The organism is Vibrio sp. R12-SG2-ISO1 (assembly GCF_059834045.1).
The window spans coordinates 57,672-173,014 of the sequence record NZ_JCBDGO010000010.1; the positions used below are offsets into that span (position 1 = coordinate 57,672).

The window sequence follows — 115,343 nt, forward strand, 5'->3', positions numbered from 1 at the left end:
TGGGAGAATCGCTCGAATTACGAGTCTCAGGGGAAACTCTGGAAGGGGATATCGTTGAGAAGACGGTGCGCTTGCCTTTCGAAGATAACGCGAAATCAGCGGACGATCGCCTTGCCTCTATGGGTCTGATGTTAACCGAAGACGCGGGCAAAATGATTGTTGATATGGTCGAGTTTGGCAGCCCAGCGGAATCGGCGGGCATTGACTTCGATTGGGAGATCCAATGGGTAGTTCAGGATGCCGATCGTCCAATGAAGGAGTGGGTTTTCGTCCCTGCTCTGCTCATTTTGATCGCCATGGGTCTCAACCAGAAGAAACGAGCTCGTAAGGAACAGCTTGGCGCCTAATAACACTCATACCAAGCAAAGCCGCGCTCTCTAACGAGCGCGGACTTTAGCGGGTATCAATCAGAGAACTAAACATGTACAAACAAATTCTTGTTCCCGTTGACCTCAATGACAAAGGCTTCTGTGACCGAGCAGTCGAACTGGCAGTCTGGCATGCGAAACACTCGAACGCAGAAATTCACCTGCTGAACGTGCTTCCTGGCATTCACATGTCGATGGTCGCGACTTACTTCCCCAAAGATGCGGCGAAGAAAATGAAGCAAGATGTCGAAACGCAGCTCAAGCAGTTCGCGGCACAACACATTGATGAAGACGTGGTGTACAAAGCCCATGTGGCAGAAGGTAAACCCTACAGCACCATTTTGGACTACGCCGAAAAACTGGGGGCGGATCTCATCATCATGCCAAGCCACAAGCGTTCAAAAATTGATAAGGTGGTGCTAGGCTCTGTGGCAAGTAAAGTCGTACAGAACTCTCCGATTAACGTTATGGTCGTTAAGCCAAACGCGTAACCGGCGCGCCGCGTTGCGAGACGTCTCCTTTTATCAATAGGGCCCTCAACAGAGCGCCCTTTTTCTTTCCCTTTATTCTTTCTTCTTTCCCTGTTCAACTCCCAGCCCTGAGTCACTACGGCTTGTTCAATAGTTTTTACCTATTAAATTTATCGAATTGTCCAATTTTCTTTAATGAAAATAATTATCAATAATATCTCTATCGACACAACAGAGCATTGGACTTCACCATGAAAAAGACACTGACATTCGCAGCCTTGCACTTTACCATTGCGTTTAGCGTCGCCTACCTACTGACCGGTGATATTTTAATTGGCAGTCTAATCGCGATGATTGAACCTATGGTTAACACCGTCGCCTTCTACTTCCATGAAAAGGCTTGGCAGACACACCCAGCGCTTCGTAAATTATCCAAATCGACCGGGATTAAAACCACTAGCTTCGCCAGCATACACTTTAGCGTCGCATTTACGGTCGCGTATTTGATGACGGGTAGCTGGTTGATTGGCGGCATCATGGCGGCCATTGAGCCAAGTATCAACACGGTGGCCTACTACTTCCACGAAAAAGTGTGGCAGCACCAAGACGCGAATTGGCAATGCCACCACGGTGCACACGCATAACGAACAAGGGCCGCTCAGCGGCCCTTGTTGCTATCGAAACAAATTCGAGTTAAGAGGCCCCTACGCCCCGCGCACTGGAAAATGCGTCACGCACAATGACTCACTTAGCCCCAATTCAAAGTGTTGCTTCTGGCCATCGAGCCCCACTTCCAATGCGTATAGGTGCGCTGGATTGGGATCGTTCACATCATAGTAAACGGGCGCTTCGACTTGAAACAGCGCACTGACCGACTGCGCGCGCACATCCAACGGCAAGTGATAGGTCATGCCATTAAATTTCACCGATGCTGAGACGAGACCCGCGTTGTAGGTGTGATAATGCAGCGAGACCAGTAATTCACAGCCGCCGCCATGATGCCATATCTGCTCGGTCGCCACGTGCTCTAAACGTACGTGACGAATAAACTGCAAATACGGCGCATGCCAAATGCCCATTCTCGGATCCGATAAACGTTGATTAGCGCTCCCTAGCGGACAAACCTCGCCTTCGGCCTCTTCAATCAACGGCTCATCTTCTTCTAAAAACAGTATCTCAAATCGATTTCGTCCCGCTTGCAAATAGGGACGGATCTCTTTTCGAACCTCACTTTGGCTCCCATCGCAATCAAACAGCGCGACACCATTGAGTCTGACTTCAGCATGGTAATCGATGCCCGACATCACCAAATCCACCGCAGGGAAGGCTAGCATGGCCTCATCGACCTCAATATCGTGCATCAAATGCCACTCTTGCTCAGCAATCTGTTCCTCGCTCATGTCGTCTGGCAACACGGCGCTGAGTGGATTAGGAAACATAAGATCGTCTTGAGGAATAGAGAGATCCGTGAGAGGAGAAAGTTGCCATAAGCCGGCAAGAGATAACTGCATGGGTACGCCGCTGATTTATTGAGCCAGATCAATGTCAGTGATTATAAAGCGTAAAAACAACAATGCCAGTCTTGAGACTGGCATTGAAAACAGGCTGAGCGCTGTGAACGTGAGACGACTCTCAATTACTCGTCGTCATCCTCTTCATCATCTGGGTACAAGGCGTCTTCGCCTTCGTAGTAGGTGCCCCATCCATCGTAGATGATGTCGTATTTTTCAGCGAGGTGAACCAACTTCTCTACTTGCGCATCAATGGCTTCTGCGTTTAGTGCTGATTCCATGGTGGCGTCGCAGCACAACAGTTTGTTGCCGTCTTCGTCTTCGGTCTCTTCCGCTTCTAATACTTCAAAGCCCATTTTGAATGCTTCAACTACCGCTTTCTCTAGGGTGTCGAAATCTTCAGCAAACAGGTGGTGTTCAATCTCATATAAAGAATCTGGATCACTGCCGTCTTCGAGTAACGCTTGAATGATGTCGCGAGTCTCTTCTTTTTGAATTTCAATTAACTCTTCAACTGATAGATATTCATCTTCATGAGACATAAAGTGTGCTCCAGATAGTAACAACATTGATCAAAAAATAACGCACCGGACTATGACACGGCTGTGCTAATAATACCACCTAGAATCGACTTTGATCCCGTACTTTCTCTGTTTGCTGCGCTTTCACGCCAGATCATCGCACTTATTAACACTTTTTTATCATTTTGCTGTTTTGGTGTTTTGTGTCGAGGGCGACGATCACGTCAGATCATTCACAATGCGTGTTTATGAGGTGGATCTGAATAGCGCCGAGACAAGTAAACTAACTCAAACCTCATATTTAGTCATAAAAACTGACTAAATGATGCATATCCATTCAGTATAATCTAACAAACTTCCCGCTGCGCTCTAGCACCGAAAACGCATAGTCAGTCACAATCATGTGAATTTCTCCAAATTCACTCATTAGACATAAAAGCCGAAAAGAACGAGCATTAAAGACATATATATAGAACATGATTACATTTGCAGAATTAATGGTTACAAAGTGCGCTTGCATCTTGATAACATTCTTGTCATAAATACGCTCTGGAATTCTGTGTAAGGAAGCAAAATGAGTAAGTTGTACGTAGGCTCTGAAGTTGGCCAATTAAGACGAGTCCTGTTAAACCGACCAGAGCGAGCACTGACTCACCTCACGCCATCGAACTGCCATGATCTGCTGTTTGACGATGTCTTGGCGGTTGAAGCCGCAGGCGAGGAGCATGACAAATTCGCTCAGACACTTCGCGATCAAGGTGTGGAAGTCTTACTCCTGCACGACTTGCTGGTTGAGACGCTCGCCGTCCCGCCAGCCAAAGAGTGGTTACTCAATACACAAATCTCCGACCTACGCTTTGGTCCTATCTTCGCCAGAGATTTGCGCCACTACTTGAACGACATGGACAACGAGCACCTCGCGACCGTATTGCTCGGTGGCTTGGCCTATTCTGAGCTGCCGATTCGTTCGTCTTCTATGATGCCTAGCATGCATCGACCTTTGGATTTCGTCATTGAGCCCCTGCCCAACCACCTCTTTACGCGTGATACCTCATGCTGGGTTTACGGCGGCGTCTCACTCAACCCTATGATGAAGCCAGCCCGTCAGCGTGAAACCAACCACCTGCGTGCCATTTACCGCTGGCATCCAGTGTTTGCGGGGCAGGACTTCATTAAATACTTCGGTGATGAAGATCTTCATTACGACAACGCCAATATTGAGGGCGGCGATGTGTTGGTGATCGGCAAAGGCGCGGTGCTGATTGGCATGTCTGAGCGCACGACACCACAAGGGGTTGAGAACCTAGCGGCGACCTTGTTTAAACATGGCCAAGCCAAAGAAGTGATCGCCATTGATCTTCCCAAGCACCGTTCGTGTATGCACCTCGACACCGTTATGACTCATATGGATGTTGATACCTTCTCTGTCTATCCAGAGATCATGCGCAAAGATCTGGAGACGTGGCGTTTAAGTGCCAAAGACGATGGCGAGATGCAGGTCGAGAAAGTACCGAGTTTCGTCCACGCCATTGAACAAGCGTTAGGGCTCGATTATCTGAAAATCATCACCACAGGCGGCGATAGCTATGAAGCCGAACGTGAGCAGTGGAATGATGCCAACAACGTCTTGACGGTGAAACCAGGCGTGGTGATCGGTTACGAGCGCAACGTCTACACCAATGAGAAGTACGACAAGGCGGGCATTGAGGTGTTAACCATTCCCGGCAATGAACTCGGCCGCGGCCGCGGCGGAGCGCGCTGCATGAGCTGCCCCATCGAGCGTGACGGCATTTAAATCCGCCCCAAACAAAAGTGCCTAGTTTTAGAGACACTCTCCAAAACTAGGCACCCAAAACACTCTCTAGGAACTAGGATCTAGAAACTAGGTACTCATCCTACTCCGTCCCACCAACCGTCAACGCATCCAGCTTCAACGTCGGCTGACCAACGCCAACCGGCACACTTTGCCCTGCTTTACCACACACGCCAACGCCACGGTCGATACTGAGATCGTTACCGACCATGGAGACTTGCTGCATCGCTTCAATGCCGGAGCCAATCAGCGTCGCCCCTTTGACTGGGCGCGTGATCTTGCCGTCTTCAATCAAGTACGCTTCCGATGCGGAGAACACAAATTTACCCGAGGTAATGTCCACCTGACCACCGCCGAAGTTTGGTGCGTAAAGGCCTTTTTTCACCGTTGAGATAATCTCTTCAGGCGTGTGCTGACCCGGTAGCATGTAAGTATTGGTCATGCGCGGCATAGGTAGATGAGCATAAGACTCACGGCGACCATTACCGGTCGGCGCTACCCCCATCAAACGTGCGTTGAGCTTATCTTGCATGTAACCTTTCAATACGCCGTTTTCGATTAAGGTGTTGTATTGACCATGCACGCCTTCGTCATCCACGTTGAGTGACCCACGCAAATCTTTCAGCGTGCCATCGTCAACAATGGTACAAAGATCCGAGGTGACTTTGTCGCCCACTTTGCCACTAAAGACCGATGACTCTTTGCGGTTGAAATCGCCTTCCAAGCCATGACCGACCGCTTCATGAAGCAACACCCCTGGCCAACCCGAGCCCAGCACCACTGGCATCATACCCGCAGGCGCGGCATCCGCCTCTAGGTTGATCAACGCCATGCGAATCGCTTCATCTGCGTATTGATACGCCACTTGCACGCCATCGCTGTCACTTAAGAAGAAATCGTAGCCAAATCGGCCACCGCCGCCTGCACTGCCACGTTCACGGCGCTCTCCGCGCTGCGCGAGTACACTGATTGACAGGCGCACCAACGGACGAACATCACCGGCGTAGGTGCCGTCTGTTGCCGCGACAAGTATCTGCTCATGGACACCGCTTAGACTCACCGACACTTCTTTGATCAGTGGCTCTTTGGTACGAATGTAGGCATCGATCTGTTTAAGTAGCGTCGTCTTTTGCTCTTTCTCCCAACTGTCTAACGGATTGACCGCTGCATAGATGTGTTGGTTGTCACTGCGCTTGAACGCTTGTACCTGAGCATTTTGCCCCTGCTTGGCGATACCGCGCGCTGCGACCGCGCTCTGTTTCAAGCCCTCAAGCTGAATTTGGTCGGAGTAAGCAAAACCGGTTTTCTCGCCCGAGACCGCTCGCACACCCACACCGCAATCGATGTTAAATGAGCCATCTTTGATGATGCTGTCTTCCAAAACCAGTGACTCATGCCAACTGGATTGGAAGTAGATATCGGCGTAGTCAATTTGACGAGTCGCGATGCTCGCTAGCGTCTGTGCGACGTCACTTTCGCTCAGCCCAGCTGGTTTCAACAAGGCATCTTCTACAAGGTTAATGGTCATACTTCGCTCTTAACGTTAATGGTTTGACGAGTCGATAGGCATCGCTTATCGAACCGGAATGAATTGATTGTCGAATCGTGAATGTTGCCCAACGGGCATTGCGCTTCGACAGCTTGCGACCTGTTTTATGTCAATCTCGACGACCAGGTTATCGACCTCACGCGCCAGCGTCGCCACCACTTCGCCCCAAGGGGAGATGACCATAGAATGGCCCCAGGTTTCTCGGCCGCCTTCATGTGTGCCTGTCTGATTGACCGCCAGTACCCAAGATTGGGTTTCAATCGCTCTGGCTCTCAATAGCGTTTCCCAGTGCGCTTGCCCTGTCACGGCAGTAAATGCCGCCGGGACTAAAATCAGCGTCGCGCCGCGTCTGACAAGCTCATTATACAACTGGGGAAAACGTACATCATAACAGATGGATAAGCCAAGGTGGCCAAAGGGCGTATCGAGTGTGACGATCTCCTCGCCGGGCGTGAAGGTTTCGGATTCGCGGTAACGCCCATGACCATCGGCAACATCGACATCGAACATATGCAGTTTATCGTAATGACCGACAAGGCGTCCGGTGCTGTCGAACACCACAGAGGTCGTGGTCACGCCATTGGCCGTGCGGATCGGCATACTGCCGATGACTAACCACACGCCCCATTGCTGCGCCATGGCGGCAAGCGCCGATTGTAGCGGGCCATCACCTAAAGGTTCAGCATGCTGGTGATAATCCGCTTGCTGACCAAACACCAGTGCATTTTCCGGGGTAACCACAAGCTGCGCTCCCGCTTTCGCTACCACTTCAACCTGCTTGGCGATGTGGGCCAAATTGTCTTGCGGATTCGGGCATGAGGTCATCTGAATCAGTGCAACTCGTTCCATGAGTCTTCTCCTTACTTAACCGCGTCGCGTAAGCGATCTGGCAATTTGAATTCCCCTTTGCTGCGAGACAGCTCTTTGACAACCGGTGAATCCATCGGCCCTTTCACTTCATAATTGACCTGAGTGAACACTTCGACCACCGGTGAAATCACCGTGGTGATGGCGAGGACATACAGCGCCGTCTGTGGCGTCACTGCAAACGCAGTTAAGACGGGAATGCCTGACGTGATGTCTGGGGTGAAATTCACCTCGGCATCCACTGTACGCGTGTTAAGGTTGGCTAACCCTTTGATGGTCATTTCGCCCGACACCGCATCCATCCGAATATCGTTGGTCAGGAAGACGCCATTTTTAATCTGACCAGAGCCAGTAATGGAGTTGAACGCCATCCCTTTGTCGAACACATCGGTAAAGTCGAGCTGCATTTTGCGGATGATCGAATCCAAACTAAACAGGCCAAGCAGACGCGCCGCGCCACTGACATCAGAGATCATCCCTTTGCCCAACTTCACATTGACCTCCCCCTCCATGGTGCTCACTTGTGTGGCCCACGGAGAACCATCCCACTCCACCTCAGAGCGAATATCAAACGGCGCTCGTTGGATGCCTGAGGAGATACCAAATCGCTCCATGACATCACTGTTGTTTTCGCCCGAGACCGCCAGCGTCATTTGAGTGTGGCTTTGATCGCCGTCCAACGCCCACCAGCCACTCACATCGACCTGGTTGTCCCCGCTTTGGAACGAGAGCTTCTTCCACTCTAACTTGTTATCACGGCGCTGAAGATCCAGATGCGCACGACCCACTTTGTAGCCTTGCACCCAAAAGTCGTCAATCGCTAGAGTAATATTAGGCAATTGGCGATGCAACGCGCGCTCAAAATCGGTGATGAGCGGCGCCTTCTCTAGCGGTTGGGTGAGCGGATCGAGTAGAGGTTCAGGCGTTTGACTCAAGGACTCCTCTAATCCCGGCACGTAGATGTGCAAGCGTTCAAAGGCGACGGAGAGATCGTAAGGCTCGATATAGTTCGCCTCACCGAGTGCTTCTTGGCTGTCGATGGTCATGTGCCAACCGAGATTCTTGCGCTTGGCGGAGAAGTCGACGTCATTCCATTTGATCCCTGCCAGTTCGAGCTCTTTGACCTTGATCTCTGCCCGTTGTAGCGCGGGGATCTGTGGCATGCTCATCTGACTGATGACCCCTTCAGAAGTAGACTCTCTTGGTTTAAACGCCACGTCTAACCATTGGTCTAGGCTAAATTTATCAATCCGAATTGACGCATCATGGCCAGTGAACGGCGTGAGCTTGTAGCTACCGCGCCCGACCACGAGATTGGTCGCTTGCAACTGCGGCACATCGTCCGTGATATCAATCTCAGCCTGATATTTGACTTGCGGCAATTGCAATCGGGCACTGATGCTCTGCTGATTGCCAGAGGCTTGCAGCAGGGCTTTGCCCTCCACTTTACTCGCTTTATTGAGTGGGTAAGGGTAGTCACTGACAAGGTATTTGAGATCTGCTTCGGTTTCAACCTGATAAGTAAAGCCAACGTCATTAAGCTGAATATCAATGTCACTGCGCCACTGCGCATGGCCAGATAATGGGGTTAACCAACGTTCACCAAGGTACGGCACCAGAGGTTTGACATCCCAGTCACCAACCATATCAATGCCAACCCCGTAGCCTTTGGCGACATTCTCGCCGTGAAAATCAATCCACACGGGCTGATCCAATAGCTCCGCAGAAAGCCCCGCAGCTTGCACCACGTCATTATCAAATTCTATCCGGCCACTGACCGCTTCGAGCGTCATTGGCGGCGTATTGATCGTAACGTGGCTCTGCTTGAGATCCGCATAACCCCAGGCACGCGCCTCTGCACCGCCATGAAATGGGATCATCAACTGGAAGTGTGAGTCCACTTCACCATCCACTTGCACGGCGGTCAGCGCCGCGCCGACAGAATCAACCAATGGCGAAGCGGTCATGTAGTCACGAACCGCGTTGCCTTGGGCAACCGCGTGCGCTTCAATCTCAATATGGCCATTAGGTGCCAAAGCAGGAATACGCCCTGTGATGCGTTTCGCCTCGACATCCATCAAGGTTGCACTTTCGGAATCGAGATACATCGCATCGTTTTGGAACAGCAAATCCAACTGCAAATCGGTGATGGGTGGCCAGGCGGTGTCAAAGCTGAACTTGGCCTCTTTTAACCCCACCCACGCTTGAAACATACCGTTATTCTGGTGGTAGGGGAAATTGCCCAACTCGCCATACCAAAGCAGCTTGGCCGTATTGACCCGCCCCGCTTGAATCGCGGTCGACAGGTAGTCGGTCAAGTTGCGCCCAAGGGCTAACGTCGGTAAATAGCGCCAAGTCTCGCCTGCGTTGTATAGATCCGCTTCACTGTAAAACGAAAGAAAGGGACTTTTTCCGTTGGGAAAGTCGAGACGAAAGGCGCCTAAGACTTGCAAATCTGGCGTCGCCGCGGTGACCTTGTCTGCCCACAAAGACCAACCTTGCTCATCGCGCTGCCAGACGACATCCGCATGACCTTGTTTGATGTTCAGCGGCGCTTGAAACACCTCACCGTAAGGTAAGACATCGTCGAAAATACTCACTTGCGCGCGCGCTTGATGAAGATCGCCACTCACCGACGCCGTCAAGTAATGCAGCCCCGGCAAAAGTTCCCATTGCGCCATTTTGCCTTCACTAAGATCGGCCGAGTAGGTCAGGCTCTGCCAATCGCCGTGCGCGGACACACGTAAGTCTTCCACTAAGCCGCCCACAGCCAGCGTCTCGATCATGTCGGTGGTGGTGGCGGAGTCTGGCGCTAACTTAATCAAAGGCGTCAGCGCTTGGATATCCAGCTGCGAGACATTGAGTTGCCAATGCTGCGGTTGCCAAGCAAAGGCGATATCGAGTTCTGGCCAAGGGGTATTGTCGGTTAAAAACTGAAGTGAGTGAGCATTCACTTGCCAGCCTTGCTCTTTGGGCTCAAGCTGCACAATGCCAGATTCGAGCAACAACTCGTGCTGCTGACCCTCTTGCCAAATAAGCTCTGACGACAGCAACTCAACAAAGGCATTCACGGGCTTGCTCTGTTCGAGCGTTAGCCAGCTATTAAAGCTCACTTGTCCTTTTTCAATCCCGGTTTCGTTTTTCAGGTATTTGGTCAACCAAGGGGTAATACGCACATTATCGGCGGAAACATAAAACTCGCCGCTCACATCAACCAGTGAGCCATGATCGATAAAATCCGCTTTGACCTGCGCAGAGTTGAGGTTGCCGTGAACAAAGCTCACTTCTCCATCGGCCAAATGACGGCGACCTTGGTTACGCCACTGCAAATGGCTGATGTCGAGCACACGCTCATTACCATCAATTCCGAGAAAGAGAATTTTGGAGTCGGTCAGCGAAAAGCTGTCTAACTGCCTAAGCAGTAGCTGATCGAGCTGGGCGATGACGCTGCGCTGCTCACGCCCTGGATTGAGTTCTGGTTTCGATTCTGTCTGCGTCCACTCAATCGAACGCATATCGAGCGCCAACTGATAGACATTAAGATCAGCCACCACGGGCTGCCATTGCAGCAGCGATTGAATCAGGTCGATTTCTATCTCTACCCGATCGGCAACCACGTCAATCCCGCTTTTTTCCGCCACTTTGGCTTTGACGCCTTGCAACGAGAGTGAGGGGTGCGTGTTTCGCCAAAAGCCATGAATGCCTTCAATTTCAAAGTCGAGCGCCGTGCCTTGGTTGACCCATTGCTGGATCTCAACTTGAAAGTGATCGAGCTGCGGCAAGGTGATGCGCAGCGCCGTGACAACAATGGCCAATAGGGCCAAGGTTGACACGACTAACCAAAGAAAGAATCTCGCAACGCGAGTTGCCGTTGTGCTCACAAATTGCCTTTACATCATCACGACATCGAACTGCTCTTGAATGTACAGCGGCTCGGCCTGGATTTTCACTTGCTTGCCAATAAACACTTCGAGCTCTGCCAGCGCATGTGACTCCTCGCCTTGCAGGGTTTCAGCCACCGCAGGTGAGGCATACACCACGAACTTGTCTGCGTCGTATGCACGATTTACTCGAGTGATCTCACGCAAGATCTCGTAGCACACCGTTTCCACAGTTTTGACGCTGCCACGGCCTTCGCAGGTTGGGCACGTCGAGCACAGAATGTGTTCAATACTTTCACGCGTACGTTTACGCGTCATCTCTACTAAGCCTAGCTGGGTAAAGCCATTGATGTTGGTTTTTACGCGATCTTTATTCAGCGCCGCTTCTAGGGAAGTGAGCACGCGTTTTCGGTGTTCATCTTGGCTCATGTCGATGAAGTCGATAATGATGATGCCACCAAGATTGCGCAGACGTAGCTGCCTTGCGATCGCTTGCGTCGCTTCAATGTTGGTGTTAAAGATTGTCTCTTCGAGATTGCGGCGACCGACAAAGGCGCCGGTATTGATATCGACCGTCGTCATCGCTTCGGTCTGATCAATAATCAGATAGCCACCGGATTTGAGTTCAACTTTTCGCTCTAACGAGCGTTGGATCTCATTTTCCGTGTCGTACATATCAAAGATCGGCTTATCGCCTTCATACAGCTCAAGCTTATCGGTTAGCTCAGGCACGTACTCAGAAGTGAACTCTTTGAGGTTCTCGTATTCAAGGCGCGAATCGACCATGATCTTAGTGATCTCTGTGCCGACAAAGTCACGCAAAATGCGCTGCGAGAGACCAAGCTCTCCGTACAAAGTAGAGCGCGTCTTATATTTGCTGCGACGCTCCATCACTTTGGACCACAAACGCTTGAGGAACGCGGCGTCTTGCGACAGTTCTTTTTCGTCCGCGCCTTCTGCGGCGGTGCGAATAATAAAGCCGCCGTTCTCATCACAGTAGTGAGCGACCACTTTCTTTAAACGCTCACGCTCTGACTCCGTCTCAATTCGCTGAGAGACGCCTACGTGGCTCGCCCCCGGCATAAAGACAAGGTAACGGGATGGCAAAGTAATATCGGTGGTGAGACGTGCCCCTTTAGTACCTAACGGGTCTTTGACCACTTGCACCACAATGTCTTGCCCTTGACGGACAAGCTCTGAGATATCGCGCACCTGAAACTGTTGTTTCTCATTTTCCGCCACACACTCAGTGTGAGGTACGATATCTGACGCGTGAAGAAACGCGGCTTTTTCCAAGCCGATATCGACAAAAGCCGCCTGCATGCCGGGTAGCACACGGCTCACTTTGCCTTTATAGATGTTTCCAACAATCCCTCGTTTTGATTCACGTTCTACGTGGATTTCTTGAAGACTGCCGCCTTCAATCATCGCGACACGAATCTCACTTGGGGTGACATTGATCAGCAACTCTGCACTCATGGGCGCACCTCAAATCTAGTTATAAGAATTCTTTTAAGAGCTGGTCAGTTTCGAATAATGGAAGTCCTACGACAGCGTGATAACTGCCTTCAATACGAGTGACAAAACGTCCGCCAATACCCTGAATACCATAACTGCCCGCTTTATCGCACGGTTCGCCGGTGTGCCAATATTGTTCTATTTCTTTCTCTGACAATGGCTTAAACCATACGTTTGTTGTCACGACAACACTTTCACTTCGCTCGCGGCTCACTAGCGTGACTGCGGTCATCACTTGATGGGCTCGTCCTGACAACATGGATAACATCTGCTTGCAATGGGCAAGGTTTTCTGGCTTTTCCAGCACTTGCCCATCACACACCACAATGGTGTCGCTGCCTAACACGACGGCGTCTTCGCGCAGCGCAAGCCCCGCCAACGCTTTATCTCTAGACAATCGAGTAACGTAGTCCTGCGCTTGTTCCTCTGACCGTTGGGCTTCTTCCACATCGGTCACCAGCACCTCAAACTCCACCCCGAGCTGAGTCAGCAGCTCTTTTCTGCGTGGTGAGCCTGAGGCTAACACTAACTTGCGTTGAGTTACGTTCATTTCACCTTCCTGCCCTTGCTAACGGACATGCCAATGACGGCGAACTTTGCGCATCAATAGGAACATCCAAGGCCATAAGATGCAGTTGATCGCACCGCTCCACAACGACATCGGATTAAACGTGACATCCTGCACTAAGTATTCACCACAGAAGATCAAGACATCCAGTCCCATCGACATCACGCCAACCAAAATCGCCTGCTGCCACAACGCCATATTACGAATGACTAGGAAGTTAAGCGCCACCACATAGATGATGATCGACATCATCATGCCGCGAATACCGAGCGTCGAACCAAGCAATAGATCCCACAATAAGCCCACCACCAACGCCGTACCGACGTTGACGCGATGTGGTAACGCCAACACCCAGTAGCAGGTGACAAGAAGCAACCAAGAAGGACGCAGCAGTTCCAGCACACCCGGCCAAGGAATGGTTTGCAGAGTGAGAGCGATCAAAAAGGAGACTCCGACCACCAACTTACCTTTAAGAAGACTATTGCTCATTGCTGGCCTCCTCACCGTCTGGTGGGGTCACCGCTTGTATTTTTTCCTGCCTTGAGTCGTTCGGCCAAATCAGCAGTAGGTATCTGAGGCGTTCAAAATCAACCACAGGCTCGGCTTCAATTTGAGCAAATTCCCGCGATGTATCCCGATCGACACTAGCAACATGAGCAACAGGGTACCCCTCCGGATAAACACCGCCTAAACCGGACGTCACTAACAGATCCCCTTCACGAATATCCATACTGATCGGAATATGATCGAGGTTAATGCCGTCAATCTGCCCATCACCCGAGGCAATGACACGAATATCATTGCGGATCACTTGCACAGGAATCGCACTTTGACTATCCACAAGCAGCAACACTCGGCTGTTGTGCGCAGAAACATAAGTAACCTGACCGACAATGCCTTTTTCGTTGGCGACCGGCTGCCCAACATACACCCCATCGATATGCCCTTTATCGATCACCACTTGATGACGATACGGTGAGGTATCCACGGCCATCACTTCCGCGACAGCTTTGCGTTCATCACGAATAAATGAAGAACCGAGCAACTTACGTAATCTCTGGTTTTCTTCTCGATACTGATCCAAAAGCAGCAGATCATTTTTTAAATTGAGCACTTCACGTTTAAGCAGTCGGTTGCTTTCCACGACGTCTTGACGTGTGTTGAACCGCTCGTAAACGCCGTCAAACATCACACGAGGAATATCGGCTAAATACTGAATCGGAGCGACCATACTGTTGAGGAAGTAACGAAATTGTGTAAACGCACCTAAACGACTATCAGCCAGCATAAGGCTGGCTGATAAAATGACGGCAAAAAACAAGCGTAATTGAAGTGAAGGTCCTCGGCCAAATATCGGCTTCATTAACTCTGAGTTCCTAATTTAGGCATAACGCCTCGCTATTATTCTTCACTAAATAGATCGCCACCGTGCATGTCGATCATTTCCAACGCCTTACCACCACCGCGTGCAACACAAGTCAGTGGATCTTCTGCGATCACAACTGGGATACCGGTTTCTTCTGTAAGCAAGCGATCGAGATCTTTCAGCAGTGCGCCACCGCCAGTCAATACCATGCCGTTTTCAGAGATATCGGACGCGAGCTCTGGCGGACACTGCTCAAGCGCGACCATCACCGCCGAGACGATGCCCGTCAGCGGCTCTTGCAGCGCTTCAAGGATCTCGTTGGAATTTAGGGTAAAGCTGCGCGGCACACCTTCAGCAAGGTTACGACCACGGACTTCAATTTCAACCACTTCATCGCCCGGGTACGCCGAGCCGATCTCGTGTTTGATCTTTTCCGCCGTCGCTTCACCAATCAAGCTGCCGTAATTACGACGGACGTAGTTGATGATCGCTTCATCAAAACGGTCACCACCGATACGCACTGACGATGAATACACCACACCATTGAGCGAGATCACCGCTACTTCTGTCGTACCGCCACCGATATCAACCACCATAGAACCGGTCGGCTCAGAGACACGCAGACCAGCACCGATTGCCGCTGCCATTGGCTCGTCAATCAAGTACACTTCGCGCGCGCCCGCACCCAGTGCTGACTCACGAATCGCACGACGCTCAACTTGGGTTGATCCACAAGGCACACACACCAATACACGTGGACTTGGCTTAAGCACGCTGTTGTCATGAACTTGTTTGATAAAGTGTTGCAGCATTTTTTCGGTCACGTAGAAATCGGCAATCACGCCATCTTTCATAGGACGAATTGCTGAGATGTTACCTGGAGTACGACCTAACATCTGTTTTGCTGCATGGCCGACCGCAGCCACGCTTTTACCCGCACGGTTACGATCTTGGCGAATCGCCACTACGGAAGGCTCGTCAAGAACAATGCCCTGTCCTTTAACGTAAATAAGAGTGTTGGCAGTACCTAAATCGATAGATAGGTCATTTGAAAATATGCCACGAAGTTTTTTGAACATATTCTTCGCTCGTCCTGAAAGAATTATAAGATAGAAAATTGCACTAAATGTACCAATGCCTTGCCACTACAGCAAGGCATTGACGTCTAAACATGGGCAGAAACCCGCAATTTCTAACAGATTCCTAACCGAGTGCTAGAATTGAGCAAAATTATTGTCCGGTTAATCCTGGTTCTCCGCGGAAGATAACGCGATCGCTGCCTCGGAAGATACCAAAGGTCACGACAGTTGAAGGATCTTCTTCGCCATTGGCTTCATCCGCTCGTCTATCGTCCGCCCAGCGATAGGTCAGCCAAGGGAGATCATTGTTGCCTGCATCAAGATCCAGCCATATCTGCGTCTGCTGGCGCACATCAGATTGATTGTCTGCTTCGATCTTCATTGTCCGGCCAGATTGCAGCGCGCCATCCTCTTCTAGCGCCACATCACCGGGAGTCATTCCATCTTCAACCCACAAGTGGTAGTTGGTACTGGGATCATTCACGCCATAGACATGAGTGGAGCTATCTTCATTATTGGTCACAAACTGAGAGCCGTTCCAATACTCAACGCGCAGTGGCGTTACTAAATCATCCGTCATCGTCCCACCCGTACCGGTGAGAACGGCACGACCGAAGCGAATATCCGGCTGTTGAGTCAGTAAAGTGGCATCAACACTACCCGGTAGGTAGTCAATCGGGTCAGCATTAGTCACCCCAACCGTTGTAATCGATATCGCTGAGGATAACGCTGACCCGCCAGTGTTAAACGGACCATCTTCATACCCCACTGCGGTCTCTGCTTTTAGCCAACACAGCTCTGTGCTACCACAAGCATCTGACGCAGACGAGCTCACCACAAATTCCCCCACACTTTGCCCACCGACACCCCAAGACTTGGTCGGTAGCGGCGAACTGAAACGCGTGGTATAGGTGGGATTGTTCTCATACAGAGCGAAATTCGCCCTTAACGACGCAGCGTAACCGTTGGCAATGTAATTATTGACGAGCTCTTGATCGGCATTGAGCGCTTCAACATAAAAAGTGACGCTATCCAGCGGCTGGTTCATGTAAACAAACGACTGCCCACTGGGGTAGCGCCAGTCGGTCAAAGGACTCTCTGCCACTTTGAAATATTTCGGATAGAAACGCCCTACATGGCGATATCCAGTATCTATGTTCATCGTTAAATAAGGATCTTGAGTGTTGGCTTTTATCGTCAAACTGCCGACATCATCCCAGTAGAGATCAGAAAAGCGAATCGGGTTTGCGGCATCATGATCGCTTTCCAAGCCGCTATCTGAAGCGAGCAGTGCGGTCGAGGTGCCATCAGCGGGTGTATGCAGCGCACTAGAGAGCTGCACCACAGCGGTGGGGGCATCAGACGCATAGAAATTACTCGTGACTGCTGCATCGCTACAATAGCTAGAGGTCTCAATCTCACCTGTCTCGTTAGTCCCTTGCCAGCGAATAGGACGCACGTTTAACTCAAAACGCTCGCCCGCTGCAACAAAAGCGTCACCGCCCGACGCGGTCCCGGATTTCAATGACCCACAGATGGCGAACGTCCATGGTCTTGCGTAGACCAAGAATGCCCCAGTTAACTCCCCACCACCATCAATCGGGCAACCGTCAAACCCTGTACACTCGTAATTGCTGTCCGTTAGCGTCACGTTTAATTGACCTGACTCGCTAAATAGCAGTGTGTCGTTAGAGCGTCCGCCTGTAAATTGCGGCGTGTAGCTCAATGTCCCTGTGCCGCTACTTGGCTGAATAAGGTTGGAGGTAATATGAGGCGTGCCACTGTAAGCCGGATCGGCCACCACTGACCCATCATTACAAGCCAATACCGTAGCGGAAACTTCGCTCGGCTTACTGGCAACCATAAACTGATCGTCCGCCTCAAATCGAAACGGTACGAAACGATATTCCCCTGAGGTTTCGCTTTGAACCGCACTGCCCCCTAAGGTGGCTTGTGCATAAAGGTTATCAAACACCTGAGATTGGGTCGCACTCAATAGGTAACTAGCAACACCATTCGCCGCGTTCGCACTACCGAGTAGCTCGTTGCCACGATAAAATGACACCACGCCGTTATAGGTCGTATCGGCATTATCACCGTTATAGACGGTTGCGGTTAAGGTAATATCTTCACAAATCAAACTGATGTCGGTCAGTGGGGTGAGCTCTATTGTGTAGTCATCGGCAGGCTGGAAACAGTGGTTATCGGTGGCGATGATTTGGGCCATGCTATTCATAGAAATGGATCTCGCGGTCACAGCGCCTCGAACGATCGCCGCATTGCTTAAAACGACACGCGCTTCACTGTATAACAAGCCCACAAATTCAGCATCGCTATTTAAATCAACCAAAGCACTTCCTAAATCATGCGCAAGCAAAACAAACTGCCCAGTCCCTTCTTCACCAAAAAAAGTGCCCTGGCTCATATTGATACTTTTAATGTGGATCGTCACTCTCTCGCCATCCGGGATCACAATTCTTCCGCTATTGTTGATATCGATAGACTCAACCCAATAGGTTCCTGAAGTAAACGTCGCGCTGCCATTACCGACAGAAAGGTGCCCTATCGCTTCATCATTTGAAAACGTTCGACTTTCCCCCGAAATACTCACTGTTTCCAAACCACTATTCGGTGATTGAAAGCTCTCTAATTCTTGCTTGTCCACTTGAAGACCAGTATCACCTAGGCATGCAATGCCATCACATGCTCGAGATTGGTTATCTCCTGTTATTGAGGCTTGAGGAAACCCAACATAACGATAGCCATTCGCTAGCTTCGCCCCTAGAATTTGCGCACTATTATCGATGTTTAACGTGCCAGTGGTATTTGTTTTCCATGTCTGTGCTGGTGAAGGAAATAGCGCACATTCCGCACTGAGTGGTGGCTTATCGAATAAGAAATAGGAGTAAGGCTCCACAACGTGAGCACGTTCGGAATCTCGTGCCATGTCTTCCTCATTAATTAATGCCACACCGGTTTTAGAGACAGAGCAGCGCCTTAGCCACCCACCGTTATTACCATTTCGAGTCCGCTTTGCTGCCAGCAACGTAGGAACATTGTTGAATCCTGACACTGTAAAGGCACTGACCTGTTGGCACCCTTCCGTAATGGGCTTAATCACCTGATCGTTAATATTGAGCGTGTTTCGTGTCGAACCCTGGCCTAACCAGAATTTACGCCCATTGACGAAGCCCTCACCTAGGCCTGCGACAAACGCCACTTGCTCGTCAATGGGCAGTACGGCGTTAGAGGTCACTTCAGAACGGTCCAAGATCAAACTAAAGTTGGAACGTGATGGATTAAGGGCAATGGGTGTTAGCCACACAGGCTCAAGAGTGTTCGGGTCGATATTATTGGTCGATTGAATCTGGACCAATACCCCAGGGTCAGAGTCGAAGTTACTCGTTAACCCATAACTGTTGTAATTCACCGTTAGACGACTGTTGCCACCGCCGCCCGCATTCGAATATGTCCGGTTGTATGACACCAAGCCTGCCACCAATTTCGCGCCACTACTGAACTCCAGCACGCCCGGTTCCATAACGAAATAATCGATGTTTTCCATCGGTGCATCGACATAAGTCACAGGGTCATCGTTACTCCCACCACAACGCCAGCGGTTGCCTTGCCATCTGAGCGTCTCACAAGCAGCATCATGGTTGGGGATGAGCTGCGTTACCGTCGCTTGACTCTCGGAGACCGACATAACACGTAAATCGGAGGGGTATTCTGTTGTTTTTGTATCAAAGTTGGAACGACTGGCATCAATCGTCGACATAACAAAAACCAAGGGAGGAGAAGAGTAGGTATTACTGAAATTGAACGTACATGAGACCGACGGGCCTGTCACGGTACAGTCCTCAGCAGCAATGGTGCCAAACTCAAACTGAGGATTGGTATTGACAGAGAAAGCATGAGCAGACCAAAAGGCGATCAACAACACGAATAGACGGCACAACCTAGACACTAGCACGTTACACTCCAAAGCGGACAACGGACAACGGACAACGGACACCACCTTGTCAATAGATGGTTAACGGAACACTCTAAAAATAGCCTGAACGTACTAGTTTGTCAGTGACAAAATCACCCAAATCACTCATATCACAACAATAAATAAACCAAGCCAATGTTTTTATCGACCAGTGAGCCCTCTTTCGCCACGAAAGATGATTTTATCGTTACCGCGATAGATGCCAAAGGTGATCATCGCAGAAGGGTCCTCATCGCCTTTACTGCGCCAGTTGTATTGCAACCAAGGTTGAGTGTAGTGACCGTTGCATTCAACATCATTGGGGTTTGCGCCAACTTCATCACCTTGACGTAAAAACAATCGAACTTGCTCAAGTCGCTCGATATCTGACACATCACGTGAAACAAACAACTGTTGACTAATACCTTTCTCTACTTGATGGCCAGCACTGCCAAAAGCAGCAGTCGTATCGACACCGGATAAAATACACTGCAAACCGCTGTCAAACTCGGTAGCATTATCTTCTCCATTGGTAACAAAGCGACGACCATCAAAATATTCCACACGAAGCGGGACACGGATGTCGGCACTCGTTGCCCCACCGACATCTGATAATGTCATACGACCATAACGCGCGGGGGGCTGCTCTGCCAACTCTGCCTCAAGCACAACCTCATCGTTTGCAAACGACACTAGGTCAAGACCAGAAAGAGTTAACTTAAAATCCGTTTCTGTCGACAACAGGTCATTGGTATTAAACGGACCATCTTCCTTAGTCGTAGTGATCCCATCCGCTTTACGAGAAAAGATGACATTATTGAGATCGGGCTTCCAAATGGCACTATTAATACCATCGTCTTGCCAAGCATCATCAGTATCAAAACCAAGAATCCTGTCTTCATACTCGCCTTCAAGTGCAAGTTGTGCTTGATACGTTGGAGAGAAAAGAGAGTAGTTTCGGACTTTTTGCCCCTTAGCGTTATAGGGATAGACTTCTACCTCGACATCCTCGTAGGGTTGACCTAAATATGCTGCCTCCCCTTGACTGCTAGGCACATGCCACTTTGTTTTATCAATGCTGAAATAGGCTGGATAAAAACGGCCAACATGACGATACCCGATGTTGATTTTCTGCCCTAAGTACTCCGTTGCACTGGTATACAGTTTTAGGCTGCCCACTTCACTCCAGCTTAAATCATCCAGTTGATATACACCGCCATCTATGTTGCTTGGGTAATGTGCAATGGAGGTGTCAGTAAAATGACCAGGCGCGCCTCCATTTGGGGAAGCAAGTTGCGCTGCAAGCGATATCGTCGCACTAGGCGCACTTTCCGCCGAGAAGTTTTGCGTGACGATGGCACTATCACATACCGCTTGCGTCGTTTCGATTTGCTGGTCGGGGTCTTGCTGACCATCGCTTCCCTGCCAAGCAATGGGTTTGATGAGCGTTGAGAATGATTCACCAGCGGCAACAAATCCGTTGCCCGATGTTGAACTCCCTGTCTCTAATCTTGGTGCATCGGGCGCATCACAAATCGCAAACGTCCAAGGACGAGCGAGGACGGTTTGGCTGCCACTGTAATCTTTGCATTTGAGATTACCCTCGGCATCTTCGATACACTCTTGATCCATTAAGGCCAATGAAACCTCGCCTGCTTCTGCGTAGCGAAGCTGGGTTACCGCCACGATTTCGCCATCGACTTTGTTAAACTCAAGAACAAGGTCATCAGGTGCACTGACCCAATCCCCCTCTCTATCGCTTGCGCGTAACTCAATCGGCGCAGAGTAAGTCGGATCAGTAGGTTGATCATAAACCGTCTTTGACAGCGTCAGTTCTCGTACTCCCTCAAAATCAACACTTGAGATAGGACGACCACTATCACTGCATTCCAACGGGCGCACTGTGATATCTTCGGCTTTGCCAGCAATCACGCTAAGTGGATTTGGAGAGAGCGCTAGCCGATAAGGCACGAATTTATACTGGGCCTCGACCTCGGTTTGCGTGCGGTTGTCGGTGATATAGGCCGTGACCTTTTTGGTCATGACTGTATCGGATGTGAGGACAATAGATTGATCCAGTACGCCAGACTCAGGTGTCAGTATCTGGGTGCTTCCATTGGTCTGTTCGACCGTCACGGTACCAGTAAAGTTTGTAGCTAGCGTACCATCTTTTTGGGTGACTTGAACTTGAACATCGATGGTTTCACACGTCAGGGCGAGATCAGTCAATGGGGTAATTTGCAAGAGGTAATCATTAACTGGCGGAGCCTCACAAGCTGAATTCAAACGAGCAGTAATGGTGTTGTCATTGTTGGTAAACAAGATTTGTGGCACCACTATCCCACCTTGATAATCTAGCCTAGCGCCAGAGTGTATAAAGCCAAACTCATTGACAGGATCAACATACAGACTAGCTCGAATTTTAATGTCATTGTTACTCGTCGAAATCTCTGCATTGCTACCATGGCCTATTAAGGTTAAATCACTGGAACTCCCAGCACCATTCAAACTGACTCTGTCGCCATTGAGAGTTAACGTTTGATAATGGATGATGACCTTGCCCTCGACTTCTAGCTTGGCATCGTGACTCGACAAGTTAAGGTGCTGAACCCAATACTCCCCGCTCTTAAAAGTGATTCGGCTATGGTTGCGTCCTATAGTGATCTTGTCGTAAAGACCTGCAAGTAATGACATTTTACATCCATCCGCACAAGTTACGCTCGAAGTTCCCGCCTTAAAACTTGGTAACGAAATCGGAAAGTCAGGGAAAGAGAGTTGGCTATCATACAAGCAAGACTCGGGCGTACCACCTGCATAAGAGCAGCCACTGTTATGTCCTGTAAAGCTCACCAAATTAAAAGAGAGTGGCGTTTTATCTTCTAGTTCCAGTACATTGCGATCACCACTCATACTAAGTTGACTAGACCATGGCTTACCATCGTAGTAGTTGTTAGTGGCAACAGGAGCAGGGAAATACGGACAGATATCAGGAATGTCAGGGTCAACCGTAGGCGGTTGCACTTCCCTTTGATAGCAGTCCAGTGTGTCTAACCCAATATTGACACCATTTAAATTTCCATTTTTCACTTCCGCATACTCAGTTGCGATCAGCGCCCATTTAAGATCGCCACCCATTCGGCGATAATAGTAGAGTTGGGCATTTGTCTCGGTCGTAACGTCATATTCAATGCGGATTTGATATTGTTGCCCTAACACTAGGCTCTGATCATTAAAGATGTAGTCTTTATCATCAATATAGGTTTTCGTGTACCAAATAGTCTGCTCACGCTTGTTCCCTTGAGTAAAATAGACTTCCTGTAGCGTGTTTTTCCCCGTCACTGTCATTTCAATGACAAAGTCTTTGTTACCCTGAACCGTACACTGCTGTTGCGTAGTTGGTAAGCTATTTGCTGAGGCATTTCCGCTGAATGCAAACAAAACCAACATACCCACCGCCCAACACCACGAACTCAATCGATGACACATAGACTACTCCTTCACCCAGATCTGCTGACTGCGTCTTACCTCAGATACGCCTGAACCACAGGTCACGGCCGACTCCAAAATATAGAATTGCGCCCCATCTAAACTGCCGCGGTTCTCACACGAGATCTCTGCCAAGCGGCAGGAAGGGACAGTGCTGAGTAGCTGTTCGGCTTGTTCTTGTATTTGGGTGTCGGTGTCAGCGCATCGCTGGGCAATGGCGGAGTCTTGGCTATCTAGGGGATAAAACAGCGTCATCGCTACTTCATTGATGGAGTGGCTCAAAAGCCACGCTTGTGTGCCGAGGACGTCGCGTGTGTGAGCATCACGGTTAGACCATTCAATGCGACCAAGAGAAGTGGCTAAGAACCCCATCACAACCAGGACAAAAATCACCACAATATACAAATTGCCGCGTTGAGAACGCTGAGAATTACGGAACATTGATCACCTGTATATCTTGCTCAAATCGTGTACTTTCGCCATTTTGGGCAAACTCAACGTTGATATGGACCAAGCCATTACTTTGTACTGTGGCTGGAAGATACTCGAGCGAACCAGATTGGATGACAGAATCAGACAGAGGGTAGGTATCGCGCAACACCACACCACCACTGATACAATATTCACGCTCAGTATTTTTATCAAAAATATAGTGACGATTAGCAATCGAATGAGTCACAAGCGATGACGCGGCACTGGAAATGGCAAAAGCGCCACCAGAGAGCGCGCTGACATTACTATCCAAAGCAATCGTGTTGTCGATAACCTCTAAGCTTGTTGTGGGGTTGATGACCATAGAGAGACCGTTAAAGCTACTCGCATCAAGAGTACCTCCATCTGGTGCATCTTGCCCAACCACAAAATGAATGTCTGCGCCTGAAATTGCGTAAAAGCCCGAATATTCAATCGGGTAAAAGGAAAGGCAATCACCGTCGGAGGTAAACAGGTTAGGTACGGCGTGGCGAACCTCACGAGACATTTTCTCAATGATGAATTTGGCTTGCGTCTGTAAGCGCTGGCGCTCGACTGTATTGGAATACCCTTTCGCACCCAACTCAACAAAGCCTGCAATACCAAGCACCAAAATCCCACCAACGATAATGGTGAGGATCATTTCAATCAGCGTGAAACCACGAGTGCTTCTCATCAGTAGTTCCCCCGAAAACCAATCAAAGTGACGGGTTGGTGATTGCTCGCAGAAATCATCAGTTCAAGTTTCTTTAGTGACGCATCGTTTGGCTGCGCGTAGTCAACCGCCACATCCAAACGGAAGTTTTTGTAACTGCCAGAGGTATCATTAACTAAATGATTGAGGTCGCGACATTGGTTCTCGCCGCCCGGGCCATTAGGTACCCAGCAGCCGATAAAATCATCGACATCATCGTATAACCCCGGCTCATCATCCGTTTCGCCGATATCAAGCCCCAAATTAGGCGTCTCACTACCGGCCAAACCCGAACAGATCTTAGAGCCGATATCCACAGAAGACGAACAGCGCACCAACCCTCCTTGATTATCGCTATAATGATCAAAACCGCGGGCAAGGATTTGCGTCATCACACTTTGCCCGAGCGCTGCCGCTCGCGTGTCATAGTGTGGATCACCGGAGCGCGCAATTTGCGGCGACAAAAAACTGACTATCGTTACCATTGCCAGCCCCATCACCACAATGACAATCACGCTCTCGATCAGAGTAAAGCCGTTGTGAGATTTCATAAGCAGCTCCCTTTCGAGACATAGCCATTCGCCGCAATGTTGACATTGCATTGGCTTCCACTAGCGATGATTCGAACCGTGATGACTTGATCGGGCTCACCAAGCAGGTTGAACTCCAGGCGTGATATTAAAGGGAGAAAGGTCACGCCAGATTCCGCCACCCAGTCACTGCGGCCATCCGCTGTGCTACTGCACCCTGCCACTGAACCCACGCAGTTTGGCTGCACGGTTAAAGTATAGGCGTCTGAACTGCTGCCATCAGCGAGGTTGGATTGCATTCGGCTGACTTGAATTTGGCGAATCACCGAAATTACCTGTTCTTGCGCCACAAAGGCAGCAAAGCTGTCTTTGCCAATATAGCGACTCGCCGCATACAGCGAGACAATCGCCACCAGAATAATCACGACGATCAATTCAATTAAAGTAAATCCATTAAGCGCTTGGCGTTTCATCACGTTATGCATCCCCGAACAGTGTTATGAGTATAACGTAGATTGGCAGGGTAATGATTGATAAATAAGGAAAGATTGGGAATAACACAACGTAAAAAACCGATATTGAATAGACAATATCGGTTTCATCATGCTTCGAGTTAATCAGAAATTCGCATGTGCTGCTGGTTTCTCTACATCCACTCAGTTTTTTATTTTAACTACCAATCATTAGCAGTCGTTTGCATCAGCTACGGTAATCGATGGCCCTGATGCTGATTCAGCAACAGTCATTTTATAAACGACAACACATTTGCTGTCTGTTGAACTGCCAGTAAATGAGTATACAACACTAACATCTTCTGCTGCACTTGCGTGATTCTCGATGACAGCAAAATCACCATTGCTCTCTATCGCATTTCCGATGCCCGTAGCCGAGGGTGCAGGGTAGCCATATACGACTTCCACATTCCCATCAACAGTACCACTAATAGACTTTTCAATACCTTGGATTGCTGATTTACCATACACAATCCCAGAAGCCCCTGCCATTGAACCCCTTAGACCTTGCAAAGCAGATGCACGCGCATCACCCTGCAAATTCAAAAATCTTGGCGCTGCGGTAACCGCAAGAATACCTAGAATAACAATTACCACCACTAGTTCGATTAGGGTGAAACCGCCTTGTCTTTTCATAGTTAGATCTCTCTATAGTGAATATCCGCAGGGTTACTGCAAAGTTACGGTCACACGACCAGTTTCAATTTCATACACAAACTCGTGCTCGCTGGTGCCTTCTTGCTGAACATAGGTACAAGTGGAGGCCGAGCTATCGGCTTGCGCAGAATACTTTATGTTCGAGTCACTGCTTACATCCGCTACAGTGCCAACTCGAGGAGGGTTTTGCAACAGGTTGTCCATCAAATCAACGCAGGCTTGATCGGTCAAACTGGTTGGGTAGTCTACGTTGTTGCTGTTTAATGCTTGCGGGTAACCATCACGAAAACCGGTATCGGCACCGTTGCTGTTTTTTGATCGCGTTAGCCAGAAGTCTACGCCATCGTAATTGACCGTATTGTAGGTTTCCGCGTTGATGGTAACCGATGGCCTTGCCTCAGCTTCCCACTGCGCGCGAGCAGACAATACGCCCGTGGCAAATCCACCAGCGACACCTTGTATACTGGCTTTTTTCGCTTCATCCGTCACGTCGAGAAAACGTGGTAGCGCGGCGACAGCCAGTAGGCCGACCACAACGATCACCACAACGAGCTCCACCAAAGAAAAACCAAACTGTTTGTTAGACATAGTTGCAACCCAGTAATTAGTACGCCGTATTATACGGATAAAACATAGATACGCTACGAAAGATGGCGATTATACCGACCTATCGCGCCAGAAAAACGACCTTAGTCAAAAACTTACCGTTTTTTAAACTCATCACGATCGTTTGATCGGACGAGTAATCATAATGGCAAATATAACCGCGCAAATCAGATTCATCTGAAATATGCTGCGGAGTTTGCCGTAATACTCTCTCTTCAGGGTAGAGCGCGCGATACCAGTACGCGCAATCCACATCCCCTTGCTCGTTAAGGGGCAGTACCCACCCCTTAGCGGAAAAATGTACTTTACGCTGCTCAATCGTGAGCGACGTCGGTTGCTTGGCGAGCAGCCATTGCTGTCTATAGTAACTGGCTCGCTCCACAATCCGCTTGGACGCCACGGCAAAGGCGGCGTCGTCCGCTTGATGTTCAACATCTTGCCACACCATACTGTACGTCATGATCAAGATGATCACCAACAGTAGCCATATCACCAACCGTGCCCGCTCGATCACCATGACGCTATCCTTTGATTGCGTCCAACATGCCCCACATCGGCAAGAAGATCCCGAGAGCCAATATCAAGACCATGCCCGCCACCACCACCAACAAGAACGGCTCAATTCGAGCGGTTAAGGTTTTTAAATCGTAGTCCACTTCTCGGTCATAAAAATCAGAGACTTCCATTAGCAAGGCATCAATGCGCCCTGTCTCTTCCCCCACCGACAGCATTTGAATCACCAATGGGGTAAAAATGCCACTATTAACGGCAGTGGAGGAGACGGTACTGCCTGCTTCAATTGCCGCTTTCATCTCCATCAAACGATTTTCTAAATAGCGGTTATCCAGCGCCTCGGCGGATAACGCTAATGATTGGTTAAGCGGCACGCCCGCCTTGAGCATCAGAGCAAAAGTTCGTGAAAAACGCGACAGCAGAGCGCGGTTGATAAGCTCTCCAACCACCGGCATCCTCAGGCGAAATTTATCCCATTTTTCTCGTCCATTATCCGTCCCTACCCAAGAGCGGAACGCAAACAGCGCCGCGACAATCGCGGCGACCATCCAAGTCCAGTAGTTAACAAAAAAGCTGGAAGTCGCCATCAAGATCTTGGTTGGCATCGGCAAGTCGACGCCAAAACGGGCAAACATACTAGAGAACTGCGGAATCACTTTGACGTTGAGTACAAACATCGCCACGGTGATAAACAAAATTACAAACGTTGGGTAACGCATCGCGGTTTTGATGCGTTTACGGGTTTCCACTTCTTGCTCGTAGTAGTTCGCCAGTTGCAGCAGCGCTTGGTCGAGGCGACCTGTGTTCTCACCGACCCCAATCATGGAGACAAACAGCGGGCTAAACACCTTCGGGTGCATTTTCATCGACGCAGACAAACTGCGACCGTTGGTCAACTCCTGAGTCACCTCTTCTAGCGCTTCGGTCAGCTGCTTGTGAGCACTGTTTTGCGTCAAGCCTTTCATTGAGCGCAGTAACGGCACCCCTGCTTTGGTCAAGCTGTATAACTGACGACAAAAAATCACCAACACTTCCAGCGGCACACTGGGAGTAAACAGCGCTTTTAAATCGATGTTAAAGCCACTACTGCCACCCCCTAACGATAGCTCGGTGGGGATGATGCCTTTGTTCATCAACTGCTCTGCGGCGGCGTCTTGTGTCGGCGCCTCAAGCACCCCCGACACCGATGCCCCTTCTAGATTACGCCCTTGGTAACGATAACTCGGCATAGCTCACCTTAGAGATAAATCGCTTGGTTAAAGCCAGAGGAGTCGCCTTCGCCAAGCCCCATCACTTCATCCAAACTCACCACACCTTGCAGCGCCAGTTCCATCGCAGAGGCAAGCAGCGGCTTGTAGGTTTTTGATTGCCTTGCCACTTGAGCAAAGCCAACCGCGTCATTGGCGCGCAGTTTGTCCATCATATCTAGCTCAAGTTCGAGCATTTCAAACACACCGATACGACCACGATAACCAGTCAGGTTGCAGTTTTGACAACCACGACCACGCACAAACGTCGCCTCTGCTTGATTCGGAAAACGCTGAGCCAGCCATAACTTGCGGCTCTCATCGGGCGTCTCTTCTGTTTTGCAGTCTGGGCACACCTTACGCACTAGACGCTGCGCGACCACGGCTCGCACTGAGCTGGCAACCAAGTAGCCCGGCGCGCCCATATCCATCATGCGTAGCGCACTATCAATGGCATCATTGGTGTGTAACGTGCTGAGTACCAAGTGACCCGTCAATGCAGCGCGCAGGCCTATTTCCACCGTCTCTTGGTCACGCATCTCACCAATCAAAATGATGTCTGGGTCTTGACGAAGGAAGGTACGCAACACCGTTGAGAAGTCTAAATCTATCTTCGGGTTAACTTGAACTTGGTTAACCCGTGGCAAGCGATATTCCACCGGGTCTTCGGCGGTGATGATCTTTTTCGCTGAGCTATTGAGCTCGCTAAGTGCGCCGTACAAGGTGGTGGTTTTACCGGAACCGGTTGGGCCGGTCACCAAAATCATGCCATGTGGACGTTTGAGCTGACGGCGCAAACGAACCAAGAGATCGTCTGGCATGCCTGACGCTTCAAGCTTTTGAATACCGGAGGATTGGTTGAGCAAACGCATCACCACCGATTCACCATGCTGAACCGGCATGGTCGACATACGAATATCGACCGATTGCCCCTTGGCGCGAATATTAAAGCGGCCATCTTGTGGCAAGCGTTTCTCTGAAATATCAAGATTGGCCATTAGCTTTAAGCGCAGTACCAGAGCGGAAGCGATATTGACTTCATTGAGTAGCGTTTCATGCAGCACACCATCAATACGCTGACGTAAGCGCAGTACATTCGCATCAGGCTCAATGTGAATATCGGAAGCGCCGATTTGGATCGCATCTTCAAACAGCGAGTTGATCAGTTTAACGACAGTCACCTCTTCGCTGTCATCATCTTCAATGGTGTAATCGAACGCGTCCGTGACTTGGTGTTCAGCTTGAAGCTGCTCCGCAAAGGAGGCGATCTCTTTGGTGCGGCGATAGTAACGGTCAAAACCATCCACCAACTGCTTCTCGGGGGCAATGACAAACTCGATGTTGTATTGCGACAGCTGCCCAAGCAGCGCTTCTTGGGCAAACAAGTCTGCCGGATCGCTCATGGCCACGCGCAGGGTGTCGCCCTCTTGACCAATCACTAAGGCACGCAGACGCCTTGCGTGCACCTCAGGCAACACTTGCACCGCATCGATATCAACGTTCGCGCGCGCCAAATCAATCAGCGGCACATTAAGCTGCTGCGATAAGAACGAGAGCATCTGCTGCTCAGTCAAAAAGCCCAGTTCAATCAGCGCAGCACCGAGCTTTCTGCCGGTCGATTTTTGCGCCGCCAGCGCTTGCTCAACTTGCTGCTCGGTAATGATCCCCTCTTCAACCAACAAGTCACCGAGACGTTTTCTGAGTTTAATTTTCACGGGTGGGCTCCTGTAGTTGAGCAATAATGGCGAGGCGGTCGCGGGCAAACTGTTGAGATTGACTGGATAAGCCGAGATTCGATAGGGCTTGCTGATACGCTTGTTGCGCGCCGTCTAATTCAAACGCGCGCTCTTTGGCAATCGCCAAACCAAGCCACCAGCGCCCGCTGTCGGGCTCACGCTCAGTGAGTGCTTGATAACTCTCTTTGGCGAGGGCGTTTTGCTGCTGCTTTTGTGCCAGTGCCGCGCGCAAAGAGAGATACTCCACCGAGGCTTGTCGTGGCAGATACGCCACCGCGGTCAACGCCGCCGTATTTTGCTGCTCTTTGATGAGCAATGTCGCCAGCGCGATGCGCAGCTCATTGCTCTCTTTGTCTAGGCTGATGCCCTTTTGCAGAATATCGACCGATTTACGCACTTCCCCCTTGCCATAGTAGAGCGCCGCAAGACGTTTGCGAATCTCAAACTCTTCCGGGGTGTAGTTCAGCGCTTGATGATAATGCTCAAGGGCCTCTTTAAAATTGTTACTCTCAAGCGCTTTTTGCCCACGCGCCTGCGCTTTCTCAGCCAATTGTGCAGGGGTCAGTTCAACGTGCTCCACCACCATGCTGCCGCTCGATTCATTTCCCTTCGAGACCGTGCTACTCGAAACAATGCTATTCGAAACAGTGCCACCAACTGAAGTACTACGCGACGTAATGGACATACTCTCTTCTTGCACCTCGGTGGCGCTTACCTCGGTGACGCTTAGCGGCGTTGCTACCTTAGCAACTAAAACAGGTTTCTCCACCGCGGGCTTATCGACCACTATGGGGGAAGGCGCTCTAGATGGCGAAGAGGCATGCTGAGTCGATGGTGCCGATTTTTTCTCAGGCGCAACGTAGACGGCTTGAGCACTTGAGGTGAGTTTCGCTGTTGGTGAAGGTACTGGAGTCGCGTCAGATAGCGGAACGTTCTGCTTTTTCGTCATCTGGCTGATTGCTGTCTCTTGCTGAGAGAGCGCAAAACCACCGACTGCCAGACTTAAGAAAAAGCTCCCCACCACCCAAGGTAGGACACGCACTTGTTTAACGGGCGCAACGACGGCACGTTGCATCGTCTCGTTGGCGCCGGATTGTTTATCCGTCAATTGGGTGAGAGCATTGTTGATGGCACTCATGGTTTAACTCCACCCCCACAACAGTGGGTGTTTAAATTTGGGTTTAACGGTATCGAACGTATCATGAATAGCGTCAAACAAGTCTTGATTCGTTAACTGATGCGCCCCTTTGCTAAAGGCCGACACCAACGCTTTGTGGCACACTTGGTTGATCAATCTCGGATAACCTTGGCTCGCGCGCCATACGGCCTTTTTATGCGCCAGAGACATCAGACTCGCCGGTGCTGACGCGCGCGTTAAGCGGTTATCGATGTACGCGACCGTTTCGTCTAAATTGAGCGCTCTCAACTTAGCATTAAAGGTGATGCGCTGACGAAACTGACGCAAATGATGCTGCGAGAGGCGCTCATCCAACTCTGGCTGACCCACCAACACGATTTGCAGAAGTTTGCTTTGCTCGGTTTCCAAATTGCCAAACAGTCGCAACACTTCCAGTGCATCATCGCTGAGCGCTTGCGCTTCATCGACCAACACCACCACTTTTTTCTCTTGCTGGGCCAGCTCAATCAGCTTGTTGTGGATATCATCGACCACACTCAGCTCATTTTGCGATGACACGCCCAGCTCTTTGGCTATCGCAAAGCGCAGCTTATCGCCGCTCAATGCGGGGTTGGGCAGAAATACCAATTGCACTTGATCGAGAAAGTGACGCGTCATCATCCGACACACCATGGTTTTCCCTGTGCCTACTTCTCCCGTCACTTTGATCACGCCCTCACCCATGCTGAGCGCGGCATTCACGGTTTGAATCGCTTCATAGTGCGGCGCTAAGCCTAAAAACATCTCGGTATTGGGCGTGAGATGAAACGGCTGCTGAGAAAAACCAAAGTGCTCTAAATACATGACCTAGTTATCGTCAGGGAACCACTCAAGCAAGAGATCACGCGAGCGCTCAAGCTCTTTCTGCCAAGTATTGACCCCGACCACCGTCGGTTTAAGCAAAATCACTAGCTCGGTTTTCTGGGTAATTTGGCTGGTGTTTCTAAATAGGTGCCCGAGCGCTGGAATATCACCTAAAAATGGGACTTTCGAGGTTTGATCTAGGGTATTGGATTTCATCAATCCGCCAATAACCACTACGTCACCATCTTGGGCGCGAATCACCGAATCCGACTCTCGAATGGAACTAGTGGCAAGAGGTAATGTGAGGCTATTGCTGCCGTAGGTTATCTCTTTAGTCTCCTCACTGACATCAATCACAGCAGGGTGGACATGGAGTAATACATTGCCTTGATCGTCAATTTGTGGCGTAACATCCAATGAAATACCTGAGAAGAAAGGCGTTAACTCAACATCCGTTGAAGTAGTTGTTGTAGAGCTACTCGAATCGGTATCTGTCGAAAAATCGGTGACGAAGTAACTATCAGTACCTACTTTAATGACCGCTTTCTGGTTATTTGATGCCGTTACTCGTGGGCTAGATAAGACATTCAAATCTCCCTGTGTAGCCATAAAGCTGATCACAGCATCAAAACTCCCGCTAGAAATCACCAAATTAGTCTGTCCCCCCAACAAGGTTCCAATGGCATCAAGTCCAGGTAAAGTTGAGACACTTCCATCCCCACTAATACTCCCTTGACCTAAACTAAAATCGGTGCCGTTGGATGAAAACGCCTTCGACCAATTGATCCCTTGCTGGTAGCCATCACTTAAGGTGACTTCCAAAATCTTGGCTTCCAAGATCACTTGGCGGTGCATACGCTGTTGTGAGACGCCGATGAAATTACGCACTTCTCGAATTTCGTCAGGATACGCGCGCACGGTAATCACACTGGCTTGCGGCGTGACAACCACACTTTGGCCGCGATCATTACCGATCAGCTGTGAGACGGCGGTTTGCAGCTGTGGCCAGAAATCACTTTCACTGGTGGTTTCAATTTCCGTTCCACCTTTAGTTGAACTTGCCGAACGAGTCGACGAGGAGCTCGAACTGGAGGAGCTGCTCGATGAGTTGGTGTCTGTATTGGTAATGGTTCCCGTCGTGATCGAGGTCAACGAGCGCCCTGAACGCGTAAACTGCAAGTAATCGACAGGAATGGTCACGGTTCGAAGCCCCGCAGGGTAAACCTGAATCACATTGCCCGATTTGCTGATCTCATAGCCGTAGAGGTCGCGCACCACCGCCAGCACTTCATCCATGGTCACATCGGTTAAATTAAGGGTGATATTACCTGCAACGCTTGGATGGATGGCGGCACTAAATTCTGTCCCTACCACCAAACTGGTGAAAAACGCTTTCGCATCAACACCGTCCGCTTTAACGCGAAAACGCTTTAAGGTTTTGGCGCGATTGGCTCCGCTGTCACTCAGTTCAGGCATCAAGTCTGCACTCACTTCCGGAGGCAAATCGGTCAAAGCGCGACTGTTTGATTCATTGATGGATTCATTCAAGGCCGCTTTGACTTCAACCGGATCGCGATGGCCCATCGAGCAGCCCACCAGAGATGTTATTGTTATTGCTATGGCAAGTTTACGCATATCCTTCCACTGACCTTATTGCTTAATATCTAGTGTGAACATAGACAGTGTCCACTGCTGATTCCCGCGAGCGAGCACCACGTGTTCTGGCTCGATACGGCTGACTCGATACCCGTTTACGGTATCTCCACGCTGCGCCACTTTCCCGCTTAATACCGCCTGACATGGGCTCATTTCATGGCAGACAATACTTTGCACTTTGGGCAACGGTGGGCGTTTCGGTTTGGTGGCCACCGCCACCTCTGCGGGTTTGACCCACCCAAGGGGCGCGGTAGGATCATCGGATGCCTGTGAGGGCAACGCGATGCCAACAAATGCCGCGATGGCGGCCAAAACAAGCTGCTTAACCACCAATAAACTCCTGCCTTGTCCCTAGGGTGTAAACTTCCATCACCAAGCGCGCGGTTGGGTAACTTTCGACCGAATAGTGAAAGCGTCGCCAATAGTACTTGCTTGGCATGGACTCCAATGTCTCGAGATAGGTGACGATAGAGAAAAAGTCGCCAGTGAGCTCAATTTGTACAGGGTGAAGATAGTAGCCCGACTCACCTTGATTGCCTTTACGCATAATCGGCTCCGCTTTGAGCGACTGCAAAGAGACTAATCGCAGACCTTTGCTGCTGGCTAACACACTTTCAAGCATTTGCGCCATTTGGTTTGGGGTTAGCAATCCCTCAATGGTTTTTGCCAACTCCTCTGACAGCGCCTGACTTTCGATAGACAAACGCTCAAACTCTTGGTTGATCGCTTGGTTAGGATCCTGTTTAAGCTTCGCTGTCATGAGCAGCACTTCCCCTTCGAGGCGCTGCGCGTTGGCTTTACTGGTCATCACTTGACGATTCAGTTGCTCGTTGGCCTTTATCGTGGGTTCTATCAACAAGACAAACATCACCATGACGATCAACACCACGCCACACAAAGTGATCAGCCACTTTTCTCTTGCGCTGAGCTTGGCAAACTTATCGTTCCATTGAATCCATACCTTAGCCACTATTTGGATTCTCCTTTTGTTTTCAGCTCAAACGTAATGATGTCTTGCTCATTACGGCCGATACTCAACTGCTCAAACGAACGACCGACCAAATTGAGTTCGGATTTAAATTCGCTCACCCAGCTTGGAATCGCTGCAGCTTCTCTTGCTAGGCCCTTAAGATCGAGTGATGAGGATGAGATAGCGATCGAGTCGAGCGAGATATCGTCTCTGGCTAATTCGGATAGCGAACGCATCACCCCGGAGTAGCCCACTTGGGCAGACTGATCAAATTGACGGACCGCATGGAGTGAGTCTCGCGTGGCGGCAATTTCTTGCTTCAGCCGCTCCACCGCCGCCACTTTGGCAGCATCAGGTTTGTGCTTGGCGAGCTTTTCTGTCAGCGCTTTTGCTTCGGCGTCCAAACTGCTCTCTTGTTGTTTCCACTGCGCCAGTTCTTTACCGAGTTGGCCTTGCTGCATGGCCTCATAACCGTAGAGCAACACACAAACCACCAGTAACGCCGCCCACACGATGGCGACGTTGGTTAAGGTAAAGCGCTGTTTCTTCGGTTTGAGGCTGTCAGGGAAGAGGTTGACCATCGTGACCGTTTGCTGCGCAGCACGCAGCAGCACATGGGCCGACTCCACCGACTCATCATTCAGTGGCGCAACTTTAACGCTCAGGCGCTCAGAGAGCGCATCGGCGATCTCTTGCTGATCCTCTTCATCACAACACACTTTCATCTGATGCAAAGAGAGCGAGCGCATCTGTGAAGAGAGGTAATCGACCGAACGTTGTAATTCCAGAGCGATGCTATCTAGCTGCAATAAACTGCTGGCCACACCAGTCAAAGGCGGCGTAACGCCGCGAATGGTGCGCTGAAACACGCTGTGCCCATCAACGAATGCACTGATCTTAAATTGTCCTTGCTTGGCACGTTGCAGCAAGAGAAATTGTGTCAGTTCTCCTGCGCTGTGCGCCCACAGCTCATCTTCCACGGCTACAGCATTGAGCGTTAGCCCTAGCGATTTGAGTGATTGATAAAGTCCGAACACCATTTTTTTCTGCGTGACATACACTTGCAGCTTGCTGCTGGTTGGCATCGGTGTGGAGTCCACCAACACATCGGTCACTTTTTCAGAAATCAGATCTTTAATCAAAAACGGTAGGGCGGCGCTGAGCTCCTGTTCAGGCACTTTCGGTTTTTCTATCTGGTAGGTTTGGTACAAGCCAGAGTGAAGCACGACATTGACCGTGCCCTGAGACACCTTATGTTGCTTGAGTGCGTTAAGGAGTATCTCTTGCCAGTTTTGGCTATCACAAGCGAGCTCAACGACTTGCTCCGCATGCTCGGGCAGCGACAAATGCAGCGCACTAGGCTGCACCACCACCGACAAACTGGGCGCGGTTTTTGACTTTGGTTTGAAGTGACCAATCAGTGATTTAATGTCCATTTAGCTGCTTGTTTTCCGCCAACGATTTCTACGACCTACTTGCACTTTGGGCGGAGCAGAGATGGACTGAGTCGCCGATTTTTCCGGAATAAGCTGACGCTCTTCCTCAAAATACCGCCCCTGCACACCCTCGACACCAAGAGAAAGTAAGGTTCTAAATTCTAATTTATTATCTACCCCAACGGCGATAACCTGCGTTTTCTTATCCGCACACGCACCAAGCATACTGCGGATATAGAGCTGATTTTCATGCCGTTGCTCGATCTGTTTAACCAAACCGCGATGCAGTTTTAAATAGGTGATAGAGAGATCTTTTAAGTAGTGTGTACTCACAATGGAGCGCCCAGCCTGACCGACCGTCACGCGACACCCTAACCCAGACATCACTTTGATCACTGGGCGCATATAATCTAAATGCTTAACCAGACGAGCTTCAGAGAACTCAAACATCAACTGGCCGCGCTGAGCTATGGTCAATTGTAACAGCTCATCTCGAAACCACTTGAAGTACTCTCGCTCCGCGAACGGCGTTACATCAAGGTTAAGCGAATAACATACTGAAGAATGCTGAGATTTTATTCTCTTTATCACCAACGTCAACATGGATTTGTCTAAAGTGGCGCCATAACCCACTGACTCTACGGCAGAAATAAAACGCGACGCTTTAAGTACCCCTTTTTCGGGATCGTTAATGCGTGCAAACAGTTCAAAATGATCGAGCTGGGTCTCTTGTTGTTCCGTCAGCAAATAACAAGGCTGCGCAAACACCAGCAGCTTATCGGGTGCCAATGCCATATCGAGTAAGGTTCGCCAACGAACGCTACCTCGGTCTTCTTCTGGAGAGGTATGTTTGTTGAATCGGCTCCAAGTATTATTGCCTTGCAGCTGAGCACTTTTCAGCGCGGTTTCCGCCTCGTCGATGATTCTGCCCTGACTTTCTCCCTCGTGATACATACTCACGCCAATATGAACCCAGTTGTCTTTATCAAGCGGGTTGGGCGGGGTTAATTTCGCCAATTGTTTGAGCGCGGCACTCGCCAAATTCGCCACTTCTTTATTCGACAAATGCGGGGCAAAAATCGCGAAGTCTGACTGGTAGTAGCGCGACAAAATCAGATCAGGATAGCGTTGAATCACATTGTTCAGCCCCTCTCCGACCTCGATAAGAAAGTCATTCGCAAGCTTTTCACCGTACTCTTCTCGAATCAGCGCCCAATCATCCACTCTGAGCAGCAAAATGCCACCTCTTGAGCCACTTTCAGATAATGCTGACTCCAATTTACTATCAAAGAGGACACGATTTGCCGTTCCGGTCAGCTGATCAAGAAACGTCTGAGTACGAATAAAGGCATCAAATCGACTGCGCTCTTGACGCGCATCTTGCAACTCTTCAATCAAGGTATCGAGCGCCTGACTGGCGGTGTAAGGCCACTCTGTGGGGTCACCTTTCGCATACTCTTCCACTCGCCCCGCCAAAATCATCCGCCCGCGCTCTTCAAGCCGCTCGCTGCCCGAGAGTTGCTCTTTCAGCCATTTCACCCCTTGCATCAAACAGAAAATGACCAAACCAATTGCCATGGTGATTGACCACATGGCTTGCAGCGAGTAGCCATAGCCAATGTAAGGAGGCACCGCTTTAAAATCGATCTGATAACCGACATTGCGCTCGAGCGGATACGATTGCTGATACAAGAGTGCGGGTTCGACTTTGGACGACGTGTCTTTGAAACGGTAGATCACGCCGTACGAGGAGGAGAGCTCCATTTCGACGATGTTCGACGCTTGGAGCATTTTAGGCATCCAGCGTTGGAGAGAGTAGGCAGCGTCAGGGTCTTCCATCTCCTTGTCCACAACCTCAACGATTCCCTGCAAGGATTGATCAAGATACTGCTGACCTAGACTACGAAACGAGAGTGTCCCACCGAGAAATAGAATGAACATCGCAATGATCACTATCATGGTGACAAAAGCGACTAAGCGAGTGCTCAATTTTAAGGTAGGGGTGTACCTCATGCGTTCGGAGTTCCTTTCCTAACAGTGAGCATCGATACCGACCAACAAGGCTCGATGACCATCAATGACAGCAAGTAATAGCTTGATTTTAGTCACTATACAAAAAAGCCGCGACATTCGCGGCTTTTTTCTAAAACTAATGAGTTAGAACGGGATGTCGTCATCAAAATCCATCGGTGGCTCATTGTACTGAGGTTTTGGCTGTTGCGCTTGTTGCGGCTGAGCGTATTGCTGAGAAGGCTGGCTCGCTTGCTGTGCCGGTTGTTGCGGCTGACCCCAACCTTGCTGCTGTGGCTGGCCCATACCTTGACCAGGCGCACCGCCTTGAGCACGGCCACCTAGCATCTGCATCACGCCATTGTAGCCTTGTACAACCACTTCCGTCGTGTAACGGTCTTGACCACTTTGATCTTGCCATTTACGTGTTTGCAGTTGACCTTCAATATAGACTTGAGAGCCTTTACGCAGGTACTCACCTGCGACTTCTGCCAACTTACCAAACAGTGCCACGCGGTGCCATTCCGTTTTTTCGCGCTGCTCACCGGTTGCCTTATCACGCCAGCTTTCAGACGTTGCAATTGTGATGTTTGCCACTGCGCCACCGCTAGGCATGTAACGTACTTCCGGGTCACCGCCCAGGTTACCGACTAAAATTACTTTGTTTACTCCGCGGGTCGCCATGATTCGCTCCGTCCAAATTTGAGTGTTGATACCTAAATAGCGCATTAGAATAACACGCTTTGACGCGCTGATAAATTTCTATCCCAAGATTCTCTTCTCAGCTTCTCTTCACAAGAATCCTTCATCAAGAATTCCTTATCAAGATGGACACACTGCGAGCCCGCGCCAATCCCACGCCGATATTCTTTCGAGCAAACTCACGTCAGATTGCTGCTGAGCTATCCATCGATTACTTTTGCGCTTGAAGCGAGACGCAAAGCAACGGCCTTAAATCGCACTTGATGCGATTTTGTACCACGCTAACGACTCGACTCACCGACTCATAGGCCTGCCATGCCCAAATCGTCTTACGCTCGTACTCTGCATTTTATCTGTAATAACAAAAACGACTCACACCCGCACGTCGATGATATCCAGCGGGCGCTGCGAATCACCATCCATCGTATGGAGCCATCAGAGCTGATGCTGGCGCTGCAACAAGAACGCCATCGGATATTGATATTTGACTACCAATTTGTGCATCAACAACAAGCGCAAATCGAAGCACTACCGCTTTTAAACAAACACTTTGAAGTGATTTTGATTAACTTGTATCAGCGCCTTTCCACCGATGAATTATTAACCTTTGGACATCTCAAGGGTCTGTTTTACTGCGACGACTCCCCAGAGGTGATCGCCAAAGGCTGCGCGGCAATCATTAATGGTGAAAATTGGTTACCTCGCAAAGTCACTGCACAATTGCTCTATCACTATCGCACGGTGATGAGCAGCCAAACGGCGACAGTGGTGCTCGACATCACCATGCGCGAGCTAGAAATTCTGCGCTGCCTTAAGAGTGGTGCGTCCAATGCACAGATCGCCGAGGACCTGTTCATCAGCGAATTCACGGTAAAATCGCACCTCTATCAAGCCTACAAAAAACTCAAGGTGCGAAATCGAGTCCAAGCGATGGAGTGGGCCAAAGCCAACCTCTGATGCCACTACCACACTCCAAAAACGAGCTAACACCCGCACATTTCTGGGCCGACAAGGAACGCTTTCATTCGCCATTTTCCACAGTCATGGTAAGGTATCGACCATCAATCACATCGCAAAGTGTGATTACGTCGTTCACGTCAGTTTTTACGGCGCTCACAAGGTTAAAAAATTAAAAAAAAGGGTATTACTCATGATTAAAAAGTGCCTCTTCCCCGCGGCGGGCTATGGGACGCGTTTTCTTCCTGCCACCAAGTCCATGCCAAAAGAAATGATGCCAGTGGTGAACAAGCCACTGATCGAATACGGTGTGGAAGAAGCGATTCAGGCCGGCATGAATGGCATGTGCATCGTGACAGGCCGTGGCAAGCATTCCATCATGGATCACTTTGATAAGAACTATGAGCTTGAGCACCAAATCAGCGGCACCAACAAAGAAGAGTTGCTGGTCGATATTCGTGACATCATCGACAGTGCTAACTTCACCTACATTCGCCAGCGTGAAATGAAAGGCCTTGGCCACGCGATCCTTACCGGGCGTGAGCTGGTTGGCGATGAGCCGTTCGCTGTTGTCCTCGCGGATGACTTATGTGTCAATGAGCAAGAAGGCGTACTGGCACAAATGGTCGCGCTATTTAAGCAGTTCCGCTGCTCAATTGTTGCTGTGCAAGAAGTGCCGGAAGATGAAACTCACAAATACGGCGTGATCTCTGGTGAAATGATCAAAGACGACATCTTCCGCGTTGACGACATGGTAGAGAAACCAGAAAAAGGCACAGCGCCAAGCAACCTTGCCATCATCGGCCGCTATATTCTCACTCCAGACATCTTTGAGTTGATCGAAAATACTGAGCCAGGAAAAGGTGGCGAAATCCAAATCACCGACGCGCTGCTCAAACAAGCCAAAGCAGGCTGTGTATTGGCATACAAATTCAAAGGCAAACGCTTTGACTGTGGTAGCGTCGAAGGTTACATCGAGGCGACCAACTACTGCTTCGAAAACCTCTACCTAAAAGACACCAAAACCTCTGAACTAGGTAAACAAGCCACAACCAAAGAGAGCTAATCTCTCTAGATTCAGTGCGAGTAGGCTCCCACCTACTCGCCCTTTTTTCCCTCCCTACCATAAACTCAAAACCAGGAACTAGGAACTAGCACCTCCAAACACTGTTCTTCCATCCAGTATTTTATTTGCACATTGCTCACGCTATGTAATACTTGTGCCACTATTTTTTGCCCTGAGTGATAACAATGGATCAGATAGAAGTCCGCGGTGCGCGCACCCATAACTTAAAAAATATCAACCTCACCATCCCACGCGATAAGCTGATTGTCATCACTGGCCTATCCGGTTCAGGTAAATCCTCGCTGGCGTTCGATACGCTCTATGCCGAAGGGCAACGACGCTACGTGGAATCACTCTCGGCGTACGCGCGTCAATTTTTGTCCTTGATGGAAAAACCCGACGTCGACCACATTGAAGGTCTCTCTCCTGCCATTTCCATCGAGCAGAAATCCACCTCACACAACCCTCGTTCAACCGTCGGCACCATCACTGAGGTCTACGATTACTTGCGTCTGCTCTACGCACGTGTGGGTGAGCCGCGCTGCCCTGACCATCATGTTCCACTCGCCGCGCAAACCATCTCACAGATGGTCGATAAAGTGTTGGCGATGCCAGAAGGGACAAAACTGATGCTGCTGGCGCCGATTGTCAAAGAGCGTAAGGGCGAGCACGTCAAAACGCTGGAAACCTTGGCAGCACAGGGGTTTATCCGCGCCCGTATTGATGGGGAAACCTGCGATTTATCCGATCCACCAACGCTAGAACTGCACAAGAAACACACCATCGAGGTCGTGGTCGATCGCTTTAAAGTCAGAGCCGACCTGCAGCAGCGCTTAGCCGAATCGTTTGAAACCACCCTAGAGCTGTCGGGCGGGATTGCAGTGGTCGCGCCGATGGAGGGCAATGACGAGGAGATCGTGTTCTCTGCTAACTTTGCTTGTCCGCATTGTGGCTACAGCATGCAAGAGCTTGAACCGCGCTTGTTCTCGTTCAACAACCCAGCCGGCGCCTGTCATACCTGTGATGGCCTTGGCGTTCAGCAATACTTTGACCCTGCACGCGTGATTTTGGATGAGTCACTCAGTTTGGCAGAGGGTGCTATCCGCGGTTGGGATCAGAAAAACTACTACTATTTCCAAATGCTGACGTCGCTCGCCAACCATTATCAGTTTGACCTGAACGCACCCTTTAAGTCTCTGCCAAAGAAAATTCGCGATGTGATTCTCACCGGCTCTGGCAGAACGGAAGTGGAGTTTAACTACATCAATGATCGCGGGGATATTCGCGTTAAACGTCATCCGTTTGAAGGCATTCTCAATACCTTGGAACGCCGCTATCGCGATACTGAATCTAACTCGGTACGCGAAGATTTGGCCAAGTACATTTCAACCAAAACCTGTAGCAGCTGTGACGGTAGCCGACTGCGCCTTGAAGCTCGCAATGTGTTCATTGGCGATACGACGCTGCCGGAAATTGTCGAACTCAGTATTGCCGATGCACTGACCTTCTTCCATGAATTGACTCTGGAAGGTCAGCGCGCACAAATTGCCGAGAAAGTGATGAAAGAGATCAACGACCGCTTGCAGTTTTTGGTCAATGTCGGTCTCAACTACCTCAACCTATCCCGCAGCGCCGAGACACTCTCCGGTGGTGAAGCGCAACGGATCCGTCTTGCCAGTCAAATTGGTGCCGGTTTAGTTGGTGTGATGTATGTACTGGATGAGCCTTCGATTGGTCTTCATCAGCGTGATAACGAGCGCCTGCTCAAGACGTTGACTCACCTACGCGATCTTGGCAACACCGTGCTCGTCGTTGAGCACGATGAAGACGCCATCCGTATGGCGGATCACGTGATTGATATCGGTCCTGGCGCGGGCGTCCATGGCGGTAACGTGGTGGCAGAAGGCACCATGGAAGAGATCATTGCCAATCCGAACTCTCTCACGGGCCAATACCTCAGTGGTCAAAAGCAGATCCGAGTCCCAACGGAGCGCACGCCTAAGGATCCGAAAAAAGTCGTGCAGCTCATTGGCGCGACGGGCAATAACCTCAAAGATGTCACGTTGGAGATCCCTGTCGGGCTGTTTAGCTGCATCACCGGGGTGTCTGGCTCAGGCAAATCGACTTTGATTAACGATACGTTCTTTAAAATTGCCCACACCGAGCTCAATGGTGCGACGACCGCCACACCCGCGCCGTATAAAACCATCAAAGGGCTACAACATTTTGATAAGGTGATCGACATCGATCAAAGCCCGATTGGTCGCACTCCGCGCTCAAATCCAGCGACCTACACCGGTATTTTTACACCCATTCGTGAGCTGTTTGCTGGCACACAGGAGTCACGCTCTCGTGGTTACAAACCGGGCCGGTTCAGTTTCAACGTGCGCGGCGGGCGTTGTGAAGCTTGCCAAGGTGATGGTGTGATCAAGGTGGAAATGCACTTCTTGCCAGATGTGTATGTCCCTTGTGACGTCTGTAAAGGCAAACGCTACAACCGCGAAACCTTAGAAGTGCGCTACAAAGGCAAAACCATTGACGAAGTGTTAGAGATGACGGTCGAAGACGCACGAACCTTCTTCGATCCAGTTCCTGTGATTGCTCGTAAGTTGCAAACCTTGATGGATGTGGGCTTGTCTTACATTCGCCTAGGTCAAGCGGCCACGACCCTCTCCGGGGGGGAAGCGCAGCGCGTTAAATTGGCGCGTGAGCTCTCTAAGCGCGATACCGGCAAAACACTCTACATTCTCGATGAGCCGACCACAGGTTTGCACTTCCACGATATCGAGCAGCTGTTAGCCGTGTTGCACCGCCTGCGTGATCACGGCAATACCGTTGTGGTGATTGAGCACAACCTCGATGTGATTAAAACTGCAGACTGGATCGTCGATTTGGGGCCGGAAGGGGGACAAGGCGGCGGTGAAATTATTGCTAGCGGAACACCGGAAGATGTGGCCTTGGTCGAAGGCTCACACACAGCGCGCTTCCTTAAGCCTATGTTAAAGTAAGCAATAGTAGTAAAAGTGAATAAAAAAATAGTAAAGTAAACGGGCTGGCGTGCTTCTTAGTGCCAGCCCGTTTTATTTGCTGGAAAGGAACACTATGGCAACCACCCACGTGGCAGGCACGCAGCTTCAAGCACGCACACAAGCTCGCCCTCTAACGAAACCTTTCTTGGCTATGATTGGCCTAGTCTACCTTGTCGCGATGCATTTCTTCATGCCGAACCCAGGCGGTTCAGGCTTGGCCCTTGCCTTTAACCCACCCACTTGGCTGCTGAGCTCAGTCGCTATCGCTCTTGGGCTTTATCAAGTTGGGACACGTGGCCAAATTCGTTACAACAAATTGACCATAGGTCTGTTTCTTTGTTGTGTGATCATGACCGTGCCCGTGCTCTATCCGCACTCTGAGCTGTCGTTGTCGGTCGCGCGATTAAGCGGATTGTGGGCCGGTTTTTTGCTGTTTGCCGTGCTGCAACAATTTCGTTTTAGTAACCCTCAGCGTCAAAGGCTGTTGTGGTTTGTGGTTATCGCCGTGTTCATTGAGGCCTTGTTTGGCTGGGTACAGTACCTAGTACTCGAACCCGGCAATCCCTTTGGCTACAACACCGACGCCAATCGTCCATACGGCATTTTTCAGCAACCGAACGTCATGGCGAGCTTCTTAGCCACAGGGCTTGCGCTGTCTGGCTATTTGCTGACCCGTCAGCCCATTAAATATCAACGCAAAGTCAGCCATGTGGCGCTACTCTATCTGGTACCTGCCATCGTGCTGCCCCTACTGGTAGTGCTCGCCTCTCGGACGGGTTGGCTCAGTGCGCTACTGGTCGTCGTGCTGCTGATCCCTTATTTGATGCGCTTTGCCACCAAAAAACGCGCCGTCGGTTGGCTCGTCTCTGTGATTATTGGCGTCACCATTGGCTTAGGGACCACGTTGATCGGTGAGAACAACACCCTGGCAGAGCGAAAGGTGAATCTAGAAGGGCCCAGACAATACACCTTCCCTCAGACGCTCGATATGCTGATTGAAAAGCCATTTACTGGCTATGGTTACGGACGCTTTGAAGCTGAATACTTGGTCTATACGGCGCGTCAACATCAGCTCAACGCCAGTTATCCGCCTGGGCTTGCATCAATGGATCACCCACACAACGAAACCTTATATTGGGGCGTAGAGGGAGGCGTGCTGCCGATTTTGGCCATGTTGATCGCGGCCATTTTGGTACTGTATCGTATCTACGCAGCGAAGAAAGGTACACGTTTGGCGATTTTCTCGCTCTTTATCCCCATCGTGCTTCACACCCAATTAGAATATCCGTTTTATCACTCAGCGATTCATTGGGTAACCTTTATCCTATTGATTTACTGGGTCGACCAACGTAAGCGCGCCTACCGATATGCGCGATTGAGCATCGTATCGCAGACCGGACTGCGCGTAGCAAGTTTGGTCTTGCCGCTGGTGACGTCGTTTTACATGATCACCACGCTGCACACCAACTACATATTGACACAGTTTGAGCTCTCCAAACCGAAAGATCCAGATATCCTTAACCGAGTCAGTAACCCGATTGTCTGGCAGGAACGTTTTGACTGGGACATCTACAGCACCTATCTCAATATTGGCCTGCACCAGCAAAACCCTGAATTTATTCAACCCTACGTGGATTGGTCGCTTGGCGTGATTACCCACAAACCGAGACCGGCGTTCTACAACAACTTGATTCTGGCCTACCAAGGTTTGAATGACAGTGAAAAGGCGGAGCAAATCCGAGCCGAAGCGCAATTCCTGTTTCCGCGGCGCGATTTCTCAGACGTGCAATACGTGCCACCGACAACCGACGCACTACTTCGTACAGACGAAGAATAAAAAGAAAACAAAAAGTAGATAAGAAAAGGCTCTCCGAACTGGAGAGCCATCTGCAATCATTAATAAGTCGATTTGCTCGCCAAGCGACTCTATCCGAGCGACTCTAATCCGAGCGACTCTATCCGAGCGACTCTTTAAGCGCTTGCAAACAGAGCGCGACGTTCTCCTCACGCGCACCATAGCCCATTAGGCCAATCCGCCACGCCTTGCCCGCCAATGCGCCAAGCCCGGCACCAATTTCCAGATTGTACGTATCAAGAAGGTGGCTGCGCACTTGGGCTTCATCAATTCCCTCAGGAACATAAATCGCATTCAGTTGCGGCAAGCGTGCGGACTCTTCCACCACAAACTCAAAGCCAAGCGCTAATAAGCCAGCCTTGAGCTTGTGGTGCATCTGCTGATGGCGACGCCACGCGTTTTCTAACCCTTCATTTTTGAGCATCAGCAAAGCTTCATGCAGTGCATAGAGACTGTTGACGGGCGCTGTGTGGTGGTAACTGCGCTTGCCCTCTCCACTCCAGTAACCGAGCACCAAACTTTGGTCTAAAAACCAACTTTGCACCGGTGTTTGACGAGCGGTGATTTTCTCAATCGCTGCACTGGAGAAGGTCACAGGAGAAAGGCCCGGCGTACAAGAGAGGCACTTTTGACTGCCCGAGTAGACCGCATCAAGTTGCCACTCATCGACTTTGAGTGGCACACCACCCAGTGACGTCACCGCATCGACAATCGACAACACATTGAACTCTTTAGCAAGCGCGCCCAGCGTCTTCGCATCGCTGCATGCCCCTGTCGACGTTTCTGCATGGACAAACGCGAGGAGCTTGGCATCAGGATGCGCCTGCAACGCATCACGAACTTTCTCTACCGAGACCGGCGCTCCCCATTCATCATCAACCAACACCGCTTCACCGCCGCAGCGTACCACGTTCTCTCGCATGCGTTCGCCAAACACGCCATTGCGGCAGACGATGACTTTGTCCCCCGGCTCAATCAAGTTAACAAAGCAGGTCTCCATACCTGCACTGCCTGGTGCCGAGACGGCAATCGTAAACTCATTGTTGGTCTGAAAGGCGTATTTAAGCAGCTGCTTGAGTTCGTCCATCATCTGGATAAAAAGCGGGTCAAGGTGGCCCACCGTCGGGCGGCTCAAAGCTTGCAGTACCTGTGGGGAAATATCGGATGGACCAGGGCCCATCAAAATACGGCGAGGGGGGATAAAACTTTGGTAAGTCATTGGCAACTCCTTTTGAATCATGAGGGTGTTCTTGTTGTTATCTCTTCACCATAATCGAATTCATCCAGCGCAGCAATGCGCAAAAAGTCGACAGGTCATACCAGCCTCACAAACTGAACCTATCGTCTTTAACCCGTAAATTTCGCATTGACATTAAGAAGATAAACACGTTCAATGCGAAAGCGGTGGCAAGACAATTCGTCACCCTGTTGTACAAACAATTATGCTTTTTGCAGAAGAGGAGCACTACCCAGGTAGGCATGTTGTGGAGCCACAATTCCAAAACAACATTCTGAGGGGGAGTAGTGCCGAGGTAGGCTTATATTGTGGTTTAAGCCTGTCGGTTGACTTGGGTTGAGTCCCATCAACTGTCATCAGCGCCGTCTGGTGATGAGCTTCTGAGGTCGTACTCCATACCTACCTCTACTCTCGCTCATCCTCACCTCACGCAAAGGAAAGACTCAATATTCAGGAAGTTGTGGGAGAAATGCCGTGAGCAATTTTAACGTTGCTAAATTTGGTGGGACAAGTGTTGCAAACTTTGAAGCGATGAGCCGTTGTGCGGCGGTCGTTGAGAACAATCCAGAGACAAAACTGGTGGTCAGCAGTGCCTGTTCAGGGGTAACAAATCTATTGGTCGCGCTGGCGAACGGCGTACAAGATCAGCAGCAACGCAGCGATATTCTGACTCAGCTCGCTGAGATTCATGATGCGATTCTTAATCAACTCAATGATCCAACCCATGCGGCGAGTGAAGTGTACAGTCTGCTTGATACGGTCACCAGCCTTGCGGAAGCGGCCTCGATTCAAGCCAGCAATAAGTTGACTGATCACCTTGTTGCGTGTGGTGAACTGATGTCGACCCACATTTTAACCCAACTGATGATTGAGCGCGGCATCAACGCGGTACGCTTTGATATTCGTGATGTACTGCGCACTGACAGCCACTTTGGCCGCGCAGAACCGGATGTTGCCGCCATTCGTGAGCTTGCCAGTGACACCTTGCTGCCACTGTGCCGCGAGCACGTTGTGGTGACACAGGGCTTTATTGGTTCCGATGAAGAAGGCAACACCACTACCCTTGGCCGTGGTGGCAGTGATTACAGTGCGGCTTTGATTGCCGAGGCAGTGCAAGCCTCTGGCTTAGAAATTTGGACTGACGTACCGGGAATCTACACCACAGATCCGCGCATTGCCCCGAATGCGGCACCGATTGCAGAAATTAGCTTCAGCGAAGCGTCAGAGATGGCGAATTTTGGCGCCAAGATCCTGCACCCTTCGACCCTAGTCCCTGCTCTGCGCCATGATATTCCGGTATTTGTCGGTTCCTCGAAAGCGCCTGAGCAAGGCGGTACTTGGATTCGTCATCAAGTGGAAAGCTCACCGCTGTTTCGCGCCCTAGCCCTACGTAACAACCAAACCATGGTGACGCTGCGCAGCGCGAAAATGTTCCATGCTTACGGCTTTCTAGCCAAAGTGTTTGAGATCTTGGCCAAGCATAAGGTCTCGGTCGATTTGATCACCACCTCTGAAATCAGTGTCTCATTAACGCTTGATCAAACAGGTACCTCTGGCGGTGCGCCATCGTTACCTCAAGCTGCGCGTGAAGAGCTTGAAGAGCTGTGCAGCGTGAAAGTGGAACACAACCTCTCCGTCGTCGCCTTGATTGGTAACAACATGAGCGAGAGCAAAGGTTATGCAAAACAAGTATTTGGTACACTTGAAGACTTTAACTTACGAATGATTTGTTACGGCGCTAGCCAGCACAACCTCTGTTTCTTACTGCGTGAATCAGAAGCCAAACAAGCGATTCAGAAGTTGCATGTCGAGCTGTTTGAGCGCTAACAGCACTATAAATACACATCAGCGACGAAGCACTCTCGTGTTTCGTCGCTGAAGCATTGCTACGTCAAATAGTGAGGCTTATTCGCCCGCCACTTTCATTGACTCAAGCAGGATAGAACCGGTTTGAATCTGCGAACGGGTTTCCACATCACTGCCGACAGCCACAATTTGGTTGAACATCTGCTTGAGATTGCCTGCGATGGTCACCTCCGAGACGGGGAATTGGATTTGACCATTCTCAACCCAAAAACCGGCTGCGCCGCGCGAGTAATCGCCCGTCACGATATTCACACCCTGCCCCATCACTTCTGTAACCAAAAAGCCGGTGTCCAGCGCCTTAAGCATTTGATCAAAATCTTGCCCAGTTGATTGCACGTACCAGTTGTGGATGCCACCCGCATGACCGGTTGGCGTCATCGACATTTTACGCGCCGCATAGCTGGTCAATAGGTAAGTGGATAAAACGCCGTCAGTGATAATTTGTCTATCTTGCGTCGCAACGCCTTCGCTATCAAACGGGCTTGACGCCAGACCACGCAACACATGGGGACGCTCGTCGACTTGGAACCAGCTGGGTAGAATTTGCTGACCAAGATGATCAAGAAGAAACGAGGATTTGCGGTACAAGTTACCGCCACTGATCGCCATCACAAGGTGACCGAGTAGACCCGTTGCGACATCCGCCGCAAACATGATCGGGTACTGACCGGTTTTGAGCTTCTGCGCGTCTAAACGACTGACGGTTTTCTCCGCTGCGCTCAGGCCCACGGATTTCGGCGTCCACAGGTCGTCTTTGTGACGCGCCACTGTGTAGCTGTAGTCACGTTCCATTTCACCGTTTTGGCCTTGACCAATCACACAGCAACTGATGCTATGGCGACTTGAGGCATAACTCGCCAGTAAGCCGTGGCTGTTGCCGTACACTTTGACGCCATAATGGCTATCGTAACTGGCGCCATCACTTTGCTTGATCTTATCGCTGTAGCTGAGCGCTTCTTGCTCCGCTTCAATCGCCATTTTTGCCGCGTAGTCAGGATCAGGCGTATCGGGGTGAAACAGATCCAAATCGGGAATATCTTTGACCATCAACTCAGCCGGTGCTGGGCCTGCGTACGGGTCTTCTGATGTGTATTGAGCGATATCGAGCGCCGCCAATACCGTTTGTTGAATCGCTTTTTCGCTTAAGTCTGACGTTGAGGCGCTGCCTTTACGCTGATTGCGGTAGACGGTAATACCGAGTGCACCGTCGCTGTTGAACTCCACATTTTCGACCTCACACATGCGAGTCGATACGCTTAAACCTGTGGTTTTACTGATGGCAACTTCCGCGGCATCCGCTTTTTCACCCGCCATCTCTAACGCTTTCGCGACGGCAGCTTCAAGCTCGATACGCTGCTGTGCCACTTGCTTTTTTACGTCCATATTCTCTTCATCAGTCGTTGCTTTGTCGCTAGGATAACAAGAATTTCGCTTTCTCCCCATGATTCTTGTTAAAATAGAGAAATAGACGTTCAAATGAAGGTATGAAAATGGCTCGCAAAAATCAGAAAGCGCCATGGGAACCAGAAGAAGAGATCATCTGGGTAAGTAAATCCGAGTTGAAGCGTGACATGGAAGAGCTGCAGAAACTGGGTGAAGAGCTCGTTAACCTCAAGCCCTCTGTGTTGGAAAAATTTCCACTCAGCGAAGACTTGGCCGATGCGATTCGCGATGCGCAGCGTTTTAAAAACGAAGCGCGCCGTCGTCAGTTGCAGTTTATCGGCAAATTGATGCGTCACGAAGACCCAGAGCCAATTCAAGCGGCGCTGGATAAAGTCCGTAACAAGCACTCTCAAACCACGGCGCTGCTGCACAAACTAGAGCAACTGCGTGACCGTGTGGTGGAAGAGGGCGACAGCGCAATTGAAGAGGTATTGACGCTGTATCCGGATGCGGACCGTCAGCGTTTGCGTCAGCTTGCTCGTCAGGCGAACAAAGAAAAACAAGCCAACAAGCCGGCTAAAGCGTATCGAGAGATTTTCCAGATCCTCAAAGCATTGAGCAGCGAAGAGCCACAATAACACGCTCTTAGTCAGTGATGATTGACGCGGATAAGTGCACACTTATCCGCTTTTTTTATCTCTGCTTTCTAGCCCATTGTTATAGCGCTCAGTTGTGCGCCGTGGTGGCCGCCTGAACAAATGCGCCGAGGCTAGAGTCCGAGTGGGTCGCTGCTAGTTCTGAGATCGGCCCAGTCGCTGCGACATGACCCTTTTCGACAAACGCAAAATGCGTTGCGATCGCTTTCGCATCACCCAAGTGGTGCGTCACCATCACGACCGTAATATCACGCTCACTCGCCAACTGTTTGACCAGTGATAGCATCTCTAACCTGAGCAAAGGATCGAGCGCTGAAAAGGGCTCGTCGAGCAGCCATATCGGCGCAGATTGTACAAAGCAGCGCGCTAACGCAACCCGTTGACGCTGGCCACCAGAGAGCTCATGCGGCAATCGAGACAAATACTCCGCCACCCCCACCTGCTGCGCCGCTTGCACTACCGCCTGTTTCTGCGTTGCAGACAACTTCAAGCCGGGATCCAATCCAAGGCCGATGTTTTCCAACACGGTAAGGTGAGCAAACAAGTTGTGTTCTTGAAACAACATCGCAAACGGGCGCTGATAAGGTGCCAGCCCGTTGAGTGTTTGACCTTGCGCTAAAATTTCACCGCTTAATGGTTCAATAAAACCCGCCATCAAGGCGAGTAAGGTCGACTTCCCTGCGCCACTGGGTCCCATTAGCGCGACGACTTGCCCTGCCTCAACGTGCAGATCAAACTGAAATGACTCGGCATGATAATCGTAATGCAGGTCACTGAGAGTGAGCATAGTGACTCCTATTGGTGGGGGTAGAGGCAGAGCGAGGGCGAAACAGGCGCTCCATCAGCGCAAAGCAGCCCACACTCAAAAGCAGTAAAGTGACCGATACGACCGCCGCCGCGTCCATTTGGTAGCTGCCGAGCAGTTGGAACAGGTAGAGCGGCAGAGTACGAAACTCCTGACTGCCAAACAGCGCGATGGCACTGAGATCACCCATAGAAAACATAAAGCTGATGGCAAACGCGTGCGCCAGCGGCCGTTTTAATGCGCGCCACTCCACCACTCGTAAACGGCGCCAACCGCGGATTCCAAGGGTTGCACAAAGGTACTGATACTGCTGCTCAAGTTGCAACATCGGCTGAGCCAAGGTTTTGATCACATAAGGCAGCCCCATTAACGCGTTGACCGCAACAACAACGACCAAGGCGTAGCTGAGCGCATCCGTCCACGAACGGAGCAGCAAAAAGAGCCCGGTCGAGATCACTAATCCTGGGGTCACCAGGATGATGGTCCCTAGCAGCTCTATCTTATCCGCGGTTTTCTCACGTTGATTGAGGCGCAGTCTTCGGCTCGACAATAAAATCGCCGTGCCCGCACTGACAGCGATAACGCTCGCCATGCTCGCCACTTTCAGTGACGCGCCGAGCGCGGACCAAAATCGGCCATCGCTCAGCACACTTAACGCCTGAGAATTCATGCCACTGGCTAGTACCATCCCAAGAGGCGGCAACACTAACAGCAAGCTAAATCCTACCCAAGCGCCATCCCAGCACTTAGAGAGTAGATTGTCTTTCACCACCAACGCAGCAGGTGCGTTGCTGCCCATCGAAGTGGCAATAGGTCGGGCGAAACGTTGAATCGATAGTGCCATTAAGCCACATAGCAACATCTGCCAAATCGCCAATAACGCGCCCGCTTGCAAATCAAAATCAAACTTGATCGCTTGGTAAATCGCGAGCTCAATAGTGGTCGATTTAGGCCCGCCGCCCAGTGCCATTACAGTGGCGAAACTGGTAAAGCAGAGCATAAACACCAACCCGCAAACGGGCGCTAATTGCTGCCTCATCCGCGGCCATTCGACCCACTTAAACTTTTGCCAATGCCCCATGCCTAAGTGGGCGCACAGTTTGTGTTGCTCCGCCGGAATCGACTCTAGTGATTGCAGCAGCAAACGCGCCGCATAAGGAAGATTAAAAAAGAGGTGCGCGAGCAAAATGCCGTGCAAACCGTAAATATTAAATGGCAACGAGAGATCCCACTGCGCAAGCTGTGTCGCCAGCCAACCACTGCGCCCATAAATCGCCAGCAAGCCAAACACCCCCACCAACACAGGCAGCACCAAAGTGGTCGCAAACAGCTTAAGTACCAAGGCTTTGCCGATAAACTGCCGCCGCGACAAAGCATGGGCGACGGGGATCGCCAAGCCGACACTGAGCAGCGTTGAGAGGAAAGATTGATAGAAGCTAAATTGGGTAACGTGGCGGTAATAAGGGTCTTGCCAAATGACACGCAGATCGAAGGAAGGCGCTTGATTGAGCAATGCCAGCAACGCAGAAACGACAAAGGCCGCGATCAACATCGCGACCCATACGCCTAATTTAGGGACAGATTGCACGAACGCCCAACCTTAGAAGGTCAACGCGTTTTGCCATTCACGAATCCACGCTTTGCGGTGGGTAGCCACCTCTTCAGCGCTAAAGCTCAAGGCTTGGCTTGGCTTCGTCAGGCTTTGATACCCTTCTGGTAACGCAACGTCAGTGACAGGGTACATCCAGTTCCCTGTGGGCATGGCCGACTGAAAGTCATCGCTGAGGATAAACTGCATAAAGGCATCCGCCAACTCGCTGTTCGCGCTCGTTTTAACTTTGGCGGCCACTTCTACTTGAGTGTAATGACCTTCCGCGAAATTCGCCGCAGCGAACTTAGCCTCATTTTCGGCAATCAGATGGTACGCAGGTGACGTGGTGTAAGAGAGCACCATGTCAGACTCGCCTTTTAAGAACATCGAGTACGCTTCTGACCACCCTTTCGTGACCGTCACTGTCTTTTTCGCCAACGCCTTCCACGCCTGCGGCGCTTCGTCGCCATAGACAGATTTCATCCACAGCATCAAACCTTGACCCGGGGTTGAGGTACGCGGGTCTTGGTAGATGACTGTTAAGTCGTCATTTGATTCCACCAGCGCTTTGAGGCTAGTCGGTGGCTCAGCTAAGGTCTCTTTGTTGTAGACAAACGCGAAGTAACCGTAGTCGTACGGCACAAAGGTCGTATTGGACCAGCCGCCTGGCAAGGTGACGGATGACGTATCGACGCTATGCTCAACCAACAAACCGGTTTGCTGCGCTTCTGCCATCAAGTTGTTGTCTAACCCCAACACAATGTCGGCTTTGCTATTGTTGCCTTCCAGTCTCAAGCGATTGAGGATAGAGACGCCATCATCCAAAGCTACAAAATTCAACGTACAGTCGCACTGTGCTTCAAACGCTTTTTTTACCGCTGGGCCTGGACCCCAATCGGCAGCGAAAGAGTCATAGGTATAAACGGTTAACGTATCGGCTGCGGTTGCAGAAAAAGACGTCAATGCCACGGCGGCACAAAGTGGCATAATTGAAGGGATAAAAGTGGATTTCACTGCTCGCTCTCCTTGTTGAGCCACGCAGGTCTGAGGGACAAACAGACGTCTGATGTCCTCGCTCAATTCCTACGCCAGCATTATCTGGTTCAGGTCTACGGGTCCCGAGCAAAGCTCGATCTCAGCGTCATTCAGTGAATGAATAGCTCCCCGATGAGGTTCGGCTTGATTGTAATAGGTCTGCCCTACAATAGCCATACTTGCGTGACGGCCCACCAAGGCGCAATCACGAATCGTTACGTTGATCATAGCCCCAGCGCGCCACCAAGGATTGCTCGATGCCGAGGTGATCCAAAATGCGCGCGACCATAAAATCAATAAGATCGTCTATCGATTTAGGTTGGTGATAAAAACCGGGCGCGGCGGGCATAATGGTAACGCCCATCTGCGAGAGCTTGTGCATGTTCTCAAGGTGCAAGGTTGAGAACGGCGTTTCTCGAACTACCAGCAGCAATTGACCACGCTCTTTCATCACCACATCGGCGGCACGTTCAATCAGATTATCGGACATACCATGAGCAATCGCAGCGACGCTTCCTGCCGAACAAGGGCAGACCACCATTTGCTTGGGCGCCGCTGAGCCAGAGGCCACGGGCGAGAACCAATCCTCTTTACCGCACACCACTAATTTAGCCGGGTCGCAATTAAGATGGGTGACTAAGGCTTGCTTGGCGCTGTCTGGATTGGCAGGCAGTTTTAATCCGTGTTCGGTGGCCAACACCACTCGCGCCGCCGATGAAACCAGCAGGTAAACCTGATAGTCCGCGGCCAACAAGCACTGCAACAAACGCAGCCCGTAAGGCGCGCCTGAGGCTCCGGTGAAAGCGAGGGTGATGGATTTTTCAGACATTATGCGTATCTCTTATTATTGGGCTAATTGCGCTAACAGTTTGTCGTGAATTCCGCCAAACCCGCCGTTACTCATCACCAGAATCTGATCGCCGGGGCGAGCATGCCGAGCGATATTGCGCACCAAGTCGTCGATGTCGTCAGAGACATAAGCAGGTTGCGCGCACTGCTCGGCAATCTCACTCACGGACCAGGTAATTGACTCAGGTTGAAAGAGGAACACTTCATCGGCCGCCTGCAATGAGGCCGCGAGCGTCTCTTTGTGCACCCCGCGTTTCATGGTTGCACTGCGCGGCTCCAACACCGCAAGGATTCGGGATTGACCCACCTTGTTACGTAAGCCGCCCAATGTCAGTTCAATCGCCGTTGGATGATGAGCAAAGTCGTCATACACAGTGATGTCATTGACCTGCCCTTTTAACTCTAAGCGGCGTTTGGTATTAATAAAGCGCCCTAACGCCTCACAAGCGTGATCCGGAGTGACACCCACATGACGCGCCGCCGCGATGGCCATCAACGCATTGCTGACGTTGTGATCGCCGACTAAATCCCACGTCACTCGACCCACTATTTCTCCCGCCAATAAGACATCAAAGACACTGCCATCTTGGGCCTGTTTTTGCGCTTGCCAGCCAGATTCGCACCCTGTGTACTCTTGTTCGCTCCAGCAGCCACGGGCAATAACGTCTTGCAGCGCCTGGTCTGATTGAGGAGTAAACATCCGACCATTGCCCGGTACGGTTCTCACTAGATGGTGAAATTGGCGCTTAATCGCTTCCAGATCATCGAAGATGTCTGCATGATCGAACTCAAGGTTATTCATGACCAAGGTACGTGGATGGTAATGAACGAACTTAGAACGCTTATCGAAAAAAGCGCTGTCGTATTCATCAGCTTCAACTATGAAAAACGGGCTGTTGCCCAATCTTGCCGACAAACCAAAGTTGCCAAGCACGCCCCCCACGAGAAAACCGGGTTCATAACCGCAATCTTCCAGAATCCAAGCGAGCATACTCGATGTGGTGGTTTTGCCGTGCGTTCCCGCGACCGCCAGTACCCATCGGTCATGCAGCAAAAACTCTTGCAGCCACTGCGGGCCGGAGGTGTAACGCAGGTTGCTATCAAGCACATGTTCGACACACGGGTTACCACGGCTCATCGCATTACCGATCACCACCAAATCGGGCGCCGGATTTAACTGCGCCGGATCAAACCCTTCTATAATTTCAATACCTTGCGATTCAAGTAGCGTGCTCATGGGCGGGTACACATTGGCGTCACTGCCGGTGACTTTGTGCCCCAATTGACGCGCTAAAATTGCCGCTCCTCCCATAAAGGTGCCACAAATTCCCAAGATATGAATATGCATAGAGTGATCCTGAAAAGGCTAATTTGAAGTGCTCATTATGGCGATAATGACTTGAAAAGCGAACCTCTTTGTCCTTGGGATGTGAAATCTTGGCACAATCGAGCAAAGTTTGTTCAAGATGAAAAACCGTGAAAATATTTGAATAATTACCAAAAAAATTGAGAGGTTAGACAGTTAGTTCGTTACCAATAATAAGATCATGGTTTTACAATTGCTCAAGGCAAAAACAAAAGCTCACGCATAGCTTCGTCCCTCTTGCGCCCCAACAATAAAATGGCAAGAGGTTGCCCAACTCCCCCCAAACTTATGCGATTTTAAGGAATAAACATGTCTGGAATGCGCACCCTTGGCGAGTTCATTGTTGAAAAACAGACGGACTTCCCCCACGCTAGCGGTGATCTATCATCCCTACTATCGTCGATTCGCCTTGCGGCTAAAATCGTCAACCGCGAAATAAACGCGGCTGGCCTTGGTGATATCACCGGTGCCGTTGGTAGTGAGAACATTCAGGGCGAAGCCCAACAAAAACTGGATGTTTACGCGAACGAGAAGTTCAAAGCAGCACTTGAAGCACGCGATCAAGTGTGTGGCGTAGCAAGTGAAGAAGAAGATGAGGCGGTCGCGTTCAATAAAGAACTGAACAAAAACGCCAAATACGTGGTATTGATGGATCCACTCGATGGCTCATCTAACATCGATGTTAACGTCTCTGTCGGAACGATTTTCTCCATCTATCGCCGCGTCTCTCCTATCGGTACCCCACCGACAGAAGAAGACTTCCTTCAACCAGGCAACAAGCAAGTCGCGGCCGGTTATGTGATTTACGGTTCATCGACCATGCTTGTCTACACCACAGGCAATGGCGTCAATGGTTTTACCTACGATCCATCGATCGGTACGTTCTGCTTGTCTCATGAGAATATGATGGTGCCAGAAGATGGCCGCATCTACTCAATTAACGAAGGTAACTACTTCCGTTTCCCAATGGGCGTGAAAAAGTACATCAAATTCTGCCAAGAAAACGAACCGAATGACGGTCGTCCGTACACGTCTCGCTACATTGGCTCTTTGGTGTCGGACTTCCACCGTAACCTGCTGAAAGGCGGCATTTACCTGTACCCAAGCACGCAAAGCCACCCGAGCGGCAAACTGCGCCTTCTTTATGAGTGCAACCCAATGGCGTTCATTATTGAGCAGGCGGGCGGTATTGCCTCAGACGGTGAGAAACGCATCATGGATATTGAACCTACAGAGCTGCACCAACGTGTGCCTTTCTTTGTTGGCTCAAAAAACATGGTCAAGAAAGTCGAATCTTTCCTCGCAGAATACAAAGACCAATAAGGCTCAGATATTCTCTCCAAGGCGCTCACTGAGCGCCTTGTTTTTTAAGAACCTCCATCACTTCCCAGTCGCTGCGCCTCACAATCGGTGTTTTCTTGACCAAGCTCTCATCGTCCGTCATTTACAAAAAACCAAGTTTAGCGGTAAGGTATTTGCCTACATATCGACCAATAACAAGGAAGCTTGCCCATGAGTCTTAATCACGTCCCTGCAGGGAAATCACTCCCGGATGACATTTATGTCGTCATCGAAATTCCGGCCAATGCCGATCCGATCAAGTACGAGGTCGACAAAGATTCTGGCGCGGTATTTGTGGACCGCTTTATGTCCGCGCCTATGTTCTATCCATGTAACTATGGCTATGTGAATCACACACTCTCTTTAGATGGTGACCCGGTTGATGTCCTAGTGCCGACCCCTTATCCCTTGATGCCAGGTAGTGTGATTCGCTGTCGCCCTGTCGGTGTATTGAAAATGACCGATGAATCAGGTGAAGATGCCAAAGTACTCGCCGTGCCGCACAGTAAAATCTCCAAAGAGTACGAGCACATCCAAGATGTCGGTGATATTCCTGATCTGCTCAAAGCGCAAATTACCCACTTTTTTGAGCGCTACAAAGAGCTCGAAAGCGGCAAATGGGTCAAAGTGGAGGGCTGGGAAGACGTCGCTGCCGCGCGCCAAGAGATTCTGGAGTCGTTTGAGCGCGCGAGTAAGTAATCCTCACCCAACCACCGTGACTCATTGACTAAAAGAAAACGGCCAGAGCAGTGAAACTCTGGCCGTTTTCTTTATCGGCATTCAACCATTAAAAACCCGAACCTGCCGTGGAATTACGCCCTGAGACATAGTCTTGCTGGAAGAAGGGGTCAAGACGGTCGCACACCCCATAATAGGGTTTGCCCATAACCCCAAGCATGTAGGCGTTTTGCTGACAATATTGACCGCGACCTTGCTCATACCCTGCCAAATAGGCGGCATAACGGTCGTCGTTCAAATAGCCAGCTTCATCCGCTTTGGCTAACTTGGATTGCGACAAGTTCAGTAAGCCGTTTTCACCGCGATCAACACCGAACTGATACCAATCTTGATCGACGTTAGACGTTGGCGTAGTGACAGTGGTACAGCCTGTGAGTAACAGGGCGACGAACGCCCCGACGGGTGTGATGGTACGTTTCAGCGCTGACATAGGACTCTCCTTATTGAACGCTTATTCTCATCATAAAATGGCGCTAGACGCGCTGGCACCAATCACCCGATGCAATCAACACATCCAATTGGCTGACATCTTGGTAGAGGTAAATCCAAGCCTGACCAAACGGCGTATCTATGCGCTCTCGGCGATACTCTACCGGCACATCTTCTAGTTCATCTATACGTGCGAGTGTGACATCATCGATCAAATAGACTTCACCTGAGATCGAATCATGTCCTTCGATCACCGCCGGATAGGGTCCCAAATCATACAGCGCATAAAAGGGCGGTGTATCAAAATGACCCAAACACTGCGAGCCAGCTAAAAAATCTTGGTTCGACTCCCCTTTGCGCAATGTGCCATAAACAAACAATAGATGTTGCATTGCCCGCCCCTATTTCCTTTCTCTGCCTGAGTGTGTCTCAACGTCGGCTCTGTGTTAGAGCCACTATTAATCAAACTCAAATTGATAGAGCAGATCCACAGCGCTACTCACACCAGAGACCGCCTCTAAATAAAGATCCTGCATTAAGCGGTAACGCACCGTAAACTCGCCCACCGAGTCAAAAATTCCGACCCCATATTTAACCTGCAAGCCAGGGAGAATATAACCACTCACCGTGACCTGAGAGTCATCACCCGAGCCCGCGGTATCCAACTGCAGATCCTGAACGCCAAAGGCTTCGCCAATTTCGCCCACCACTTTGCCGCTTTTCGCTAGGCTCAAACCAATGAGTGTGGTGGTCATCGCGTTGCCGCCTGCTTCGCCATCAATGTCTTGACCACGCAATAGATAGGATAGCGCATTCGCTTGCGGCATGGCCGGATCTGAGAAGATGGTGACCGATGGCTCATCGGCCGGTCCAGTCACTTTGACCCCGGCCGTCACGTCGTCTTGGGTGTTATCGGGATTTCGAATCGCTGTGATCTGCACATAGGGCTGATCCACTGGCCCATTCATCAAAATCTTACCTTCACTGATGATCAAATCTTGACCAAAGGAGCGATACGAACCATCGACAATGTTGATTTCACCTTGAACAAACGGACCTTTGTCTTTTTGCGCCACATTCAAGTTGCCTTTCAGTCCGCCTTCAAGCCCAAACGCCACTAGCTTGAAGTCATCGCCAATGCTGATATTAATATTGGTTTCGAGATTAAACGGCACTTCGGTGGCGTTCTCAACAGGTTGGAGATCTTTATCAAGTAACACTTGATCGTCTGAGACGCCAATAGCACTCGGCGGTAGCTCTTCGACGATAATACGCCCCCAAGGCAGATGAATACTTCCATCCACGCGCGCCAATTTAGGCGAGGCCGATATCGTCATATCCGGCTGCACTTTCAGCGCCACCATAGGCGGCACATTGACCAGCAGCTCTTCAGCGTACACTCGCAGTTGCGCGCTCCAGTTACTCAACTCACGCCACTCGGCTTCACCAGAGAGTTCCAAATCGCCATCTGGCGTGGTCAATTTCGCCGCAAGCAGCGCATCATAACCGTTGAGATCGAGGCTCACTCGACCTGAATCCACTTCTACCGGAGAGAGCTCCCCTTTCAGCGACATCTTATCGATCAGCAGTTGCCCCTCGACTTTCGGTTGCGTTACCGCACCGCTGATGGCGAGATCGGTACTGATGGTCGATTTTAGCTCACTAAAATCGCCAATTAATGGCGCAAGAAAATCAATGTGGAACGGAGTTAATGCGAGCTTGGCGTCTATCTTTGGGTTGGCATCCAATACGTTAGGGAGAGTCACTTGGCCAGAAAGATCGCCATTATCGCGCACATCAATCAGCCAGTCGGCGTCCAAACGGTTATTCGCTAACGCGGCATTGAGTGTCACCGCATGCCACGCTAAGGTGACATTTTCTTCAAGCTTTTGCGTCACTTGACCGGCTGGCATCGATACCGAGGCTTTTACTTCAGGCGGCGTCTCTGGCGACCATTTCGCCCACACATTGGCATTCACTTCAGCTTTGAGCTGAGTGGTGGGTGGGATAAAGGCGTGCAATTGATTGACGTTAAACTGCGATAAAGAGAGCGCGGCTTCACCGCTTTCCCCCACTTGAATATCCTCATCCAAACACAGCGCGGAATCCGATTGCAGCCAACAGTGCGCTGCGACCATCACTTGGTTACGCTCAGCGTCGAAGCCCAGTGCGGTGGTGTCAGCCAGCATCCATTCGCCCTGCTGGGTGGAAATCGATACCTCCTCAAGTTCGCCCTGCCACTTAAGCTGCGGCTCTAACGTCAATGCACCACGCAAGTCGATATGGCTCGTCACCAACTCAGATAACAGATCTATGCTAAGCTGATGTTGCTGCTGCGAGCCAGAAAAAGCCAGTGCGACACTTTCAATCCGCTCGCCTTGAACCGTCGCCTGCTTAACGTTCAATTGCAGATCGCCTTGCGGCACAGGCAGCGGAGTCACCTCGCCTTTGATGCTCGCACTGCCAATTTGCGCTAGGGTTTGCCACGCTAATCGGTTGGCGTTGATATCTAGCCCTAAGGTTGGCTCAGTCATCTCACCACTCAGCGCCACTTGCCCCAGAATCTGGCCTTTGAGATCAGGCACCGTTTTCGAAAGTTGTGGCAAGGTCAATGTCAGTAACATATCCCACTGCTTATCCAACTCGCCCTGTGCGGCAATCTTGTTAGGACCATGAGAGAGCACTAAGCCCGACGTTTTAGCGCGAACATTGCCATCTCCTGCCGCGTCCGACGCCTCGATATCACCAACAATATTGAGCGGATAGCCGCGCAGTAGACCATCAATGTTGAGGTCGGTGCGTTCCACACGCCAACCGCCTTGGGCCGTCAGACCGCCTGCGGTTTCAAGTGTGCCACTGATGTCACCTTCCGCTTGCGGCCACTGCAAACCGGGTTGGATATGGCTAAGAGCTAAGTTTGCGCCCCAACTCACTTGCTCTTGCCACCCCGCACGCAGTGAACCTTCAACTTCACCGCCTAACGTTTTGAGCAGAAAGTCGGTCAATTCAATCTGACCCATATCCCCCTGCCCTTTAAGCGCTAGGTCGAGCTCTGGAATGGTTTTTCCGCTCAACACCCCTTGCAGATTAAGGTGGAAACCTTGCAACGAGCCTTGGGCAGAAAACTCTGGCAACACCACACGATAATCCGACTCCCCGCTGAGTGGCCAACTGGCATCCACATCACGCAAGTGAAGCTCAAACGGTAAATCGGGATCTAAGCTCGCTAAATGCGCTTCAATTTGGCCCAGTGCCAAACCCGATAACTCGGCGTCCAATGCCAAGTCACGTACACTGCCTTCAAGGTTAAGCGCAATAACTTGGCCATTGGCAATCGGGTCTTTCACCACAGCGTCAAGCGAGGCACTCAGCGGATAATCACCTTTTAAGGTGACATCGGCGCGCAAGTTGGCCTCCCCTTGTGGCATATCAAGCTCAAGCGTTGCCAGCTGTACCCGCGATCCACGAGCGGTCGCTGAAAGCCCTAGGTGGTTGACCACCAGCGGTGTCTCTTGCTCTAGCCTAAAGTCGTTGATGTCTAAGCGAGACAGTTGAATTTGCAGCGGCAGGGTAATGTCCGGCAAGACGATCGGTGAGGAGGCGTCACTGTCTGGCGCGGCGCTTTGAGCCTGTGGTGCTTGAGGATCACTGGGCGCCAATGCCACGCGAGTACCATCAAGCTGCGTTTTGCTCAACACCAGTCGGTTGCCTTGGAAGCTTATTCCAGACGAGAAACGCTGCCACTCTATCTGGTTGCCCAAAATATCCAGATTGATATTGGACAGCGCAATGCGGCTGATTTGAATGGGTACAGGCGCGGCGATCGCCGTCAGTGGCTCACCCTCTTCCTCAGCGGCGGAAGGATCATCACTGCTCGGCAGCGTCGGCATGTGAAAGTCCAATCCATCCATCGCTATCTCGTCAATACAGACCGACGGCTCAGTAAAACAGTTGGGATTGATCGCTAAAGTGAGCTTGTTGGCGGCAACGTCAAGGGATAAATCCTCATCCACATAGCGCACTTGATGGAGACTAAAACGCGGAAAGAGCGCTCCGCTGTGCCCTTCGATCGTCAACTGCGGCACAAACGCATTCGCCACCCAAACCAACACATTAAGTCCAGGGTTGGTAAAGAGGATGACCCCGACAAGCACCAGCAGCGCAGTAAGCAGCCCTGTCGTCAGTACCGTTAGCCATTTTGTCCAAGTGAGAATGCGCTTTTTCATAGATCTGGCCCCAGAGTAAAGTGGACACGGAACTCATCACCCGGATCCGCATCCAATCCCCAAGCAAAATCCAGTCTCACAGGCCCAACCGGCGACGCCCAGCGAACGCCAAAACCCGTCCCCCGTTTGAAATCGGGTGTGTCATTAAACGCATCACCGTAGTCGAAAAACAGCGCGCCCCACCAGTTGCCGTGCACGCGATATTGATACTCTAAAGTGGAGGTAGCAATGTACTTGGCACCGGTCAGGGCGCCACTTTCATCCACCGGAGAGATCGACTCATACCCGTAGCCGCGCAGATTATTGTCACCACCGGCAAAGAAACGCAGTGACGGCGACAGCTTGTCAAACTCTTCGGCGATGTTCGCCCCGCCATCAACACGTAAAATACCGCGATGGTTCTGGCCAATGCCACGAATCCAGGTGGTGCCGCCCATAATGCGCGTCACACGCGTTTCGGAAATCACGCTCGGGTCGCCATACTCTATGGTAACGCTTTGTCTGTCCCCCCACATCGGCATAGTGCCGCCACGAACACGACTGCGTGAGAAGGAGATACCCGGTAGAAGGAAGTGTCCGGTATCGTCTTGCAAGCCTTGCTCGTAACTTTCGAGCAAATAGCGAACATACACGGTTCGGTGCCAGCCGCTGTCAAGCACCCAATGGCGTTCAACAGATAAGTTGGACTCGAGACTTTGCGTGTCCCGCTGGTCGAGGTTTTTCATCCCATACTGAATGCGGTAGTACTCATTGAGCGCGTCTTGCAGCGGTATTTTATAGCCTGCGGTGATGGTCTGCTCTGGAATCGACAAAGAGAAACTGCTGTCAAAGCTGTGGCCCTTATCGTTCACCCAAGGCTTTTTCCATTTGAGCGTGCCACGCACGCCCACATCGGTCGAGTAGCCAATACCCGTCTCGATTTGATTGCGCGCTTGTGGGGCGAGTGACACTTTCATCGGCAGCTCACGAGTTTGACCTAGGTAACTCAGATCAGGCTCGACAAACACCGATGAAAACCAATCGGTATTGGAGAGATTTTGGTTGTATTCCCCCACTTTGGAGACCAAATAGGGCTCGCCCTCTTCATAGGGGGATAAGGACGCCACACGGTCCTCGCGGATTTGACTGCCGTTAATGGTATTTCGACCAAACGCATAGCGCATGCCACTGTCGTAGTAGAGGCGGATAAAAGCTTGATTCAACTCAGGGGCAATCTCTAGGCGGCTGACTTGATAATCGCCTTCAAAGTAGCCTTTGCGCAGCGCTAAATTGCGAATCCCAGATTTCAGCGCGTCGTATTGGCTGTGATTGAGCCTGGCACCTTCGACCAAACCGCTTTGAGCAATCAAGGCGCTGAAGTCGGCATCATTGGCCGCTTCACCGGCGATTTGGATATCGACTTTCTCAATCAAGATTGGCTCGCCGGGCTGCACCGTAACGCTCAGCTCTGTGCTCTCTTTTCCGACTTGAAACGTAAACTCTGGGTGGTAATAACCAAGCGCATTCAACGCTTCGGTGATGGTGCGCTCGAGACGAGCTTGAAAACGAAGACCGGTACTGTATTCCTTTTCGGGGATCGAGGATAAATACGCCTCGACGTTATCTTCTAACTCGCCGTCCAAACCAAGAATCGACAAAGAGACCTCTTGCGCGAGTGCCCCTGTAGAGAGAAAGAGCGTTAACAATGCTGGTAAAGAGGTTCTTATCATGCTTAATTAGGTACCCAAACGTAATGACCAAAATAATAGCGCCAGTGAATTCATAAGTCTGTACGAAAACAGCAGATGAGCGGCTCTATTTTCAAATAACTGACAAAGGACAATTCAATGGCAGGCAAACAGACCATGATCGACCCCAATCTTGCCCTACCCGGTCGAGAAACACCAATGGTCATCAACCCCACTCACTTCGTCAATCAATCCAATATGACCGCGCCAGCGCCACAAGGTTGCGAGGAAGTCTTGATCGGCATGGGATGTTTCTGGGGCGCCGAACGCCTGTTTTGGCAACTTGATGGCGTGATCACCACCTCGGTCGGCTACTCCGGTGGTTTTACTCCCAACCCCACTTACGATGAAGTGTGTACCGGCAACACTGGCCATACTGAAGTGGTACGCGTGGTGTTTGATCCCAGTCGCTTAAGCTTTGACGCCTTATTGGAGAAATTCTGGGAGCGTCACGACCCGACTCAAGGCATGCGTCAAGGCAATGATATCGGCACTCAGTATCGCTCGGCACTCTACCTATTTAGCGATGAACAATACCAAACGGCCATTGCCTCAAAAGCGCGTTACGAAGCGTTGCTCGGCGATCAGTTTGGCGCCATTACCACCGACATTTTACCCGCGGGTACCTACTATCTCGCCGAGGAGTATCACCAGCAATATTTAGCCAAAAACCCAGATGGCTATTGTGGATTAGGTGGAACGGGCGTCTGCTTTATCTAAGCGTCGAATTTTGCCTCATTCACATTTTCAAGGGTAGGAATAAGGACAATTCCTACCCTTTGTCTATTTAGGGTATATACTTTTTCCGCAACCATAAAAGGAAGAACATAATGAAAAACAAAACCCTACTCGCTCTCATGCTGGCTTGCTCTCCAGCGCTCTCCTTTGCACACAACCTGACGGTTGGCCAAGCCGTACCCGCGGTGGACGTCAGCAGTCATGGTGAAATTTTGCTTGATGGAGACCAAACCCGCTTTGCACCTTGGTCATCCGCTGACCTGGTGGGTAAGGTCAGAGTGATCCAAGCGATCGCGGGTCGTAGCAGCGCCAAAGAGATGAACGCCCCACTGATGGCGGCCATTACGGCGGCGAAATTTCCAGAGGATCAGTATCAAACGACCTCAATCATTAACCAAGATGATTCGATTTGGGGGACGGGCTCTTTCGTCAAATCCTCGGCTGAAGACAGCAAGCAGTCCTTTCCTTGGTCTTCCATGGTGTTAGATGAAGAAGGGGCAGTGGCCAACGCATGGGCACTGGCAGAGAAATCGTCGGCGATCATAGTGCAAGACAAGCAAGGCCAAGTGCTGTTTGTCAAAGAAGGCACTCTCTCTGAGACTGAGATTGAGACGGTACTCAATCTTGTGCGTGACAATCTGTAATACAGTTTCGATTGTTCGGCTGACAGGAGTTGTTATATTATAACAGCTCCTGTTTGCTTTTGATGATGTGCCGATAATGCGATTGTTCTTCTCGACGCCACACCGAACTCTGATCGTGTTCACCACGATCTTGCTGAGCTTATGGCTCAGCTTCGCGTCTGTGGAACATGCCTTAGATCATCACCCTGATCACCACGCCCATCATCAATGCGAGCTGTTTCTCGCTTTGCATCACGGCATCATGGCCGCGCTGCTTATCGTTGTCCTGTTACCCAGCCACTTTTCGGTATTGACGGCGCTGCCTCGTTATTCTCGTCAACTCGGCACCTTTGCGTACCTAGCTCGCTCGCCACCCACCTTAGGTTCATGCACCTTTTAACGCCCGATGTTGGGCAAACCTTTAATGAATCATCACAGGAATTAACATGAACACATTCACACCAATCGCACTGGGTATGACGCTTGCTTTCTCAACCACCACCTTTGCCGAAGAGACATTTCGTCAGCACGATGCCCACGTCCATGGTCAAGTGGAGTTTAATATTGCCCAAGATGGCAAAGAGCTATTGATCGAAATTACCGCTCCCGGCGCCGATGTCGTCGGTTTTGAACACGCACCAAACACCGATGAGCAAAAAGAGACGCTAAACCGCGCCGTCACCACACTCAACGATGCAAGCACCATTTTCACGCTGGCCTCACAGGCCAACTGTCGCCTTGAGCATCGCTCTGTCTCTCATACGCTCGGTGAAGATGAGCACGATGACCACGGTCATGATTCACACGATCACGACAGCCATGACCACGATAAGCATGATCATGACTCTCACGACCACGACAGCCATGACCATGATAAGCACGATCATGACTCACACGACCACGACAGCCATGACCACGATAAACACGATCATGACTCACACGATCACGAGTCGCACGGTGGTCACGGTGAATTCACCATCGAGTACCACTATGAGTGTGAAAGCATTCAAGCGCTTAACAGCATCGACACGCAATGGTTTAACCACTTCCCATCAACGGAAGCGATCAGCGTGAACCTCTTGACCGATCAAACGCAAGCCGCATTGAAACTCGGTCAAGGTCAAACTCGTATTGCATTTTAATCGTTGATGTTTAAGCATTAACCCTCATTCGCGGCCCAACTGTTGGGCCGCCCCTTCAAGCTCAAGGACTCTTCATGGCGACAAAAGAAGCGCATCCCGTTGTCGAGTTAAACCAAGTAAGTTACACCTGGCCTGGCAACAATGAGCCAACATTAGTCATCCCGTCGTTAACCGTGAATCGCGGCGAACATCTGTTTATCAAAGGCCCAAGTGGCTGCGGGAAATCAACTCTGCTTGGCTTACTCACTGGCATCAACAGCACCTCAAATGGTCAAGTTCGAGTGCTTGGCCATGATCTGTCTGCCCTTTCAGGCAGTGCTCGTGACCGTTTTCGCGCCGACCAAATAGGCTACATCTTCCAGCAGTTCAATTTGCTGCCCTATTTGAGCGTATTGGAAAATGTCATGCTGCCGTGCCAGTTTTCAGCGCTAAGACGCAGCCAAGTAACCCCATCATTGCAAGAGAACGCCAAACAGCTATTGGATAAATTACGTCTGCCACAGGCGCTGATCAATAAACCTGTGGTTGAACTGAGCATTGGTCAGCAGCAACGCGTCGCGGCCGCTAGAGCCTTGATCGGTCAGCCACAAATCATTATCGCTGATGAACCGACCTCTGCACTCGATTACAACAACCGCAGCGCTTTTATTGAACTGTTGCTTGAGCAAGTCAACCAAGCCAACTCTACCCTGCTGTTTGTGAGTCATGACCCGACCTTAGAAGCGCAATTTGATCGCACGCTCGACTTACAACAGATCAATCAAGCAGGAGCCCAGGTATGACCCCGACTCTCAGCCTTGCGTTTAAAAGTGTACGCAACCGAAAAATGACGGCCATCTTGACCATTTTGACCGTGGCTATTTCCGTCGTGCTGCTACTGGGTGTCGAGCGGATTCGAACCCAAGCCAAATCCAGCTTTGCCAATACCATTTCAGGCACAGATTTGATTGTTGGTGGACGCTCTGGGCAGGTCAATCTGCTGCTTTACTCCGTGTTTCGCATTGGCAATGCGACCAATAATATCGATTGGCAAAGTTACCAAGAATTTAGCCAACATCGCGCGGTCGACTGGGCCATTCCTATCTCGCTAGGTGACTCGCACCGAGGTTTTCGCGTGATGGGCACCAACCACAGCTATTTTGAACACTATCGATACGGACAAAAGCAGCCGCTGGTCATCAAGCAAGGGCGCGAGTTTGAATCCTTACTGGAAACCGTGATTGGCGCCGATGTGGCCAAAGAGCTTGGCTATAAAGTTGGTGAAGAGATCATCATTGCGCATGGCATCAGTGACGTGGCGTTTAACCGTCATGAGAATGCCCCTTTTAAAGTGGTCGGTATTTTAGCGCCCACCGGCACACCGGTAGACAAAACGGTACATGTCTCGCTAGAGGCGATTGAAGCCATTCACGTGGGGTGGGAAAGCGGCGCCAATATGGGCAACAACCCAGACGCGGATCAGTTGGCCAGCATGGACTTCCAGCCGAAACAAATCACCGCGATGCTGATCGGGCTAAAGTCTAAAATTCAGACCTTCAGCTTGCAGCGTGCCATCAACACCTACCCAAAAGAGCCGCTCAGCGCGATCATGCCGGGGATCGCTCTGCATGAGTTGTGGAGCATGATGTCAGTCGCCGAGCAAGCGCTGATGGCCGTCTCTGGCTTTGTGGTGGTCGCCGGGTTATTGGGGATGCTGTCGAGCCTGTTAACCAGCTTACAAGAGCGCCGCCGAGAGATGGCGATTCTCCGCGCGATGGGCGCAAGACCGCGCCATGTCTTTAGTTTGCTGATCTTGGAAGCCAGTACGCTGACGTTCATCGGCATCTTAACCGGCACCGCTTTCTTATATCTCGCGCTCGCCATTGCCGCGCCGATAATCCAACAAAGCTATGGCATCAACCTACAAATGCAGATATTGTCCCAGTATGAACTGATGCTACTTGGCGCTGTTCAACTGGCGGGAACCGTCATTGGCTTTATTCCCGCATTGCGCGCCTACAGGCAATCTCTCAGTGATGGAATGACAATTAGAGTGTAATTATGACCAAAATCGTTTCTATATTTATGCTGGCAATAAGCATGGTAATGACCAGCTTTTTCAGCCACGCCTCGGAGCCATTAACCTTAGAGTGGATCGATCTCGTACCAGAGAATGAACGCAACCAGTTTGACTCATTCGGTATGCCGGATCCAAACGTAGACCACTCAGGTGGCACTATGGAGCAATCAAAGATTGGTGGCGTGCGCCAAGATCTTAACGGCAGCACAGTGCGAATCCCTGGCTTTGTCATTCCTTTAGAAGGGGATGCAGAGAAGGTCACCGAATTCTTGCTTGTGCCTTACTTTGGTGCCTGTATTCACGTACCGCCACCGCCACCAAACCAGATCATTTACGTGAAGTTCCCTCAAGGGGCGCCAGTGCAACAGCTGTGGGACGTGATTTATGTGGTGGGTACGCTCAAGACAGAAACCATGAGTCATGAGCTGGCCGAAACGGGTTACCTGATTGAAGGCACCGCGATTACTGAGTACGACGATCAGTAACCCCTCGAATCCATTAACAATAAAGCAACCTGTTAAACGCCCAGCTTAGGTCAGATATCGAGAGAGATACGCTAGGATCCCGAGATAAGTCAGGAGTAAAAAGGCGATTAGCAGGTGCTTTTTCAGTTTTTCATCACTTGAAAACTTCATAAAGCCCTCCAAAACAATAGCAACAATTTTAACAACTTATTATCATTCGTGATAGTGATATTTTTATAATCTTATTCGGATAAGCATCACACTCTATGGCGGGTAACATCCGGCATCGGCGTGCAATATGATTTAATAACGATATGACTGCTAAGGAATATCATCATGTCTGAGCCAAATAAGCCGGTTGTGATTGAGCACGACGCCACCCACACCGATAAGCAAGAAAAAAAGTCCAGCTACGTCAAAGACAGCGCCAGCCGTATCCTCACCATCGCCCAGCAATATGGGTTGGATGCCATGCTGCAAGCGCAAACACCGGAAAAAACGGCACTCGAACGCGCTTTGTTGCGCGAGCGTAAACGCAAAGAGCTCAGACAGAAAAACCTTGAGCAGATCCTAAAGCTTGCTCACACCTCATGTAAGAATGAAACCGCAGGCGATCCTGACCAAGATTGGTTGTATCGATTCTTCGATATGGCGCAAGAGGTGCACAACAGCGCTATGCAACGTTTGTGGGCTCAGGTGCTGAAGCGTGAAGTCACCAACCCTGGCTCCACGTCGATGAAAGCCCTAAAAGTGCTGCAAGATATGACGCCTAAAGAGGCGCAGATCTTACAACGCGCATCCTCACTGGCGTGCAGTTTTGGCGGAGACAACAGCCGCAAGCTCTTGATCGGTTACCGCGCCCAAGGGGGCATTTTTAGTTTTGGCAAGCGAAATACCACCAACAACATCAATGTCGGCAACTTCCAACTCCCCTATTCGAGTTTATTGGTGTTGTTTGAACTGGGGCTGATGCACTCAGCAGAGCTCGAATCGGGAGAGATTGAGCTCGACTCACCACTGGCGTTGACCTACCAAGGCAAACAACTCTTGTTGCAAGCGCACAGCAAAGGCGTGAGACTGCTCTACTATCGTTTTAGCCCTACCGGCAACGAACTGTGCAAACTGCTGGGGAATAAGCCCAACACCCAGTATTACGATCAGCTGTTGGCGCTCCTCAATCAGAAATTTAGTGCCAATACCGACGCGTCAAGCTCCTCCATTCACCACACGGTGTAGTGGCCGACAAACAAAATCAGACGATAAAAAAACGCCAGCGACAATCGCTGGCGTTTTCATACTTAGCGGTCAACAGCCGATCATTACGCTTTCAGTGCTTTGAACGCGTTGATCAAGCCATTGGTCGAGCTATCGTGAGAGCTCACTGGCGCGTCATCGCCTAGCTCAGGTAGGATCTGGTTCGCCAACTGTTTACCGAGCTCCACACCCCATTGGTCAAAGCTGAAGATGTTCCAAATCACGCCTTGAACAAAGATCTTGTGCTCGTACATCGCAATCAATTGACCCAATGTGCGTGGAGTGATCTGCTTAACTAAGATGGAGTTCGTTGGGCGGTTACCTTCAAACACTTTGAATGGCACCAGTGCTTCCACTTCCTGCTCCGTTTTGCCTGCCGCCAAGAACTCCGCTTTCACTGTCTCTGCAGATTTACCAAACGCAAGTGCTTCAGTCTGAGCAAAGAAGTTCGACATCAATTTCTGATGGTGATCGCCAGTTGGGTTGTGGCTCAACGCTGGCGCGATGAAATCCGATGGGATCAACTTAGTGCCTTGGTGAATCAACTGGTAGAACGCGTGCTGACCATTGGTTCCTGGCTCACCCCAAATGATAGGGCCCGTTTGGTAAGTCACAGCATCACCGTTGCGATCGACAAACTTACCGTTGGATTCCATGTTACCTTGCTGGAAGTACGCCGCGAAGCGGTGCATGTACTGATCGTATGGCAAAATAGCTTCCGACTCTGCGCCGTGGAAGTTGTTATACCAAATACCGATCAACGCCATGATCACTGGGATGTTGCTCTCAAGCTCTGTCGACTTGAAGTGGTTGTCCATCTCATGAGCACCGGTCAGTAGCTCGATGAAGTTGTCGTAACCGACACCCAATACAATCGACAAACCGATCGCAGACCACAGTGAGTAACGACCGCCGACCCAGTCCCAGAACTCAAACATGTTGTCGGTATCAATACCGAACTCTGACACTGCGCTAGCGTTAGTCGACAAGGCCGCAAAGTGCTTAGCTACGTGCGCTTCATCACCGGCTGATGCTAAGAACCAATCACGAGCAGAGTGCGCATTGGTCATGGTTTCTTGCGTGGTGAAGGTTTTCGATGCCACAAGGAAGAGTGTGGTTTCTGGGTTTACTTTCTTCAACGTTTCAGCGATGTGAGTGCCATCAACGTTAGAGACAAAGTGCATGTTGAGGTGTGTTTTGTACGGCGCGAGCGCTTCAGTCACCATGTATGGGCCTAGGTCAGAGCCGCCGATACCAATGTTCACGACATCGGTGATGGCTTTGCCTGTGTAGCCTTTCCACTCACCGCCAATCACACGCTCAGAGAACGATTTCATCTTCTCTAGAACCGCGTTCACCGCTGGCATCACATCTTCACCATTGACCATGATTGGCGTGTTGCTGCGATTACGCAACGCCACGTGCAGAACGCTGCGGCCTTCGGTTTGGTTGATGGTGTCACCACTGAACATGGCCTCAATCGCGGACGCCAGATCCGTTTCTTGCGCCAAAGCAAACAGATGCTTTAACGTCTCTTCATTGATGAGGTTTTTTGAGTAGTCGACAAGCATATCGTCGCCAAAGCGAGTAGAAAATTTGTCAAAGCGCGCTGGGTCTTGTGCGAAGAGCGCTTTAAGATCCATATCTTGCGCGGATTCAAAATGTGCAGTGAGTGCTTTCCAAGCGGATGTCTGCGTTGGATTGATAGTTTTCAACATGGTCGTTATCCCGATGTTACAGTCCGTTTTTATTCCATTCAGTCTAGCGAAAACTGGTGGAATCCCCGAATTTGAAAATGAAGAATAATTGTAATTTTTTTTCAGTTGCTCATTATGACCTAGGGTACCCTCACTCTCTTTGAGTTAGGTCACGTTACCCGCTTCAAAACCGAGCAACTGCGTCGTTGCACGTGGAATAATAGCATTGATTTTGGTGATGCTGCACCGTTAATCACTGCACTGCCCCTAAGCAATTTTGCCAACGGGTTTGTCTAGATAAGGAGTCTTTATGTGGTCTCAGGCCCAAGTACAATTGCGCGCGAAACCGCGCGGGTTTCATCTCATTACCGATGAAATTGAGCAACAATTGCCACAAATTCAATCGATTTCTGTCGGTTTATTACAGCTATTCATCCAACATACGTCCGCAAGTCTTACACTCAATGAGAACGCCGATCCTACCGTGCGCAGCGATATGGAATCGCACTTTAATCACTTTGTGCCACAAAACGCGCCTTACTACCGTCATACTTATGAAGGTGATGATGATATGCCCGCGCACATTAAAGCGTCGATTCTCGGCGCCAGTGTCATGATTCCGATTCGGCAAGGTCGATTGGCACTAGGAACGTGGCAGGGGATTTATCTGGGTGAACACCGAGACAACGGTGGGAAACGAACCATTATGGCCACCCTTCAAGGGGAGTAGAACCCATCGGTGTGGTTAGAAGGGCTGATTGATCATCACGCGAAACGTGCCTTCTTCCGCTCCTTTCGCGATTTCAGCGCGAACGACCACGCCTTCAACCTGAAGCCTCACTGCTCCGCCAAGATTCCACTGCATATCTGAGTGAAGTGTGGCTAAATCAAACTCATCAGCCACACGACCGGCTTCGGCAAACAGTACCCACTGCCACCAAGGCAGATCGTAATAATTTAGAACCGGCACACTCTCTAGCGGCTGCCAATCGGGTAAGACACGATACTCCATCGAGTAGTGCAGCGCCGATCGACCGTGGTAACGCCCTGCGGTAAAGCCTCGCAGGCGATATAAACCGCCAAGTCGCGCCTGAAGTTGCTCTGGCGGTCTCGCACAACCCTCACAGGCATCCCAGGTGGGCGTGTCAGCTGCATAGACATCAAACGCTAGCACTTGCTGATCAAACCAACTGCCCAAAGGGCCAAGGGCAACATACTGGCTGCTCTGCGCTTCCCACTTTATCCAGCTATCGCTAAGGCGCTGCTCTGTGCCCATGCTGATCGTGAACGCCGAGTGTGAGCCTTTCGTTGGGTTGCGGACACTATCTCTGTTATCCCAATCTAGGCTCACTTCAACGCCAGTGGCTTTCTCTGCCTGAGTGTAGACATCCAGTTGACGCTCTGAGTAAAACGGCGTCACGCTGATGGAAGTGACGCCAGAGTCGTAAGGTGAGGCGGTGCTGACCGGACGTGACGGCGCAAACACACCACTCATGCCATGCTGTGAAACCAGCCCCCAAGGGAGCAAATATTTAAACTCGAATTGGTAGTTCTGCTCATCACCGTTGGTGATGGTGCTGCCCCCCGTAGGAGACGCATTGCTCCCCTGCTCTCCAAGATAATAAGGGTTGTCATTAAAGCGCGCTTGGTACATCTGCGTACTGACCAGCCAATGAGGGGAGAGTGCGTAATTGAACGCCGCAACATAACCAAGATAACTGGCTTTATCAGAGTACAACCCCATGCCAAAGAGCACGGTTTGCGGTTGCCCTACGCCTTTCGCCACCCCAGCAACACCGAAGGTATTGCCGAGCGTTTCGGTACTAAAATAAAAGGGCAAAAACGCAGAATCTTTCTCGCCGCTGTGGCAGAAGGTAGCGATAAAAAAGCTGGCCACTAGGGCCAGCATTCGCAGTTTATTCATAGCTTTGCAGAGACTTTTGGTAATCCATCTCAACGCGCGAAGTGAGCTTAGTCACCAGTTCATAAGCAATAGTGCCAATGTGGGACGCCACCTCTTCGGAGGGTAAATCTTGCCCCCAAAGAATCGCTTCATCACCCACTTTGTCTTGTGCGTCACCGCCAAGATCGACCGTTAGCATATCCATCGACACTCTACCGACAATCGGCACTCTGCGACCATTGACCAGCACAGGGGTGCCATTGGGCGCGGTTCTTGGGTAGCCATCGCCGTAACCAATCGCAATCACGCCGACTTTGGTGTCTTGCTCACAAGTCCATGTGCCGCCGTAACCGACCTTTTCCCCTTGCTTCACATCTCGAACCGCAATGAGGTGAGATTTTAACGTCATCACTGGCTGATAGCCGAGATCCGCCGCACTTTGATCATTAAATGGCGACACGCCATACATGATGATGCCGGGTCTCACCCACTCTAACTGACTCTCTGGCCAAGCCAGTAAACCCGCAGACGCGGCGAGAGAACGCTCACCTTCACAACCTTTCGTCAAAGAGAGAAACAGCTCGGTTTGCTCTTGCGTGGTGCTGCTTTCAAGCTCATCAGCGCAGCCAAAATGACTCATGTAACGCAGTGGCTTCGCCACATTCGGGCAGCGCTTCAAACGGGCAACAAACGTTTCATATTGCTCTGGCCTGACACCTAAGCGATGCATGCCGCTGTCGACTTTCAGCCAAACCACAACAGGGGTGTCCAACTCGGCGTCTTCTAATGCTTGAAGCTGCTCTTCACAGTGCACCACCGTTTGGATGTTGTTGGTGACTAATACAGGTAAATCCCCTGGCGAATAAAACCCTTCGAGAAGGAGGATAGGTTTCACCACACCACAAGCGCGAAGCCCCAGCGCCTCTTCAATGCGCGCGACGCCAAACGCGTCCGCACCTTCAGCGTGCTTGGCAACGTGACGAAGTCCATGCCCGTAACCGTTCGCTTTCACCACGGCCATGATTTTGCTGCTCGGCGCTTGGTGCTTGATGCGAGCCAAATTGTGTTTCAGCGCATCCAAATTAATCGATGCGGTTGCCGCTTTCATGTAACTCATCGATTATTCATCATCCATATCAAACGCAGGACCCGCGTAATTATCAAAGCGCGACCACTGACCTTGGAAGGTAAGTCGTACTGAACCAATCGGACCGTTACGCTGCTTACCCAAGATAATCTCTGCGGTCCCTTTCATCGGGCTATCTGGGTTGTACACCTCGTCACGGTAGATGAACATGATCAAGTCGGCGTCCTGCTCGATAGAGCCCGATTCACGCAGATCCGAGTTCACCGGACGTTTATCGGCTCGTTGCTCCAACGAACGGTTCAACTGAGACAGCGCCACCACAGGGACATTGAGCTCTTTAGCCAGCGCTTTCAATGAGCGAGAAATCTCTGCAATTTCCAACGTCCGGTTATCCGACATCGCAGGGACGCGCATGAGCTGAAGGTAGTCGACCATGATCATCGACAGACCGCCATGATCGCGAGCCACACGACGAGCGCGCGAGCGCACTTCCGTCGGTGTCAAACCTGAGCTGTCATCGATGTACATGTTCTTCTTCTCCATGAGAATCCCCATGGTCGATGAGATACGCGCCCAGTCTTCATCATCCAACTGACCGGTACGAATTTTCGTTTGATCAACACGCGACAACGAGGCGAGCATACGCATCATGATCTGTTCCGCGGGCATCTCAAGAGAGAAGATCAGCACGGGCTTGTCTTGCTCCATCGCCGCGGTCTCACATAAGTTCATCGCAAAGGTGGTTTTACCCATCGATGGACGCGCTGCGACAATGACCAAATCAGAGCCCTGTAGACCCGCGGTTTTCTTGTTGAGATCGGTAAAGCCCGTGTTGACACCAGTCACGCCGTCTTGTGGCGTTTTGTACAACAGTTCGATACGTTCGAGGGTTTTTTCCAGAATGTTGTCGACGTTTTGTGGACCTTCATTCTCATTGGTGCGCGACTCGGCAATGGCAAATACTTTACTCTCAGCCAAGTCGAGCAGATCTTCTGAGCTGCGTCCTTGTGGATCGTAGCCGGCATCGGCAATCTCATTGGCAACACCGATCAGATCGCGAACCAGTGCGCGCTCAGCCACAATGTCTGCGTACGCATTGATGTTCGCCGCACTCGGGGTGTTTTTGACTAAGTCCGCCAGATAAGCAAAACCGCCTACTTCATCAAGCTGTTCGCGCTGCTCTAAAAATTCTGACAAGGTGATGAGATCAAGCGGCTTGTTGTCTTCCAAAATGGCTTGTACCGCTTGAAACACTAAACGGTGAGGTCGACTGTAGAAATCTTTGGCGACCACACGCTCAGAGACGGTATCCCAACGCTCGTTATCCAACAGCAAGCCACCAATGACTGACTGCTCGGCTTCTAATGAGTGCGGTGGGACTTTGATGGCATCGACTTGGGCGTCTCGTGGTTTAAGGTTCCGATTCTCTACTCTGCTCTGGGCCATGATTTCACTCAACAACTTGTTCCTGACCGGACATTATAACGAGAATCATCGCTATGTCTCCCGTTTCAAGCGAGGAACAACGATCCGATTTGAGTTTTGACTCCGCCCTGACCAAGTCAATACAAAGCCTGTTTATTATTGCGCCCTGTTATTTTTCGACCGAGAGGTACTGAGTGTCAAAACTTTGGTTATTGTGCGTGGGGTTAATAGGCTCGTCCTTGGCCTACGCAGATAGTACGGATCAAAGTGAAATGGATATCCAAGTACCTTCCCCCTGGGATACAGAGGTCGAGTTCGGCTATCAAGCACACAAGGGCAATTCCGACTCCGAATCGCTCAACTCTCGTTTAAGTGCCGAGTACATTAAAGGTCGCTACCGTACCAGCGGAGAGTGGAAATACTACCTGCTCTACAAAGATGGGACAGAAGACAAGCGGCAGTCCACCTACACTATGCAAGGTGACTATAAACTTGGGCCCAAGACCTACCTCTATTCGAGTTATAAAGGGGTCAACTCAAAGTACACCGCGTACTACAAAGATCACACGCTTTCGGGAGGGCTCGGTTATCAGTTATCAAACACGGATGACTTCTTGCTTGAAGTCGAAGTCGGTCCGGGTTATCGCTACCAAGAACCCAACCTTGATGAAATTGATGATGACGATATCATCTTTCCCAATATTGTTAGGGAAGCGATTTTTCGTGGCAACATCAACAGCAGTTGGCAAGTGCTTGAAAACCTACGTCTCTCCGCGGACGTGACTTGGGTTAGCGGCCACAGTAACACCCGAACCGATACCGACATCAGTGTCACTAACAACATTACTGAGGATATTGCGCTTAAACTCACTCACAATCGCCAATATCACGATAAGGTTCCAGAAGGGCTAAGCAAAGCTGATAGTATGTTTTCGGTCAACTTGCTGTTTGTGTTCTAAATGAAAGAAGAACTCTGAGCAAAATAGCAGACATAAAAAAACACCAGCCGAGGCTGGTGTTTTGCTATTCGTCTTAAGACTGAATTACTCAGCTGGTACAACTTGTAGGTTGATAGCAGCAAATACTTCAGAGTGAAGTTGGATGCTGATTTCAAACTCACCAGTAGTACGTAGAGCACCTTCAGGTAGGCGAACTTCGCTCTTAGCTACTTCAACGCCAGCTGCAGTGATTGCATCAGCGATGTCACGAGTACCGATAGAACCGAATAGTTTACCTTCGTCACCTGCTTTAGAAGCGATAACTACCGCTTCTAGTGCGTTCACTTTCTCAGCGCGAGCTTCTGCAGCAGCAAGTTGCTCTGCAACTTTTGCTTCTAGCTCAGCACGACGAGCTTCGAACATCTCAACGTTAGTCTTAGTCGCCATAACTGCTTTACCTTGTGGGATAAGGAAGTTACGAGCGTAGCCAGATTTAACGTTTACAGTGTCACCAAGACCACCTAGGTTACCGATTTTATCAAGTAGAATAACTTGCATTGCTTAATCCTCTTTCTTAATAAAACGACCGATTACTGATGCTTGTCAGTGTACGGTAGTAGAGCTAGGTAGCGTGAACGCTTGATAGCGCGAGCTAGTTGACGTTGGTATTTAGCGCTTGTACCAGTGATACGGCTAGGAACGATTTTACCAGCTTCAGTGATGTAGTTTTTAAGAGTTGCTACGTCTTTGTAATCAATCTCTTGTACGCCTTCTGCAGTGAAACGGCAGAATTTACGACGACGGAAGAAACGAGCCATGGGCTATCTCCTGATCTTAAATTTGAGTAATGTTGTCGGCATGTAACACTAATTTCCCAACGCCATTTCGGCCGGTTTGATAAGCGACAAAACCACTTACCTTAATGTTACTGCCTTGTACTAAATTCTGAGTCAATGCTTGTGACCTTTGCCCACTGATCACGACCGGTATACGACAATAGACTTGTCTCGGTAGGTCAGCTTCAATCATGGTCGAGCGATGCTCTAACCAAAACCGACAGTGTTCAATACCACTTGGGCTTTTACTTCGAATAGGAGGCTTAGCAATGGTGCCACTGAGCTCCATTCGATTGGTCATAAGTGAAATTACTCAGCCGCTGCTTCTGGCTTAGCTTCAGCACGCTCTTCGCGACGAGGAGCACGCTCTTCTTTCTGCTTAAGCATGATAGATTGCTCAGTGATAGCCGCTTTAGTACGCATGATCATGTTACGTAGAACTGCATCGTTGAAACGGAAAGCAGTTTCTAGCTCATCAATAACAGCTTGATCAGCTTCCACGTTCATTAGAACGTAGTGAGCTTTGTGAAGCTTGTTGATTGGGTAAGCCAGTTGACGGCGACCCCAGTCTTCTAGACGGTGAATAGTACCGCCAGCTTCAGTGATTGAACCAGTGTAACGCTCGATCATGCCAGCAACTTGCTCGCTTTGATCTGGGTGCACCATGAATACGATTTCGTAATGACGCATGGGTTGCTCCTTACGGATTATTCAGCTTCCACAATTGGCTCAGTCGTCCAGAGGAAGCAAGGAACTAAAGATAATTGACTGAGATTTAAGGAGCCGGAATAGTACAGAAAGAAAGCAGTTTAAGCAAGAGAAAAGATGAGTTCGGTGTGACAAACTTGGCTAGGTTGCCGAGTGTGCGTTGTAGGCAACGCGTACACTCAGCTTCGGTAGTGACGTTAGTAAGACGTTAGTTAATCTTCATCAACAAATTGGGCTTGGAGATAGTTTTCGATACCGGTCATATCAATCAATCCAAGTTGCGTTTCAAGCCAATCCACATGTTCTTCTTCATCTTCTAGGATTTCTTGGAACAGATCGCGAGAGACGTAGTCTCGAATGTCTTCCGCATAGGCGATGGCGTCTTTCAAATCCGGTATGGCCATCAGCTCTAACTTCAGATCGCATTCGAGCATTTCTTTAGTGTCTTCCCCGATCATCAACTTACCGAGGTCTTGAAGATTAGGAATGCCCTCTAGAAATAAAATGCGCTCGATGAGATGGTCGGCGTGTTTCATCTCGTCAATAGACTCATGGTACTCTTTGTCTGCGAGGTGCTTTAGCCCCCAGTCCTTGTACATACGAGCGTGAAGAAAGTATTGATTGATGGCAACGAGTTCATTGCCGAGAATTTTGTTGAGATGCTGAATAATGATTGGATCGCCTTTCATGACATAAGCCCTCCTCTTTGGCTCTTTTAACTGTAGAACCAAATGAGAAGGTGTCAAAAAAGTCGACACATTTTTAGCTAGTGGATTAGCTAGCTTGTTTAAACAGATTCACTGCCGATTCGTTGATGATCTCTTTCGCCGTGCGCACACACTTACCACATTGGGTGCCTAAGGCTGTGCATTTCTTGATTCCTTTTATATCGGTCACGCCCTCTTCGACAACTAACTTGCGGATTTTTTTATCCGAGACGCCATGACACAAACAAACGAACATAACTTTACTACCTGACCTAACGACTTCTAGATTGAATATAAAAGAGAACCATTCTTATTACCAGTCTCAAATGAGTAAAATATAGATCGATTGGTTATAAAAGAAATGAGGAAATGTGGGTCTGATCCACTTAGCAGCGAAGCATTTTCAATGCCGCCAGTAAGCTAATGATCTAGCGATAAAAATAATAGCGATATCTCTTCTCGCCGATGTTTTTCTTATAACTCATCTCATTCGCTCGCTGTCAAGAAACGAAAAAGGGAAGCCTAAGCTCCCCTTTTTCTTGTCGCGCTTTCTTCACGAATGAAGAGAAGTGCTAGATTTCAATTAATTCGTCAGAATTAGTCGAAGATCTTAGCAACAACACCAGCACCAACTGTACGGCCACCTTCGCGGATTGCGAAACGTAGACCTTCGTCCATCGCGATTGGTGCGATTAGCTCTACAGTCATCTGTGACGTTGTCACCTGGCATTACCATTTCTACGCCTTCAGGTAGCTGGATGTCACCAGTTACGTCAGTTGTACGGAAGTAGAACTGTGGACGGTAGCCTTTGAAGAATGGAGTGTGACGACCACCTTCATCTTTAGATAGTACGTATACTTCTGACTCGAACTTAGTGTGTGGAGTGATTGAACCAGGCTTAGCTAGTACTTGACCACGCTCAACTTCGTCACGCTTAGTACCACGTAGAAGTGCACCAACGTTCTCACCCGCACGACCTTCGTCTAGAAGCTTACGGAACATCTCAACACCAGTACATGTAGTAGTAGTAGTGTCTTTGATACCTACGATAGCAACTTCGTCACCTACGTTTAGGATACCGCGCTCGATACGACCTGTTACTACTGTACCACGACCTTGGATTGAGAATACGTCTTCGATTGGCATTAGGAACGGTAGGTCTACTGCACGCTCTGGCTCTGGGATGTAGTTGAATCTAGCGCTTCTGCTAGTTCAACAATTTTCGCTTCCCACTGCTCTTCGCCGTTTAGTGCGCCTAGTGCAGAACCTTGGATAACTGGTAGGTCATCACCTGGGAAATCGTACTCAGATAGAAGTTCACGTACTTCCATTTCTACTAGTTCTAGTAGCTCTTCATCGTCAACCATGTCACATTTGTTCATGAATACGATGATGTAAGGAATACCAACCTGACGGCCTAGTAGGATGTGCTCACGAGTTTGTGGCATTGGGCCATCTGTCGCAGCAACAACTAGGATACCACCGTCCATCTGTGCAGCACCTGTGATCATGTTCTTAACATAATCCGCGTGTCCTGGACAGTCTACGTGTGCGTAGTGACGTGATGGAGTGTCGTACTCTACGTGAGAAGTAGCGATTGTGATACCGCGCTCACGCTCTTCTGGAGCGTTATCGATAGATGCGAAGTCACGAGCAGCACCGCCGTAAACTTTTGCAAGAGTAGTACAGATAGCTGCAGTTAGAGTTGTTTTACCGTGGTCAACGTGGCCGATAGTACCAACGTTTACGTGCGGTTTTACACGTTCAAATTTTTCTTTAGACATGAGTAGTCCCTCTAGGTACGGATTTTAAGTGGCGCAAGACCACGTAACCAAACAAATTGGTGATAAACTTATTCTCAATCACTAAACGTAGTTTAGTAAAAAGAAAGTATCAAAAGGAAAAGTTCGCTTGAGAGCTGGTGCTGATAGGCAGATTCGAACTGCCGACCTCATCCTTACCAAGGATGCGCTCTACCACCTGAGCTATATCAGCACTCATAATGAGTGGAGCGGGCAGCGGGAATCGAACCCGCATCATCAGCTTGGAAGGCTGAGGTAATAGCCATTATACGATGCCCGCAACACGTAACTCTTCGAGCTATTTCCTAAAGAATATGGTGGAGGGGGACGGATTCGAACCATCGAAGGCAGTGCCGGCAGATTTACAGTCTGCTCCCTTTGGCCACTCGGGAACCCCTCCAAATTTTTATCCATTTCTCGCTCTCTAAAAGAGACGAATAGAGAAATGGTGCCGACTACCGGAATCGAACTGGTGACCTACTGATTACAAGTCAGTTGCTCTACCTACTGAGCTAAGTCGGCATAAGTGGTGCGCATTCTATTGAATGATTTTCTACCTTGCAATAGCAAATCCAAAAAAAAATGCCAAATTGGATACTTTCTGCTTTTTTGTTGAAAAATCGAGCAAATTGTCGGGCAAATCACGCGAATATCGATCATCTCGTTTGCAATCTAAGTCCGTTGTTGTAATGTCGCAGCTCGCATCTTCAACTCAGATTAGGACGACACATGACCCCCTATCTCTCTTTTACCCGGCAGCAGTGGGCAGAATTACGCAATTCTGTGCCCATGACGTTGTCTGAAGAGGATTTGCGGGAGCTGCAAGGCGTGAACGAAAGCCTGACGATGGAAGAAGCGGTCGAGATTTATCTGCCCCTAGCGCGATTGCTGAATCTCTATGTCGCCGCTCGACAAAGCCGCAATACCGTACTGAATAATTTCTTGGGCAACCAAGAGAGTGCTCCACCCTTTATAATTGGGATTGCCGGTAGTGTGGCCGTCGGCAAAAGCACCACCGCTCGTTTACTCCAAGCACTGCTGTCACGTTGGGATAACCATCAAAAAGTCGAGCTGGTGACCACCGATGGCTTTCTTTACCCTAAGCGCGTACTCGATGAACGTGGCATTATGCACCGTAAAGGCTTTCCTGAATCTTATGATATCAAGCGTTTGGTACAATTCGTTTCAGACGTCAAAGCCGCCAAGCCCAACTTGGAAGTGCCGGTCTACTCTCACATCACCTATGACATCACCGATGAAGTCAAAGTGGTGGATAGACCTGATGTGCTGATTATAGAGGGGCTCAATGTGTTACAAAGTGGGATGGATTACCCACACGATCCTCATCGTGTGTTTGTCTCCGACTTCTTAGACTTCTCCCTCTATGTCGATGCCAACAGTGAGGTGATTGAGCAGTGGTATATTGAGCGTTTTCTAAAATTTCGCTCCGGCGCCTTCACTAAACCGGGGTCTTACTTCAGCCACTACACCCAGTTGTCGAAACAGCAGGCGATAGATAAGGCAAAGGAGATCTGGCATTCCATCAATGGTATTAACCTGCGCAACAACATCTTACCCACTCGCGAGCGGGCGCAGCTGATCCTAAAAAAAGGACTCAACCACAAAGTGGAAGAAGTCCTTCTTCGTAAATAGCCTAGGGTGATAGAAACTCTCTTGCTATAGAACAGCTGATTATTCTGGCTGCGGGCCGAAACGATTCTCGCCTTCTGTGCCTTTAAAGAAGCCGCACTCGACCAAAATCCACACTCCGCAAATCATCGCGACGACCGAAATGGCGGTTTGCAGCACCGCCGGTTGAGCAACTTGCCCAGGATCACCCACTGGCATCGTCATACGTCCGATAACAAGTGGTACATTCAGTAACAGCCACCAACTGGATTTGTCTCTGTCATGCCAACGCTTGGCGGTGATGGCTAAGTCAGGAATCAACACGATGACAAGGAACACAGGCAGGATGAGATGGGCCGTCGCTGGAATAACCGCGTTGAGTGTCGCAGCGAAGCTTACAATCACTAGGTAGTAAACCACATTCCACAGCCAATAAACCTTACGACCAATGCGGCCTTGAAATGAAAACAGCAGTGCTTTGATTGACATCGTATTCCCTAATCGTTAATTGATGATTTTTTGAAAACAGCTCGGGTCCATATCGCGAATATTAACGGTTAAGCTGCGCACGTGCCCCGCTTGCTGTTGCAACACCGCCATTATTTGACGAGATAAATCGCGCTTCTGTTCCTCAGTTCTTCCCGCCAACAGCTCGAAGCCAATATGAATAAAATCGCTACTGTCACCTTCATCCCCAAGCAGCCAATGATGGCAGCGCAATGCGCGAGACTTGACGGATAAGGTGTCGAACAGGCCTGATTGTAAAACCACGAAATGCAAATCCTCGAGCAATCCTTGCACATTAACACGCTCATCCACAGAGTTGGAGTATTCCATAACTAGGTTTGGCATCGATGTTGTTCCCTTTTTAGTGCGCTGGTTGGATAGGTATACGCCACTATTATCAATTTCTGTACTTATTTCGCACTCGATGCCAGCGATTCTGTCTACGGGATCACTGCCAGAGCGGTCAGTTATGCTAAATCCTTGCGCAAGGCAGTCGGCAAAAGGTTTACAAACCCAATAAGACATGACGGTAATCATGATCTGGACCATTTAATCTGTTATATTCCTACCCAGATTTTTTACATTAATGAACGTTCTACGTTAAAAAGAGAGGGAGTATTCCTATGCGTCGTCCTGTAGTGATGGGTAACTGGAAATTGAATGGCAGCAAAGCAATGGTCACTGAGCTGCTAACGGGTCTAAACGCTGAGCTTGAAGGCGTTGAAGGTGTCGACGTAGCCGTTGCGCCACCAGCACTTTACATCGACCTTGCTGAGCGTGTCATCGCAGAAGGCGGTAACAAGATTATCCTGGGTGCACAAAACACTGACCTCAACAACAGCGGTGCCTTCACTGGTGACATGTCGCCAGAAATGCTGAAAGATTTCGGTGCTTCTCACATCATCATCGGCCACTCTGAGCGTCGTGAATACCACAACGAATCTGACGAGTTCATCGCAAAGAAATTCAACTTCCTAAAAGAAAACGGTCTAACCCCTGTTTTCTGTATCGGTGAATCTGAAGCGCAAAACGAAGCGGGCGAGACTGAAGCTGTCTGTGCACGTCAAATCAATGCAGTGATCGACACTTACGGTGTTGAAGCGCTAAACGGCGCCATCATCGCATACGAGCCAATCTGGGCTATCGGTACAGGTAAAGCAGCGACGGCAGAAGATGCACAACGCATTCACGCTTCTATCCGCGCACTTATCGCTGCAAAAGACGAAGCGGTTGCTGCGCAAGTGATCATCCAGTACGGCGGTTCTGTGAAGCCAGAAAACGCAGAAGCGTACTTCTCACAACCAGACATCGATGGCGCTCTTGTTGGCGGCGCTTCTCTTGACGCGAAGAGCTTTGCAGCGATTGCAAAAGCAGCGGCAGCAGCAAAAGCTTAATCCATCCTTTATGGACATAGACAAAGGTCAGCTTGCGCTGGCCTTTTTTGTTGCCGCGGTACAAAACCCAAAGCCGGCCCAAATATGTGCGCCTCACACCATCTCAACGATGGGGGTTGGTCGTCATAGAGCAGATAAAGTATGCTACGCTTTTCCGCCCGTGAGAGTTGACGTCCTCGATGCAAGATAAACATGGCCTGTTAACGGGTCACATTCCCGATGTTTTGCGCCAAATGACCGTGCCGATGACCTTTGGCATGATCGCTATTTTGATGTTCAATCTGGTCGATACGTTTTTTATCTCTCTGCTCGGTACCCAAGCGCTGGCAGCGGTCAGCTATACCTTTCCTGTCACCTTTGCCGTCAACTGCATCACTATGGGCATAGGAATGGGCATCTCCACCAACATTGCTCGTCTACTTGGCCAAGGCCATACCAACGATGCAGCGCGATTTTCGACCCACGGTTTGCTGTTAGCGGTGACCTTAGTGGCGTTGGCCTCCATCTCTGGATTACTGACGATTGAGCCGCTCTTTCTACTGCTGGGCGCTGAGCCAGATTTGCTTCCCCTCATCGACCAATACATGGCGATTTGGTATTTAACCATACCGCTGCTCGTCATTCCGATGGCGGGAAACAGTGCCATTCGCGCTACGGGTGATACCAAAACCCCGGCTAAAATAATGATGTTGGCCGGCGTAATTAATGGCGTGCTCGATCCTTTGCTGATTTTTGGTTACGGCCCGTTTCCCGCACTCGGGATTCAAGGCGCGGCGATCGCAAGCGCCTTCAGCTGGGCAGGGGCACTGTTAGGCTCCTTGTATGTGCTCACGCGGCGCGAGAAGCTACTCGCCAAACCGGACCTCACCACCCTTCGCAGCGATTGCCAATCCATTCTAAAAATCGGCACGCCCGCGGCGCTATCGAATGCCATGACACCACTCTCAGGTGCGATTCTGATGATGCTGCTTTCGACGCACGGTACCAGTGCGGTAGCGGCCTACGGTGCGGCGCAGAGGGTGGAGTCAATTCTTATCTTGGTGCTGATGTCGCTCACCTCTGCCCTGACCCCGTTTATGGCTCAGAACTTGGGCGCGAAAAATCCGCAGCGCGGCTTCGCCGGTTTGTTCCTCACCATGCGATTTGCACTGATTTTCCAATTGGGGATTTTTGTCATGATGGTGCCGCTGAGCATTCCCATCTCCTCCCTATTTTCTCAAGAGCAAGCGGTCAAAGATCTGTTATGGCACTACTTACTCGTTGTGCCCTTTAGCTATGGGTTTCAAGGAATGTTGATGATGCTGGTCTCAGGGCTGAATGCGCTGCATGAACCACTCAAAGCATTCCAGTGGAGCTTTATGCGGCTGTTCATTTTCACCCTACCCTGTGCCTGGGTTGGCAGTCTTTGGTATGACATTGAAGGACTGTTTATCGGCATTGCCGTTGGCAATGTCATCGGCGGTGTACTCGCCTACCTCTACGCGCTCAAACTGCGCAGAACTCACTTATCAGCACCGCTACACCCGTAAAACGTTCAAAATAAGTCAGGATTTAAAGGAAAGTAAGGCCTAGAAACGAACACACCAGCCGAAGCTGGTGTGGTGATTTAGAGCGTCTCATCGACGACATCGGTCTCATCGACGTCTAAATCTATATCAAGTGGCTCTTGGGAGAGGATCACGCCTGTGTTGTCAGCATAAAGGTAGTCTTCGGGTAAGAAGGTCACGCCACCGAAGTTGACGGCCACTTCCGTTTCACCCACGCCTTGTGAGCTTGCACCAACCGGAATCGAGGCCAAGGCTTGAATACCAATGCTCATGTCTTCTAACTCATCGACTTCACGTACGCAGCCATAGACAACAATGCCTTCCCACTCGTTCTCTTCAGCAAGAGAAGCGAGCTCAGCGTCAATTAGCGCACGTCTTAGTGAGCCGCCACCATCGACCAACAGCACACGGCCTAAGCCATCTTGTTCGAGCACTTCACGAATCAGCCCGTTGTCTTCAAAACACTTCACCGTTGTGATTTGGCCAGCGAATGACGCACTGCCGCCAAAGTTGCTGAACATGGGCTCGACCACATCGACCTGATCCATATAAACATCACACAAAGCGGACGTATTGTATTCCATGAGTTACCTTCCCAAACCGTTGGTTGACTCACTCGAGTATATCCGGTCATTAAGTCATTGCAATGACAAGGCGCAATAATACAAGCTCTTGTGAAGAGGATCAGACTCTCATCAGTGTTTGCACGACGACCACGCCAGCAAACAGCAGGTTGGTCAGCAAAGAGCATTTAACAATCACCGGCATCATCGGCGCAATCTGGGCGGGTTTATTTGCCAACCAGACCGCTCGGCCATGTTTAAACACCACCAGTACACTTAGCAAAAACGGCAAGCTGACCCACATTGGTTCTGGTTGATGAAGTAAGTAGAGCGCAAAGGCTAACAGAGAGAAGCCCAGCAAGAAAAAGTGATAATGCTTCGCGCGTTGTTGGCCCAAGCGCACTGCAACCGTACGCTTGCCGCACTCTTGATCGTTCTCGATATCACGCATATTGTTGATATTCAGTACCGCAACCGCCAACAACCCGCAGCCTATTGCCGGAAGAATCAATGACGCTTGGACAACACCAGTGTGAAGAAAATAGGTCCCGGCCACGCCGAGCAAACCAAAAAAGAGAAACACAGAGACATCGCCGAGCCCGACGTAGCCATAAGGCTTCGACCCCACCGTATACGCTATAGCAGCGATGATCGCCAGTACCCCTAAGCCGATAAAGGCCAAGATACTTTGCACACTCTCTAAGGCGTAGAAGACCAAAACCAGCCCCGACAATATCGTCATGATGACATTAATAACGATCGCTTGCTTCATGTCCTGGGTCGTGACCGCGCCCGACTGGATGGCACGCATCGGGCCAAGACGTTTGTCGTTATCGGTGCCCTTGACCGCATCACCGTAATCATTGGCGAGGTTGGAGAGAATTTGCAATAAGGTCGCCGTCGCAAACGCCAACAGCGCGATCGGTAGAGAAAACTCATGATGAGAGTACGCTAGCACGCTACCGGTCAAAATCGACACCAGCGCCAGCGGCAGCGTTTTTGGCCGAGCCGCACCCAACCAAATTTGCAAAGACGCTTTCATAAACCAGAACCTTTGATCTCTATATCACTAACAAACGCGGGCTATTGTGACACTTTGCCGCAGCCGAAAAAACAAAAAAGGCCACGATGTGGCCTTTTTCTCACGCTATCACGCATCGGGTGATTATTTTACGCGACCCACGTACTCGCCTGAGCGCGTGTCGACTTTGATCACTTCACCGATAGAGATAAACAGTGGTACACGAACCACAGCACCGGTTGATAGCGTAGCAGGCTTACCACCGGTACCCTGTGTATCACCTTTCAGGCCAGGGTCAGTATCTGTCACTTCAAGCTCAACGAAGTTAGGTGGCGTTACAACGATAGGGTTACCGTTCCACAGCGTCAGCATACAGGTGTTGTTTTCCACCAACCATTTTGCGCTCTCGCCCACGGCTTTCGCATCCGCCGCGATCTGCTCAAACGTTTCCGCATTCATAAAGTGGTAGAATTCACCGTCGTTATAGAGATAATCTAGATCGATATCCATAACGTCTGCGACTTCACATGTGTCACCAGACTTAAAGGTTTTCTCTAGCACTTTACCAGAAAGAAGCTTACGAATTTTTACGCGGTTGAACGCTTGGCCTTTACCCGGCTTAACGTATTCATTTTCAAGGATCACACAAGGCTCGTTGTCGAGCATGAGTTTCAAGCCGCCTTTAAATTCATTCGTGCTAACTGTAGCCATTTTTTCCTCTTACATTCTTAGAGCTAAATTCAATGCCGCCTATCATAACCCGAAAAGTCGAATCTGTTGAGCAAAACTGGCTCAATCAACTAGCAAGTGGGATCTCGGATCCGGCCGAGTTATTACGACATCTCGAGATTGACCCCACCCCGTGGCAAGACGGCTTTGCTGCACGCAAACAATTTGCTCAGCGCGTCCCGTTAAGTTTTGTTGCTCGCATGGAAAAGGGCAACCCAGAGGATCCTTTACTGCGCCAAGTTTTACCGGTCGCGCAAGAGCTTGAGTGGCACCCAGGTTTTAGCCAAGATCCACTCGAAGAGCAAGATAACGCCCAACCGGGCTTACTGCATAAGTATCGCAATCGAGCGCTTTTGATTGTCAAAGGCGGCTGCGCAATCAACTGTCGCTACTGTTTTCGCCGCCACTTTCCCTATCAGGACAATCGCGGCAACAAAGCCGTTTGGCAAAAAAACCTCGACTACATCGCCGCTCACACCGAGCTCAACGAAGTGATTCTCTCGGGGGGCGACCCATTAATGGCCAAAGATAGTGAACTGGAATGGTTGATTTCCGCCATCGCAGCCATCCCGCACATTAAGCGTCTGCGCATTCATACTCGCCTACCTGTGGTGATCCCTGCTCGCGTCACAGACGGGTTGTGCACACTGCTGGCCAGCACGCGGCTGCAAGTGGTGATGGTCACCCACATCAATCACGCCAATGAGATTGATGCGCCCTTCAGCGAGGCGGTGCGCACGCTTAAGCAGGTTGGTGTAACCATGTTGAACCAAGCGGTGATGCTCAAAGACATCAATGACAGTGTGGATGCCCAAGTGGCGTTAAGCGAGTCTCTATTTGATGCGGGCATTTTGCCCTACTACCTGCATGTGCTGGATAAAGTGCAAGGTAGCGCGCATTTTCATATTTCAGACAGCGAAGCGAAAAGCATCATGGCGGGAGTGATCGAGCGCGTATCCGGTTACCTTGTGCCTACCTTGACGCGAGAGATCGGCGGCAGAAAAAGCAAAACCCCCCTTGATTTACATTTAGAGTAATCCCGACGACAAAAAGCTTTTGTTCGCTCCTCTGAGACACTCAGTGCATACTTCGCGGTTTCCCAGTATCACTCATGCCCATCTCAGAGGAGACCATGCACCCTTCACTCTCATCCTTGTTAGACCTCGGTCCGTTTTCTTGGTCAGCGCTGCTTTGCTGCGCGATCAACGGCATTCTTATTGGTGTCGAACGTCAAACACGCGGCAAGCCAGTCGGTATCCGCACGTCAATCCTTATTATCGCAGGCACGTACTGTTTTATGTCGATGGCCGTGTCGCTCTCACCGAACACCTTAGACCAAGCCCGCGTATTGGGTCAGATCATTACTGGGGTTGGCTTTTTAGGCGCAGGCGTGATGATGACATTGGATGGCAAAATTCATGGCGTCACCTCTGCCGCAGTCATTTGGGTGTTAGCGGCGCTTGGGCTGATGACAGGGCTGGGCTATGAGCAACAATCCATCGTCATTACCGTACTGACATTAAGTGTGCTGCTGGGCGTCGATAAAGCCGAGAACCACATCAAGGCATTGCGCCGTGGCGTGCATCAGAAATTCCAAAACCGCAAAGAATCTCGCCGAGTGTCGAACGAACAATTTGCGAGCACAAACGCAAATAGCGCGGTTTTTATTGACGAAAAACAAAGAACTGGCGGATTGTAAAACAGACACGCGAGATAAGCATACAACTTCACATTCCAGCGAAAGGGTTTTGAGTAGCATAAATCAAAATTATCTATTACCCCCCAGGATGTGATCATGTTTTATATACATATGTTGCTGCTGCTGGCCGTCATTTTTGTTGGCATCCGCCATGGCGGCATCGCGTTTGGTTTACTTGGTGGCTTGGGCGTCTCTGTCCTTGCATTTGTGTTTGGTATCGCCCCCGGTAGCCCACCGATCAGTGTCATGCTGATCATTCTTGCCGTGGTGGCCGCCTCTGCAACCTTAGAGGCCACTGGTGGCCTCAAACTCTTGGTCAAATTTGCTGAGCGTTTGCTGCGCAAACACCCCAACCAAATCGTCTTCCTTGGCCCACTGTGTACCTACTCTCTGACCGTGCTTGTCGGCACCGGTCACTCAGTCTACCCACTTCTGCCGGTCATTTATGATGTGGCTTACAAGAAGGGCATTCGCCCCGAACGTCCAATGGCGATGTCAACGGTCGCATCGCAAATGGGTATCACTGCGAGCCCGATCGCCGCAGCGGCCGCTGTCGTCATGGCGACCGCCGCAGACAACCATCTCGACATCAGTCTGGTTAACGTCCTCATGGTCACCATTCCTGCGACCCTGACGGGCGTGTTAATTGGCTGTCTATGGAGTCTGAAGCGCGGCAAAGAACTCGACCAAGATCCTGCTTTTATCGAACGATGCAAAGATCCTGAGTTCAGGGCGCAATTGATCGATGAAGAACAAGAGAGCCAAGACGTTCAACATGACCAGAAAATGGCGAAGCGAGGGCTTGGGATCTTTTTGGCTGGTATCTTGACGGTGATTTTTGTCGCCATGTTTGGCAAAGATCTCTCCTTACTGCCACAAGGGGTCAAAATGTCGGTCGCGATTCAGTTTTTGATGCTGTCGGTCGGCGCAGTGATATTGCTCACCACCAAAGTGAACCCGAAGAAAATTGTTCACAGTAATGTCTTTATTGCGGGGATGACGGCGGTCATCATCATCTTTGGTATTGCTTGGATGAGTGACACCATCATCGGCCATCACAAACCCTATCTAATCAGCCTAGTCAGCGATGTTGTCTCAGCGCACCCGTGGACGTTTGCGATTGCGATGTTTGTGGTTTCGGTATTCTTGAAAAGCCAAGCCGCCGTGCTGACGATTATGCTCCCCCTTGGCTTTGCGATGGGCATTCCTGCTCCCGTACTTATCGGCGTCTTGCCCGCTAGTTACGCGTACTTCTTCTTCCCGTTCTACCCCAGTGATTTGGCGGCCATCTCCTTTGACCGTTCAGGAACAACGCAAATTGGTAAGTACGTCCTCAATCACAGCTTCATCCTGCCCGGGTTTATCGGTGTCGTCAGTGCGACCTTTGTCGGGTATCTGATTTCGACCGCAATTAACTAGCGCCGCCACTCTGACGTGAGACGAAAAACAAAAAGGCCAGTATGATACTGGCCTTTTGCTTGTTCTCAGTTGGACGCTGTCAATTAGAACAGCTCTTCCGCGACTTTAAACAGATCGTGACGAACTGGACGCTTCATGTTTTCAATCGCATCGATGATGTCATGGTGAACCAGTTGCTCTTTCTGGATACCCACACAACGGCCACCTTGACCTTCCATCAATAGGTGTACGGCGTAGTTACCCATGCGCGACGCGAGAACTCGGTCAAAGGCTGTTGGGCGACCACCACGTTGAATGTGGCCAAGCACGGTCGCACGAGTTTCACGACCAGTGGCAGTCTGAATCTCTTTTGCCAGTACATTGGCATCCATCATCAGCTCAGTCAGAGCGATGATCGCGTGCTTTTTACCTTTCTTGATACCGTCTTGGAGGTTGCTGATCAGCTTCTCTTTATCAAGGCCCGTTTCTGGGGTGATGATGTATTCACAACCGCCCGCAATCGCAGACATCAGGGTCAAATCACCACAGTGACGGCCCATGATTTCAACGATAGAAATACGCTGGTGAGACGATGAAGTGTCACGCAGACGGTCAATCGCATCGATAACTGTGTTAAGCGCAGTGAGGTAACCGATAGTGTAATCCGTGCCCGCGATGTCGTTATCAATCGTGCCCGGCAGACCGATACATGGGTAACCCATTTCAGTCAGCTTCTTCGCACCCATGTACGAACCGTCACCACCGATCACCACCAAGGCTTCGATACCGTGCTCTTTCAGGTTCTCGATCGCCTTTTGGCGTACCGACTCTTCTTTGAACTCAGGAAAACGTGCCGAGCCCAAGAAAGTACCACCACGGTTGATCACATCAGAAACGCTCGAACGATCCAATTTCTCGATACGGTTTTCGTAAAGGCCAAGATAACCATCGTAAATTCCGTATACTTCAATGTCTGCAGAGAGTGCAGTGCGGACTACGCCACGTACTGCTGCGTTCATACCAGGGGCGTCACCGCCACTTGTCAAAACACCAATCTTCTTAATCATGCTCACCCTCGATTTTTGGGAATCTTATTTCAAAATATTACGTTAGTGGTTTACAGGCGGCCACCAACAAAATTCCTTTAACTGCGTAGTATGTTACCTTGCCCCACAAGGAATACTACTTTTATTTTGTAGACGTTAATGTAAGTTTTCTACTTATGTAAGAGTATTACAGCTTTGCTCATAACGGGAATTGATACACGTCAGTATCAAGGTTAATACTCACTCGCTAGAAAGATAGCCAACCCCCAGCCATTTGTCGCCTCTTCGCTAAGATTACCAGCGATGAACCTTCTGTTTACGCTCTTTACCGAACACCACAGAATAGGGATCTTGGTGGATCAATACGTCCGCTTCGGGGAAGGTCGCCAACAGCGAATCTTCTACGCGATCCGAGATTCGATGCGCCTCAATCAGCGGTAGATGATCGTCCAGCTCAAGATGCAATTGGATGAAGCGCGTCGGCCCTGACATACGGGTTCGTAACTGATGCACGCCGTGCACCCCCTCCACAGAGAGACAACATGCTTTGATCTGAGCGAGCTCCTCATCGGGTAGCTTTCTATCGAGCAAGGTTTGAATTGCCTCTTTGACCATCTTATAGGCGCTAAACAGAATGTACCCGCCGATGATGATGGCAAACACCGCATCCGCCTGAGTAATACCAAACCAGCTGAGGCCAAGCGCCACCATGATCGCGGCATTCATGTATAAATCTGATTGGTAGTGCAATGAATCTGCGGCAATGGCTTGGCTGCCGGTTTTTTTCACCACATGGCGTTGAAATGTGACTAAACCGAACGTCACCAACATGGCGAAAAAGCTCACATAGACGCCATATTCAGGCGACACCAAGGCATGAGGACGGAAAAATCGGTCAACACCATTAAGAATCAGGAACACCGCAGAGCCTGAGATAAACATCGCTTGAGCCAGCGCCGCCAACGATTCTGCTTTGCCGTGACCAAACGCATGTTCACGATCCGCAGGTTGAAGTGAGTAGCGCACCACCACCAGATTAACCAGCGAGGCAGCAATATCGAGCATAGAGTCGATCAGTGACGCGAGTAGACTCACTGAGCCCGTCATCCACCAAGCACCCACCTTGACCACCAGCAAGCCACTAGCGACGAGCGTAGCGGTCCATGCTGCCATCGTCACCAAACGTGCATATTCTTGTTTCATATCCGTTTTCTACGTTAAGCCATTGCAAAAATTGGCTTAAGTATAACCTTATGTGTGGTGAAAGTGCAGCCAAGCTCCAGAAACACAAAAGGCGACCCGAAGGTCGCCAAAGGCAGTAGAGAGCGATGATCAGTTTTTGTTCATGCGTTTTTGCATTTTCTCGCCACACTCTGTCGCGCGCTCTTGTTGCAACTCAACAAACTTGGCTTTTTGCTCAGGTGTTAGCACGCTTAACATTTTGTGTTCTTTCTCTAGCATCTTCACGCGGCGCTCAGTCTGTTGATCGACCATCTGTTTCGCCAATTCCTGCGCGGCCGCTTGATCGAAGGTATCAGCCAGTACCAACGCTTGCACGCTCGCACGGTGTGCCTGCATCTGCGCTTGATGTGACTCAAAATTCTCTTTGAATTTCGCTTTCATTTCATCACGACCAGCTTCGCGCATCTCTTTAAGCTGTGCTTGCTGCTCTTCGGTTAAGTCCAATTGACGCATGATGCCGCGATCCAGACCACCACGACACTCATCACGCGGCCCTTTGTGGTTATCTTTACCACCGCCACCGAACGCCCATGCACTCGCAGTACCTAATGTGAGAGGGAGGACAACAGCAGCCAATACCATTTTTTTTGCAGTGTTCATAATCGTTACCTTTCTTGTTCAAGTTATTGTGTGGAGCTGTCTTCACAGCGCTTGAGTGTAGAATAGGCCATGCTAAGTAAAGTGACGTTTAGGCAGCGTAAAGAATCGTAAAGAGGAAAAATTAGTCTCAATCTCCAGACGATTTACCAGTACTATTAACTCAGTGACGTTTGTAAGAGTGGTAACTATGGCACACCTATTATTGATTGATGATGACACCGAGCTCACCGGGCTATTGACTGAGGTGTTAACGTTTGAAGGCTTCACCATCTCCGAAGCGAACAATGGCGAAGAGGGATTAGCGCTGGTCAGCGATGAGATTGATCTCATCTTGCTCGATGTGATGATGCCCAAACTCAATGGTATGGAAACACTCAAACGTCTACGAGAAAAGTGGGAAACACCCGTACTGATGCTCACCGCGAAAGGGGAAGAGATCGATCGCGTCATCGGCCTCGAACTCGGTGCCGATGATTACCTACCCAAACCATTCAGTGACCGTGAACTGCTCGCACGTATCCGAGCGATTCTGCGTCGCACCCAAGGTAAATCGGCGAGCAAAAACGGCGACTGCATCGAATACCAAGATCTTAAAGTCTATCCGGGCAAGCAAGAAGCCTATTGCCAAGGTGACTTACTCGAACTGACGACCACCGAATTCGCTTTGTTGAGCCATTTTGTGCAAAACCCAGGTGAAACGCTCACCAAAGAGGCATTAAGCTTGGATGTGCTAGGCAAGCGACTGGCGGCGTTTGATCGCGCCATTGACATGCACGTCTCCAACCTGCGTAAAAAGCTGCCAGAGCGCGCTGACGGCAAGCCACGGATCAAAACCTTACGTGGCCGCGGCTACTTGTTGGTTGAGGAAGACTGATGCGTTTACCGAAAATCACTAGCCTGTATGGACGCATCTTCGCCATCTTTTGGTTTACCATGTTTTTGGTGCTGATGGCGGTACTCTCTCTGCCCCATCTCGACCCAAGAAAAGCACGAGACATTCCGAGCACTCACCTCAATGACTTAAGGGAAGTGCGAGACAGAGTCGAGCAACGCTTTGCCGGAGAGTCCAACCTCGCGCGGATATTGTTCCAACTTGAAGGGCCACGCAGGCAAGGTAATGAGGGTGGAAGGCCACCAAAAGACAGCGGCCCGCGTTTCTATGTGTCGGATATTGATGGCAACATTCTGACATCGCAAGACCCGAAAGATTTCAAGATTCGCGCGCTGCAAAACTTTATCACCAGCGTCGAGTTAGCCGAAGCGCCCAAGCAGAAACTCTACGGCCATTATATGCTTGCCGGCCCTATTCCGGTGACGTTAGCCAAGCAGCCTCTGTTGCTCTACGTCGGTATCAAGTGGAATCAACCCGCGCCGTTTATCCTTAATCTGTTTGATCGACCACTCCAGCTTCTACTGGCCGTCATGTTGGTGAGCACCCCGCTACTGTTGTGGCTTGCTTGGGCACTGAGCCAACCTGCAAGACGTCTCGAACGCGCGGCAAAACGCGTCGCCGCTGGTGAATTTGAGGTGGACCCGCAGTTGGAGAAAGGCACCAGCGAATTTCGTCAAGCCGGAGAAAGTTTTAACCAGATGGTGGAAGCCGTTAATCAGATGATCTCAGGGCAGCAGCGCTTACTCTCTGACATCTCTCACGAGTTGCGTTCACCGCTCACTCGGCTCAGAATGGCGACCGGTCTTGCCGTGCGCAAGCAAGGAGAGAGCACCGAGCTGACGCGCATCGATACCGAGGCTCAGCGTCTTGAGCAGATGATTGGTGAGCTGTTGGAGTTGTCGCGCATTCAAGTCAACAGTCACATGGTGCGAGAAAAACAAGCCTTGAGCAGTTTGTGGGAAGCCATCTTCTGTGACGCGCAATTTGAGGCAGAGCAAATGAGTAAAAGCCTGCGCTACGATGCGATTCCTAATCGCACCATTTCAGGCAACCCCAAACTGCTCATGAGCGCGGTGGACAACGTGGTGCGCAATGCGATTCATTACGGCGAAGACAAAATCGACATCCAACTTCACGTCGCCGATGACACCGTCCAGGTTATCGTCGATGACAACGGCGAAGGGGTGCCAGACGATGAACTGGAGTCGATATTCCGACCTTTCTACCGAGTCTCCACGGCGCGAGATAGACACAGCGGCGGAACCGGTCTTGGCTTGGCAATTACGGAAAGCGCAATACGCCAACACAGTGGCACAATCAAAGCGAGCCGCAGTCCGCTAGGTGGATTACGCGTGACGATTTGTCTGCCGCTGTGCCAATAAATCGTGCGTTGTCATGGAAGTTCGCAATACCCACATCAATTTTACAGTTGATAATCGATCTCATTATCATTTAAGGTAAATTCTCCAAACATGGAGGATTTACGATGGTGCACCAATTTCCTGAACTTCCTTATGCGTATGATGCGCTTGAGCCTTATATCGACGCAAAAACCATGGAAGTTCACTACAGCAAACACCACAGAACGTATTTTGATAAGTTCTGCGCGGCAATAAAAGACAGTGAACTAGAGCAGCAGTCGCTGCGTCGCATTTTTGCCAACATCTCCTCACTGGCCCCCGCTGTTCGCAATAACGGTGGTGGCTACTACAACCACGTCCTGTATTGGAACTGCATGACGCCCAATGGCGGTGGTGTGCCCAGCGGCGAGCTTGGCCGCGCCATTGAGGAGACCTTTGGCAGCTTTGCCGAATTCCAACAGCAGTTTAGCGACGCTGCAATCAATACCTTTGGCTCCGGTTTCGCTTGGCTTATCGTCAAAGATAATCAACTGGTGATTACCTCGACCAGCAATCAAGACAATCCACTCATGGACGTGGCGGCCATTCAAGGCGAGCCCATTTTGGCCTTGGATGTGTGGGAGCATGCCTACTACATCAGCTACCAAAATCGCCGCCCTGACTACATTAACGCGTGGTGGAATGTCGTCAACTGGGATGCGGTCGCAGAGAATTATCATCAAGCGCTAAGCTAATTAGACCTACAACAAAACAGACTAACAACGTCACATGGCACTTGGCGGTGTTTCATCACCGCCTTATACTCTTGGGTCTTATCAGAAAAAGTAACCAAAACCATGTTTGATATTGCCCTATTTGAACCCGAAATCGCCCCGAATACGGGCAACATTATTCGCTTGTGCGCAAACTGTGGCGCTAACCTGCACTTGATTGAGCCATTAGGATTTGATTTAGAAGAGAAAAAAGTGCGCCGCGCCGGTTTGGACTACCATGATCTTGCGCGCGTCACTCGTCACAAAGACTACTCGGCATTTCTCGAATATCTGCAAAAAGAACGCAGCGAATACCGCATTTTTGCCTGCACAACCAAAACCACAGGCCACCATGTAGACGCCCAATTCCAACCAGGCGATGTGTTGCTGTTTGGACCGGAAACTCGTGGCCTACCAGCTGAATTGATCGAAAGCATGCCGATGGCGCAGCGTATTCGCATTCCTATGATGCCAGACGCACGCAGCTTAAATTTGTCCAATGCGGTTGCGATCATCGCTTTTGAAGCGTGGCGACAAATGGGCTTTGAAGGGGCACAGTAGGCGTCAGTTCCTAGAAGTGAGTGCCTAGTTCCTAGAATTCGACCTCTAGGAACTAGGAACTAGGAACTAAAATCCTCACCTACGGACGAGCAACGAAACCTACCGCGTCATACGCTTTCTTCAGCGTCTCAGCGGCACGAGCAGACGCTTTCTCCGCACCTTGCTTCATCACTTGATCCATGTAAGCACGATCGGCACGAATACGGTGGTATTCCGCTTGAATCGGCTCAAGCATCGCCACCAGCGCTTCACCCACGTCTTTCTTAAATGGACCGTACATTTCTACGCCTTGGTACTTGGCTTCAATCTCTGCAAAGCTCATACCCGTCGCCGCCGAGTAGAGGCCCATTAGGTTTGAAATGCCCGCTTTGTTGTCCCAATCATGAGCGATACGTGGTGGCGTTTCTGTATCGGTTTGTGCCTTGTTGATCTTTTTAAGAATCGACTTCGGCTCTTCCAACAGCGTAATCACGTTCTTGCGGTTATCATCCGACTTCGACATCTTCTTGGTCGCATCCTGAAGACTCATAACACGCGCATTCACGGTTGGAATGTACGGCTCTGGCACTTCAAAGATCGGCTGCTCAGGCGAGTAGATGTTGTTAAAGCGGTTGGCGATATCACGCGCCAGTTCAAGATGCTGCTTCTGGTCACTGCCGACCGGAACTTGATGCGCGCCGTAAAGCAGAATGTCGGCTGCCATCAACACAGGGTAATCGAACAGACCAACGTTGACATCGCCAAACTGGCTAGAGGTGTCTTTCGAGTAGCGCGCTGATTTGTCTTTAAACTGAGTCATTCGGCCCAGTTCACCCATTTGGGTGTAACAGTTAAGAAGCCAACCAAGTTGAGCATGTTCCGGTACGTGGGACTGGACAAATAACGTGCTCTTCTTCGGATCAACGCCCACTGCGAGACAAATTGCCAATGCGTCTAGAGTTGCTTCATGCAGTGCTTTCGGGTCTTGACGCACTGTGATGGCATGAAGGTCAACCACACAATATTGGCAATCATAATCGTCTTGCATCTGCTGCCATTGACGTAGAGCACCCAAGTAGTTACCGATACTTAGTTCACCTGACGGTTGAACACCACTCAATACGATGGGTTTGCTCATTAGAATGATTCCTTTGACTTCTTAATCTTAATAAATGAAAAAACCGCGCCCAGCCTGACGCCGACACGGTTTATCCAGTGTACTCATTAACGAGTATTTTGGAAGCGATTTCGTTGCGCTTAAGCGCAAACCGCGACCACTTCGAGTAAATCAGCGATGGTATCGGCGACGTAGTCCGGCTGTGAGTCGGAAATCGGTTCGCCGTGGTTGTAGCCGTAGGTCAAACCAAACGAGTAACACCCTGCGTTCTTCGCCGCAAGAATGTCGTTTTTCGAGTCGCCGACCATCAGCATCTGTTTTGCACCGCAGTGGTGCTTTTCAAGCAGCCAGTTGAGCGCCATCGGGTTGGGTTTCTTTTCTGGGAAGGTATCACCGCCGATGATGTCACTGAAGTAATGATCAATACCATGCTGTGCGAGCACATCAGGCACGAACTTACTCGGCTTGTTTGTCACCAATGCTAGGGTGAAACCTTGCTCATGCAACGCCGCTAACGTCTCTTTTACTTGAGGGTAAAGATGGCTCAGCTTGTGTCCACCTTGGGCATAAAAGTCATCAAAGAGGTGACGAGCTTTGACTAACAGCGCAGGGGCAAGATCGGGGTCAAGCGTTAAGCTGCGAGATAAGGTGCGGCCAATCAACACATCGGCACCGTTACCGACGTAATCACGCACCTCTTCTTCCGTCACCGGCGCATAACCGAGCGCTTCGACAGCCGCGGAGGCGGCAACCGCGAGATCCGGCACACTGTCGAGCAAGGTGCCATCAAGATCGAACGCGATCATTTTAATATCATTCATGAATCTTCCTAATGGTTGAGCGGCGACTTTTTTAGTCACTCTTAGGGCGGGCATGATTGACCCGCCAGGTCACTTTATATGGGCAAACAGCCGAATTGGATTACTGAGTTATGACTTCACTTTGGCCAGCTCAGCGCGCATCTCATCGATTACGGCTTTGTAATCCGGCTGATTGAAAATGGCGGAACCGGCGACAAACATATCCGCGCCCGCTTCTGCGATTTCACGAATGTTATCCACCTTCACTCCACCATCAATTTCTAAACGAATGTCACGGCCTGATTTATCAATCATAGCGCGAACGGCACGCAGTTTATCTAGCGTGTGAGGAATGAACGATTGACCACCAAACCCAGGGTTTACTGACATCAATAGGATCAGATCGACTTTATCCATGATGTACTCAAGGTGAGCCAGTGGCGTTGCAGGATTGAGCACCACACCCGCCTGACAGCCATGCTCTTTGATCAGTTGCAGTGTGCGGTCTACGTGTTCAGAGGCTTCGATATGGAAAGTGATCATTGATGCCCCCGCCTTAGCAAAGTCCGGGATGATGCGATCCACGGGCTTTACCATCAAGTGCACATCAATAGGGGCGGTGATGCCATAGTCACGCAGCGCTTGGCAAATAGGTGCGCCAAACGTCAGGTTAGGTACGTAGTGGTTGTCCATCACATCAAAGTGAACCACATCGGCACCGGCGGCGAGCACCTTTTCGACGTCCTCACCAAGGCGAGCAAAATCGGCCGACAAAATGGATGGAGCAATAAGAAAATCTTTCATACCTGACCTCTGTTAGGTTGCGCTGAATAATCGTTGCGCAATTCTACCTAAGCTGGCGGTAGGAATACAGTGGCTATTTGCTTTCGCCTGGTTGGAACAGGGCGAGCAGCTCATCGACTTTATTGCGCCCTGCCCCATTGCGGCTGATGGTCCGTTTAACCTTGACCACATTCAACTGCGCGCCGTGATATAGGCGTCTGGTGAGCGTAGTGTCGTGGTTAGAAATCAACACGGAGATACCACGCTCTTTGGCCGCACGCTCAGCGACATCAGCCAAGGCGGCTTGATCATCGAGTGAAAAGCCATTGCCCGCGTAAGAGGTAAAGTTGGCGGTCATCGACAGCGGCGCATAAGGCGGATCGCAATAAACCACACTGCCCTTGCGCGCGCGTTTGAATGTCTCGGCGTAGCCCTCACAGACAAAGGTAGCCTTCTTGGCTTTCGCGGCAAAAAACTCCAACTCAGCTTCTGGGAAGTAAGGCTTTTTGTACGAACCAAACGGTACATTGAAGCCGCCTTTTTTGTTGTAACGACACAGGCCGTTAAAACCGAAACGGTTCATATACAAAAATGCAAGAGAGCGATAGAAGGTGTCATCACTTTGGTTAAACTCGGCGCGGATCGCCAAATAGGCTTCTTTGCGATTGTTCTCTGGGGTAAACCAGCGCTTCGCCTCAGGGATGTAGCTCTCAGGGTTGTCTTTGAGCAGATTGTAGAGATTGATGAGATCAGGGTTGATGTCTGCCAGCAGGTACTGCTCATAATCCGTATTGAGAAACACTGAACCAGCACCAACGAACGGTTCAACCAACTTACGACCTTCAGGCAGGTAGCGTTGGATATCTTCGACCAGACCGTATTTTCCACCTGCCCACTTGAGGAAGGCTCGCTGCTTCTTCATCTACTGCTCTATTTATCAACCACAAAATAAGGGGGCGGAATGTATCATATTTACCGCCCCGACCAAAGCACTTGCCTACGCAACTGCGAATGACGCGAACAAATCGTCGTTATTCGACTCTCTCCAACTCGCTCTGCACCTGACCGAGCGATTTTGCCCATGGGTCAAGCTGTTGCAAAGCCTCAGGAAGCGTCTGCACCGCATCTCGCGCCAGTTGAATGGTGGGGTAGTTTTGGTAAGTGACAATAAACCACTCCACCCCGCTTCTGACCGTAGGGTAAATGAAGACTTGATTGGCCAATTGGTGTGTATCAATAAAGCGCTGCACCTCTTCTAAGCTGTTCACTGCCGCCAGCTGCAAGGTGTAGCTGCGTGGCGAAAAGCTTTTCAATTCATCTTTGGTGAAGGAGAAACGGATCACCACCTCTGGCTCTGGCTGCGCGTCTGCTTGAGGTGCGCTCTCTTGTTCAGCTTGGGGGTCAGACTCGGGAATCGATGCTTCCACCACCTCATCAATCGGCGTCGTATCGGCCTGTTCTGGTTTACCTTCAAGCAAAGCATCCACCACTTCAGAAGTGATGACCACACGCTGATGGGTATCATCAGGATTGCCGACACTCGACACTTCACTGGTCACGCTTGGTGGCAAAGACGCAGAGTCATCCTCGGCATTGGTCAGAGAGGGATCGGTCACCGGCTCAGGCTCGACGGTCTTCGCTTCACTCGTTTGCGAGTCTGGAGCGGGCGTTTCGGGCAGAGTTGGAATGACCGTTTGCTCCAAGTTTTGACTGATTTGCTGGGCTTTCTCATCTGGGGTGGGCTGATTCATCAACCACCAGTAACCACCGCCGATCAGCAATAACAGGACAATAATCACCAACGCCATATTCAACGGTGATGCGACAATCGAGCGGATAATGATCCTTTTTTCCACTTTCTGCTCCCCTAGCGCCATAATTTTACCGGGCCGACGCGCGACACTGCGGTATGCATTTCTCACTCGTTTTTCCATGTCGTCTTCGACATATCGAATCACGAGGTGCTCAAAAAATCGTTCCGCTTCGTGCTCAGAAAGCGGCTCGATATCAAAATCTATTGGTTTATGCTCTTGGCCGTAACTCAATCGCGTTAACAAAGGCTCAAGGCTATTGGATGCCGCAAAGAGCACCACATTAACGTTCCACTGTGGGCGCTCTTGCGCCTCAAGGACTAACATCCACAGTTCTGAAATGAACGACTCACTCAGCAAGTGCGCGTCGTCGATGGCGATCAACACGTCACAGCGCTCCCCCTCCATTAAGCGAATAAAGGATTCAGACAAGGCGTCTGCAGGGTTAAACAGAGGTTCAGAAAAAAGCTGAGAGAGGACGGTAAGGCGTCGTTGAGATTCGTCCTGATTGGGGTGACACAAAAGCAGAGATTGGTTTTTGTCTGGCGACCACGCCTCTAAAAATCGCTGCGCAAGCCAAGTTTTGCCCGCACCACTTTCGCCACCAATGGTGACGAGGTTGGATCCAAAGTTAGTCAGCAGTTGCAGGCGTTCCAGCAACTCAGTTTGAGAGTCTAACTCCAAAACACGCGGGGAGCTCATTGCATCATCCTAAGACGTAGAGTGCGCAGCGACCTAAGCCACTGCGCCACAGTTCAATCAATTACAGCGTGCGCCCATAGTCGATTGCGTCTCGTAACACGGACTCTGGGACACCTTTCACCACATCGGCACTGCCAATACTGGTCGGTAGAACCAATCTCAATTCACCAGAAAGCACTTTCTTATCGCGCATCATGTGTTTGATAAAGTCATCAAATGACATGCTGTCTGGTGTGTGGATTGGCAGCTTGGCTCTTTTTAGTATAGAGACAATTCTCTCCACTTGCTGCTCATCAATAAGCCCTTGAAGCTGAGCTGTTTTTGCAGCCATCACGGTACCCGAAGAGACCGCTTCACCGTGGAGCCAATTACCATACCCTAACTCAGCCTCAATCGCATGACCAAATGTATGACCTAGATTCAACAACGCGCGAATTCCAGATTCTTTCTCATCTTGCGCCACCACTTCCGCTTTGATTTGGCAGCAACGCGCAATGGCGTAAGTGAGTGCTTGTTGATCTAACGCGTACAGCGCATCGAGGTTCTCTTCCAACCAGACAAAGAAATCGTGATCGTAGATGATGCCGTATTTGATCACTTCCGCCATACCCGCGGCAAACTCTCGCTCGGGCAAGGATGCCAAACAGTCGGTGTCAATGATCACCGCTTTAGGCTGGTAGAATGCGCCGATCATGTTCTTGCCAAGCTTGTGGTTAACGGCGGTTTTTCCGCCCACCGATGAGTCGACTTGAGAAAGCAAGGTCGTCGGGATCTGAATGAAATCCACCCCGCGCTGATAACAGGCCGCCACAAAGCCAACCAAATCACCGATCACCCCGCCGCCGAGGGCAATGAGCACCACATCGCGCGCAGTGTTGCCTTCCAGTAGGTAGGTCATGACGGTGTTGAATGTCTCTAGCGATTTGTATTGTTCGCCATCAGGCAGTGCCAACACTGACGCGTCGCAATCGAGCTCGGCCAGTTGGGCTAGAAGAGTCTCAGCATAAAGAGGTTCAACGGTGACATTCGTAATCACCACGACTTTTTGCTTAGCTTTAAGAAGGGAAAGTTGGGCCGGATCGCGAAACAATCCGGCACCAATCGAAATGGGATAGCTACGTTCGCCTAAGCTGACCGTAATCCGTTCCATGGGAATCTCCAAATGCGAATAAAGAGTGGCTGTTAACCTTCTTCTAGCATTTTTACGATCTGGTTGGCTACCACTTTTGCACTTTGATCGTCAGTACGGACCGTGTAATCCGCAATTTCTTCATAAAGTGGGTTACGTTCCGCGGCCAAAGCTTCAAGAACTTCACGTGGTTTGTCCGTTTGAAGCAGCGGACGTTTTTTGTCACGGTTTGTACGGGCAAGCTGTTTTTCGATCGTTGTTTCTAGGTAAACAACAATGCCACGTGCAGAGAGACGATTACGGTTTTCTTTGCTCTTAATTGAGCCACCACCGGTTGCCAGAACAATACCTTGTTCTTGAGTTAGGTCTTCGATCACTTTTTCTTCGCGCGCTCGGAAACCGTCTTCACCTTCAACGTCAAATACCCATGCGATATCTGCGCCAGTGCGCTCTTCAATTTCAGTGTCAGAATCAACAAACTCCATATGAAGTTGTTGAGCGAGATGACGACCAATGGTGCTTTTGCCGGCGCCCATTGGGCCAACAAGGAAAATATTGCGTTTTTCAGCCATGTTTAGCAGTAATTTACAACGTTAATTCAATGACATCGCCACAAGAGAGGCCAGTATAAAACTTGCCAAGAAAGTGCTTGTGGCACCGATTCCTCACAGATAATTCGTGATAAGACCCGAAATTATCTAGATCTGGTGCCACTAATGCAAACTATTTTTACTTAAGCTTAATAATAACGCCTCATCTTATTGCAAGACGACCTTAGGCGTAACAAAGATCAGCAGCTCACTTTTGCCCATTTTCTGGTAACTTCGCTTAAATAGCGCCCCAAGTAGAGGTAAATCCCCCAATAACGGCACCTTATCGACAGAATCCGTCACACTATGTTGAAAAATGCCGCCCAGCACGACCGTTTCGCCGTTCTCCACCAGCACTTGTGTACCGATGCGCTGCGTATCGATCGCCACTGCCTCACCCGTGCCGGTTTTCACCACTTGACCCGGCCTATCTTGCGTGACACTCAAATCCAACACCAAGCGGTTGTCTGGCGTGATTTGTGGCGTGACTTTCAAACTCAATACCGCCTTTTTAAAGGTCACACTGGTGGCGCCACTCGAAGAGGACTCAAGATAGGGAATTTCCGTTCCTTGCTCGATATAGGCGGGCTTTTTATTGGTGGTGATCAAACGAGGGCTGGAGATCACCTCCGCTTTCGATTCACTCTGCATCGCAGATAACTCGAGATCGAGCAGCGTCCCTGAGCCCAATTTGGCGACTTGAAACGCGATTGACGAGGCATTGGCCGCCGTTGCCCCTAAGTTGACGTTCAAAAAGTCATCCACGGGCAGCGTATCTTGATCAAGCAAGCCTCGCTGGTACAAGTTGCTCTCAATGCTTCCACCCACGGTATTATTGCCATTGGTCGAGGTAAAGCCCCAACGCACGCCAAGCTCATCCAGGTTACCCTCGTTAACGGTCACAATCCGCGCTTCAATTTGCACTTGCTTGACGGGCACATCGAGCGATTCCACTATTTCTCGCACCACATCGATGTTCTCTTTTAAATCACGGATCAGTAAGGCGTTAGTTCGCTCATCAATACTGAGTGAACCTCGCTCTGAGAGCATGCTCATCGCACTCTCGCCGCCAATCATATCGGCAATGTCCGACGCTTTGGCAAACTTCACTTTGATGATCTCCGAGCTAAGTTCGCCAAGCTCCGCCTCTAAGCGCGCTTTTTCAAGCGCCTCTTTTTCCCGCAGATCTAACTCGGCTTTAGGCGCCACCAGCACGACATTGCCATCCACGCGCTTATCGAGCCCTTTCACTTGTAAGATGATGTCGAGCACCTGCTGCCAAGGTACACCATCAAGACGCAGCGTTAAGTTGCCTTTGACGGAGTCGGACACCACCAAGTTGAACTGGTTGTAATCAGCGATGAGCTGCAAAACGTTGCGCACTGGAATATCTTGGAAGTTAATCGAAATGGTTTTGCCTTCCTTTTCCATGATGTTGACCGGTTTTGCCGCCTCCTCTTTGCTCACTTTTTTAACTAAGACCTCAAGGTAACTGCCATTGAGGCTATAGTCGTAGCTGTACTCACCTTCGATATCGGCAATCAATAGCGTGCTTGGCTGTTTGCGAAACACTTCGATTGACTTCACCTGGGTGGAAAAGTCTTTGACATCGAGTACATACAGCTTGTCATCGGGTACCTGGGTATTGAGCAGCTCAATGCTCAGCCCCTCTTGCGCTTTTTGTAAATCCACCGCGACCTTTGGGCTTTGCAACTGCACAATGATTTTGGCGTGTTGCTGTTTATCCACTCGAAAGTCGATGTCCACCAGACGGTTGGGTTCATTGCTCGTCGCCAACACGGCGCTGCTAAAGACAAGCAACCATAAGGCCATTAAGCCACAGGTAAACCGCGTGTGTTTTCTTGGGGGGAGGAGTCCTTTCACCATGATTTCATCTCAATTATTAACATCTATTTAAGCGCCAGTTTGACGTTGCGGGTATTCCAGCAACCTAAGCCATCTGGCAAAGTCTCATTTATCGTTAGGTAACTCTGGGTTACTTTGGTTATTTTTCCGTTGTTGACGCCAATGTATTGGCCGCGCGTCGCTTTAATCACTTCGCCCGTCGGCACCTGAATCAGAGCAGAAATCGCGCCTTGACTGCTCATCACACCGGTCAGACGCAGTTTGCTAATGGGGTAACGCTCCAAACGACCACTTTTGCGCCGAGGCTCGGGCTGCCAACAATCCACCTTGGCGACGGGTTGGTTCATCGCGATGGCCACTTTAGGCAGGACAAATGGCTCTCTCAGATCGTGCGCTTGATAGGCACTGGCCTTGAACTCAAGTACCGGTGCCAGCGAGGCCACTTGATGACGCGCGCTTGACTCGATCTGCTGACGAAATTGATCCAACGGCGCTTGATTGGCTTTACATCCGACGAGTAACAAAGCGCAGCCCATCAGCGCTCCCCATGTCGAGCATGAGAGACGGCGATTATTGTTCATCTTTCACCTCCGGTTTAAATTGGTAGGTGTAAGCGCGCACACGAAAGTGCAGCGTACTGCTCTCTTGGCTGACCCGCTGCCAATCGACATCGTCAAAATTGATGATGCGCGGTAACTGCGCGATCGCCTGTGAGAACTGGCCAATATTGTGGTAATCGCCCGTCAGTTCGATATTGAGAGGCAAGCGGTAGAGAAACTCTTTATTTTGCTTTTCACCCCAATCGATGCGAGTAAAGGTGAGTGAGTGCTTCAACCCTTGCTCATTGACGGCAGCCAACATGCTCGCCAGCTCTTTCTGTACCGGCAGTTGGCGTGATAAATAGTCGTAGCGCTGTGAAAGCTCATCCAACTGCACTTTTAACTGCGGCAGCGCCGCCACTTTGTTCGCCTTGATGGTGGCCGTGGTTTTGAGCACTTGCTCTTTGTCGATTTGCCGTTGCAACTGCTCGTTACTCGGTTTCAAGTAAAACCAGTACCCCACTCCCTGCAGCAACAAAATCAAGACTGCAATGACGCCCAGTTGCGGCAACAACGGCCATTCGGGTAACTCTTCAAAATCCAAATCGGTGTAACTGGCCATCACTGCGCTCCTTGTCGATTCGCGTCATCTTGATTGAGCAGAGAAAACGAGACGTGAAAAGTCTGAAACTGTTTACCAAAACGTTGTTTACCCAGCACAATCGAGTGCATTTCTACGTTACTGAGCTGAGAAGACTTTTCTAAATTGTCGAGCATGGTCGCCAGTCGCGAGGTGGTATCACTGATGCCTGACACCTCTAGTTGCTGACCATTCATCTTGATCTTGTCGACATACACACCTTGCGGGATCATCGCAGGGATGAGGTTCATGAAATCGGTGGTTTTATTGCGCTGCTGTTGCAACTCCTCAACCACCGAAAGTCGGGTCAATAACGCTGAGTGCTCTTTTTCCACTTGTTTTAGGTTGTCAATTTGCTTGTCGAGGCTCGCAATGTAGCGATTGAGGTAATCCAACCTCTGCTGCTGCAACCCTTTTTGATAGTCGAGATACGCCCCCGCGCCCCATTGGACACCGCTAGCGAGAAGCACGCCGAGCACAACCAGCGAGAAAAATCGGCGTCGATGACGCGCCTTGAGCGCCTCTCGCCAAGGCAACAAATTGAGACTATGCAGCATGGCGATTCTCCATCCACTGAAGGCCTCTTAGTGCCAGTCCCGCAGCGGTGGCAAAGGCAAAGCCCGGCTTCTTGTTGCCTTTGCTTGCGCCTTGGACTTTGCTCGCGCCTTGAAATAGCGCCAAAGGATCGAGCGATTCAAACTTGAGCTGTAAACGGTTTACCACCGCATCTTGCAACAGCACCTGCAATTGAGGGTCGCACGCCGCACCACCGGTAAGCCAGACGCCCTCAATCTCCCGATTGCTCATCGACGAGACCAGTTGAATGTGGCGCTGCAACTTATCCATTACCTCTCGGACAAAACGTTGCTCACCGCTTTCAAGGGACTCGCTCGGGTGATTAATCACACTTTGTGTGCCAACAGGGAACTCTTTGCACAAGGGCGGTTTGTCCCATACATCAATGCACACTGAGGCTTGAGTAAAACCGACATCGAGCAGCAGCCAGTTTTTGCGCTGCTGAATACGCGCGGCCTCGTGCCATATTTGCGTCAAACCGTAAGCTTGCACATCAAGTAGCACAGGCTCAAAGCCAGCTTTGCTGGTGGCGTCAACGCGGCTATCGACCAGCTCTTTGCGAGTCGCAAACACTTGGTAACTGGCAGTGGCATGGCGCTGCGCTTGTGGGTCTATCGCAACAAAGTCTAAATTCAGCTCTTCGACTGGAAATGGCGATTGATGAGAAAAGGCCTGAAAGATAGCGAACTCTCTTTCAGAACCGGAAAGTTCGCTATCTATTTGTAATACCTTGCTAATTACGGCGTTGTCGGGCACGCACAAAGCGGCCTTGCGACTAAATAGTGGCAACCCCTTTCTTAGTTCTTTGAGTTTCTTTACAATTTTCTGATAATTGAGCAGGTGATTATCAGAGAATATGTCCGCCTCAATGGGGATCTCGTGATAACCCACCAAGGCGAATGTGTCTTTAACAGGCTTGAGCACCACGGCTTTAATGCTGTAACGGCCGATGTCTATGCCTGTAACCAATGTTCTACCCATACCGCGTTGCTCCCTATTGAAATGCTTAGCTCGCGCGCTTACTGAATTGATGGTTTAATAAGCACTAAGAAAAAGCATGAGCTAAAGTTTCAGCTTACAGTACAAGGGTTTGCATATTAGCGACCTATAATTTCAGGAATTCTCCGGTGAAGTTCATAAAGCGATTATTCATTTTTACATTGGTTTGCATGATTCTTGGAGTCGGTACAATTTTCGGTTTCTATTTTTATGTCAAACCGGACCTCCCCGACGTCGCCACTCTTCGAGATGTGGAACTGCAAACACCGATGCAGGTGTTCAGCCAAGACGGCAAACTGATTTCTCAGTTCGGTGAGAAGCGGCGCATTCCGGTCAGCTATGACGACATCCCTCAACATTTGATTGAGGCCCTGATCGCCACTGAAGACAGTCGCTTTTACGATCACCCAGGTATCGACCCGATCGGTATTACCCGAGCGGCGGTCGTGGTGGCCATGTCTGGTTCGGCCAAACAAGGGGCGAGTACCATTACTCAGCAGTTGGCGCGTAACTTCTTCCTCTCAAATGAGAAGAAGATCATGCGTAAGATCAAAGAGATTTTTATCGCGATTCACATCGAGCAGCTGCTATCTAAACAAGAGATCATGGAGCTCTACGTCAATAAGATCTTCTTGGGCTACCGCTCCTACGGCTTTGGCGCCGCAGCGCAAGTCTATTTTGGCAAAGATCTTCAGCAGCTCACGCTGAGCGAGCTCGCGACGTTGGCGGGGATGCCTAAAGCCCCATCGACGATGAACCCTATCTACTCGCTTGAACGTGCGACGAATCGTCGTAACGTGGTTCTTGGCCGTATGCTGAGCGAAAACTACATTACGCAGCAAGAGTACGACCAAGCGAGAGAAGAGCCGATCGTGGCACGCTACCACAGCGCCGATATCGAATTGAGCGCTCCATATGTGGCGGAACTGGCGCGCGCGTGGATGGTGGCTCGCTACGGTGAAGACGCCTACACCTCGGGGATGAACGTCTACACAACCGTAGACTCGAAGCTGCAAGCCGCCGCCAATGACTCGGCCATCAATAACCTACTCGCTTATGACGAGCGTCACGGTTACCGCGGCGCGGAAACCGTGTTGTGGAAACCCAGCGCGGCGCCATTGTCGACTCAAGCTATCGAAGAGGCATTAAACAAGGTGCCGACCTACGGCCAATTAACGCCCGCCGTGGTATTGGATGTGGCGGCGAAGCAAGCCACCGTATGGGTGAAAGGCAGCGGTGAGCAGACCTTAAACTGGGACGGCCTTAAATGGGCACGCCGCTTTTTGACCGATGAGCGTCAAGGTCCCGCGCCGAGTAAAGCCGGTGATGTCGTGACTGTCGGCGAACAAATTTGGGTCCGTCAGGTCGCCGTCGACGATAACAGCGCGACATGGCAGCTCAGCCAAGTCCCTAACGCCAATACCGCTTTTGTGGCCATGAACCCTGAAAACGGCGCAGTCCTATCACTGGTCGGTGGCTTTAACTTCGTCCATAACAAGTTTAACCGTGCGACCCAGTCGGTTCGTCAGGTTGGCTCAAGTATCAAACCTTTCATCTATTCCGCGGCGCTCGACAAAGGCTTAACCTTAGCCAGCTTGATCAACGATGCCCCCATCAACCAGTGGGATCGCAGCCAAGGCACGGCGTGGCGTCCGAAAAACTCACCGCCGACCTACACCGGCCCGACACGCCTACGTATCGGTCTGGCGCAATCGAAAAACGTGATGGCGGTGCGCGTGCTGCGTGAAGTCGGTCTTGATGAGACCCGCGAGTACCTGACCCGTTTTGGTTTTGATATTGAGCAACTACCTCGCTCTGAAACCATTGCCTTGGGTGCCGGCAGTTTAACTCCGGTTAAGATGGCTCAAGGCTATTCCGTGTTTGCCAACGGTGGTTACTATGTAGAACCTTTCTACATCAGTAAGGTAGAAGGTCCGTTTGGTGAACCCGAGTTTGCCGCCAATCCGAAAATCGTCTGCCGCGCAGGCTGTGATACTGAGACCGCGAGCACATCGCCTCAAACTGATTCAAACACCGCGACAATCAACGACTTCAACGAGCAAGATGTTGAGTTGCCCATCAGCGATGCGGTGCAATACGCACCGCAAGTTATCTCCGAACAAACGGCATTTTTAATGCGTGAGATGATGTACAGCAACATCTGGGGCGGTGGTAACTGGCGCGAAGGAACTGGCTGGAACGGCACTGGTTGGCGCGCTCAGCAACTTGAGCGGCGCGATGTGGGCGGTAAAACCGGAACCACCAACGACTCCAAAGATACCTGGTATAACGGTTACGGCCCAGGCATGGTGGCGATTGCTTGGGTTGGATTTGATGACCACAACCGTACACTCGGCCGCACAACGCCGAACGCCAACTTAGCGCAAAATCCGATCTCAGGCGCAGAGTCAGGCGCGAAAACCGCGCAGCCAGCATGGGTGGACTTTATGAAAGTGGCGTTGAATGGCGTACCAGAGCAGGACAAAACGATCCCTGAAAGCATTGTGCGCGTGCGAATTGACCGAGATTCTGGTCTGCTGACCAACCGTTTTGACGCCAGTGCGATGTTCGAGTATTTCCTCGAAGGTACGGAGCCGACCAAATACGTCAGTGAAGATTTAGGTCCCTCTATCTACTCATCGAACAGTGAAGGAGAAGAGCTGTTCTAATCGGTTTGATAGAGAGGAAGAGAAAGGGATGGCGCGCGCCATCCCTTTTTAGTTTGTACTGAGTGTTAGTCGATGACTAACTTCTCTTTGATGGTTTTCGCCAACAGCTCAAACCGCTCTCTTAGTGGCGAGCCTGGGCGATAGGCCACCACTATCGTCCGTGACGGCACAGGATTGACCGCCTTGACGTAACACACGCCATCTTTTTGCTTTTCGTGCGGAATAGACAACTGCGGCAGTAAGGTGATACCGGCTCCGGCTGCCACCATGTTTCTCAGGGTTTCAAGGCTGGTGGCTTTAAAACGCTCATCATCTTTGGCTCCGGCCGCGAAACAAAAGCCGAGTGCTTGGTCACGTAAACAGTGACCATCACCGAGCGCTAATACCGTCTTGCCATTGAGCTCCAACATGTCCAACTCTTCCAACTTTGCCCACTCATGGTCACACGGCACCGCCACACTGAGCGGCTCTTCATACACAGGAATCTCTTTGAAAGGTGCGGTTTCTGCCACTGATGCCAAGACCAAACAATCCAGCTTGCCCTCTTCCAACTGACGCACTAGCTGCTGAGTTTGTGCCTCATGAAGAAACAGCTCAAGCTCAGGGAAACGCTCTTTCAGCGTCGGAACGATTTTCGGCAAGATGTAAGGACCGACGGTGGGAATAAAACCGATGTGCATTGGGCCTGTCATGGCGCCGCTTTGCCCACTGGCCATATCCTTGAAGGTTTTCACTTCACTAAGAATCCGCTTGGCTTGCTCGACCAACTGTAAGCCAGAATCGGTAAACAACACGCGGCGACTGCTGCGCTCGAGCAACACAGTGCCGAGTTCATCTTCAAGCTTACGGATCTGCCCACTTAAGGTCGGCTGACTGACAAAACACGCTTCGGCGGCTTTTCGAAAATGTTTATGTTCCGCCAAGGCAACAACATACTCAAAATCTCGAATATTCATGCGCAGGGATTCTCCTGTGAGTTTTTTATAGATTTTAACTATTGATACAATTATATCAAACGATTGGAGCTATCAAAGGAGTTTTACGATACTGGACCCACAAATTGAGAACACCAAGCCGAATGGGCTTGCTAACCACATTATTAGAGGGCATCTATGTTGGTATCAAAAGAAGGTCAGACTGTTCCAAACCTTACGTTTCCTACCCGTCAGGGCGACACCTGGGTCAACGTCACCACTGACGAACTATTTCGCAATAAAACCGTGATTGTGTTTAGCTTGCCGGGCGCTTTTACGCCAACGTGTTCTTCAAGTCACCTGCCACGCTACAACGAGCTGTTCTCGGTATTCCAAGAGCATGGCGTCGATGAGATTGTCTGCTTGTCTGTCAACGACACCTTTGTAATGAACGCGTGGAAAAACGACCAAGAGGCAGACAACATCACCTTTATTCCAGACGGTAACGGCGAATTCACCCAAGGCATGGGCATGTTGGTCAACAAATCAGAGCTTGGCTTTGGCCACCGTTCTTGGCGCTACAGCATGTTGGTCAAAGATGGCGTCATTGACAAAATGTTCATCGAGCCAGACGAGCCAGGTGACCCGTTCAAAGTCTCTGACGCAGACACCATGCTTAAATACGTCGCGCCAAGCTATAAGACGCAAGAGTCCATCACGGTATTTACCAAACCCGGCTGTCCGTTTTGTGTCAAAGCCAAACAAGCCTTGATCGACCATGATCTGCAATACGAAGAGGTGATCTTAGGCAAAGACGCCACCACTGTGAGCTTGCGTGCGATTACTGGACGAGCCACAGTGCCACAAATTTTTATCGGCGGTAAACACATCGGCGGTAGCGAAGAGTTGGATCACTACTTAGCCACTTTAGAGTCTTGATCATTCACTGAGCCCTCGATCTCCCGGCCCAGACGTGGGTCGGGGGATCACTTCCTCTTACTCACTTACTATCAGTAAAGCACTAGCCAAACGGCCGGTGCTTTTTTATTATCTGGCT

Annotated in this window: 105 protein-coding genes, 4 tRNA genes, 1 pseudogene and 2 riboswitches (1 of these 112 only partly in view); of the genes and pseudogenes, 34 read left to right on the forward strand and 76 right to left on the reverse strand. The window is 50.3% G+C overall.

Annotation, left to right across the window (positions count from 1 at the left end):
- The 3 genes from AC6R10_RS09405 to AC6R10_RS09415 all read left to right on the forward strand — a co-directional run.
- Window positions 1–347, forward strand: the end of a protein-coding gene (locus tag AC6R10_RS09405) for a TRAP transporter permease (RefSeq protein ID WP_500672080.1). It extends 2,233 nt beyond the left edge of the window; only the last 347 of its 2,580 coding nucleotides appear in the window; its start codon lies off the left edge, out of view; it ends in the stop codon at window positions 345–347.
- A 74-nt stretch (window positions 348–421) separates the two neighbouring features.
- The gene (locus AC6R10_RS09410; RefSeq protein WP_334555054.1) at window positions 422–859 is read left to right on the forward strand and encodes a universal stress protein; all 438 of its coding nucleotides are present in this window, start codon (window positions 422–424) and stop codon (window positions 857–859) included.
- A 230-nt stretch (window positions 860–1,089) separates the two neighbouring features.
- Complete coding sequence (locus AC6R10_RS09415; protein WP_500672081.1) at window positions 1,090–1,482, forward strand: DUF2061 domain-containing protein; 393 nt, start codon at window positions 1,090–1,092, stop codon at window positions 1,480–1,482.
- Between the two features lie 60 nt (window positions 1,483–1,542).
- Here the strand turns inward: AC6R10_RS09415 and AC6R10_RS09420 are convergent, their stop codons facing one another.
- Together AC6R10_RS09420 and rraB are read right to left on the reverse strand one after the other, a co-directional pair.
- Window positions 1,543–2,349, reverse strand: coding sequence for a glycosyl hydrolase 2 galactose-binding domain-containing protein (locus AC6R10_RS09420; RefSeq protein WP_500627086.1), 807 nt, complete (start codon window positions 2,347–2,349; stop codon window positions 1,543–1,545).
- Between the two features lie 125 nt (window positions 2,350–2,474).
- Window positions 2,475–2,891: a ribonuclease E inhibitor RraB gene (gene rraB, locus AC6R10_RS09425; protein WP_334555051.1), complete on the reverse strand. Its 417-nt coding sequence runs from the start codon at window positions 2,889–2,891 to the stop codon at window positions 2,475–2,477.
- 553 nt (window positions 2,892–3,444) lie between these two features.
- On the opposite strand from rraB, the gene arcA reads away from it, so the two are divergent.
- Window positions 3,445–4,665 carry an arginine deiminase gene (gene arcA / locus AC6R10_RS09430; protein WP_487901770.1) on the forward strand — a complete coding sequence of 407 codons (1,221 nt, stop codon included), beginning with the start codon at window positions 3,445–3,447 and terminating at the stop codon, window positions 4,663–4,665.
- Between the two features lie 100 nt (window positions 4,666–4,765).
- Here arcA and tldD read toward each other — a convergent pair whose 3' ends face one another.
- The 27 genes from tldD to AC6R10_RS09565 all read right to left on the reverse strand — a co-directional run bounded on the left by tldD (window position 4,766) and on the right by AC6R10_RS09565 (window position 38,673).
- A complete protein-coding gene (tldD, locus tag AC6R10_RS09435; protein WP_500672082.1) occupies window positions 4,766–6,211 on the reverse strand; it encodes a metalloprotease TldD in 1,446 nt (481 codons plus the stop codon).
- Between the two features lie 45 nt (window positions 6,212–6,256).
- Entirely contained in the window at window positions 6,257–7,081 is an 825-nt protein-coding gene (locus AC6R10_RS09440) for a carbon-nitrogen hydrolase family protein (protein ID WP_500672083.1), read from the reverse strand.
- A gap of 11 nt (window positions 7,082–7,092) precedes the next feature.
- Window positions 7,093–10,980 (reverse strand): YhdP family protein, encoded by a 3,888-nt coding sequence (locus AC6R10_RS09445; RefSeq protein ID WP_500672084.1) that lies wholly within the window; start codon window positions 10,978–10,980, stop codon window positions 7,093–7,095.
- Between the two features lie 9 nt (window positions 10,981–10,989).
- On the reverse strand, window positions 10,990–12,459 hold the full coding sequence (gene rng, locus AC6R10_RS09450) for a ribonuclease G (RefSeq protein ID WP_334555046.1): 1,470 nt from the start codon (window positions 12,457–12,459) through the stop codon (window positions 10,990–10,992).
- Window positions 12,460–12,478: 19 nt separating this feature from the next.
- The gene (locus AC6R10_RS09455; RefSeq protein WP_500672085.1) at window positions 12,479–13,048 is read right to left on the reverse strand and encodes a Maf family protein; all 570 of its coding nucleotides are present in this window, start codon (window positions 13,046–13,048) and stop codon (window positions 12,479–12,481) included.
- A gap of 18 nt (window positions 13,049–13,066) precedes the next feature.
- Window positions 13,067–13,555 (reverse strand): rod shape-determining protein MreD, encoded by a 489-nt coding sequence (gene mreD, locus AC6R10_RS09460; protein ID WP_334555044.1) that lies wholly within the window; start codon window positions 13,553–13,555, stop codon window positions 13,067–13,069.
- Entirely contained in the window at window positions 13,545–14,429 is an 885-nt protein-coding gene (gene mreC / locus AC6R10_RS09465; protein WP_500672086.1) for a rod shape-determining protein MreC, read from the reverse strand. The genes mreD and mreC overlap by 11 nt, the downstream gene beginning before the upstream one ends.
- Before the next feature lie 38 nt (window positions 14,430–14,467).
- Window positions 14,468–15,511, reverse strand: a complete 1,044-nt coding sequence (locus tag AC6R10_RS09470) for a rod shape-determining protein (RefSeq protein ID WP_500672087.1) — start codon at window positions 15,509–15,511, stop codon at window positions 14,468–14,470.
- A 151-nt stretch (window positions 15,512–15,662) separates the two neighbouring features.
- On the reverse strand, window positions 15,663–19,484 hold the full coding sequence (locus tag AC6R10_RS09475; RefSeq protein WP_500672088.1) for a DUF6701 domain-containing protein: 3,822 nt from the start codon (window positions 19,482–19,484) through the stop codon (window positions 15,663–15,665).
- Between the two features lie 162 nt (window positions 19,485–19,646).
- Window positions 19,647–22,970 (reverse strand): hypothetical protein, encoded by a 3,324-nt coding sequence (locus AC6R10_RS09480; protein WP_500672089.1) that lies wholly within the window; start codon window positions 22,968–22,970, stop codon window positions 19,647–19,649.
- A gap of 3 nt (window positions 22,971–22,973) precedes the next feature.
- Entirely contained in the window at window positions 22,974–23,411 is a 438-nt protein-coding gene (locus AC6R10_RS09485) for an MSHA biogenesis protein MshP (protein WP_500627094.1), read from the reverse strand.
- Entirely contained in the window at window positions 23,401–24,117 is a 717-nt protein-coding gene (locus tag AC6R10_RS09490; protein WP_500627095.1) for a PilW family protein, read from the reverse strand. The genes AC6R10_RS09485 and AC6R10_RS09490 overlap by 11 nt, the downstream gene beginning before the upstream one ends.
- Window positions 24,117–24,686: a type IV pilus modification PilV family protein gene (locus AC6R10_RS09495; protein WP_500672090.1), complete on the reverse strand. Its 570-nt coding sequence runs from the start codon at window positions 24,684–24,686 to the stop codon at window positions 24,117–24,119. The genes AC6R10_RS09490 and AC6R10_RS09495 overlap by 1 nt, the downstream gene beginning before the upstream one ends.
- Window positions 24,683–25,138, reverse strand: coding sequence for a prepilin-type N-terminal cleavage/methylation domain-containing protein (locus AC6R10_RS09500; RefSeq protein ID WP_500672139.1), 456 nt, complete (start codon window positions 25,136–25,138; stop codon window positions 24,683–24,685). Before AC6R10_RS09500 ends, AC6R10_RS09495 begins: the two co-directional genes overlap by 4 nt.
- A gap of 210 nt (window positions 25,139–25,348) precedes the next feature.
- Window positions 25,349–25,813, reverse strand: a complete 465-nt coding sequence (locus AC6R10_RS09505; protein WP_500672091.1) for a prepilin-type N-terminal cleavage/methylation domain-containing protein — start codon at window positions 25,811–25,813, stop codon at window positions 25,349–25,351.
- 33 nt (window positions 25,814–25,846) lie between these two features.
- Window positions 25,847–26,422 (reverse strand): prepilin-type N-terminal cleavage/methylation domain-containing protein, encoded by a 576-nt coding sequence (locus tag AC6R10_RS09510; RefSeq protein ID WP_500672092.1) that lies wholly within the window; start codon window positions 26,420–26,422, stop codon window positions 25,847–25,849.
- A gap of 79 nt (window positions 26,423–26,501) precedes the next feature.
- Window positions 26,502–26,957 (reverse strand): MSHA biogenesis protein MshF, encoded by a 456-nt coding sequence (locus tag AC6R10_RS09515; protein ID WP_500672093.1) that lies wholly within the window; start codon window positions 26,955–26,957, stop codon window positions 26,502–26,504.
- Between the two features lie 4 nt (window positions 26,958–26,961).
- Entirely contained in the window at window positions 26,962–28,182 is a 1,221-nt protein-coding gene (locus AC6R10_RS09520) for a type II secretion system F family protein (protein ID WP_487901783.1), read from the reverse strand.
- An 8-nt stretch (window positions 28,183–28,190) separates the two neighbouring features.
- Window positions 28,191–29,915, reverse strand: coding sequence for an MSHA fimbrial ATPase MshE (mshE, locus tag AC6R10_RS09525; protein WP_500672094.1), 1,725 nt, complete (start codon window positions 29,913–29,915; stop codon window positions 28,191–28,193).
- Window positions 29,905–31,074 carry a tetratricopeptide repeat protein gene (locus tag AC6R10_RS09530; protein ID WP_500672095.1) on the reverse strand — a complete coding sequence of 390 codons (1,170 nt, stop codon included), beginning with the start codon at window positions 31,072–31,074 and terminating at the stop codon, window positions 29,905–29,907. Before AC6R10_RS09530 ends, mshE begins: the two co-directional genes overlap by 11 nt.
- Window positions 31,075–31,077: 3 nt before the next feature.
- Window positions 31,078–31,917, reverse strand: a complete 840-nt coding sequence (locus tag AC6R10_RS09535) for an ExeA family protein (protein WP_500637883.1) — start codon at window positions 31,915–31,917, stop codon at window positions 31,078–31,080.
- Window positions 31,918–31,920: 3 nt separating this feature from the next.
- Complete coding sequence (gene mshL / locus AC6R10_RS09540; RefSeq protein WP_487901787.1) at window positions 31,921–33,552, reverse strand: pilus (MSHA type) biogenesis protein MshL; 1,632 nt, start codon at window positions 33,550–33,552, stop codon at window positions 31,921–31,923.
- A 15-nt stretch (window positions 33,553–33,567) separates the two neighbouring features.
- On the reverse strand, window positions 33,568–33,903 hold the full coding sequence (locus AC6R10_RS09545; protein ID WP_500625665.1) for an MSHA biogenesis protein MshK: 336 nt from the start codon (window positions 33,901–33,903) through the stop codon (window positions 33,568–33,570).
- Window positions 33,896–34,543, reverse strand: a complete 648-nt coding sequence (locus tag AC6R10_RS09550) for a type II secretion system protein GspM (protein ID WP_334555028.1) — start codon at window positions 34,541–34,543, stop codon at window positions 33,896–33,898. Before AC6R10_RS09550 ends, AC6R10_RS09545 begins: the two co-directional genes overlap by 8 nt.
- Window positions 34,543–35,979 carry an MSHA biogenesis protein MshI gene (locus tag AC6R10_RS09555; RefSeq protein WP_500672096.1) on the reverse strand — a complete coding sequence of 479 codons (1,437 nt, stop codon included), beginning with the start codon at window positions 35,977–35,979 and terminating at the stop codon, window positions 34,543–34,545. Before AC6R10_RS09555 ends, AC6R10_RS09550 begins: the two co-directional genes overlap by 1 nt.
- The gene (csrD, locus tag AC6R10_RS09560; RefSeq protein WP_500672097.1) at window positions 35,980–37,992 is read right to left on the reverse strand and encodes an RNase E specificity factor CsrD; all 2,013 of its coding nucleotides are present in this window, start codon (window positions 37,990–37,992) and stop codon (window positions 35,980–35,982) included.
- Between the two features lie 144 nt (window positions 37,993–38,136).
- On the reverse strand, window positions 38,137–38,673 hold the full coding sequence (locus AC6R10_RS09565) for a single-stranded DNA-binding protein (RefSeq protein ID WP_334555025.1): 537 nt from the start codon (window positions 38,671–38,673) through the stop codon (window positions 38,137–38,139).
- A 333-nt stretch (window positions 38,674–39,006) separates the two neighbouring features.
- Between AC6R10_RS09565 and AC6R10_RS09570 the strand changes: the two genes are divergently transcribed.
- The 4 genes from AC6R10_RS09570 to AC6R10_RS09585 all read left to right on the forward strand — a co-directional run bounded on the left by AC6R10_RS09570 (window position 39,007) and on the right by AC6R10_RS09585 (window position 45,580).
- Window positions 39,007–39,648, forward strand: a complete 642-nt coding sequence (locus tag AC6R10_RS09570; protein WP_487901796.1) for a LuxR C-terminal-related transcriptional regulator — start codon at window positions 39,007–39,009, stop codon at window positions 39,646–39,648.
- A gap of 193 nt (window positions 39,649–39,841) precedes the next feature.
- On the forward strand, window positions 39,842–40,714 hold the full coding sequence (gene galU / locus AC6R10_RS09575; protein WP_500625660.1) for a UTP--glucose-1-phosphate uridylyltransferase GalU: 873 nt from the start codon (window positions 39,842–39,844) through the stop codon (window positions 40,712–40,714).
- A 185-nt stretch (window positions 40,715–40,899) separates the two neighbouring features.
- A complete protein-coding gene (gene uvrA, locus AC6R10_RS09580; protein WP_500628794.1) occupies window positions 40,900–43,722 on the forward strand; it encodes an excinuclease ABC subunit UvrA in 2,823 nt (940 codons plus the stop codon).
- 94 nt (window positions 43,723–43,816) lie between these two features.
- Window positions 43,817–45,580, forward strand: a complete 1,764-nt coding sequence (locus AC6R10_RS09585) for a PglL family O-oligosaccharyltransferase (RefSeq protein WP_500672098.1) — start codon at window positions 43,817–43,819, stop codon at window positions 45,578–45,580.
- Between the two features lie 118 nt (window positions 45,581–45,698).
- Here AC6R10_RS09585 and AC6R10_RS09590 read toward each other — a convergent pair whose 3' ends face one another.
- A complete protein-coding gene (locus tag AC6R10_RS09590; protein WP_500672099.1) occupies window positions 45,699–46,817 on the reverse strand; it encodes a pyridoxal-phosphate-dependent aminotransferase family protein in 1,119 nt (372 codons plus the stop codon).
- A 228-nt stretch (window positions 46,818–47,045) separates the two neighbouring features.
- Window positions 47,046–47,223, forward strand: a riboswitch (Lysine riboswitch).
- Window positions 47,224–47,309: 86 nt separating this feature from the next.
- Between AC6R10_RS09590 and lysC the strand changes: the two genes are divergently transcribed.
- The gene (lysC, locus tag AC6R10_RS09595; protein WP_500672100.1) at window positions 47,310–48,662 is read left to right on the forward strand and encodes a lysine-sensitive aspartokinase 3; all 1,353 of its coding nucleotides are present in this window, start codon (window positions 47,310–47,312) and stop codon (window positions 48,660–48,662) included.
- 78 nt (window positions 48,663–48,740) lie between these two features.
- Here lysC and pmbA read toward each other — a convergent pair whose 3' ends face one another.
- Entirely contained in the window at window positions 48,741–50,084 is a 1,344-nt protein-coding gene (gene pmbA, locus AC6R10_RS09600; RefSeq protein WP_500672101.1) for a metalloprotease PmbA, read from the reverse strand.
- Between the two features lie 107 nt (window positions 50,085–50,191).
- On the opposite strand from pmbA, the gene yjgA reads away from it, so the two are divergent.
- On the forward strand, window positions 50,192–50,722 hold the full coding sequence (yjgA, locus tag AC6R10_RS09605) for a ribosome biogenesis factor YjgA (protein ID WP_334555017.1): 531 nt from the start codon (window positions 50,192–50,194) through the stop codon (window positions 50,720–50,722).
- Window positions 50,723–50,810: 88 nt separating this feature from the next.
- On the opposite strand, the gene thiQ is transcribed toward yjgA, so the two are convergent.
- From thiQ to mpl, 5 genes are all read right to left on the reverse strand, one after another.
- Window positions 50,811–51,527 carry a thiamine ABC transporter ATP-binding protein gene (gene thiQ / locus AC6R10_RS09610; protein ID WP_500672102.1) on the reverse strand — a complete coding sequence of 239 codons (717 nt, stop codon included), beginning with the start codon at window positions 51,525–51,527 and terminating at the stop codon, window positions 50,811–50,813.
- Window positions 51,511–53,097 (reverse strand): thiamine/thiamine pyrophosphate ABC transporter permease ThiP, encoded by a 1,587-nt coding sequence (thiP, locus tag AC6R10_RS09615; RefSeq protein WP_500672140.1) that lies wholly within the window; start codon window positions 53,095–53,097, stop codon window positions 51,511–51,513. The genes thiQ and thiP overlap by 17 nt, the downstream gene beginning before the upstream one ends.
- A gap of 48 nt (window positions 53,098–53,145) precedes the next feature.
- Complete coding sequence (gene thiB, locus AC6R10_RS09620; protein ID WP_500672141.1) at window positions 53,146–54,123, reverse strand: thiamine ABC transporter substrate binding subunit; 978 nt, start codon at window positions 54,121–54,123, stop codon at window positions 53,146–53,148.
- 76 nt (window positions 54,124–54,199) lie between these two features.
- A riboswitch (TPP riboswitch) is annotated at window positions 54,200–54,313 on the reverse strand.
- 63 nt (window positions 54,314–54,376) lie between these two features.
- The gene (locus AC6R10_RS09625) at window positions 54,377–55,000 is read right to left on the reverse strand and encodes a flavin prenyltransferase UbiX (protein WP_500672103.1); all 624 of its coding nucleotides are present in this window, start codon (window positions 54,998–55,000) and stop codon (window positions 54,377–54,379) included.
- A 15-nt stretch (window positions 55,001–55,015) separates the two neighbouring features.
- The gene (mpl, locus tag AC6R10_RS09630; RefSeq protein ID WP_500672104.1) at window positions 55,016–56,368 is read right to left on the reverse strand and encodes a UDP-N-acetylmuramate:L-alanyl-gamma-D-glutamyl-meso-diaminopimelate ligase; all 1,353 of its coding nucleotides are present in this window, start codon (window positions 56,366–56,368) and stop codon (window positions 55,016–55,018) included.
- 327 nt (window positions 56,369–56,695) lie between these two features.
- On the opposite strand from mpl, the gene fbp reads away from it, so the two are divergent.
- Window positions 56,696–57,709, forward strand: a complete 1,014-nt coding sequence (fbp, locus tag AC6R10_RS09635; protein WP_500672105.1) for a class 1 fructose-bisphosphatase — start codon at window positions 56,696–56,698, stop codon at window positions 57,707–57,709.
- A gap of 189 nt (window positions 57,710–57,898) precedes the next feature.
- Window positions 57,899–58,426 (forward strand): inorganic diphosphatase, encoded by a 528-nt coding sequence (gene ppa / locus AC6R10_RS09640; protein WP_500631189.1) that lies wholly within the window; start codon window positions 57,899–57,901, stop codon window positions 58,424–58,426.
- An 88-nt stretch (window positions 58,427–58,514) separates the two neighbouring features.
- Here the strand turns inward: ppa and AC6R10_RS09645 are convergent, their stop codons facing one another.
- The 4 genes from AC6R10_RS09645 to tamA all read right to left on the reverse strand — a co-directional run bounded on the left by AC6R10_RS09645 (window position 58,515) and on the right by tamA (window position 64,829).
- Window positions 58,515–58,895, reverse strand: coding sequence for a DUF2799 domain-containing protein (locus AC6R10_RS09645; RefSeq protein WP_487901806.1), 381 nt, complete (start codon window positions 58,893–58,895; stop codon window positions 58,515–58,517).
- A 43-nt stretch (window positions 58,896–58,938) separates the two neighbouring features.
- Window positions 58,939–59,286: a gamma-glutamylcyclotransferase family protein gene (locus tag AC6R10_RS09650; protein ID WP_334555009.1), complete on the reverse strand. Its 348-nt coding sequence runs from the start codon at window positions 59,284–59,286 to the stop codon at window positions 58,939–58,941.
- A gap of 66 nt (window positions 59,287–59,352) precedes the next feature.
- Entirely contained in the window at window positions 59,353–63,120 is a 3,768-nt protein-coding gene (gene tamB / locus AC6R10_RS09655; protein ID WP_500672106.1) for an autotransporter assembly complex protein TamB, read from the reverse strand.
- On the reverse strand, window positions 63,117–64,829 hold the full coding sequence (gene tamA / locus AC6R10_RS09660; RefSeq protein ID WP_500672107.1) for an autotransporter assembly complex protein TamA: 1,713 nt from the start codon (window positions 64,827–64,829) through the stop codon (window positions 63,117–63,119). The genes tamB and tamA overlap by 4 nt, the downstream gene beginning before the upstream one ends.
- Window positions 64,830–64,946: 117 nt before the next feature.
- Here tamA and msrA point away from each other — a divergent pair, with 117 nt between their 5' ends.
- The 8 genes from msrA to AC6R10_RS09700 all read left to right on the forward strand — a co-directional run bounded on the left by msrA (window position 64,947) and on the right by AC6R10_RS09700 (window position 71,109).
- Window positions 64,947–65,567: a peptide-methionine (S)-S-oxide reductase MsrA gene (gene msrA / locus AC6R10_RS09665; protein ID WP_500631184.1), complete on the forward strand. Its 621-nt coding sequence runs from the start codon at window positions 64,947–64,949 to the stop codon at window positions 65,565–65,567.
- 110 nt (window positions 65,568–65,677) lie between these two features.
- A complete protein-coding gene (locus tag AC6R10_RS09670) occupies window positions 65,678–66,229 on the forward strand; it encodes a YtfJ family protein (protein ID WP_500672108.1) in 552 nt (183 codons plus the stop codon).
- A 76-nt stretch (window positions 66,230–66,305) separates the two neighbouring features.
- Complete coding sequence (locus AC6R10_RS09675; protein ID WP_500672109.1) at window positions 66,306–66,608, forward strand: DUF2607 family protein; 303 nt, start codon at window positions 66,306–66,308, stop codon at window positions 66,606–66,608.
- A gap of 46 nt (window positions 66,609–66,654) precedes the next feature.
- Window positions 66,655–67,350: a zinc uptake protein ZrgA gene (gene zrgA, locus AC6R10_RS09680; protein ID WP_500672110.1), complete on the forward strand. Its 696-nt coding sequence runs from the start codon at window positions 66,655–66,657 to the stop codon at window positions 67,348–67,350.
- Window positions 67,351–67,424: 74 nt separating this feature from the next.
- A complete protein-coding gene (locus tag AC6R10_RS09685) occupies window positions 67,425–68,132 on the forward strand; it encodes an ABC transporter ATP-binding protein (protein ID WP_500672111.1) in 708 nt (235 codons plus the stop codon).
- Entirely contained in the window at window positions 68,129–69,388 is a 1,260-nt protein-coding gene (locus AC6R10_RS09690) for an ABC transporter permease (RefSeq protein ID WP_500672112.1), read from the forward strand. The genes AC6R10_RS09685 and AC6R10_RS09690 overlap by 4 nt, the downstream gene beginning before the upstream one ends.
- A 2-nt stretch (window positions 69,389–69,390) precedes the next feature.
- A complete protein-coding gene (locus AC6R10_RS09695; protein ID WP_500631178.1) occupies window positions 69,391–69,894 on the forward strand; it encodes a DUF3299 domain-containing protein in 504 nt (167 codons plus the stop codon).
- A gap of 315 nt (window positions 69,895–70,209) precedes the next feature.
- Window positions 70,210–71,109: a TIGR03899 family protein gene (locus tag AC6R10_RS09700; RefSeq protein ID WP_487901814.1), complete on the forward strand. Its 900-nt coding sequence runs from the start codon at window positions 70,210–70,212 to the stop codon at window positions 71,107–71,109.
- 83 nt (window positions 71,110–71,192) lie between these two features.
- Here the strand turns inward: AC6R10_RS09700 and pgi are convergent, their stop codons facing one another.
- Window positions 71,193–72,845, reverse strand: a complete 1,653-nt coding sequence (pgi, locus tag AC6R10_RS09705) for a glucose-6-phosphate isomerase (protein WP_334554997.1) — start codon at window positions 72,843–72,845, stop codon at window positions 71,193–71,195.
- Between the two features lie 289 nt (window positions 72,846–73,134).
- Between pgi and AC6R10_RS09710 the strand changes: the two genes are divergently transcribed.
- Complete coding sequence (locus AC6R10_RS09710) at window positions 73,135–73,554, forward strand: secondary thiamine-phosphate synthase enzyme YjbQ (RefSeq protein WP_500672113.1); 420 nt, start codon at window positions 73,135–73,137, stop codon at window positions 73,552–73,554.
- Window positions 73,555–73,569: 15 nt separating this feature from the next.
- Here the strand turns inward: AC6R10_RS09710 and AC6R10_RS09715 are convergent, their stop codons facing one another.
- The 3 genes from AC6R10_RS09715 to AC6R10_RS09725 are packed head-to-tail and all read right to left on the reverse strand — an operon-like array spanning window position 73,570 to window position 77,260.
- Window positions 73,570–74,748, reverse strand: coding sequence for a BamA/TamA family outer membrane protein (locus tag AC6R10_RS09715; RefSeq protein WP_500672114.1), 1,179 nt, complete (start codon window positions 74,746–74,748; stop codon window positions 73,570–73,572).
- Entirely contained in the window at window positions 74,741–75,835 is a 1,095-nt protein-coding gene (gene alr, locus AC6R10_RS09720) for an alanine racemase (protein WP_500672142.1), read from the reverse strand. The genes AC6R10_RS09715 and alr overlap by 8 nt, the downstream gene beginning before the upstream one ends.
- 12 nt (window positions 75,836–75,847) lie before the next feature.
- Window positions 75,848–77,260: a replicative DNA helicase gene (locus tag AC6R10_RS09725; RefSeq protein WP_334554995.1), complete on the reverse strand. Its 1,413-nt coding sequence runs from the start codon at window positions 77,258–77,260 to the stop codon at window positions 75,848–75,850.
- A gap of 173 nt (window positions 77,261–77,433) precedes the next feature.
- Between AC6R10_RS09725 and AC6R10_RS09730 the strand changes: the two genes are divergently transcribed.
- Window positions 77,434–78,198, forward strand: coding sequence for a DUF481 domain-containing protein (locus tag AC6R10_RS09730; RefSeq protein ID WP_500625639.1), 765 nt, complete (start codon window positions 77,434–77,436; stop codon window positions 78,196–78,198).
- An 84-nt stretch (window positions 78,199–78,282) separates the two neighbouring features.
- Here the strand turns inward: AC6R10_RS09730 and rplI are convergent, their stop codons facing one another.
- The 11 genes and pseudogenes from rplI to AC6R10_RS09785 all read right to left on the reverse strand — a co-directional run bounded on the left by rplI (window position 78,283) and on the right by AC6R10_RS09785 (window position 82,753).
- Window positions 78,283–78,735 carry a 50S ribosomal protein L9 gene (rplI, locus tag AC6R10_RS09735; protein ID WP_334554993.1) on the reverse strand — a complete coding sequence of 151 codons (453 nt, stop codon included), beginning with the start codon at window positions 78,733–78,735 and terminating at the stop codon, window positions 78,283–78,285.
- A 32-nt stretch (window positions 78,736–78,767) separates the two neighbouring features.
- A complete protein-coding gene (rpsR, locus tag AC6R10_RS09740) occupies window positions 78,768–78,995 on the reverse strand; it encodes a 30S ribosomal protein S18 (protein WP_000090472.1) in 228 nt (75 codons plus the stop codon).
- Between the two features lie 16 nt (window positions 78,996–79,011).
- Window positions 79,012–79,314 (reverse strand): primosomal replication protein N, encoded by a 303-nt coding sequence (gene priB, locus AC6R10_RS09745; protein WP_334554992.1) that lies wholly within the window; start codon window positions 79,312–79,314, stop codon window positions 79,012–79,014.
- Window positions 79,315–79,322: 8 nt separating this feature from the next.
- Window positions 79,323–79,703, reverse strand: a complete 381-nt coding sequence (gene rpsF / locus AC6R10_RS09750; protein WP_004747103.1) for a 30S ribosomal protein S6 — start codon at window positions 79,701–79,703, stop codon at window positions 79,323–79,325.
- Window positions 79,704–79,933: 230 nt separating this feature from the next.
- Window positions 79,934–80,410 (reverse strand): bacterioferritin, encoded by a 477-nt coding sequence (gene bfr, locus AC6R10_RS09755; protein ID WP_334554991.1) that lies wholly within the window; start codon window positions 80,408–80,410, stop codon window positions 79,934–79,936.
- A gap of 85 nt (window positions 80,411–80,495) precedes the next feature.
- On the reverse strand, window positions 80,496–80,684 hold the full coding sequence (locus tag AC6R10_RS09760; protein ID WP_334554990.1) for a (2Fe-2S)-binding protein: 189 nt from the start codon (window positions 80,682–80,684) through the stop codon (window positions 80,496–80,498).
- Between the two features lie 341 nt (window positions 80,685–81,025).
- A pseudogene (gene tuf / locus AC6R10_RS09765) lies at window positions 81,026–82,213 on the reverse strand (elongation factor Tu).
- A 135-nt stretch (window positions 82,214–82,348) separates the two neighbouring features.
- Window positions 82,349–82,424 (reverse strand) — tRNA-Thr (locus AC6R10_RS09770).
- Window positions 82,425–82,436: 12 nt separating this feature from the next.
- A tRNA-Gly gene (locus AC6R10_RS09775) sits at window positions 82,437–82,511 on the reverse strand.
- A gap of 35 nt (window positions 82,512–82,546) precedes the next feature.
- Window positions 82,547–82,631, reverse strand: a tRNA-Tyr gene (locus AC6R10_RS09780).
- A 46-nt stretch (window positions 82,632–82,677) separates the two neighbouring features.
- Window positions 82,678–82,753 (reverse strand) — tRNA-Thr (locus AC6R10_RS09785).
- 207 nt (window positions 82,754–82,960) lie between these two features.
- Between AC6R10_RS09785 and coaA the strand changes: the two genes are divergently transcribed.
- The gene (gene coaA, locus AC6R10_RS09790; RefSeq protein ID WP_500625634.1) at window positions 82,961–83,884 is read left to right on the forward strand and encodes a type I pantothenate kinase; all 924 of its coding nucleotides are present in this window, start codon (window positions 82,961–82,963) and stop codon (window positions 83,882–83,884) included.
- Window positions 83,885–83,923: 39 nt separating this feature from the next.
- On the opposite strand, the gene AC6R10_RS09795 is transcribed toward coaA, so the two are convergent.
- Both AC6R10_RS09795 and AC6R10_RS09800 read right to left on the reverse strand, forming a co-directional pair.
- The gene (locus AC6R10_RS09795; protein WP_500672115.1) at window positions 83,924–84,349 is read right to left on the reverse strand and encodes a DUF805 domain-containing protein; all 426 of its coding nucleotides are present in this window, start codon (window positions 84,347–84,349) and stop codon (window positions 83,924–83,926) included.
- Window positions 84,350–84,364: 15 nt separating this feature from the next.
- Window positions 84,365–84,712 (reverse strand): 5-carboxymethyl-2-hydroxymuconate Delta-isomerase, encoded by a 348-nt coding sequence (locus AC6R10_RS09800; RefSeq protein WP_500672116.1) that lies wholly within the window; start codon window positions 84,710–84,712, stop codon window positions 84,365–84,367.
- A gap of 278 nt (window positions 84,713–84,990) precedes the next feature.
- On the opposite strand from AC6R10_RS09800, the gene tpiA reads away from it, so the two are divergent.
- Both tpiA and AC6R10_RS09810 read left to right on the forward strand, forming a co-directional pair.
- A complete protein-coding gene (gene tpiA, locus AC6R10_RS09805; protein WP_010445251.1) occupies window positions 84,991–85,761 on the forward strand; it encodes a triose-phosphate isomerase in 771 nt (256 codons plus the stop codon).
- A gap of 179 nt (window positions 85,762–85,940) precedes the next feature.
- Complete coding sequence (locus AC6R10_RS09810) at window positions 85,941–87,290, forward strand: MATE family efflux transporter (protein WP_500672117.1); 1,350 nt, start codon at window positions 85,941–85,943, stop codon at window positions 87,288–87,290.
- 77 nt (window positions 87,291–87,367) lie between these two features.
- Here AC6R10_RS09810 and rraA read toward each other — a convergent pair whose 3' ends face one another.
- The 3 genes from rraA to efp all read right to left on the reverse strand — a co-directional run bounded on the left by rraA (window position 87,368) and on the right by efp (window position 89,603).
- A complete protein-coding gene (gene rraA, locus AC6R10_RS09815) occupies window positions 87,368–87,892 on the reverse strand; it encodes a ribonuclease E activity regulator RraA (RefSeq protein ID WP_334555630.1) in 525 nt (174 codons plus the stop codon).
- A gap of 100 nt (window positions 87,893–87,992) precedes the next feature.
- The gene (locus AC6R10_RS09820; RefSeq protein WP_500672118.1) at window positions 87,993–88,913 is read right to left on the reverse strand and encodes a 1,4-dihydroxy-2-naphthoate polyprenyltransferase; all 921 of its coding nucleotides are present in this window, start codon (window positions 88,911–88,913) and stop codon (window positions 87,993–87,995) included.
- Window positions 88,914–89,036: 123 nt separating this feature from the next.
- Entirely contained in the window at window positions 89,037–89,603 is a 567-nt protein-coding gene (gene efp, locus AC6R10_RS09825; RefSeq protein ID WP_334555632.1) for an elongation factor P, read from the reverse strand.
- Between the two features lie 32 nt (window positions 89,604–89,635).
- Here efp and epmB point away from each other — a divergent pair, with 32 nt between their 5' ends.
- The 3 genes from epmB (at window position 89,636) to AC6R10_RS09840 (ending at window position 92,739) form a co-directional block, all read left to right on the forward strand.
- Window positions 89,636–90,658: an EF-P beta-lysylation protein EpmB gene (epmB, locus tag AC6R10_RS09830; RefSeq protein WP_500672119.1), complete on the forward strand. Its 1,023-nt coding sequence runs from the start codon at window positions 89,636–89,638 to the stop codon at window positions 90,656–90,658.
- 95 nt (window positions 90,659–90,753) lie between these two features.
- Entirely contained in the window at window positions 90,754–91,320 is a 567-nt protein-coding gene (locus tag AC6R10_RS09835; RefSeq protein WP_334555634.1) for an MgtC/SapB family protein, read from the forward strand.
- Window positions 91,321–91,416: 96 nt separating this feature from the next.
- Window positions 91,417–92,739 (forward strand): anaerobic C4-dicarboxylate transporter, encoded by a 1,323-nt coding sequence (locus tag AC6R10_RS09840; RefSeq protein ID WP_500672120.1) that lies wholly within the window; start codon window positions 91,417–91,419, stop codon window positions 92,737–92,739.
- An 83-nt stretch (window positions 92,740–92,822) separates the two neighbouring features.
- Here the strand turns inward: AC6R10_RS09840 and pfkA are convergent, their stop codons facing one another.
- The 3 genes from pfkA to AC6R10_RS09855 all read right to left on the reverse strand — a co-directional run bounded on the left by pfkA (window position 92,823) and on the right by AC6R10_RS09855 (window position 95,606).
- Window positions 92,823–93,785, reverse strand: coding sequence for a 6-phosphofructokinase (pfkA, locus tag AC6R10_RS09845; protein WP_334555636.1), 963 nt, complete (start codon window positions 93,783–93,785; stop codon window positions 92,823–92,825).
- 273 nt (window positions 93,786–94,058) lie between these two features.
- Window positions 94,059–94,967, reverse strand: coding sequence for a CDF family cation-efflux transporter FieF (gene fieF / locus AC6R10_RS09850; RefSeq protein WP_334555637.1), 909 nt, complete (start codon window positions 94,965–94,967; stop codon window positions 94,059–94,061).
- A 129-nt stretch (window positions 94,968–95,096) separates the two neighbouring features.
- Window positions 95,097–95,606 (reverse strand): CpxP family protein, encoded by a 510-nt coding sequence (locus AC6R10_RS09855; protein ID WP_334555638.1) that lies wholly within the window; start codon window positions 95,604–95,606, stop codon window positions 95,097–95,099.
- Between the two features lie 187 nt (window positions 95,607–95,793).
- On the opposite strand from AC6R10_RS09855, the gene AC6R10_RS09860 reads away from it, so the two are divergent.
- The 4 genes from AC6R10_RS09860 (at window position 95,794) to trmL (ending at window position 99,172) form a co-directional block, all read left to right on the forward strand.
- The gene (locus AC6R10_RS09860) at window positions 95,794–96,480 is read left to right on the forward strand and encodes a response regulator (RefSeq protein ID WP_487902594.1); all 687 of its coding nucleotides are present in this window, start codon (window positions 95,794–95,796) and stop codon (window positions 96,478–96,480) included.
- Entirely contained in the window at window positions 96,480–97,880 is a 1,401-nt protein-coding gene (gene cpxA / locus AC6R10_RS09865) for an envelope stress sensor histidine kinase CpxA (protein ID WP_500672121.1), read from the forward strand. The genes AC6R10_RS09860 and cpxA overlap by 1 nt, the downstream gene beginning before the upstream one ends.
- 104 nt (window positions 97,881–97,984) lie before the next feature.
- A complete protein-coding gene (locus AC6R10_RS09870) occupies window positions 97,985–98,593 on the forward strand; it encodes a superoxide dismutase (protein ID WP_500672122.1) in 609 nt (202 codons plus the stop codon).
- Between the two features lie 102 nt (window positions 98,594–98,695).
- Window positions 98,696–99,172 carry a tRNA (uridine(34)/cytosine(34)/5-carboxymethylaminomethyluridine(34)-2'-O)-methyltransferase TrmL gene (gene trmL, locus AC6R10_RS09875; RefSeq protein ID WP_334555642.1) on the forward strand — a complete coding sequence of 159 codons (477 nt, stop codon included), beginning with the start codon at window positions 98,696–98,698 and terminating at the stop codon, window positions 99,170–99,172.
- A gap of 79 nt (window positions 99,173–99,251) precedes the next feature.
- Here the strand turns inward: trmL and trpS are convergent, their stop codons facing one another.
- The 12 genes from trpS to pilM form a co-directional block, all read right to left on the reverse strand.
- Window positions 99,252–100,289, reverse strand: coding sequence for a tryptophan--tRNA ligase (gene trpS, locus AC6R10_RS09880; RefSeq protein ID WP_500672123.1), 1,038 nt, complete (start codon window positions 100,287–100,289; stop codon window positions 99,252–99,254).
- A 119-nt stretch (window positions 100,290–100,408) separates the two neighbouring features.
- Entirely contained in the window at window positions 100,409–101,089 is a 681-nt protein-coding gene (locus AC6R10_RS09885; RefSeq protein WP_500672124.1) for a phosphoglycolate phosphatase, read from the reverse strand.
- 108 nt (window positions 101,090–101,197) lie between these two features.
- Window positions 101,198–101,872: a ribulose-phosphate 3-epimerase gene (rpe, locus tag AC6R10_RS09890; RefSeq protein WP_487902589.1), complete on the reverse strand. Its 675-nt coding sequence runs from the start codon at window positions 101,870–101,872 to the stop codon at window positions 101,198–101,200.
- Window positions 101,873–101,945: 73 nt separating this feature from the next.
- Window positions 101,946–102,773 (reverse strand): Dam family site-specific DNA-(adenine-N6)-methyltransferase, encoded by an 828-nt coding sequence (locus AC6R10_RS09895; RefSeq protein ID WP_500672125.1) that lies wholly within the window; start codon window positions 102,771–102,773, stop codon window positions 101,946–101,948.
- Between the two features lie 109 nt (window positions 102,774–102,882).
- A complete protein-coding gene (locus AC6R10_RS09900; RefSeq protein ID WP_500672126.1) occupies window positions 102,883–104,364 on the reverse strand; it encodes an SPOR domain-containing protein in 1,482 nt (493 codons plus the stop codon).
- Window positions 104,365–104,425: 61 nt separating this feature from the next.
- Window positions 104,426–105,514 (reverse strand): 3-dehydroquinate synthase, encoded by a 1,089-nt coding sequence (gene aroB, locus AC6R10_RS09905; RefSeq protein ID WP_334555648.1) that lies wholly within the window; start codon window positions 105,512–105,514, stop codon window positions 104,426–104,428.
- A 32-nt stretch (window positions 105,515–105,546) separates the two neighbouring features.
- On the reverse strand, window positions 105,547–106,065 hold the full coding sequence (gene aroK / locus AC6R10_RS09910; RefSeq protein WP_334555649.1) for a shikimate kinase AroK: 519 nt from the start codon (window positions 106,063–106,065) through the stop codon (window positions 105,547–105,549).
- A gap of 186 nt (window positions 106,066–106,251) precedes the next feature.
- The gene (locus AC6R10_RS09915) at window positions 106,252–107,970 is read right to left on the reverse strand and encodes a type IV pilus secretin PilQ (protein ID WP_500629654.1); all 1,719 of its coding nucleotides are present in this window, start codon (window positions 107,968–107,970) and stop codon (window positions 106,252–106,254) included.
- A gap of 23 nt (window positions 107,971–107,993) precedes the next feature.
- Entirely contained in the window at window positions 107,994–108,530 is a 537-nt protein-coding gene (locus AC6R10_RS09920; protein WP_500672127.1) for a pilus assembly protein PilP, read from the reverse strand.
- Window positions 108,520–109,110, reverse strand: coding sequence for a type IV pilus inner membrane component PilO (locus AC6R10_RS09925; RefSeq protein ID WP_500672128.1), 591 nt, complete (start codon window positions 109,108–109,110; stop codon window positions 108,520–108,522). Before AC6R10_RS09925 ends, AC6R10_RS09920 begins: the two co-directional genes overlap by 11 nt.
- Entirely contained in the window at window positions 109,110–109,685 is a 576-nt protein-coding gene (locus tag AC6R10_RS09930; RefSeq protein ID WP_500627056.1) for a PilN domain-containing protein, read from the reverse strand. Before AC6R10_RS09930 ends, AC6R10_RS09925 begins: the two co-directional genes overlap by 1 nt.
- Window positions 109,675–110,685 carry a type IV pilus assembly protein PilM gene (gene pilM, locus AC6R10_RS09935; RefSeq protein ID WP_500637142.1) on the reverse strand — a complete coding sequence of 337 codons (1,011 nt, stop codon included), beginning with the start codon at window positions 110,683–110,685 and terminating at the stop codon, window positions 109,675–109,677. Before pilM ends, AC6R10_RS09930 begins: the two co-directional genes overlap by 11 nt.
- A 146-nt stretch (window positions 110,686–110,831) precedes the next feature.
- Between pilM and AC6R10_RS09940 the strand changes: the two genes are divergently transcribed.
- Entirely contained in the window at window positions 110,832–113,372 is a 2,541-nt protein-coding gene (locus AC6R10_RS09940; protein WP_500672129.1) for a penicillin-binding protein 1A, read from the forward strand.
- Between the two features lie 65 nt (window positions 113,373–113,437).
- Here the strand turns inward: AC6R10_RS09940 and oxyR are convergent, their stop codons facing one another.
- Window positions 113,438–114,328 carry a DNA-binding transcriptional regulator OxyR gene (oxyR, locus tag AC6R10_RS09945; RefSeq protein WP_334555655.1) on the reverse strand — a complete coding sequence of 297 codons (891 nt, stop codon included), beginning with the start codon at window positions 114,326–114,328 and terminating at the stop codon, window positions 113,438–113,440.
- Between the two features lie 156 nt (window positions 114,329–114,484).
- On the opposite strand from oxyR, the gene AC6R10_RS09950 reads away from it, so the two are divergent.
- Entirely contained in the window at window positions 114,485–115,225 is a 741-nt protein-coding gene (locus AC6R10_RS09950) for a glutathione peroxidase (protein WP_500672130.1), read from the forward strand.
- The last annotated feature ends 118 nt before the right edge of the window (window positions 115,226–115,343 follow it).

What these genes read in the sequence shown, in the direction of transcription:
- AC6R10_RS09835 (WP_334555634.1), top strand. Translation starts at nt 90,754, where the DNA reads ATGCACCCTTCACTCTCATCCTTGTTAGACCTCGGTCCGTTTTCTTGG.
- AC6R10_RS09725 (WP_334554995.1), bottom strand. Translation starts at nt 77,260, where the DNA reads ATGGCCCAGAGCAGAGTAGAGAATCGGAACCTTAAACCACGAGACGCC.
- mreD (WP_334555044.1), bottom strand. Translation starts at nt 13,555, where the DNA reads ATGAGCAATAGTCTTCTTAAAGGTAAGTTGGTGGTCGGAGTCTCCTTT.
- alr (WP_500672142.1), bottom strand. Translation starts at nt 75,835, where the DNA reads ATGAAAGCGGCAACCGCATCGATTAATTTGGATGCGCTGAAACACAAT.
- rraB (WP_334555051.1), bottom strand. Translation starts at nt 2,891, where the DNA reads ATGTCTCATGAAGATGAATATCTATCAGTTGAAGAGTTAATTGAAATT.
- rpsF (WP_004747103.1), bottom strand. Translation starts at nt 79,703, where the DNA reads ATGCGTCATTACGAAATCGTATTCATGGTGCACCCAGATCAAAGCGAG.
- rplI (WP_334554993.1), bottom strand. Translation starts at nt 78,735, where the DNA reads ATGCAAGTTATTCTACTTGATAAAATCGGTAACCTAGGTGGTCTTGGT.
- AC6R10_RS09685 (WP_500672111.1), top strand. Translation starts at nt 67,425, where the DNA reads ATGGCGACAAAAGAAGCGCATCCCGTTGTCGAGTTAAACCAAGTAAGT.
- trpS (WP_500672123.1), bottom strand. Translation starts at nt 100,289, where the DNA reads ATGAGCAAACCCATCGTATTGAGTGGTGTTCAACCGTCAGGTGAACTA.
- tpiA (WP_010445251.1), top strand. Translation starts at nt 84,991, where the DNA reads ATGCGTCGTCCTGTAGTGATGGGTAACTGGAAATTGAATGGCAGCAAA.
- AC6R10_RS09515 (WP_500672093.1), bottom strand. Translation starts at nt 26,957, where the DNA reads ATGGTGATCGAGCGGGCACGGTTGGTGATATGGCTACTGTTGGTGATC.
- AC6R10_RS09470 (WP_500672087.1), bottom strand. Translation starts at nt 15,511, where the DNA reads ATGTTCAAAAAACTTCGTGGCATATTTTCAAATGACCTATCTATCGAT.
- AC6R10_RS09860 (WP_487902594.1), top strand. Translation starts at nt 95,794, where the DNA reads ATGGCACACCTATTATTGATTGATGATGACACCGAGCTCACCGGGCTA.
- AC6R10_RS09530 (WP_500672095.1), bottom strand. Translation starts at nt 31,074, where the DNA reads ATGAGTGCCATCAACAATGCTCTCACCCAATTGACGGATAAACAATCC.
- fbp (WP_500672105.1), top strand. Translation starts at nt 56,696, where the DNA reads ATGTCTGGAATGCGCACCCTTGGCGAGTTCATTGTTGAAAAACAGACG.
- AC6R10_RS09885 (WP_500672124.1), bottom strand. Translation starts at nt 101,089, where the DNA reads ATGAATGATATTAAAATGATCGCGTTCGATCTTGATGGCACCTTGCTC.
- priB (WP_334554992.1), bottom strand. Translation starts at nt 79,314, where the DNA reads ATGACCAATCGAATGGAGCTCAGTGGCACCATTGCTAAGCCTCCTATT.
- efp (WP_334555632.1), bottom strand. Translation starts at nt 89,603, where the DNA reads ATGGCTACAGTTAGCACGAATGAATTTAAAGGCGGCTTGAAACTCATG.
- uvrA (WP_500628794.1), top strand. Translation starts at nt 40,900, where the DNA reads ATGGATCAGATAGAAGTCCGCGGTGCGCGCACCCATAACTTAAAAAAT.
- AC6R10_RS09535 (WP_500637883.1), bottom strand. Translation starts at nt 31,917, where the DNA reads ATGTATTTAGAGCACTTTGGTTTTTCTCAGCAGCCGTTTCATCTCACG.
- aroK (WP_334555649.1), bottom strand. Translation starts at nt 106,065, where the DNA reads ATGGCTGAAAAACGCAATATTTTCCTTGTTGGCCCAATGGGCGCCGGC.
- AC6R10_RS09490 (WP_500627095.1), bottom strand. Translation starts at nt 24,117, where the DNA reads ATGAGAAGCACTCGTGGTTTCACGCTGATTGAAATGATCCTCACCATT.
- coaA (WP_500625634.1), top strand. Translation starts at nt 82,961, where the DNA reads ATGACCCCCTATCTCTCTTTTACCCGGCAGCAGTGGGCAGAATTACGC.
- AC6R10_RS09555 (WP_500672096.1), bottom strand. Translation starts at nt 35,979, where the DNA reads ATGGACATTAAATCACTGATTGGTCACTTCAAACCAAAGTCAAAAACC.
- AC6R10_RS09485 (WP_500627094.1), bottom strand. Translation starts at nt 23,411, where the DNA reads ATGTTCCGTAATTCTCAGCGTTCTCAACGCGGCAATTTGTATATTGTG.
- mpl (WP_500672104.1), bottom strand. Translation starts at nt 56,368, where the DNA reads ATGCATATTCATATCTTGGGAATTTGTGGCACCTTTATGGGAGGAGCG.
- AC6R10_RS09505 (WP_500672091.1), bottom strand. Translation starts at nt 25,813, where the DNA reads ATGAAAAGACAAGGCGGTTTCACCCTAATCGAACTAGTGGTGGTAATT.
- AC6R10_RS09410 (WP_334555054.1), top strand. Translation starts at nt 422, where the DNA reads ATGTACAAACAAATTCTTGTTCCCGTTGACCTCAATGACAAAGGCTTC.
- AC6R10_RS09455 (WP_500672085.1), bottom strand. Translation starts at nt 13,048, where the DNA reads ATGAACGTAACTCAACGCAAGTTAGTGTTAGCCTCAGGCTCACCACGC.
- pilM (WP_500637142.1), bottom strand. Translation starts at nt 110,685, where the DNA reads ATGGGTAGAACATTGGTTACAGGCATAGACATCGGCCGTTACAGCATT.
- AC6R10_RS09915 (WP_500629654.1), bottom strand. Translation starts at nt 107,970, where the DNA reads ATGGTGAAAGGACTCCTCCCCCCAAGAAAACACACGCGGTTTACCTGT.
- AC6R10_RS09675 (WP_500672109.1), top strand. Translation starts at nt 66,306, where the DNA reads ATGCGATTGTTCTTCTCGACGCCACACCGAACTCTGATCGTGTTCACC.
- oxyR (WP_334555655.1), bottom strand. Translation starts at nt 114,328, where the DNA reads ATGAATATTCGAGATTTTGAGTATGTTGTTGCCTTGGCGGAACATAAA.
- AC6R10_RS09585 (WP_500672098.1), top strand. Translation starts at nt 43,817, where the DNA reads ATGGCAACCACCCACGTGGCAGGCACGCAGCTTCAAGCACGCACACAA.
- AC6R10_RS09420 (WP_500627086.1), bottom strand. Translation starts at nt 2,349, where the DNA reads ATGCAGTTATCTCTTGCCGGCTTATGGCAACTTTCTCCTCTCACGGAT.
- AC6R10_RS09800 (WP_500672116.1), bottom strand. Translation starts at nt 84,712, where the DNA reads ATGCCAAACCTAGTTATGGAATACTCCAACTCTGTGGATGAGCGTGTT.
- bfr (WP_334554991.1), bottom strand. Translation starts at nt 80,410, where the DNA reads ATGAAAGGCGATCCAATCATTATTCAGCATCTCAACAAAATTCTCGGC.
- AC6R10_RS09760 (WP_334554990.1), bottom strand. Translation starts at nt 80,684, where the DNA reads ATGTTCGTTTGTTTGTGTCATGGCGTCTCGGATAAAAAAATCCGCAAG.
- fieF (WP_334555637.1), bottom strand. Translation starts at nt 94,967, where the DNA reads ATGAAACAAGAATATGCACGTTTGGTGACGATGGCAGCATGGACCGCT.
- arcA (WP_487901770.1), top strand. Translation starts at nt 3,445, where the DNA reads ATGAGTAAGTTGTACGTAGGCTCTGAAGTTGGCCAATTAAGACGAGTC.
- AC6R10_RS09870 (WP_500672122.1), top strand. Translation starts at nt 97,985, where the DNA reads ATGGTGCACCAATTTCCTGAACTTCCTTATGCGTATGATGCGCTTGAG.
- AC6R10_RS09500 (WP_500672139.1), bottom strand. Translation starts at nt 25,138, where the DNA reads ATGAAACGCCAAGCGCTTAATGGATTTACTTTAATTGAATTGATCGTC.
- AC6R10_RS09795 (WP_500672115.1), bottom strand. Translation starts at nt 84,349, where the DNA reads ATGTCAATCAAAGCACTGCTGTTTTCATTTCAAGGCCGCATTGGTCGT.
- rng (WP_334555046.1), bottom strand. Translation starts at nt 12,459, where the DNA reads ATGAGTGCAGAGTTGCTGATCAATGTCACCCCAAGTGAGATTCGTGTC.
- AC6R10_RS09925 (WP_500672128.1), bottom strand. Translation starts at nt 109,110, where the DNA reads ATGGCCAGTTACACCGATTTGGATTTTGAAGAGTTACCCGAATGGCCG.
- AC6R10_RS09950 (WP_500672130.1), top strand. Translation starts at nt 114,485, where the DNA reads ATGTTGGTATCAAAAGAAGGTCAGACTGTTCCAAACCTTACGTTTCCT.
- mshL (WP_487901787.1), bottom strand. Translation starts at nt 33,552, where the DNA reads ATGCGTAAACTTGCCATAGCAATAACAATAACATCTCTGGTGGGCTGC.
- tldD (WP_500672082.1), bottom strand. Translation starts at nt 6,211, where the DNA reads ATGACCATTAACCTTGTAGAAGATGCCTTGTTGAAACCAGCTGGGCTG.
- tamA (WP_500672107.1), bottom strand. Translation starts at nt 64,829, where the DNA reads ATGATAAGAACCTCTTTACCAGCATTGTTAACGCTCTTTCTCTCTACA.
- AC6R10_RS09495 (WP_500672090.1), bottom strand. Translation starts at nt 24,686, where the DNA reads ATGAAATCTCACAACGGCTTTACTCTGATCGAGAGCGTGATTGTCATT.
- ppa (WP_500631189.1), top strand. Translation starts at nt 57,899, where the DNA reads ATGAGTCTTAATCACGTCCCTGCAGGGAAATCACTCCCGGATGACATT.
- AC6R10_RS09650 (WP_334555009.1), bottom strand. Translation starts at nt 59,286, where the DNA reads ATGCAACATCTATTGTTTGTTTATGGCACATTGCGCAAAGGGGAGTCG.
- epmB (WP_500672119.1), top strand. Translation starts at nt 89,636, where the DNA reads ATGCCGCCTATCATAACCCGAAAAGTCGAATCTGTTGAGCAAAACTGG.
- trmL (WP_334555642.1), top strand. Translation starts at nt 98,696, where the DNA reads ATGTTTGATATTGCCCTATTTGAACCCGAAATCGCCCCGAATACGGGC.
- galU (WP_500625660.1), top strand. Translation starts at nt 39,842, where the DNA reads ATGATTAAAAAGTGCCTCTTCCCCGCGGCGGGCTATGGGACGCGTTTT.
- AC6R10_RS09690 (WP_500672112.1), top strand. Translation starts at nt 68,129, where the DNA reads ATGACCCCGACTCTCAGCCTTGCGTTTAAAAGTGTACGCAACCGAAAA.
- AC6R10_RS09810 (WP_500672117.1), top strand. Translation starts at nt 85,941, where the DNA reads ATGCAAGATAAACATGGCCTGTTAACGGGTCACATTCCCGATGTTTTG.
- aroB (WP_334555648.1), bottom strand. Translation starts at nt 105,514, where the DNA reads ATGGAACGGATTACGGTCAGCTTAGGCGAACGTAGCTATCCCATTTCG.
- AC6R10_RS09590 (WP_500672099.1), bottom strand. Translation starts at nt 46,817, where the DNA reads ATGACTTACCAAAGTTTTATCCCCCCTCGCCGTATTTTGATGGGCCCT.
- AC6R10_RS09700 (WP_487901814.1), top strand. Translation starts at nt 70,210, where the DNA reads ATGTCTGAGCCAAATAAGCCGGTTGTGATTGAGCACGACGCCACCCAC.
- zrgA (WP_500672110.1), top strand. Translation starts at nt 66,655, where the DNA reads ATGAACACATTCACACCAATCGCACTGGGTATGACGCTTGCTTTCTCA.
- AC6R10_RS09480 (WP_500672089.1), bottom strand. Translation starts at nt 22,970, where the DNA reads ATGTGTCATCGATTGAGTTCGTGGTGTTGGGCGGTGGGTATGTTGGTT.
- AC6R10_RS09715 (WP_500672114.1), bottom strand. Translation starts at nt 74,748, where the DNA reads ATGAATAAACTGCGAATGCTGGCCCTAGTGGCCAGCTTTTTTATCGCT.
- mreC (WP_500672086.1), bottom strand. Translation starts at nt 14,429, where the DNA reads ATGAAGCCGATATTTGGCCGAGGACCTTCACTTCAATTACGCTTGTTT.
- AC6R10_RS09415 (WP_500672081.1), top strand. Translation starts at nt 1,090, where the DNA reads ATGAAAAAGACACTGACATTCGCAGCCTTGCACTTTACCATTGCGTTT.
- AC6R10_RS09440 (WP_500672083.1), bottom strand. Translation starts at nt 7,081, where the DNA reads ATGGAACGAGTTGCACTGATTCAGATGACCTCATGCCCGAATCCGCAA.
- rraA (WP_334555630.1), bottom strand. Translation starts at nt 87,892, where the DNA reads ATGGAATACAATACGTCCGCTTTGTGTGATGTTTATATGGATCAGGTC.
- rpsR (WP_000090472.1), bottom strand. Translation starts at nt 78,995, where the DNA reads ATGGCTCGTTTCTTCCGTCGTCGTAAATTCTGCCGTTTCACTGCAGAA.
- pfkA (WP_334555636.1), bottom strand. Translation starts at nt 93,785, where the DNA reads ATGATTAAGAAGATTGGTGTTTTGACAAGTGGCGGTGACGCCCCTGGT.
- AC6R10_RS09840 (WP_500672120.1), top strand. Translation starts at nt 91,417, where the DNA reads ATGTTTTATATACATATGTTGCTGCTGCTGGCCGTCATTTTTGTTGGC.
- thiQ (WP_500672102.1), bottom strand. Translation starts at nt 51,527, where the DNA reads ATGCTCACTCTCAGTGACCTGCATTACGATTATCATGCCGAGTCATTT.
- AC6R10_RS09565 (WP_334555025.1), bottom strand. Translation starts at nt 38,673, where the DNA reads ATGGCGACCCGCGGAGTAAACAAAGTAATTTTAGTCGGTAACCTGGGC.
- AC6R10_RS09570 (WP_487901796.1), top strand. Translation starts at nt 39,007, where the DNA reads ATGCCCAAATCGTCTTACGCTCGTACTCTGCATTTTATCTGTAATAAC.
- tamB (WP_500672106.1), bottom strand. Translation starts at nt 63,120, where the DNA reads ATGAAAAAGCGCATTCTCACTTGGACAAAATGGCTAACGGTACTGACG.
- AC6R10_RS09895 (WP_500672125.1), bottom strand. Translation starts at nt 102,773, where the DNA reads ATGAAGAAGCAGCGAGCCTTCCTCAAGTGGGCAGGTGGAAAATACGGT.
- msrA (WP_500631184.1), top strand. Translation starts at nt 64,947, where the DNA reads ATGGCAGGCAAACAGACCATGATCGACCCCAATCTTGCCCTACCCGGT.
- yjgA (WP_334555017.1), top strand. Translation starts at nt 50,192, where the DNA reads ATGGCTCGCAAAAATCAGAAAGCGCCATGGGAACCAGAAGAAGAGATC.
- AC6R10_RS09710 (WP_500672113.1), top strand. Translation starts at nt 73,135, where the DNA reads ATGTGGTCTCAGGCCCAAGTACAATTGCGCGCGAAACCGCGCGGGTTT.
- thiB (WP_500672141.1), bottom strand. Translation starts at nt 54,123, where the DNA reads ATGCCACTTTGTGCCGCCGTGGCATTGACGTCTTTTTCTGCAACCGCA.
- AC6R10_RS09520 (WP_487901783.1), bottom strand. Translation starts at nt 28,182, where the DNA reads ATGCCGAGTTATCGTTACCAAGGGCGTAATCTAGAAGGGGCATCGGTG.
- rpe (WP_487902589.1), bottom strand. Translation starts at nt 101,872, where the DNA reads ATGAAAGATTTTCTTATTGCTCCATCCATTTTGTCGGCCGATTTTGCT.
- AC6R10_RS09855 (WP_334555638.1), bottom strand. Translation starts at nt 95,606, where the DNA reads ATGAACACTGCAAAAAAAATGGTATTGGCTGCTGTTGTCCTCCCTCTC.
- AC6R10_RS09920 (WP_500672127.1), bottom strand. Translation starts at nt 108,530, where the DNA reads ATGAACAATAATCGCCGTCTCTCATGCTCGACATGGGGAGCGCTGATG.
- csrD (WP_500672097.1), bottom strand. Translation starts at nt 37,992, where the DNA reads ATGAGGTACACCCCTACCTTAAAATTGAGCACTCGCTTAGTCGCTTTT.
- thiP (WP_500672140.1), bottom strand. Translation starts at nt 53,097, where the DNA reads ATGTTGATCGCGGCCTTTGTCGTTTCTGCGTTGCTGGCATTGCTCAAT.
- AC6R10_RS09930 (WP_500627056.1), bottom strand. Translation starts at nt 109,685, where the DNA reads ATGCTGCATAGTCTCAATTTGTTGCCTTGGCGAGAGGCGCTCAAGGCG.
- AC6R10_RS09900 (WP_500672126.1), bottom strand. Translation starts at nt 104,364, where the DNA reads ATGAGCTCCCCGCGTGTTTTGGAGTTAGACTCTCAAACTGAGTTGCTG.
- AC6R10_RS09695 (WP_500631178.1), top strand. Translation starts at nt 69,391, where the DNA reads ATGACCAAAATCGTTTCTATATTTATGCTGGCAATAAGCATGGTAATG.
- pmbA (WP_500672101.1), bottom strand. Translation starts at nt 50,084, where the DNA reads ATGGACGTAAAAAAGCAAGTGGCACAGCAGCGTATCGAGCTTGAAGCT.
- AC6R10_RS09625 (WP_500672103.1), bottom strand. Translation starts at nt 55,000, where the DNA reads ATGTCTGAAAAATCCATCACCCTCGCTTTCACCGGAGCCTCAGGCGCG.
- AC6R10_RS09670 (WP_500672108.1), top strand. Translation starts at nt 65,678, where the DNA reads ATGAAAAACAAAACCCTACTCGCTCTCATGCTGGCTTGCTCTCCAGCG.
- pgi (WP_334554997.1), bottom strand. Translation starts at nt 72,845, where the DNA reads ATGTTGAAAACTATCAATCCAACGCAGACATCCGCTTGGAAAGCACTC.
- cpxA (WP_500672121.1), top strand. Translation starts at nt 96,480, where the DNA reads ATGCGTTTACCGAAAATCACTAGCCTGTATGGACGCATCTTCGCCATC.
- AC6R10_RS09645 (WP_487901806.1), bottom strand. Translation starts at nt 58,895, where the DNA reads ATGTCAGCGCTGAAACGTACCATCACACCCGTCGGGGCGTTCGTCGCC.
- AC6R10_RS09820 (WP_500672118.1), bottom strand. Translation starts at nt 88,913, where the DNA reads ATGAAAGCGTCTTTGCAAATTTGGTTGGGTGCGGCTCGGCCAAAAACG.
- AC6R10_RS09510 (WP_500672092.1), bottom strand. Translation starts at nt 26,422, where the DNA reads ATGTCTAACAAACAGTTTGGTTTTTCTTTGGTGGAGCTCGTTGTGGTG.